Origin of the sequence: Azonexus hydrophilus (assembly GCF_001956855.1) — a bacterium.
In the GTDB taxonomy this organism is placed as follows: Bacteria; Pseudomonadota; Gammaproteobacteria; order Burkholderiales; family Rhodocyclaceae; genus Azonexus; species Azonexus hydrophilus_A.
The window spans coordinates 169,338-282,957 of record NZ_MTHD01000004.1; the positions used below are offsets into that span (position 1 = coordinate 169,338).

Below are 113,620 nucleotides of genomic sequence, written 5' to 3' on the forward strand. Positions count from 1 at the left end.
CCGATCTGGTCGCGGACCGGGAAACCATCTGGAGTAGCACCATGCAATTTGAACTTATCGCCAATGTGCGCAATCTGCAGGGATCGAGTGCGAGCCGCCGCCTGCGTCGCGCCGGCACGGTACCGGGTATCGTCTACGGTGGCGATGCCGCCCCGACGGTCATCGAAACCAACCACAACGACCTGCTGCTGAAGCTGAAGAAGGAAGCCTTCCATTCTTCGATCATCACGCTGAACATCGACGGCAAGAAGGAATCCGTGCTGCTGCGCGATTACCAGATGCACGCCTACAAGCCGCTGGTCCTGCACATCGACTTCCAGCGCGTCGACGCAACCCACGAACTGCACGTCAAGGTGCCGCTCCACTTCACCAACGAAGAAGTCGCCCCAGGCATCAAGCTGGGTGGCGGCCTGGTCAACCACGTCATGACCGAAGTCGACATCCATTGCCTGGCTGCCGACCTGCCGGAATTCATCGAAGTCGACCTGAGCGCGCTGAAGGTTGGCGACAGCATTCACCTGTCCCAGCTCAAGCTGCCGAAGGGTGTCCAGCTGGTCGCCCACGGCGCTGACGATGTCGTCGTTGGCGTTGTCGGCAAGGGCGGTTCCGCCGCTGAAGGCGAAGCTGCCGCCGAGTAATTCCAGGCACGCCGCCGTACTGGCCGCCGCTGGCATTTTGCCGCCGGCGGCCTTTTCGCACTTATCGCCATGAACCCACCCCACCTCATCGTCGGCCTCGGCAACCCCGGCCCGGAATACGAAAATACCCGGCACAACGCCGGTTTCTGGTTCGTTGACCGGCTCGCTGACGAGCTCCGGATCGCGCTCGCCCCGCAGGCCAAATTTTTTGGCAAGGCCGGACGCGCCGGCGAGTTGTGGCTGCTGCAACCCGGCACCTTCATGAACCGGTCCGGCCAGGCAGTGGCTGCGCTGGCCAATTTCTACAAGATTTCCCCGGCCGAAATTCTCGTCATCCATGACGAACTCGACCTGCCACCCGGCGGCATCCGCCTCAAGCAGGGCGGCGGTAACGGCGGGCACAATGGATTGAAAGATATCCAGGCCAAACTCGGGACGCCGGACTTCTGGCGCCTGCGCCTGGGCATCGGCCATCCGCGCACGCTGAACCTGGCCCAGCAGGTCGTCGATTTCGTGCTGCACCCGCCGCGCAAGGAAGAATTGCCGGACATCGAACACGCCATCGCCCGCTGCCTGCTGGCCTGGCCCCGCATTGCCGCTGGCGATTTTGCCGGCGCCCAGCAACAATTGCACGGCAAAGCCGTCTGACCCGAAACCCAAGGAAAAAACCATGTCTCTCAAATGCGGTATCGTCGGCCTGCCCAATGTCGGCAAATCCACCCTCTTCAATGCCCTGACCAAGTCGGGCATCGCGGCGGAAAACTACCCGTTCTGCACCATCGAGCCGAATGTCGGCATCGTCGAAGTGCCGGACAAGCGGATGGCCCAGCTGGCTGAAATCGTCAAGCCGCAGCGCATGCAGCCGGCCATCGTTGAATTCGTCGACATCGCTGGTCTGGTTGCCGGCGCCTCCAAGGGCGAAGGCCTGGGCAACCAGTTCCTCGCCAACATCCGTGAAACCGACGCCATCGTCCATGTCGTGCGCTGCTTCGCCGACGACAACGTGATCCACGTTTCCGGCGGCGTCGATCCGCTGCGCGATATCGAAGTCATCGATACCGAACTGGCGCTGGCCGACATGGCCTCGGTGGAAAAAGCGCTCAACCGCTACCGTCGCCCGGCCAGCTCCGGCGACAAGGAAGCGAAGATCCTGGTCGCCGTGCTGGAAAAGTGCTTTGCCCAGCTTGATCAGGCCAAGGCCATCCGCGCCCTCGATTTCTCCAAGGAAGAACTGGTGTTGCTCAAGCCGTTCTGCCTGATCACCGCCAAGCCGGTGCTCTACGTCGCCAACGTGGCCGAAAACGGTTTCGAGAACAACCCTTACCTTGACGCCGTGCGCGCCCACGCCGCGACCGAAAAGGCCGAGGTCGTCTCGGTCTGTGCCGCCATCGAAGCCGAGATCGCCGATCTCGACGACGAGGAAAAGCAGATGTTCCTGGCCGACCTCGGCCTCGAGGAACCAGGCCTCGACCGCCTGATCCACGCCGGCTACAAGCTGCTTGGCCTGGCCACCTACTTCACTGCCGGCGTCAAGGAAGTTCGTGCGTGGACCATCCATCAGGGCGACACCGCACCGCAGGCAGCCGGCGTCATCCACACCGACTTCGAGCGCGGTTTCATCCGCGCCCAGACCATCGCTTTCGACGATTACATCACCTACAAGGGTGAAGCCGGTGCCAAGGAAGCCGGCAAGATGCGCGCCGAAGGCAAGGAATACGTGGTCAAGGATGGTGACGTGCTCAATTTCCTGTTCAACGTCTGACGCCCCCTGCGATGCCGGACACTACTGCCACCCCGTCGCCGATCGGCAATCTGGGCGGCGCCGTTCTGCATCGCATCTTCCTGCAATGCAGCGAAGCGATCCTGGTCACCGACCGGGACAACTGCATTATTGCGGTCAACGCGGCTTTTTCCGCACTTTCCGGCTATACCGCCGATGAAGTTGTCGGCCGCAACCCGCGGATGTTCGCCTCCGGCCGCAACGAGCCGGATTTTTACGCGACGATGTGGCGGGCGATCAACAACGAAGGCGTATGGTCTGGAGAAATCTGGGACCGCCGCAAGGACGGCAACCTCTACCCGATCTGGCTGACGGTCTCGGCAGTACACGACGACACAGGTGAAGTCAGCAATTACGTGGCCACTTTCACCGACATCGGAGAACGGATCGAAGCCACGCAGAAACTGCTGCACCTGGCGTACCACGACCCGCTGACACTGCTGCCCAACCGCCTGGCTTTCGAATCGCAACTTGAGCTGGCAATCCGCAGTTGCGAACGCGACCAGAAACAGGTGGCCCTGATGCTGATCGACCTCGATCACTTCAAATCGGTCAACGACACGCTGGGACATCACGTGGGCGACGAATTGCTGCAGAGCGTGGCCAGGCGTCTGCAGGAATGCGTTCGCGCCAGCGATATCGTCGCCCGCATCGGTGGCGACGAGTTCGTCGTAGTGCTGCCCGACATCGACAGCGCGATGACCGTCGCGACGCTGGCCGGCAAGGTTCAACGCAGCCTGGCCGAGCAAAGCCATTCGATCGGCCCGCACAGCCTGTACGCCACGCCGAGCATCGGCATCAGCATCTATCCGGGCGACGGGCGCGACCGGGAGACCCTGCTGCGCAACGCCGATGTGGCGATGTACCACGCCAAGGATGCCGGCCGGAACAACTACCAGTTCTACGCCAGCCGGATGAACGAAGCTGCCGGCGAACGCCTGCAGATGGAAAACGCACTGCGTCAGGCACTGGCCTCGATCACGCCCGGGCATTCGCCGTTTTCGCTGCATTTCCAGCCGCAGATCAGCGTCGCCACAGGTGCCATCGTCGGCCTGGAGGCACTGGCCCGCTGGTCCGATCCGGTTCTCGGCGACATCCCGCCAACACGCTTCATCCAGATCGCCGAGGAAAGCGGGCTGATCCAGCCGCTGGGCGACTGGATCTTCTGGGAAACCTGCCGCAACATCCGCCGTTTCCGCGATGCCGGCATCGCCGGCCTGCGCGTCGCCGTCAACATCTCGGCCCAGCAGTTGCGCCACGAGAACCTGCCGCAACTCGTGCGCGGCGTCCTCGACTGCTACGACCTGACGCCGCAGGATCTCGAACTGGAAATCACCGAAAGTACGGCGATGCAGAATCCCGATCTGACGCTGTCCATCCTCAACCAGTTTTCCGACATGGGCATCGTGCTGGCCATCGACGATTTCGGTACCGGCTATTCGTCGCTGGCCTATCTGAAGCACCTGCCGATTCATCGCCTGAAACTCGACCGCTCCTTCGTCAAGGACATCGAGACCGACCCCAACGACGCCGCCATCTGTTCGGCCACCGTCGCCCTCGGCCACAATCTCGGCCTGGAACTGGTCGCTGAAGGCGTGGAAACCGGGGCCCAGCGCGATTTCCTGTCCCGCCTCGGCTGCGACGTGCTGCAGGGTTTCCTGTACAGTCGGCCATTACCGGCAGAGCGCATCATCGAATTCATCGCCGACCATCAAGCGGCCGGGAATCGCTGAAGACCGCGCAAGTCCCTGCCGCGATTAGCAAAATCTCCCTGCCGGCCCGCGTTTCTGCGAAAATAGCAGCCCTTTTTCGTCACCCCGGAATCCCATGCCCCCGCATCCCGCCATTGCCTCCACCGAAGAAATCGTCGCCGAACTCAAGGCCGGCCGCATGGTCGTGCTGGTCGACGAGGAAGACCGCGAGAACGAAGGCGATCTCGTCATGGCTGCCGAACACGTCACGCCGGAAGCGATCAATTTCATGGCCAGGTATGGCCGCGGCCTGATCTGCCTGACGCTGACCGATGCCCGCTGCAAGAAGCTCGGCCTGAGCCAGATGGCCCGCAGCAACGGCACCCAGTTCGGCACCGCATTCACGGTCTCGATCGAAGCCGCCGAAGGGGTGACTACCGGCATATCCGCCGCTGACCGCGCCCACACCATCCGCACTGCGGTGGCCCGCAATGCGCTCGCCGACGACATCGTGCAACCCGGCCACGTCTTCCCAATCACCGCCCGCGAAGGCGGCGTGCTGGTCCGTGCCGGCCATACCGAAGCCGGCTGCGACCTCGCCGGCATGGCTGGTCTGGAACCGGCGTCGGTGATCTGCGAGATCATGAACGACGACGGCACGATGGCGCGCCTGCCGGAACTGATCGAATTCTCCAAACAGCACGGCCTGAAGATCGGCACCATCGCCGACCTGATCCATTTCCGCGCGGCCTCGGAAAAGCTGGTCGAGCGCGTCACCAGCAAGACCATCGCCACCGCTCACGGCGATTTCTGCCTGCACGCCTATGTCGACCGCGCCAGCGGTGCGACCCATCTGGCGCTGGTCAAGGGCGAGATCCCGGCCGGCGAAGAAACGCTGGTGCGGGTGCATGAACCCTTGTCGGTGCTCGACTTCCTCGACCCCGGCAGCAAGCAGCAATCCTTCTCCATCGACCAGGCGCAGGCGGCGCTGGCGGCAAATGGTCACGGGGTCATCGTGCTGATGCACCGCCCGGAAGACGGTGCCGCCCTGCTCGGCCGACTGACCGGCCAGAGCGATGCACCGCGTGTCCAGCAGAAATGGGACCCGCGCACCTACGGCATCGGCGCGCAGATCCTGCGCGACGTCGGCGTTTCGCGCATGCGCCTGCTCTCCAGCCCGCGCAAGATGCCCTCCATGACCGGCTTCGGCCTTGAAGTCACCGGTTTCGTCACTTCTCCCGCGGAGCTTTGATTCATGTCCCGTTTTGACAACGTTTACGAATTCGACAACAACCTCGACGGCAACGGCCTCGCCATCGGCGTCGTCATGAGCCGCTTCAACCTGCCGGTGTGCGAAGGCCTGCTTTCGTCCTGCATCGCAGAACTGAAGCGCCTTGGCGTGGCCGACGAGGACATGGCCATCGCCACCTGCCCCGGCGCACTGGAGATCCCGCTGATCCTGCAGAGCATGGCCCAGAGCGGCCGCTTTGACGCACTGGTAGCACTGGGCGCCGTCATTCGCGGCGATACCTACCACTTCGAGGTCGTCTCCAACGATGCCTGCCGTGCCATCATGGAACTGCAACTGCATACCGGCGTTCCCATCGCCAACGGCATCCTGACCTGCGATACCGACGAACAAGCCGAAGTCCGCATGCAGCCGAAGGGCGCCGACTGCGCTCAGGCCGCTGTCGAAATGGCCAACCTCCAGAAAGCACTCGCCCAATGAGCGATCAAGAACAAACCCCGAAGGCCCCGCCCAAGTCGGCGCGTCGCCGTGCCCGCGAATTCGTCGTCCAGGGCCTGTACCAGTGGCGTGTCGGCGGTGCCGATGAAGCGTCGATCGAAGCCTATGCACCGGAAATGGAAGGCTTCGCCAAGGCCGACCGCGAATTCTTCGTCGGCACGCTGCGCGGCGTCATCGGCCAGCAGGCCAGCCTGATCGAGCAGATCGGCACGCACATCGACCGCCCCTTCGGCGAACTGTCGCCGGTCGAGGCCAGCGTGCTGATGATGGGCACCTTCGAGATGGTCAACCATCCGGAAACCCCGTACCGCGTGATCATCAACGAAGCCATCGAGCTGACCAAGGCCTTCGGCGGCACCGACGGCCACAAGTACGTCAACGGCGTGCTCGACAAGATCGCCGCCGTTGTCCGTGCGCCCGAAGTCGCCGCCCGGCGCAAGGGACGCTGAGCGCATGCCCGGCGAGTTCGGCCTGATCGCGAAGTATTTCGCCCGGCCGACACCATCCGCCGTGCTCGGTCCCGGCGACGATTGCGCGCTGATCCAGCCAGCGCCGGGCAAGCAACTGGCGGTGACCACCGACATGCTGGTCGCCGGCGTGCACTTCCTGCCCGACACCGACCCCGGACGCCTGGGCTGGAAGGCACTGGCGGTCAATCTCTCCGATCTCGCGGCAATGGGCGCCAGCCCGCGCTGGGTGACGCTGGCCGGGGCGCTGCCTGCGGTCGACGAAGCCTGGATCGCAAAATTCGCCGACGGCTTCTTCGCCTGTGCCGCCGAGTTCGGTGTTGACGTCATCGGCGGCGACACCACGCGCGGTCCGCTGAACGTCTGCATCACCGCCATCGGCGAAGTCGAACCCGGGCAGGCCTTGCGCCGCGACGGCGCCCGGCCGGGCGATGAAATCTGGGTGTCCGGCCGCCCCGGGCTGGCTGCCCTCGGGCTGGCCCATCTGCAAGGCCAGGTCAAGCTGCCCGAACCCTGGCCGCGACTGTGCGTCGGCGCGCTGGAAAAACCACGCCCGCGCGTCGCTCTTGGCCAGGCACTGATCGGCATCGCCAGCGCCGCCATCGATGTTTCCGACGGCCTGCTCGCCGACCTCGGACACATCTGCGAACGCTCCGGCTGCAGCGCAGCGCTGCGCCTGGTGCAGTTGCCGCAACTGCGCGACCTGACCGGCAGCGGCGACCAGCACGATGGCGCACTCCGGCGCATCGCGCTCGAATGCCAGCTGGCCGGCGGCGACGACTACGAACTGGTGTTCACCGCCTCGGCGGCACAACACACGCAACTCGGCCGGATCGCTGCCCTGCTCGAACTGCCGCTGTGGTGCATCGGCGAGATGCGCGAGAACGACGGCAGCAAGGTCACGGTATTCGACCCCGACGACCAACCCGTCAGCTTCGACCGGCAAGGATACGATCACTTTGGCCAGCAAACCGCCTAGCCTGCGCTTCCTCCTCGCCCACCCGGCGCACTTCTTCGCCTGCGGGTGCGGCAGCGGTCTGGCGCCTTTCGCCCCCGGCACCTTCGGCACGCTGTTCGCCTGGCTCAGCTTCGTGCTGTTCCGCCCGTATTTCAACGACGGTCAGTTATTGTTCCTGTTCGCTGCTGCCTATCTCGCCGGCATCTGGTTCATCGACATCACCGGCCGGGCCATCGGCGACCCCGACCACGGCAGCATCGTCTGGGACGAGATCGTCCCCTTCTGGCTGGTACTGCTGCTGACGCCGGCCGGCTGGCTGTGGCAATTGACCGCCTTCGTGCTGTTCCGCTTCTTCGACATCACCAAACCGCAACCGGCGCGTTATTTCGACGAACACGTCAAGAACGGCTTCGGCGTCATGGCCGACGACCTGATCGCCGCCGGCTACACGCTGCTGCTGCTGGCCCTGCTGAAAATCATCGTTTCCTGACCGTCGACCGCAAAAGGCATAGAATGGCTGCATCCTGACCGCAGGAGAAAGCCATGAGCCACAAGCATGCCCACCTGATGCGCAGCATCTTCCAGGACCCGGCGCCGGCCAACATTCACTGGCGCGAAGTCGAATCCCTGCTCAACCACCTCGGTGCCGACGTCCAGCCGGCCCACGGCGCCCGCTTCAAGGTCATCCTCAACGGCATCGAGACCGTCCTGCATCACCCGCACAACAGCAGCACCTGTGGCCGACAGGAGATCAAGGCGGTGCGCGACTTCCTGGCGCATGCCGGGGTGACGCTGTCGGCCTACGAGAGCTAAGCGCTACAGCGCCGAGCGCGTGTAGGACATCATTGCTTCGGGAATCTTGTCCAGCGGCATGACCTGATCGGCAGCGCCGAGCTTGATGGCTTCCTTGGGCATGCCGAAAACGACGCAACTGGCTTCGTCCTGGGCCACCGTCCGGGCGCCGGCATCGTGCATTTCTTTCAAGCCGCGCGCACCGTCGTCACCCATGCCGGTCATGATGATGCCGAGCGCGTTGCTGCCGGCAAACTTGGCAACAGAACGGAACAGCACATCGACCGAGGGCTTGTGCCGGTTGACCAGCGGACCATCCACCACCTCGACCTGATATTGCGCGCCGCTGCGCTTGAGCATCATGTGCCGCCCGCCGGGTGCGATCAGCGCCCGGCCCGGCATCACCCGGTCGCCGTTGCGGGCTTCGCGGACCTCGATGTCGCACAGGCCGTTCAGGCGCTCGGCAAACATCGCCGTGAACTTCTCCGGCATGTGCTGGACGATGACGATGCCCAGGCAGGTCGCCGGCAGGCGCGTCAGCACGGCTTCCAGCGCCTGCGTGCCGCCGGTCGAGGTGCCGATGGCGATCAGTTGTTCAGTGGTCCTGGCCATGGCGGTCGGCATGCCGGGGGCAATGACCGCATCGGCGGTCAATTTTGGCCGGTTCAGGGCGTTGACCGCAGCATTCGAACCGGGACGCGGCAGGGCGCGCAGATTGGCCCGCGCCGCCGCACGCACGGCCTGGACGATGTCGTTGGAAGCATCTTCGAGGAAGGACTTCAGGCCGGCCTTGGGTTTGGTGATGATCGTCACCGCACCCGCCGCCATCGCGTCGAAAGTCGCCTGCGCGCCGCTTTCGGCCAGCGACGAGCAGATGATCACCGGTGTCGGCCGCTCGGTCATGATCTTGCGCAGGAAGGAGATGCCATCCATCCGCGGCATTTCGATATCGACGATGAGCACGTCCGGCCAGCAGGCCCGCAACTTGTCGACGGCAAAGACCGGGTCCGATGCCGTGGCAATGACCTCGATCCCCGGTTCCTTCGCGAGAACCTGCGAAACGACCTGGCGCACCAGCGCCGAGTCATCGACAATCATCACCTTGATTTTGTCTGCCATCGTGCTCAGTCTTTTTGGTAAATGGTCGGGCGGATCTGGCGCAAGCCGGCCGAGATGCCGTTCAGGGTTTCCGAGTGGCCGATGATGAAATGGCCGCCCGGGTGCAATCGTGGCAGCAGATGCTCGACGACCTTGCGCTTGGTGTCGATGTCGAAATAGATCATGACATTGCGCAGGAAGATGACGTCGAATTTACCGATATCGGCCTCGATCGGCAAGGTCAGGTTGATGTGATGAAAACTGACGCGCTCCCGCAGTTCGCTGTTGATCAGGAAGGTTCCGGCCTGGCTGCGGACGCCCTTGCGGCAATACTTGACCAGCAGTTTCTGGGGAATCCCTTCGTTGCGCTCGATCGGATAGTGGCCGCGCCGGGCTTTCTCCAGCACCTGGGTACTGATGTCGGACCCGACGATTTCCCACGGTGAACCGGGCAGGCACTCGGACAGCAGCATGGCCAGCGTGTAGGCCTCCTCGCCGGTCGAACTGGCGGCACTCCAGACCCGGAAGGGCGCGCCGCCCCGACGTGCCGGCAGGACTTCATCGCGCAGGAACTCAAAGTGCTTCGGCTCGCGGAAGAAATAGGTTTCGTTGGTGGTCAGCAGGTCGACCATGATCTGCAGTTCTTCCGGGTGCTCGCCACTGGCCAGCAGGCGGTAGTAGCGGGCGTAGCTGTCGAGTCCGTGGAAGCGCAGACGCTTCTGCAGACGGCCGACCAGCAGCACCTTCTTGGCATCGGAAAGGTTGATCCCGGCGATCTTGTAGATCAGCCGCTGGAACAGCGCAAATTCCTGGTCGCTAATCGCGGATTCGCTCATCAGAACAGTTCGATCTTCTTGTTGGCCACCGTGGCCGGTTTGTTGAGCAGCGATTCGGCATAAGCCAGTTCCTCGCGGCGCAGCGACTCCTGACTGATCAGCCCGGAAGTGACCCGCTTGCAATACGCGTCGCCGGTTGCCGGGACCAGCAGTATCTTGCGTGACCACGGCCCGAGAAAATCCGACGCAACGATGGGGATGCCTTCGCGCTCCAGCCACTCGTGGGCAAAATCGGCATTGCGCTTGCCGACGGCCAGCATGCCCGGCGCCGTCGCGTCGATGACGGCGCCACCGCCAAAAGCCTTGGCCCGCATCCGGTGCTTTGCCGCCCCGCGCTGCAACATCGCGTTGAGCAAGGCCTCCATGCAGGCATCGCCGGCCAGCAGCACGTCTTCGTCGGCGTGGGTGCCCTTCTTCATCTGCGGCAGCATGAAGTGATTCATGCCGGCCAGACGCAGGGCGGCATCGTACAGGCAGACGGCGACGCAGGAACCGAGCAGCGTCGAGATCGGCCGCTCGCCCTCGACGGCCCATTCGCCGGGCTTGATGTTGCGCGACAGGCGTTCGATATCGCGCGTCGACAGGGTTGCGTAATCGGTCATCGAATCCGCACCGGAAGTACCGGCCCCCTCGTCACGCTCGCGATGACATCAGGCGGCTTCCACGTTGGCGCTGTCGGATGCCTGGGTCAGCATTGCGATCTCCTCGACCGAAAGCACGCGGGCGACATCGAGGATGATCACGAATTTGCCATTGACCTTGCCCATGCCGGAAATGAAATCCGTCCGGATCTTGGCCCCGAAGGAGGGCGGCGGCTCGATCTCGCTGCGGGCGATTTCCAGCACTTCCGAAACCGCATCGACCATGACACCGATGTCGTGTTTCTGGTCGCCCTGCTCAAGCTCGACGATGACGATGCAGGTCCGCCGCGCCACCTCGGTCGACTTGCCGCCGAAGCGGCACGAGAGATCGATGACCGGCACCACTGCACCGCGCAGGTTGATGACGCCGCGAATGAAGCCCGGCATCATCGGAATCTCGGTCACCGTGCCGAACTCGATGATTTCCTTGACGTTGAGAATGGCGACGGCAAACATCTCGCCGCCCAGCGTGAAGGTCAAATACTGCTGTGGCGTGCTGTCGACCGCAGCAACCGTCGCCGGCGCCCGGGACCCGCCCGGGCTCTGGACAATCTGTCCCATGCTTGTCGCCTCCGCGCTCAGAATTTCTCGAAATCCGACTCGTCGATCAGCGCCGTGGCGGAGCGCCCGCTCACTGGACGCGCAGCGCGTGGAGCGCTGCGGGCGACCGGTGCCGGCTGGCTGAAACTGCGACCATGGCTGCCAACTGACTGCTCGACCGAGAAGAATTCCATCAATTGCTGCAATTGTCCCGCCTGACCACCGAGTTCTTCGGCCGTCGCTGCCAGTTCCTCAGACGCCGAGGCATTCTGTTGCGTGGCCTTGTTCAGTTGCCCCATCGCGTTGTTGATCTGGGCAACACCGGTCGATTGTTCCTGGCTGGCTGAAGCAATTTCCTGGACCAGATCGGAGGTTTTCTGGATGCTCGGCACCATTTCGTCGAGCAGGTGACCGGCACGCTCGGCCATCTTGACGCTGGAGCCGGCCAGTTCGCCGATTTCCTGCGCGGCAACCTGCGAACGTTCAGCCAGCTTGCGCACTTCGGCGGCCACCACGGCAAAGCCCTTGCCGTGCTCGCCCGCCCGTGCTGCTTCGATGGCTGCGTTGAGCGCCAGCAGGTTGGTCTGGTAAGCGATATCGTCGATGATGCCGATCTTGTCGGCGATCGACTTCATCGCCTCGACCGTCTTGCCGACCGCCTCGCCGCCCTCGCCGGCTTCCTTGGCCGACTTGGTCGCCATGTTGTCGGTGACCTTGGCATTTTCGGTGTTCTGCGTCACGGAAGCCGTCATCTGCTCCAGGCTGGCCGTCGTTTCCTCGACACTTGCTGCCTGCTCGGACGACGCCTGGCTCAGCGACTGGGCCGTTGCCGAAACCTGGCCGGAAGCATTGGACAACGCATCGGCGGCGGTGATGATCTGGGCAATCGTCTCCGACAGCTTGGCGATGGTGTTGTTGATCGCATCCTTGAGTATCGCGAAATCGCCCTGATAGGCCTTGGTGATGGTCTGCGTCATGTCGCCCTGTTCCATCGCCCCCATTACGCGCTGAACATCCTGGATCGGCGAAACCACCGCATCCAGCGTGTCATTGACGCCTTCCACGATCTTGCGGAAATCACCCTGATGCTGGGCGGCATCGGCCCGCGTTTCGAGCTTGCCGGCGACTGCCGCAGCGCTCAGCAGGTTGGCATCGGCCACCAGGGCATTGACCGCTTCGATACAGGTGTTCAGGTTGTTCTTGATGGCATTGAAATCACCGTTATAGGAATCGGTGATCTTCGTCGGGATGTCGCCCTTCGAAATCCGGTCAACATAGCTCGCGGCAACATTCAAGGGACCGATCACCGCATCCAGAGTGTTATTGACACCGTCTACAACCCGCCGGAAATCGCCTTGGTGCTGCGTTGCATCAGCACGCGTGGACAAGCGCCCCTCGACTGCCGCGACCGACAGCATGCTGGCATCGGCTACCAGTTTGTTAACCGCTTCGACGCAGGTGTTGAGGTTGTTCTTGATGGTATTGAAATCGCCGTTGTAGGAATCGGTGATCTTCGCCGGGATATCGCCCTTCGAGATCCGGTCGACATAGCTAGCAGCCACGTTCAGGGGACCAATCACTGCATCCAGCGTGCCATTCACACCTTCGACGATCTTCCGGTAATCGCCCTGATGCTGTCCGGCATCCGCGCGCGTGGCCAGTTGCCCGGCCACGGCAGCTGCACTCAGCTTGTTCGCGTCGGTGATCAGCGCAACGATGGAGGACTGGACCCCCGCCACAGAACGGACCACTTCGCCGACTTCATCCTTGGCATCGCTGGTCAGTGTGAAATTCATGTCGCCAGCGGCCATCTTGCGCGCGGCATCGACCACCTGGTTGACCGGACGGGTGATGCTGCGGGTGATGACAAAAGCAAAAACAATGGTCAGCAGGGCTGCCAGGACGGCCAGACTCACCATCAGGGTACGCGCTGCACTGGCGGCCTCGACGGCTGCCTTGCCTTCGGCTGCGGTCAGATCATTGAGGAAGACGATCAGGTGATGCACGGCGTCGAAATAGCTGTTCTGCTGTTTGCGGATATCCCCCATCATGTATTCGATGGCTTGGTCGCGTTGACCGGCCTTGACCATCTCGATGAAACGTTCCTGCATCGGCACGTAGGCAGCACGGGAATCAAGAATGCCCTTCAGTGCCGCCTTGCCCTTCTCGGTATTGAAAGTCGCCTCCATCCGCTCGATACGCTCGCCAATAATCTTGCGCTGCTCGACGATGCGCTCGACTTCGCGATTCACTTCTTCCGGCGTCTTGACCAGCAAGGTGTTGCGCATCGCCCGGGCGATCGTGTTCAGGGCATCGATGACATCGTTCGCCCACACCGTTTTCGGATTGCGGTCATTGACGATCAATTCGAGATCGTTGCTCAGCGACTGCAGACGCAGCGTGCCGACTGTCGCAATCGCGATGAGAAGAATCAAGGTAATCGCAAATCCGACACCCAGTTTTGTTCCGATTTTCAAGTTATTCAACACAGGAGGCTCCTCTTCATTTCACTGGGAAAACAATCAATTCTGGGTCGTCGACCGCGCGACGGCGTTGTTCGCTGCCATATCACGTTCTTCCTTGCGCACATTGCGCTGGACCAGGGTCTGCACATCGAGGATCAGGGCGACTTCGCCCGTCCCCAGGATGGTCGACCCCCCGATCCCGCGCAGGTGGCGGAAAATGCTCGACAGCGGCTTGATCACCGTCTGGAATTCGCCGAGCAACTGATCGACGACGATACCGGCCTTCTGGCCGGCGTACTGGACAACAACAATATTCTCCCGGGCCGGATGCTCGCCTTCGACCTCGAACATCTCGCGCAACCGGACAAAGGGCAGGACCTCGCCGCGCAGGTTGAGGAAATCGCGGTCGGCCGAGTTTTCCTTGAGCTCGATGCATTCGATGACCATATCCAGCGGAATGACATAGGACGAGCGCCCGACGCCGACGAGAAAGCCGTCGATGATGGCCAGCGTCAGCGGCAGACGGATCGTGAATGTGCTGCCGGCACCTTCAACCGAAGCAACCTCGCAACTTCCCCGCAGCCCCTGGATGTTGCGGCGGACGACGTCCATGCCGACACCACGGCCGGAGAGATTGGTCACCTGCTCGGCAGTGGAGAAACCGGGCTCCCAGATCAGGTTGATGATTTCCTGGTCGCTCAGCACCTGGGTCGGCTGCACCAGTCCCTTGTCGATGGCTTTCTGCAGGATCTTGTCCCGCGGCAGGCCGCCGCCGTCATCAACGACTTCGATGACGATGCTGCCGGAGTCGTGATAGGCATTCAACTCGACCGTGCCGCGCCGGGGCTTGCCGCGGGACTCGCGCACATCGGCCGGCTCGATGCCGTGATCCATGCTGTTGCGTACCAGATGCATCAGCGGGTCGCCGATCTTCTCGACCACCGACTTGTCGAGCTCGGTTTCCGCACCGGTGATCACCAGGTCGATTTCCTTGCCCAGTTCCTTGGCAACATCCCGTACCACGCGATTGAAGCGGGTGAAGGTTTCGCCGATCTGAACCATGCGCAGTTGCAAAGCCGAATCGCGGATGTTCTCGACCAGACGCGACAGGATCGACGTCGACTCGACCAGTTCGCTCTGCTTGCTGCGTTGCGCCAGCAGGTTGGCCGATGCACCGGCAATCACCAGTTCGCCAACCAGATCGATCAACTGGTCAAGCTTGTCAGCCTGAACACGGATGAGCCGTGCCTCGACGGCCTTCTTCTCGTTGACCTGGGCCTGCTTGCTGACGGCCGCCTCGACCACTTCCTTGTGCACCACCTTGTGGTCGACAAGAATCTCGCCGAGTTGCGGGGCAAGTGGATCGCCGTCGCCGGGCAACTTGCCCTGCTGCTGCGAAAACAGGCCTTCTTCCAGTTCACTCTGGGTCAGCGCGCCGCAGCGCACCAGCATCTCGCCGAGACGCATGTCATCCTCGGGCAATTCGCGGATCAGCTTGACGTATTCGGCAAGCTTGCTGTTCGGCGCCAGGATGCGCAGTTCGCAATCATCGCGGCAGAAATCGAAGACGCGCTCGATATCGGCCTTGGACGATCGGGTCTGCAGGCGTATCTCGAAACCAAGATAGCAGGACTCCGGGTCCATCTCGGCCGCCCCGGGCATGGCATCGGGAATGGTTTCCAGTGCCAGGATTTCGCCCAGCGAAGCAAGGTAGCGAAGAAAGGACAACGGGTCCATGCCACCACGCAGCATGTGCGGACCAAAACGGACCGAAATGTGCCAGCTGTCGGTATTGACGACACCGCCGCCGGATGCCTCGACATCGGCTTCCGCCTCGATCATGCTGCCTGCCGACGCCCCTGCGGCCTCGGCGGTATAAGCAGCGAGCTCCAGCTGCAATGCATCGCCGGCATGACGCACATCTTCGGGGGGTTCGGCGGCAGCGGCTTCCAGCACATCCATCAGATGGCTGAGATGATCGCAACTGCGCAACAACAACCCGGTCAGATCGCCGGTGACGTGAATCTCGCCATTGCGCAGGCGATCGAGCACATTTTCCACCTTGTGCATGAATGCTTCGATGAAGTGGCACTCGATGACACCGGATGCACCCTTGATGGTGTGCGCGGCACGGAATATCCCGTTGATGTTGTCGTGATTGTCCGGCTGCTGCTCGAGTTCGAGCAAACCGCTTTCCATCGCCTGCAGTTGCTCGCGGCCTTCCTGTATGAATACGCTGGTCAGTTCATCCATTTCCCGATTCCTCACCGCTGCTCATGGGCCGTAATCACCACCGGGTCGCCGAAGAATGCGGCGAGATTGCAGAAGTCCAGCGTCTGCCGCACGGCCGGGCTATGTGCAACGATGGACAATGCCTTGTCGCGCCGCGCCGCCTCGCGTTTGACGAGGATCAGCAACTGCAAGCCTGCAGTATCGATTTCCCCGACCTGCGACAGGTCGAGTTCAAGGCCATCCGCCATCTCAAGCGCGGCAACCAGGCGTTCCTTCTGTTCCATCGCATGGTAGATCGTAAGATCTTCGGTGATGGCGAGGCGGTTTTGGGTTCCCATACCGGCTTCCTTCAGAACAGTTCAATCTTGGGTCCGGCGCTTGCCGCGCCACCGCCACTGCCGTCCGCCTTGTGCAAGGCCTCCTGGTGGCTGATGCGCTGCGTGTCCATGACATATTTTCCGTACAGCTCGTCCAGATGCTCCGAAAGCGGGGCGTACTGAAAATTGTCGTCTTCGGTCGCCTTGATGCGCTGCGCCAGATTGTCCGCATGCTCGTCGAGTTTGTGCAGCGCATTGGCAACAATCTCGATCTGCTGGCGGGTGATGTCCTGGAACTGGACGGTTGCCAGTACGTCCATGAACATCTTTGCCAGATCTGAACTGGCCTCGCGTACAGTATTCAGGACGTTCAAGTCGTGATCGAGCAATTGCTGATAGCCCTCGCCCAGACTGCCCAGCTGCGTGGAAAACTCGGTCAGCGCCGAGCGCTCCGCTTCGACGTTGCTGGTTTTCAGCTTGTCTTCGAACTGCTGGCGGATCGAGGCCGCGACGTTGTTGATGCCGGCGTTGATCTTGCTGACGGCCGTATCGGTCTCCGTCGACAGCTTGCGTACCTCGTCGGCAACGACGGCAAAGCCGCGACCGGCCTCGCCGGCACGGGCCGCTTCGATGGCCGCATTCAGCGCCAGCAGATTCGTCTGCCCGGAGATGTCCTTGACCAGCTTGACCAGCGTACCCAAGCCCTGGGCCTCCTGCACGATCTGTTCGATGCGCAGCTGATCCCGGGTCGCTTCGTCAATACGATTGCGGATATACGACTCCATGCGTGATATCAGCGCATGGTTATCCTGAATATCGGTTTCCGAACTGGCAGCGAGCTCGCTGGATGCCTGCGTGGTTTCCGCAACAAAGTTGTCGAGGCGTGACACCACGACATCGATCGACTGCAAACGCTCGGCAATATCGTAAGCCGCCCTCTCGGTCGCCTGGACGATTCCGTCCAGTTGCTTGCGCAGCACGTCGTTGTAGTTGCGGACATTCATCAGCTCGCGAGCCACTTCCTCACTGACCGATTCGACATCGTTGAACTTGCTGGCCACCTGCTCCTGCTCGCTCGACAAGCCGAACATCACATCGCGGTAAAAAGCCAGCGAGACCATGCGCTGAGCAAAGTAGGCCACCATGACGATCAGCACGGAGCCAACCGCGTCGCCCATCGGCGATGGCAGCCCCAGCGAAGGCAGGAAGTCCTGGTGGAACCACCCGTTCAGGCCGTAGACGATGGCGAAGGTCGCGATGGCCACAACCATCGCCACGAGGAGGCCACGTCGATGCAGGCTGTTTATCGGCATTGTCTGCTCCTCAGCGCAGAACCAGCTTGATCGTGTTCAACAGTTCATCCGCGGTAGCAGGCTTGACGATCCAGCCGGACGCACCAGCTGCCTTTGCTTCCAGTTTGCGCGACTGCTGCGACTCGGTCGTCAGGAACAGGATCGGCATGAATTTGTACGCCGGCAATTTGCGCACCTGCTTGATCAGTTCAATGCCGTTGATACCGGGCATGTTGAGATCGGTAATCAGCAGATCCACCTTCACGCCGGCCTGAAACTTCTTCATCGCTTCTTCGCCGCTCGCCGCCTTTTCGGTTGCGTAGCCGGCTTTCGCAAGAATGTTGGATATGCTGAGCAGAATGGTCGCTGAATCATCCACAAGAAATATTGTTTTCATTTTCGACTCGGTTATATCAGTAACGACAGCAGCCTCAGGATGCCATGGCAGGCACGGAAACTGCAGAGACAGGCATCAATCATACCCATAAATGAGTAGCGACAATGTTAACTGTTTTACCTCGGCCAAGCGCTAGAAGCACAGGGCGGCATAAAGCGAGGCAACCTCACCCTGTGACTCGGCGAGAATTTCCGTAAGCAGCGCTTCGCCAACCAGCACCTCGATTTCCGCATCGATGCCGGGAAACTTGTTGCCCGACCCGATCCGGTGCAGCGGCGACGACACAGGCGACAACTGCTCTGCCAGCAGCAGGGTATCGCCCAGCCCCGCCGGCGGCATGCCGAGGTAGCCATCCCAGTAGACCTCGATGGCCGCCAGGACGTTCTCGGGAATTGCCAACGCCTGCAACAAAGGTTCACCAACCTGGCGCTCGCCCACTTCTATCCACTCGGCAAAGTCGCCATCAAGCAACCCGGGGTAAGCAGGGCTTTTTGCCAGCAGGTAGAACCCGGCCACCTCGTGCATCAGGCCGGCAAACAGCGCGGCTTCGGGATCAACACCGGTCACCCGGCGGGCAATGACACGGGAAAGTGCAGCAACATGGGCCGTATGCTGCCAGAGTTGATCGGCAATCGCCTGGCAGGCGACCGGCAGCGCGCCACCGGCCATCTGACGGGCAACCAGCGCCATGCTCAGGCTGCGCAGCGCGGCAAAACCCAGCCGGGAAATCGCCGAACGCAGATCACTGATTTCCCTTGCATAAGGATTGTAGGCCACCGAATTGGCCAGAGCGACGATCCGCGCAGCCAGCAAGGGTTCGGCCTCAACCAGACGGGCTGCCTTGTCCACGTGACAATCCGGATCGGAAAGGGCATCCCTCAGACGGAGCGAGACCTGAACGTTGGTCGGGAAATCGATATGCCCCTCGACCACATCCCGGGCTATCAGCTGGAAGGCTTGAGTCTTGTCCATGTCATCGCTTCCCAAGGCTTGAGAAATCCGGAACTGAAAACGGAAACGGGCCGGAAGCGACACGCTTCCGGCCCGTTGAATATGCATGGCCCGCCCGGCGCGATTCGAACGCACGACCCCTGCCTTCGGAGGGCAGTACTCTATCCAGCTGAGCTACGGGCGGAAAGGAGCGAATTCTACTCCCATGAGGTGGCTTGCGTCCATGGTGAGCGCTCATGTTGGCGATACTCAATCGAGCAGCGTACGCGCCGCTTCGTAGCGCTGGGCGAAGTAGCGGCTGCCCATCTGTTCGATGCGCACCCGGCCGTTGGTCGATGGCGCGTGGACGAAGCGGTCGTTGCCGATGTAGATGCCGACATGCGAGAACGGCCGGTTCATCGTGTTGAAAAAGACCAGATCGCCCGGACGCAATTCGTGCCGGCCGATCGGCCGGCCGCGACGGGCGATCTCGGCGGCGCTGCCCTGAACCTTCAAACCGGCGGCCTGGTCGAAGATGTAGCTGACCATGCCGCTGCAGTCCAGACCGGCCTCCGGGTTCTTGCCGCCGAAGCGGTAGCCGGTATCGATCAGCGACATCGCATACATGACGACCTCCGTCGCGTGCCCGCTGACCGCTCGCGGCGCCTGGGTTATAGTTCCCCGCTCCGCAGTACCGCGCGGCAGCGGACTGCCGCAACCGGCAAGCAGCACCGAGAACAGGAAAACGCAGGACAAGGAAAAGCGCATCGGTTAAGGCCATTTCTTGAAATTACTTATAACTTAACGTTTTTACAGGATTTTTCAAGCTCATGAACTTGCAAAACAGTGAACTTCTGCGGTCGACCAACCTGATTGACGGAAAATGGGTCGCTGCCGACAGCGGCCAGACACTGACCGTGGTGGACCCGGCCAATGGCCAGCGCATCGCCGAGGTTCCCCGTTGTGGCGCGGCCGAGACGCAACGCGCGATCGCCGCCGCCAATGCCGCCTTGCCGGCGTGGCGAGCACTGACGGCGAGGCGCCGCGCCCAGTTGCTGCAAAACTGGAACCAGTTGATTCTCGACAACGCCGACGATCTGGCGCAGTTGATCACCGCCGAGGGTGGCAAGCCGCTGGCCGAAGCCAAAGGCGAGGCGATCTACGGCGCTTCCTTCGTCGAGTGGTTCGCCGAGGAAGCCAAGCGCACCTATGGTGAAAGCATCCCCAGCCCGGCATCAAACACCCGCCTGCTGGTGGTCAAGCAGCCGATCGGTGTCTGTGCGGCGATCACACCGTGGAACTTCCCGCTGGCGATGATCACGCGCAAGGTCGCTCCGGCGCTTGCTGCCGGCTGCACGGTCGTCGTCAAGCCGGCCGAGTCGACACCGCTGACCGCGCTGGCGCTGGCCGTATTGGCGGAAAAGGCCGGTTTTCCGGCCGGCGTGTTCAACGTCGTCACCGGCAATCCGGCGGAAATCGGCGGCGAGCTGTGCGCCAGCCCGATCGTCAGAAAGCTGTCGTTTACCGGGTCGACCGCAGTCGGCCGCCTGCTGATGGCGCAATGCGCGCCGACGATCAAGAAGCTGTCGCTGGAACTGGGCGGCAACGCGCCGTTCATCGTTTTCGACGACGCCGACATCGATGCTGCGGTCGACGGCGCAATCGCGGCAAAATACCGCAACACCGGCCAGACCTGTGTCTGCGCCAACCGCTTCCTGGTGCAATCCGGGATCTACGAGGAATTCGCTGCCCGGCTGGCCGCCCGCAGCGCCGAACTGAAAGTCGGCCCCGGCAGCGAAGCCGGCGTCGCCCAGGGACCGCTGATCAACGCCGCCGGCCTGGCCAAGGTCGAAGCCCATGTCGCCGACGCGCTGGCCAAGGGCGCCCGCGTGCTTTGCGGCGGCGCCCGCCACGCGCGCGGCGGCAACTTCTTCCAGCCGACGGTGCTGGCCGATGTAACGACCGACATGCAGGTCGCCCGCGAGGAAACCTTCGGCCCGCTGGCGCCTCTGTTCCGCTTCGAAACCGAGGCGCAAGCCGTGGCGATGGCCAACGATACCGAGTTCGGTCTGGCCGCCTATTTCTTCACGCGCGACATCGGCCGCAGCTGGCGGGTCGGCGAAGCGCTGGAATACGGCATGGTCGGCGTCAATACCGGGATGATCTCGAACGAAGTCGCGCCTTTCGGCGGCATCAAGCAATCCGGCATTGGTCGCGAAGGCTCGAAATACGGCATCGAGGAATACCTCGAAGTGAAGTATCTCTGCTTCGACGTGCGCTGATGAAGTTCGTCCTGCTTGCTGTCCTGCTGTTCGGGCTTTGGCTTGCCTGGCGCAAATGGCGGCAGGCCGGGCGCGCCCGCTTCATCGAGGATTTCCCGCTGCAGGAACGGCTTGACCGGCGGCTGGCGTCACGTCGACCCGAACTGGATGAGCGGCAACGTCGCGAGGTATTCGAAGGCCTGCGCGACTATTTCCTGATCTGCAACAGCGCCGGCCGGAAGATGGTTGCCATGCCTTCGCAGGCGGTCGACGATGCCTGGCACGAGTTCATCCTGTTCACCCGCAATTACCAGGCCTTCTGCCAGCGCGCCTTCGGTCGTTTCCTGCACCATACGCCGGCCGAGGCGATGTCTTCACCGCGGGTCGCCAGCGACGGCATCAAGCGCAGCTGGCGGCTGGCCTGCGCCCACGAAGGGATCGACCCGAAACAGCCGGCGCGCCTGCCGCGCCTGTTCGCGCTGGACGCCGCGCTGGGCATTGCCGGTGGCTTCGTGTACCAGCTGGACTGTCTGGCTGGCCGCGCTGACGGGGCGACGACCAGCGGTTTCTGTGCCAGCCACATCGGTTGCAGCAGCGGCTGCGCCGGCGATTCCGGCAGCGACGGTGGCGGTGATGGCGGAGGTTGCGGCGGCGACTGAGCGCGGACGCAATAATCCTGCGGTCAACCGGGTTTAAACGAGCTTTTTCAGCAATTCCGCTTTCTTGGCGTCGAACTCGGCCTGGGAAAGAATGCCCTTGCCGACCAGCGCGTGCAGTTTTTCCAGCGTCGCGACAACATCGTCAGCCCCCACGGTGGCAGCCGGTGCCAGCGCCGTCGCCATCGACTGACCGAGCACCTGCCCCAGGCCGACGCCAGCACCCATCGCTGCCAGCCCGCCTTCGTTGCGCGCCGCATCCGGAATGCTGCTGGCCGCCTGGAACTGCGTGTAGCGCTGCAGGTCGCCGACCATGTTCATGCCGATCTTCTGGTCCAGCACTTTCTGCAATTCGTCGGGCAGCGAGAAGTTCTGCACGATGACCGAGTCCAGGTGCAGCCCCAGCTCGGCGAACATCGGCGCCGCCCGGTCGCGCATGGCAAGGCCCAGCTGGTCCTGATTCGCCGCCAGGTCGATGAAGGGAATGCCGGATTCGGCAAAGAGATTGCCCAGGCCGGCGATCAGGCTGTTGCGCAACTGCCCTTCGAGCTCTTCGCCGGCATAACTGTCGCGGCTGCCGGAAATCCGCCGATAGAAAATCGCCGGATCGACCAGGTGATAGCCGTAAATGCCGTAGGCGCGCAGACGCACTGCGCCGAATTCCTTGTCACGAATGACGACCGGGGTCGACGTTCCCCATTTCCGATCGAGCTGCAAACGCGTCGAGAAGAAATGGACATCGCTCTTGAAGGGCGAGGCAAAGAGCTTGTCCCAGTGCTTCAGATTGGTCAGCAGCGGCAACGTCGCGGTCGTCAGGCGATAACGCCCCGGGCCGAAGACATCGGCAATGACACCTTCGTTCACGAAGACGGCCATTTGCGACTCGCGCACCGTCAGACTGGCACCGTTCTGTATCTCGTTATCGAGCATGGGATAGCGCCAGGCCAGCAGGCTGTCGTCGGCTTCCGTCCATTCCAGGACATCGATGAACTGCTTCTTGATGAAACTCGTCAGGGACATCTGTTTCTCCGGACAACGGGTTACTTGGCTGCGGCGGCTGCCACCCGGGCTTCCTGCGCCCGGTACCAGGCGATGAATTCATCGACCGGCATCGGCATGGCGTAAAGATAACCCTGCCCCGCTGCGCAGCCAAGCGTCAGCAACTGGCTGCGCTGCATTTCGGTCTCGACGCCCTCGGCCAAAGGCTGCATCCCCAGATCACGGGCCAGATCAACGATGGTGCTGACCACGCGCAAACTGTCGGCGGAATCGAACATGGCCATGACAAACGAGCGGTCGATCTTGATTTCATTGATCGGCAGGCTGACCAGATAGCTGAGCGAGGAATAGCCGGTGCCGAAATCGTCCAGCGCCAGGCGGCAACCCAACTGGCGCAGACGGCTCATGATCGCGAGACCTTTTTCGCGATCGACCATCAGCGCCGACTCGGTCAGTTCGAGCGTGAAGCGCTGACCGGGAATCTGCCAGGTGGCCAGTCGCTGCGCCAACAACTCGGGCAGGTCCTCGTCGACCATGTCGGCGACCGTCAGGTTGAATGACAGGCCGATCCCGATGCCGACAGCGTCGAGTTCGCTGGCCGTGCGCATCGCGGCACGCATAAGCCAGTCGGTGTAAATCGTTCGCCAGCCGTTCTCCTCGATCATGTCGATGACCGTCTGCGGCGCCAGCCATGCACCGTCGGTTCCACGCCAGCGCAACAACAGTTCGGCCCCGGTGCAACGCCCGCTGTCCAGTTCGACCTGCGGCTGCACATGCAACTCCAGCGTCTCCTGCTGCAAGGCCTGGTGCAAGGCTTCGACCTGATGGTAACGCTGCTGCCAGTCAGCACTCAGGCTGCTGTCGAACCAGGCGAACGACTGGCGCTTGCTGCCTGCCTCCCAACGCGCCAGACGAGCGCTGTGCAGGGCGTTTTCGGCATCGAGCGCATGCTCGGGAAGCATCGCGGCGCCGATGGTGGCGTGCACCATGATGCTGCGTCCGCTGAACAGGCTCACCGGCTCACCGAACATCTGCGCGACATGGGCAGCCGCCAGCGTCGGTTGGGCCATCGCATGCACATCAGGCAGGATGACCAGCCACTCGCCCTCACGCCCGGCAAAAACCTTGTCTACCGGCCGCAAGCGATCAGCAATACGAGCCGCCAGCATGGACGGCAGGCGTTGCAGATCACTCGCGGCGAGATAGGCGAAGGAATCACGATTGACCACCGAAATCGACAGCACGCCGACCTGTCGGTTAGCCTGCAGCATGTCGCGCAGACAACGCAGGGCAGCGAGTTCTCCCGGCATTCCGGCAGCATCGATATGCGCCTCTTCGCCCAGTTCGATGGCGCAGCTGACCGCCGCCAGGACACCACGACGCAAACTGGAGAACAGCTTCAGGACGACGCGACCGACCGTTTCCCGATCACCGGTCAGTTCCTGTTCGCAGCGAGCGACAAAGGTGAAGAAAAGACGCAGTATTTCGACCAATGCATAGCCGCGCCCGAGCAGGTCGTGCCAGCTGCGCACCCAGCGCTGCTGCCAGTCCGGGTCGGCCAGGGAGACTGGCAGCGCCTCGGACAGCTCGAGAAAATCCAGCAATACCGGATCGTTGGCGACCAGCGGACGCGTTTCCCGCAGCGCCATTCCCCATATTCCGTCGAGACTGCGCAATGAGGCGAGATCGTCGGGCTCCAGCCCGAAAGCCGCAAAATCGACGTAGCTCTGCGAGTTATCCGAGATAGTAGTCATTGGCCGACAACCCATAAGCATCATTCGGCAGGGCACGAATGATGCGAACTGCATCGAACTCCGGCTTGCGCAGGTCAATCACCCGATAGCTCCGGACCGGCTCCTTCCCCGTATCCAGCATCAACAGCACGCGCGGACGCGATCGCTGGACACGGTTTTGCTGAATCACCACACCGACTTCACCACTGCTGAACTCGACCAGCGTGCCGATCGGATACAGCCCGACGCACTGCACGAACTGCTCCATCAGGACCGGATTGAACTGTTTGTCCCGCAGCTTGAACAGCTCCTCCAGCGCCTGCTGGTGGCCGATGGCCGTCCGGTAGGGCTTGTTGCGCAGCATTGCACAAAATGAATCGACCAGCCCGGCAATCTCCGCCGCCAGGCCGATCTGTTCGAAACGCAAGCGCTGCGGGTAACCACTGCCGTCCCAGCGTTCGTGGTGGCGGGAAACGATCTGCAGGACGTCGGAGGGCAGATTCGACTGGCGCATGAGAATCTCCAGCGAGCTTGCGACATGCGAGCGCACGAGGTATTGCTCTTCGCCTGTCAGCGGATCTGTCTTGGACAGCAATTCAGGCGGTACCTGAGTCTTGCCGATATCCTGCAGCAAACCGGCAACGCCGAGTTCGAGCAATCGTTGCCCACGCCAGCCGACATGACCGCCGAGCAACAGCGCGTGAATCGAAACATCCATGGCGTGGTCGAAGCTGTACTGATCCACGCTTTTCAGACGCAGCAGCCACATCACGGCATCGGGATTGCGCTGCAGACTGCCGGCAACATCGCGAACGCCTTCCCGCACATTGCCGAAATCGAAATGCAGTTCGGCGGTAACCTGCTGGAAAGTCTGCTGCAGCGCCTTCAACAGGGAGTCATAGCGCGGTTCGATATAGCTCAGTTCGCGACCAAGCGCCTGGACGTGGGCATCCCCTTCCTGTCCATGCAGAAATTCGAGAAAGTTGCGACGCCGCCGCTGACGTTCGACCTGCTCTGCCGAAAAGATCGGCGGCCGACGCACAATCGTACTGTCGTCATCCGCCGGCTGAGCAACGGGTAAGGGTGAGGAGCGCAAGGGACGGTCAATTCTCGCCTTGGGTTCTGCGTAATGTTCGTTGAGCGAGCGCGAGCGGTCGATCTGCACAAAACGGCACTTGCGCTGAAAGATATCAACCTGCTCCGGCGTGGAAATGACAAAGCCCTGCAAGGCAAAGGAAAACTCCGTCCACGGACAGTCCGGCTCGACAACGAACATGCCGATCTTCAACTCGGCTACCGGAAGAATTTCCATGGTGGGTCAGGTTTCTCTGCGGGTTTCCCGGGCCATTTCCTTCAGCCCGAGCAGAGGTAGATTGTCCGCCTGCGAGGCGGGTATGACAAGATGCTGGGCGAGCAGTGCGGCGTTGCCCCCGGATAGCAGGCAATGACGCTTGCCGTCAGGCAGACGGGCCCAGGCCCGTTCGATCGCCCCGACCTGCGCCTCGATAGCGCCACTGACGATGGCATCTTCGGTCGCTTGCGGCCAGATGGCGTGATGGCCGTCGGCAAAAGGCAGGCCGGCGGTGTCGCGGGCCAGCGCCGAGAGCATCAGATGCTGGCCCGGCAGGATGAAGCCACCGAGAAAATTACCGGCGGCATCCAGTGTATCGATGGTCGTCGCAGTCCCCGCCATGACCACCAGCAAGGCACCGGGGACAAGACTGCGTGCGCCGATCAGGGCACACCAGCGATCGACCCCGAGGCGACCGGGATTACGGTAATGATTGACGACGCCACAGGCCGCGACCGAACTGTGCACGACCTCGAGACGTGCTGACCAGTCCGCCAGTCCCTGGCGAATCCGCGCTTCCGCCTGCGGGCCGGCGACGTTGGCCAGCATGATGCGCTCCGGCAGCGGCCAGGATTCCGCCAGCCGTCCCAGTTCGGCACTTTCGGCGTGGGCGAAGGCCCCGCTCGCCAGCCAGCCGTCATCCTTCCACAAACCGTATTTGATGCGGCTGTTGCCGCTGTCGATGCACAGAATCATGCGGCACGCAGGCTGAGATCACCGGCCAGAACGCGCTCGATGCCGGTGGCGGTTTCCAGCAGCAGGGCACCGTCGCCATCGACGCCGCGACAGATGCCGTAACGCGTCGGCTCGCCGTCGGCAAGCAGGCACACCTGGCGGTCCTGCCAGGCGTTCCGCGCTTCCCATTCGCTTTTCAGGCCGGCGAAGCCGTCGACCGCAAAACGGTCGAGCACGCGGATCAGCGCCACCAGCATCGCCGCCAGTACCGCATGGCGCTCGACCGGGGCCGGCATTGCCTGCGCCAGCCCGGCCACCGGCTGGGGAAATTCACCAACAGGTTGCTGCAGGTTGAGGCCGATGCCGATGCACACCTGAGTACTGCGCCGGTCGCCGGCCAGTTCGATCAGGATGCCGGCCAGCTTGGCAAACTCGCCGCCGGATTCGAGCAACACATCATTCGGCCATTTCAGCCGGACGCCTTCGGCACCGAGGGACTCCAGCGCTTGCGCAACGGCGGTACCGACGGCCAGCGACAGACCGCCCAGCGCCGCCGCGCTGCCAGCGCTCCGCCACAGCAGGGAAAAGGTCAGGCTGGCACCGGCCGACGACGACCATTGCCGACCGCGGCGACCCCGTCCGGCATGCTGGCTGTCGGCAACCACCACGGTCCCGGCAGGCGCGCCAAGATCCGCCCGGCGCAGCAACTCACTGCTGGTCGAGTCACAAGCCTCGAGGGCATCCACATCGAAACGCCCGGCCAGGGTTCCCAGCCGGGTCTTGAGCAAGACAGGGTCTATCAGGGGCATGGAGAGATTCTACTCTCCCGCCGCCTCCTTGCCGCCGTCGATCCCGAGATCAGCGATTTTCCGCGTGATGGTGTTGCGGCCGATACCCAGCGCCTGAGCGGCTTCGATGCGCCGACCGCCGGTATGCGCCAGCGCACGCGAAATCAGGATGCGCTCGAAGCCCTGCGACAGCAATCCATGCACATCGGGTACGCCGCGTGCCAGCAGGCGATCCACTTCCCCCTCCAGCGCCTTTTCCCAGTCGCCCGCCAGCAACTGCGGCGGTGCTTCGCGAAGCTCGCTCGGCAGGTCGCCAATCTCGACCTGCTGACCGGGCGCCATCACCGTCAGCCAGTGGCAGAGATTCTCCAGTTGCCGGACGTTGCCCTGAAAATCCAGCCCGCACAGATACTTGAGCGCTGCTTCCGACAGGCGCTTGGGTTCGACACCCAGTTCGCGCGCACTTTTCTGCAGGAAATGACGGGTCAGCAGCGGCACATCCTCGCGCCGCTCGCGCAGCGACGGCAGGCGGATGCGGATGACGTTGAGGCGATGAAAGAGATCCTCGCGGAACAGGCCGTCCTTGACCCGGCTTTCCAGGTTCTGGTGCGTCGCCGCAATGACGCGGACGTTGGCCTTGATCGGCGAATGCCCGCCGACCCGGTAGAAGTGACCGTCGGACAGCACGCGCAGCAAGCGGGTCTGCAGTTCCGACGGCATGTCGCCGATTTCGTCGAGGAACAGCGTGCCGCCCTCGGCCTGCTCGAAACGCCCGCGCCGCTGCGCCTGGGCACCGGTGAAGGCACCGCGCTCGTGGCCGAAGAGTTCGGATTCAAGCAGGTCCTTCGGAATCGCCGCGGTGTTGATGGCGACGAAGGGCCGCTCCGAGCGCGGGCTGTGCCGGTGCAGGGCGCGCGCCACCAGCTCCTTGCCGGAACCGGATTCGCCGGTGATCAGCACCGTCGCGTGCGACAGCGCCAGACGGCCAATGGCACGAAACACTTCCTGCATCGCCGGCGCCTGACCAAGAATCTCCGGCACCAGCCCCTCTTCCTCCGCCGCACCACTCTGGTGCATCGACTCGTCAATAGCGCGACGAATCAACTCCAGCGCCTGATCGACGTCGAACGGCTTCGGCAGGTACTCGAATGCCCCACCCTGAAAGGCGGCAACGGCACTCTCCAGATCGGAGTAAGCGGTCATGATGATCACCGGCACCGTCGGGTGGCGGGTCTTCACTTCCTGCAGCAGTTCGAGACCGGACTGGCCGGGCATGCGGATGTCCGACAGCAGAACCTGCGGCGGCTCGCAGCCACCTTCCAGGCTGCTGATCGCTTCGCTCGCCGAAGCGAAACTCTCGAACGGGATACCCTCGCGTGACAAGGTCTTTTCCAGCACCCAGCGTATCGAACGATCGTCGTCAACAATCCATACCGGTTTCATATTTTCCTGCCTCTATCTATCTGCATGTCCCGATCCGTCAAGCAAGACTCAGGCCGGCTCAACAGGCAGACGCAGCGTAAACACCGTCTGTCCGGGGCGGCTGTGGCAGTCGATGCTGCCCTGATGATGCTGGATGAAGTTCTGGGCAATGGTCAGCCCCAGCCCGTTCCCACCCTCGCGGCCGGACACCAGCGGATAGAACATGCGCTCGCGGATGTCCTCGGGGATGCCAGGGCCGTTGTCGATGACCTTGATCTCCATCGCCAAGCGATAGCGCTTCTTGGCCAGCGTCACCTGGCGCAGGGCCCGCGTGCGCAGGACGATCTCGCCCTGCCCGGCCATGGCCTGGGCCGCATTGCGGGCAATGTTCAGCACCGCCTGGATCAGTTGTTCGCGGTCGCCGACCAGTTCCGGCAGGCTGGTATCGTAATCGCGGCGCACCCGCAGGCCCTCGGAGAACTCTGCCGTCAGCAGGCTGCGTACCCGTTCGAGAATCTCGTGGATATTCACCGTCGCCGGCAGCATCGCACGGTGCGGCGTCAGCAATCGCTGCATCAGGTCCTGCAGGCGGTCGGCCTCCTTGATGATGACCTGGGTATATTCTTTCAGTGAAGGATTGCCCAGTTCGTGCTCGAGCAATTGCGCAGCGCCGCGGATGCCGCCGAGCGGATTCTTGATTTCGTGGGCGAGGTTGCGGATCAGTTCGCGATTGGCTTGCTGCTGTTCCAGCAGGCGCTCTTCGCGCGTCGCCGCCAGGTGGTGATCGATCGGCTGCAGTTCGAGCAGCAGGCGCATGCCGGCAGCGATTTCCGGGCGCAACGGTGTCACCGTGCAGTTCAGGTGCAGGGTCTCACCGTCGGCACGGCCAAGCGAAATGTTCTGCCCGGTATAGCCCCAGTTGTTGTGCAGGCCGTTGTCGATGGCCGACTGCAGCGTCGACGAACATTTGCAGACATCGCCGAGCCGCCGACCGATCACGCTGCGACTGCTCACCGCCAGCAAATTCTCGCCGGCCGGATTGAGATAGCGGATGCATTGACCGTCATCAATGAGCAATACAGCGGAGGCCAGCAGGTCCAGGCCGGCAAAGTTGGCGTGGGTTACATTCATTGCGCGCGACCGGGCATTTGCAACGCCGCTTGCGTTAATGACCGACTGTTCATTATCATCCAGACACTCCTTTTGCCGTCATCCCATGTCCTCTGCCCATCGCGTACTGCCGACGCTGTTGATCGCCACCCTGCCCTGGCTGGCCGCGTGCAATCCACCGCCGCCGGCAGAGGAATTATCACGCACAGTTCTGGTGCATATTGCCACACCCGCACCGTCAGCGGGCACGCTGTTCACCGGCGAGGTGCGCGCCAGACACGAAGTGGAGCTTGCTTTCCGCGTCGGCGGGAAAATTGCGGCGCGCCTGGCGGATACCGGTAGCGAAATCCGTGCCGGCCAACCCCTGGCCCGGCTCGACCCGAACGACCTCCAGCTGGCCTCCGGTGCCGCCGCCGCCCAACTGGCAGCAGCCGAAAGCGAAGTGGCGACGAGCCGTGCCGAGCTGGAGCGCTACACCGGCCTGCTGGCAAAGAAATTCGTCAGCCAGGCCGCTTTCGACAGCCGCCAGCACGCACTGAATGCAGCACTGGCAAGACACGAGCAGGCGCGAGCGCAAAGCCGGATCAGCGGCAACCAGGTCGCCTACGGCACGCTGAGCGCCGAATATCCGGCCGTCGTCAGCGCCGTGCTGGCCGATGCCGGCCAGGTGGTGGCAGCGGGACAACCGGTATTCCGGATCGCCCGGCCGGAAGAAAAGGAAGTCCTGATTGCCGTTCCGGAAAGCCGGGTCGAAGAAATCAGGAAAGCGAAGAATTTTGCGGTCAACCTGTGGGCCGACCCGAAAACCGTCGTTGCCGGTGAATTGCGCGAACTGGGCGCGGTTGCCGATAGCCAGACCCGCACCTACCCGGCACGCATCCGCCTGATCGATCCGCCCCCTCAGGTCCGGCTCGGCATGACGGCCCGCGTCATCCTCGACCAACCTGCCAGCCCGTCCATGCTGGTACCGCTGTCAGCCGTCGGCGACCAGGGTAACGGACCTTTTGTCTGGGTTGTCCGCGACGGCAAACTGGAACAGCGGCGCGTGCGCGTCGAGGCCTTTCGTGAAGACGGCGCAACCATCAGCGAAGGCCTGCAAGCCGGCGAGTCCGTCGTTGTTGCCGGCATTTCGCGCCTGAGCGCAGGCCAGTCAGTGATCGCCAGGGCCGCCCCAGCCCCGGCCAGCCAGCACTGACATGAGCCAGCGCTTCAACCTGTCGGACTGGACGCTGCATCACCGCACGCTGGTCGGCTACTTCATGTTCGCCATCGCCCTGATGGGTATCATTGCCTACGGTCGACTCGGCCAGGCCGAAGACCCGCCATTCACCTTCAAGGTCATGGTCATCCGCACGCTGTGGCCGGGCGCCACGGCGCAGCAGGTCGAGCAGCAACTGACCGACCGCATCGAGAAAAAACTGCAGGAATTACCTTATCTCGACCGCATCAGCAGCTATTCGCGTGCCGGCGAATCGACGGTGATGTTCTTTACCCGGGAAACCGTCCGCTCGAAGCAGATGCCCGAGGTTTTCTACCAGGTGCGCAAGAAGATCGGCGACATCCGCCACACCTTGCCCGGCGGCATCCAGGGGCCGTTTTTCAACGACGAATTCGGCGACGTTTTCGGCAATATCTTCGCGTTGACCGGAGAAGGCCTCAGCGATCCACTGCTCAAGGACCAGGCCGAGCGTATCCGCGACGAACTGCTGCATGTGCGCGATGTCGGCAAGGTGGAGATATTCGGCATCCAGGACGAAAAGATTTTCGTCGAACTGGCCAACGCCAAGCTGGCCACGCTGGGCATCGACATCAACACGATCACCCAGGCACTGGCGCAGCAGAACGCCGTTGCCGGCGCCGGTTTTTTCGAAATGCACGACGAACGCATCCAGATCCGTCCAGGCGGTGCATTCAACGGCGAGCAGGCGGTGGCGGACACCCTGATTCGCGCCAACGGCCGCAGCTTCCGGCTCGGCGACATCGCCACCGTGCGCCGCGGCATCAGCGATCCGCCGGGCACCCGCGTACGCTTCGGCGGCCAGCCCGGCCTGGCCATCGGCGTTGCCATGGCCCCGGGGGGCGACGTCATCGCGCTCGGCAAAGCCCTCGAAAAACGCCTGGGAGAAATCCGCAAGAACCTGCCGGTCGGTGTCGAAATTCAGGAAGCCGTCAGCCAGCCAGCCGCCGTGACGCGATCGATCGATGCTTTCGTCAAGGCCCTGGCCGAAGCCGTCATCGTCGTCCTGGCCGTCACCTTCATCAGCCTCGGCCTGCGTACCGGCCTGGTCGTCGCAATTTCGATCCCGCTGGTGCTGGCGGCCACCTTCCTGGCCATGGACGCTCTCGACGTCGGCCTGCACAAGGTCTCGCTTGGCGCACTGGTACTGGCACTCGGCCTACTGGTCGACGACGCGATCATTGCCGTCGAGATGATGTGGGTGAAGATGGAACAGGGCTGGGAACGCACCCGCGCCGCCTCATTCGCCTTCACCAGCACCGCCGGCCCGATGTTATCCGGTACGCTGGTGACCGTCGCCGGCTTCATCCCGATCGCACTGGCCAAGTCGTCCACCGGTGAATACGCCTTCGCCTTCTTCCAGATCAACGCCATCGCGCTGATCATCTCCTGGCTGGCCGCCGTCATTGCCATTCCGTGGCTCGGCTACAAATTGCTGCCGGACCCACGGGCAACGCACAACCCGGGAAAACTGGCCCGCCGCTGGCCGCGCCTCGACCGGCTGGCGCTGCGTCTCGGCGCCTACGGCCCGACCCAGGCGGAAGATCACGATGTTTACGGCACGCCGTTCTACCAGCGCTTCCGGCGCATGGTCGGCTTCTGCGTGACCCATCGCTGGCTGGCCATCGGCTGCACGCTGGCCTTGTTCGCGCTTTCCATCGTCGGCATGAGCAAGGTGCAGAAACAGTTCTTCCCGAATTCAACCCGGCTCGAACTCAACGTCGAACTGCGCCTGCAGGAAGGCGCCTCGCTGCCGGCCACCGAGCGCGCTGTCAGGACACTTGAGCGCTGGCTGGAAGCCGACCGTGCCGGGCACGACGATTTCACGCACTACATCACCTGGATCGGCAGCGGCGCGCCGCGCTACTTCCTCAGCCTGGATCAGCAATTGCCTTCAACCAATGTCGGCCAGTTCATCATCGAAACCAGAAATATCGAAGCCCGCGAAGCATTGCGCGGTCGACTGATCGAATATTACAAAAATGCCCCGGACGGGGTACGCGCCCACGTTGCCCGTATCGAAAGCGGGCCACCGGTTGGCTACCCGGTCCAGTACCGGGTCTCGGGCGAAGACGTCAACGCCTTGCGACGGACTGCCGACGCAGTGGCGGCGCTAATGCGCAGCGACAGCCGCTTGTCCAACGTCAATTTCGACTGGCACGAACTGTCGAAGTCCGTCGCCATCGAAATCGACCAAGACAAGGCCCGACTGCTCGGCATCTCCAGCCAGGACATCGCCACCCTGCTGGGCATGTCGCTGCAGGGCCATACCGTCAGCAACCTGCGCGAAGGCAGCAAGAGCATCGATATCGTGCTGCGCGGCAGTGGCGATGAACGCGCCCGCCTGTCCGCCCTCGCCGACCTGATGCTGCCGACGAAAAGCGGCAAAAGCGTCCCGCTCAGCCAGGTCGCCCGCCTTGAACCCGTCTTCGAGCCCGGCCTGATCTGGCGCCGCGACCGCGTACCGACAATCACCGTGCGCGCCAACCTGTACGGAGAAACCCAGCCGGCAACCGTCACCGACGCACTGAAACCCGGCATCGAAGCCTTGCAGGCCGGACTGCCAACAGGCTATCGCATCGCCGTCGGCGGTTCGGTCGAGGAATCCGGCAAGGGTGCCGGCTCGGTGATGGCTGGCATTCCACTGTTCCTGCTGGCCGTCGTCACCATCCTGATGATCCAGCTGCAAAGCGTCTCGCGGGTGGTCATGGTGCTGCTGACGGCGCCGCTCGGCATCATCGGCATCGTGCTGTTCCTGCTGCTGTTCAACAAGCCCTTCGGCTTCATGGCCCTGCTCGGAACCATTGCACTGTTCGGCATGATCATGCGCAACGCCGTCATCCTGGTCGATCAGATCGAGCAGGATCTGGCTGCCGGCAAAGCACGTGTCGAAGCCATTGTCGAATCGACGGTACGCCGCCTGCGGCCGATCGTCCTGACCGCCGCCGCAGCCGTTCTGGCGATGATCCCGCTGTCGCGTAACGACTTCTTCGGACCGATGGCCATCGCCATCATGGGCGGGCTCATCGTCGCCACCGCCCTGACCCTGTTCTTCCTGCCGGCGCTGTACGCCGCCTGGTACAAGGTCGGCAAACCCGCCGCCTAGCGCAGGTTGCTCAGTTCCTTCTGAATCGCCTGCAGGTTGCGCTCGTGCTGGGCAACCCGGTCGCGATAGGGTGCCGTGCGCTCGGCACCGCCGATGGTGCCGCGCACCGCTTCCTGATCGCTCAACTCCTTGCGTGCCTGATCAAGCTTGCGCTGTTCACCAGCCAGTTCCTGCTCAAGGATGTGGCGGCGATCGGAATCCCGCGCCTTCTGCGTATCTTCCTGCACACGCGGGAAGCCGGCCGGCGTCGGATTGGCCGAAGCCCTGGCTGCCGGGGCTCGCGGTGCCGGCACCGAGTTCTGTTCTTCGCTGACAATCGCCTGGCAGTTCTTGTTCAGGCGACTGTTCGAAATCAGTACGCCACCACCGGCATCGGTACATTTGTAGATGGTCTGGGCAGCAAGCGTCAGCGGAGCAAGTGCGCAGAGCAGGGCAAGCAGGCTACGTGTCATTGTCATGGTTCCTCGTCAGCGTTTCAGTTTACCGGAGTAAACGCTGCACTCGCCAGAAAGTGCACAAAAAAAGGGCGGGGAAAACCCCGCCCTTTTTCACTGGCCGCAAGGCTTAGCAGCTGTAGTACAGATCGAATTCCACCGGGTGGGTGGTCATGCGGATCTTGTTCACTTCGTCCATCTTCAGAGCGATGAAGGCATCGATCCAGTCGTTGGAGAAGACGCCACCACGGGTCAGGAACTCGCGATCCTTGTCCAGGTTTTCCAGGGCTTCCTCGAGCGACGCGCAGACGGTCGGGATCTTTGCATCCTCTTCCGGCGGCAGGTCGTACAGGTTCTTGTCAGCCGGATCGCCCGGGTGGATCTTGTTCTGGATACCGTCCAGACCAGCCATCAGCAGCGCGGCGAAGCACAGGTACGGATTGGCGATCGGATCCGGGAAGCGGGTTTCGATACGACGGGCCTTGGTCGAGGCAACGAACGGGATACGGATCGAAGCCGAACGGTTCTTGGCCGAGTAAGCCAGCTTGACCGGCGCTTCGTAGTGCGGGACCAGACGCTTGTACGAGTTGGTACCCGGATTGGTGATCGCGTTCAGGGCCTTGGCGTGCTTGATGATGCCGCCGATGTAGAACAGGGCGGTTTCCGACAGGCCAGCGTACTGGTCACCGGCGAACAGGTTCTTGCCGTCCTTCCAGATCGACTGGTGCACGTGCATGCCCGAACCGTTGTCGCCAACGATCGGCTTCGGCATGAAGGTGGCGGTCTTGCCGTACTGGTGGGCAACGTTGTGCACCACGTACTTCAGGATCTGGGTCCAGTCGGCGCGCTTGACCAGGGTCGAGAACACGGTACCGATTTCGCACTGGCCGGCATTGGCCACTTCGTGGTGATGCACTTCGACCGGCACGCCCAGGGATTCCAGGGTCAGGACCATGGCCGAACGGATGTCGTGCAGGCTGTCGACCGGCGGAACCGGGAAGTAGCCGCCCTTGACGCCCGGACGATGGCCGCTGGCGCCGTTGCCTTCATTCTTCTCACCGGAGGTCCAGGCCGCTTCTGCGGAATGGATCTTCAGGGAGCAGCCGGACATGTCGACATTCCACTCGACGCCGTCGAAGATGAAGAATTCGGGTTCCGGACCGAAGTAGGCGGTGTCGCCGATACCGGATGCCTTCAGATAGGCTTCGGCACGCTTGGCGATCGAGCGCGGGTCGCGGTCGTAGCCACGGCCGTCGGCCGGATCAACGACGTCACAGGTCAGGACGACGGTGGTTTCGTCGAAGAACGGATCGATGTAGGCGGTCGCCGGATCCGGATTCAGTTGCATGTCGGAAGCCTGGATACCCTTCCAGCCAGCAATCGAGGAACCGTCAAAGGCGTGACCGTTTTCGAACTTGTCTTCATCGAAGGCGGAAACCGGCACGGTCACGTGCTGTTCCTTGCCACGGGTATCGGTAAAACGGAAATCGACGAACTTGGCGTCGTTTTCCTTGATCATGTTGATCACGTCTTGCGGGGTTGCCATACGCGTTAGTCTCCTAAGAAAACAGCCTGCCGGTGAAGCCGGCGACATTCAAAAAATCTCAGCGAACCAAATTTAGCAGAAAGCATGCCAAGGCTCGTTCAAGCAGATTTACATTGTGCCACAAGGGCCTGCCGGCGCACGCAAGAAAACATTTGCACCACGACAGTGCGCAGAATAAACGATGGCACCATTATGGTGCCGATGTGCAATTGAGGCGCAGCACACGCACCATCGGCACAGCCTGCAGACGCGATGCCAGGCGCTCCTCCACCGCATGCAGCGAGTCGGTGCCGGCAAAACAGGACTGCGCAAAATAAAGGTCGATTTCGACCTGCCCAGCCAGGTAGTGCAGGACAACCTTCTCCGGCGCAGGCAGATCGGCGATCAGCGGCTCGATCAAGGGCATCAGCGTCTCACGTCCGGGCAATTTCATCGCCGCCAGATCCGGCTCGAGGTCGTCTTCCGGATCGACATGGACGAGCACATCAAGCACCTCCGGATGCTCGCGCAGGACGCGGGCCCGCGCCGACTCGGCAATCCGGTGTCCTTCGGAGACGCTGATCCGCGGATTGACCTGGACATGCGCATCGGCCAGCACCTGATGCGCCATGCGCCGGGTACGCAGTTCGTGCAAACCGAGCACGCCGGGCGTGGACCGCAGCGTGGCACGGATGGCCTCAACCTGGGTTTCATCCAGCCCGGTATCGACCAGTTCCTTGATCGCATCCCAGGCCAGCCCGGCGCCCATGCGCAGAATCATGAAACCCATCAGCGCCGCTGCCAGCAGATCGAGAACGCCCCAGCCGAGCAGCGCGCCGCCGATGCCGACCACGACGACCAGCGCCGACGCGGCATCGGCCCGGGTATGCAGCGCATTTGCGGTCAACAGCTGGGAACGCAGTTTTTTCGCAACGTGGATCAGGTAACGGTACAAGCCTTCCTTGGCAACCACCGTCAGCACGGCGATCCAGAAGGCGCTCATCTCGACCCCAGGCAGGACTGCCTGTGCCTGCAGGCGCATGCCGGAATCCCAGAGAATGCCGGCGCCGATCAACAACAACGAAACACCCAGCACCAGCGTCGCCGCCGTTTCGACCCGGGCATGGCCGTAGGGGTGTGCCCGGTCCGCCGGCACCGAGCTCTGCCGGGTCGCCCAGATGACGAGGAAGTCTGACAGCAGGTCGGAGAACGAGTGCAGGCCATGGGCGATCAGCGACTGCGAGTGCGCCAGCCAGCCGACGATCAGCTGCGCGAGCGTCAGCACAAGATTGACGGCAACGCTGACCCAGGTCGCCTTCTGTGCCTCACCGGCACGGTCTGCGACGGCAGCCGGCGGCGTTGAATGACCGTCTCTCATGTACTCTGTCCTATACTGTAGCCCTCGATTTTAGCAGCGAACCATCATGGGAAAACTCAGAGAAATACTCGACATTGCCAAGGTCCGCGCCGAGGGACTGGAACGCGCCTATCAGGGCGAACTGACCCCGCGCGAAGCCTTCGAGCTGCTGCAGGCAGCGCCCGGCGCAAAACTGGTCGACGTCCGCACGCGTGCGGAATGGGATTGGGTCGGCCGCATCCCCGGCGCCGTCGAAATCGAATGGAACCAGTACCCGGGCGGCGTGCGCAACCCGAACTTCCTCGCCGAACTGAAGCGCCAGGTCGACCCCGAGTCGCTGGTGATGTTCGTCTGCCGCAGCGGCGTCCGCTCGATCGGCGCGGCGACAGTGGCCAGCGAAAACGGCTACAACAACTGCTACAACATCCTTGAAGGTTTCGAGGGCGACAAGGACGCCAGCGGCCACCGCAACACTGTCGGTGGCTGGCGACGTGCCGGATTGCCCTGGCATCAGGGATAATTCGCCCGCCCTTTTTTTGCCTCTTTGGCGCGTCGACCGCGCGATTCACCGGAAACAGCATGCAAACCGCGACCATCTCCTTCGATCCGTTCAACAAACTTTCCGACGACGCCTGTCAGGAGCGTATCCGCGCCGCCCGTGCCAAGCTCGGCAAGCGCGCCGTGATCCTCGGTCACCACTACCAGCGCGCCGACGTCTACCAGCACGCCGACCTGACCGGCGATTCGCTGAAACTGTCCAAGCTCGCCGCGCAGACCGATTCCGAATACGTCATCTTCTGCGGTGTGCATTTCATGGCCGAAGTCGCCGACATCATGACCGCGCCGAACCAGATCGCCATCCTGCCCGACCTCGCCGCCGGCTGTTCGATGGCCGACATGGCCAATCTGGCCAAGGTCGAGCGCTGCTGGCGCGAGCTGGGCAGCGTGCTCGATGTCGAGAGTGAAGTCACGCCGGTCACCTACATCAATTCGGCGGCCGACCTGAAGGCCTTCTGCGGTGAACACGGCGGCATCGTGTGCACGTCGTCGAACGCCGGCACCATCGCCAAGTGGGCATTCGACCAGCGACCCAAGGTGCTGTTCTTCCCCGACCAGCACCTCGGCCGGTGGACCGGCCACCAGATGGGTTTCCCGATGGACGAAATGGTCGTCTGGGACCCGGACCTCGAAATGGGCGGTCTTACGGTCGACCAGATCAAAAAGGCAAAAATCCTGCTGTGGAAGGGCCACTGCTCGGTGCACCAGATGTTCCAGAAGTCGCACATCGACGCTTTCCGCGCCAAGTACCCAGAAGGCAAAGTGATCGCTCACCCCGAGTGCAATTTCGAGGTCTGCGCCGCGTCCGATTACGTCGGCTCGACCGAGCACATCGTCAAGACGATCAAGGAAGCGCCGGCCGGTACGCGCTGGCTGGTCGGCACCGAACTGAACCTGGTCGACCGTCTGGCCAAGGAAGTGCTGCCACAGGACAAGATCGTCCAGTTCATGGCGACCACCATCTGCATGTGCTCGACGATGCAGCGCATCGATCCTCAACACCTCGCCTGGACACTGGAAAACCTGGTCGACGGCAAGGTCGTCAACCAGATCAAGGTGCCCGAACACGAAGTCAAATTTGCCCGCCTGGCGCTCGACCGCATGCTGGCAATCTCCTGAACGCCGCGCCATGAGCCAGCCCGAGCTGCACATCGCCACCTACAACATCCACAAGGGCTTCTCGCAGTTCAACCGGCGGATGATGGTGCATGAGCTGCGCGAGCGGCTGCGCAGCCTCAACCCTGACATCGTCTTCCTGCAGGAGGTGCAGGGCCTGCACCTCGGCCATGCTGAAAAACACTGCAACTGGCCGGCCAGCGCCCAGCACGAATTCCTCGCCGAGGACATCTGGCAGTCGGCCTACGGTCGCAACATGATCTACGACCACGGCCACCACGGTAACGCGATCCTGTCGCGCTTTCCGATCCTGCACACGCACAACCAGGATGTCACCCACCTGCAGTTCGAGAAGCGCGGCATGCTGCACTGCCGGATCGAACTGCCGCATGGGCCGCCGGCGCACTGCGTGTGCGTGCACCTGTCGCTGTTCGGCCATTCGCGCCGGCGCCAGGTGGACGCGCTGGCCGACTACCTCGACGGGCTGGACGATCCGACCGCACCGCTGATCGTCGCCGGCGACTTCAACGACTGGCGCAGCCATGCCTGCGCCCATCTGGCCCGTCGCCTGCACCTGCAGGAAGTCTTTTCCCAGGCGGTCGGCGGCCGCCCGGTGCGCAGCTTTCCGGCGGCGATGCCGATGTTTCGGCTCGACCGCATCTACGTGCGCGGCTTCACCGTGCGCAATACGGCAGTGCATCACGGCCCGCCGTGGTCGGCCATTTCCGATCACGCGGCACTTTCAGCCTACCTGACGAGGCATGAGCGCTGAGTTTCTCCCCGGCAACCGGCTGACGCTGCTCAACTCCGGGCGCGAATATTTTCCTGCGCTGCTCGCCGCGCTGGCCGAAGCGCGCGAGGAAATCTACCTGGAAAGCTACATCTTCGCCGACGACCCCGTGGGCCACGAAGTCGCCTCGGCGCTATGCGCGGCGGCGCGACGCGGGGTCACGGTGAATGTTACGGTCGACGGTTTTGGCGCCCGCAATTTCGCCGAAGACTTTCGCCCCCGCCTGGCCGAGGCCGGCGTGCGCTCGCTGTTCTACCGCCCGGAAATCAGCCGCTTTCACTTTCAGCGCCACCGCCTGCGGCGCCTGCATCGCAAGCTTGTCGTCATCGACGGGCGCATCGCTTTCGTCGGCGGCATCAATATCGTCGACGACAACAATGCGCCGGCCGACATGTGTCCGCGCTACGACTACGCCGTGCGCGTCGAGGGCCCGGTGCTCAGCCAGATCCACCATGCTGCGCGGCGCATGTGGGAAATCGTCACCTGGGTCAACTTCAAACGCCGCTTCCGCCTGACACCGATCGTCCACCCCTGTTGCGAGCCGGCGGGTGAGCAGCAGGCCGCTTTCCTGATCCGCGACAACATCCGCCACCGCAACGACATCCTGCACGCCTACCTGAGCGCAATCGGCAGTGCCCGCGAAGAAATCCTCATCGCCAACGCCTACTTCCTCCCCGGCATCCGCTTCGCCCGGGCGCTCTATGCGGCAGCCCGGCGCGGCGTCCGCATCACCATCCTGCTGCAGGGAAAAACCGACCATCCGCTGATGCGCTACGCCGCCCAGACACTGTACGCAGCCGGGCTGAAGGCCGGCATGCGCATCTTCGAATACGAAACCAGCTTCCTGCACGCCAAGGTTGCCGTCATCGACAGCGAATGGGCGACTGTCGGTTCGTCCAACATCGATCCGTTCAGCCTGCTGCTGGCCAAGGAGGCCAACCTGATCGTCCGCGACACGGTTTTTGCCGGCGAACTGCGCGCCAGCCTGCACGATGCCATGCGTGCCGACAGCCGCGAGATGCTGCCCGAAGACATAGCCCGACTCCCCTGGCATTCGCGCTTCCTGCGCTGGTTGAGTTATGGCCTCGTCCGCCTTCTCGTCGGCCTCGCCGGCTACGGCGACCGGCACTGGCGCAACAAGGAAGGCGTCAGCCCGGAACCGCCGGAGCGCTGAGCGCAGGACAACGGGGAATGGCGGCAAACGACCAGTTCGCCAGCGCCCATGCCCACACCTCGCGCACGCTCGCGCCCGCCAGTTCCGGCGTCACCGGCTGCCCCAGGAAAGCCAGCGCCCGGACGATTTCACTGGCCGCCTGAGCAGCCGGCAATGCCGGCGCCAGGGTCTGCTTCGACCATTTTTCGCCAGCAGGATTGGTCGCCACCGGCAGGTGCGCATAGCGCGGCGTGGCATAGCCGAGGCAGCGCTGCAGCCAGATCTGGCGCGGCGTCGAGGCGAGCAGGTCGGCGCCGCGGACAACGTCGGTGATTTCCTGGAAATGATCGTCGACGATAACCGCCAGCTGATAGGCAAACAGGCCATCGGCCCGGCGCAGCACGAAGTCACCGACATCATCCGCCAGATGCTGAACCTGACGGCCCTGCAAGCGGTCGTCAAAAGCGATTTCGCGATCATCGACCCGCAGGCGCCAGGCCCGTGCCGTTTCTCCCAGCAACAACCCGCTGCGGCAACGCCCGGGATAAACCAGGCCACCATCGACCGCCTGGCGCGTCGTCAAGGCGGCGATGTCCTTGCGCGAACAGGCACAGGGATAAACCAGGCCGACCGATTTCAGGCCTTCCAGCACTTCTTCATAGGCGCCCAGACGCTGACTCTGATGGACGACCATGCCATCCCATTCAAAGCCAAACGCCTCCAGCGTGCGCAGGATGTCGTCGGCTGCCCCGGGAACGTTGCGCGGCGTATCCACATCCTCCATGCGTACCAGCCATTCGCCGCCGTGTACCCGGGCGTCAAGGAAACTCGCGACCGCCGCGATCAGCGAACCGAAGTGCAGCGGTCCAGTCGGCGACGGGGCAAAACGGCCACGATAACCGCGCCCTGGCAGCAGGGTTTCGCTCATGCGCAATCGATCGGTTGAAATTTGTTACACACCGTCGGGAAACTCGCTTGCATACTTAGCACTCTCATGCAACGAGTGCTAAAATAGATTCATCAGATGAAGGAGGATTTTACGCTATGACCCATGCCCTGGCGCTTCCCGTACCCTCTGCAATCGGCAACATCGACGCCTACATCCAGGTGGCGAACCGTTATCCGATGCTGTCCGAGGCGGAGGAAATCCGGCTGGCCGAGCGTTTCCACAATGACGGCGATGTGGACGCGGCGCGCGAGCTCGTGCTCTCGCATCTGCGACTCGTCATCTCCATCGCCCGTGGCTACCTCGGCTACGGACTGCCACACGCCGACCTGATCCAGGAAGGCAACATCGGCCTGATGAAAGCCGTCAAGCGCTTCGATCCAACGCGCGGCGTGCGTCTGGTGTCGTTCGCGATGCACTGGATCAAGGCCGAGATTCACGAGTACATCCTGAAGAACTGGCGCCTGGTCAAAGTCGCGACGACCAAGGCCCAGCGCAAGCTGTTCTTCAACCTGCGCGGCCAGAAGGCCACGTACGAAGGCATCGACACGCTGAGCGGCACGCAGGCCGGCGAAGTTGCTGCCCGCCTGGGCGTCAAGCGGGAAGAAGTCATCGAGATGGAAACCCGCCTGTCCGGGCGCGACCTCGCGCTTGAAGGCAGCCCCGACGATGGCGACGAGGCCTTTGCCCCGATCGACTACCTGGCCGATTCGCGTTACGAACCGACCCGCGTGCTGGAAGACAAGGCGCAAGCCCGCCTGCACGATGAAGGCCTGCACGAAGCCCTGGGCGCGCTCGATCCGCGCAGCCGGCGCATCGTCGAAGCCCGCTGGCTGGCCGATGGCGATGCATCGACGCTGCACGAACTGGCGGCCGAATTCGACGTCTCGGCAGAACGCATCCGCCAGATCGAAGTCAAGGCGCTGCAGAAGATGCGCGGATTGCTGACAGCTGCCTGAACGGACAAAGGGGGCTCACTGCCCCCTTTTGTTGAAAACCCTGCGGTCGACCGCAAAAAAACTCAAAAAACCCCGAAGACCACCTGCGCGTTGGCATCTGCCTGGGTCATCAGGACCGCCGGCGGAATCCCGCGCAAGCCGGCGATTTCAGTGGCAATGCGCGGCAACTCGGCCGGCGTGTTGCGGCCGCGGTTCAACCAGGCCGGCGGGATATCCGGTGCGTCGGTTTCCAGCACGATGGACTCCAGCGGCAAGGTAGCCGCCAGCTCACGAATACGCCTTGAGCCGCTGTAGGTGGCGGCGCCGCCAAAACCCAGTTTGAAGCCAAGGTCGATCAATGCGTCGGCCTGCTGCCGGCTGCCGTTGAACGCATGCGCGATGCCACCGCAGACGCGCGTGCGGCGTAGTTCACGCAGCACGGCGTCAACCGAACGGCGCACATGCAGGATCACCGGCAGATCGAAGGCTTTCGCCAGTTTCAGCTGGGCGACGAAAATGGCGGTCTGGCGAGCAACATCAAGCCCCTCGACGTAGAAATCCAGGCCGATTTCACCGACCGCCAGCGGCCGTTCGCGGCGCAGCCAGTCCTGCAGACGGTCAACATCCTCGCTGCCGGCGTCCATCACGTACAGGGGGTGAATGCCGTAGGCCGCGACACAGCCGGCGTAAGCGTCAACGGTGCTTTTCTGCCGGGCAAAGTGGTCGACCGCAACACCGGGAACAATGATCTGCCGGACACCGGCGGCAAGCGCCGCGGCGTGCACCGCCGCCCGATCGGCGTCGAACTCGGCCGCATCGAGGTGGCAGTGGGTGTCGATCATCCGCGCAGGAAGGGAAATTCGGGCGCCGGCCGCCGGCCATCGACCAGATCGGCCAGCGCCGCACCGGAACCGCAGGCCATCGTCCAGCCCAGCGTGCCGTGGCCGGTATTCAGCCAGAGATTGGGCAGGCGCGAGCGACCGATAACCGGCACATTCGATGGCGTCGCCGGGCGCAGTCCACACCAGAATTCCGGCTCGCCAACGATCTGCAGGTCGGGAAAGAGTTGCTGCGTACGATCGATCAGGGCCTGGCAACGCACCGGATCGAGCGTCAGGTCGTAGCCGTTGAACTCCGCCGTCCCGGCCACGCGCAGGCGATTACCGAGACGCGAAAAAACCAGCTTGCGCTCGTCGTCGGTGATGCTGACGCTGGGCGCCGAAGCTTCGTTGGCCAGCGTCAGCGTCGCCGAGTAACCCTTGGCCGGACAGATCGGCAACGACAGCCCGAGCGGCCGCAGCAACAATGGCGAGTAGCTGCCCAACGCCACCACGTAGGCATCCGCCGTTTCCAGCGAGGCACCATCCGCATCATGGACGAGCACGCCGGCAACCCGCCCGCCGCCGGTGGCAATGCGGTCGACATGTACGCCATGACGAAAAACAACGCCCGCCGCCGCCGCCCGTTCGGCCAGCGCCTGGGTGAAGCGGCAGGCATCGCCGGACTCGTCGGACGCCGTGTAGTCGCCGCCGACCAGCAGCGAACCGGCACCAGCCAGCGCCGGCTCGATGACCAGGCAGGCCTGGGCATCGAGCATTTCCCGGTCCAGCCCGTGCCGGGCCATCAGGTGCGCCGCCTTCATCGCTGCGGCCAGTTCGTCATGATCGGTATAGATATGCAGGATGCCGCGCTGCAACTGGTCGTATTCGAGCCCCAGCTCGGCGCGCAACACCTGCAAGCGCTCCCGGCTGTAGAGCGCCAGCCCGAGAATGGCGGCAATGTTGGCCTGCGTCCGTCCGGGCAGGCATTCGCGCAGGAAGCGCAGGCCCCAGGCCCACTGCGCCGGATCGGCGCGCCAATGCCAGAGCAGCGGCGCATCGCGGCGCCCCAGCCATTTCAGCAGACGCGGCAGGACGTGTGGATTGGCCCAGGGTTCGGCATGCGACACCGAAATCTGGCCGCCATTGGCAAAGCTGGTTTCCAGCGCCGCCGCCGGCTGGCGGTCGATGACCGTCACGTCGTGGCCGGCCGCCCGCAGATACCAGGCGCTGCTGGTGCCCAGAAGACCCGCACCGAGCACGAGGATTTTCAAGCCTCGCCTCCCCTTTCACGGGAAATGCGGCTGACTTCCGGCAAATGCCGGATACCGCGCATTACCGCGGCCAGATGATTGCGGTTGGCGACCTGGATGGAGAAATGCAGCATCGTGAACAAGCGCTCCGGATCGGCTTCCATCGACACATGTTCGATATTCGAACCAGCGTCGGAGATGGCCGCGGCAACCTGCGCCAGCACGCCCCGCTTGTTCTTCACTTCGACGCAGATGCGCAGTTCGAACAGCTTGCCGACTTCCGGCTCCCATTCGACGTCGATCCACTTCTGCGGCTCGGTCGACCGCGATTTCCTGATGGCCAGGCAATCGTGGGTATGAATGATCATGCCGCTGCCCTTGCGGATCGAGCCGATGATCGGATCACCCGGAATCGGCTGGCAACAGGGCGCCAGCTGGATAGCCATGCCCTCGTTGCCGTGAATGGCCAGCGTCAGGCCGCCCGGCACTGCCGCCGACATGTCCTCACGCGCCAGCAGGCGGCGGGCAACGACTGAAGGCAGGCGCTTGCCCAAGCCAATGTCGGCATACACCTCATCAAGGGAGTGCTGGCCGCTGGCCTTGACCAGCGAATCCCAGGCCGAGGCCGGAATCGAGATCGGGACGACGCCGAGCGACAGCAGTTCCTGACGCAGCAGGCGCTCGCCCAGACGTGCCGATTCCTCGTTCTGCGTCGTGCGCAGGAAATGCCGGATCTTGCTGCGCGCCCGACCGGTCTTGACATAGGACAGCCACACCGGATTCGGCGTGGCATCGGGTGAGGTCACGACCTCGACCAGGTCGCCATTCTTCAGTTCGGTCCGCAGCGGTGCCAGTTCGTGATTGATCCGCGCCGACGAGCAGTGATTGCCGACATCGGTATGTACCGCGTAGGCGAAGTCGACCGCGGTCGCGCCCTGCGGCAGCGCCATGATCTTGCCCTTGGGCGTGAACACGTACACCTCGTCCGGGAAGAGGTCGATCTTGACGTCTTCGAAGAACTCCGCGGAATCGCTGGACTGCGATTCGATCAGTGACTGCAGCCATTTGTGCGTCTTGATCTGCAACTCGGCACCACTCTCGCTGCCATCCTTGTACAACCAGTGCGAAGCGACACCGTCCTGGGCGACGTTATGCATGTCGCGCGTCCGGATCTGCACCTCGACCGGCGTCCCATACGGACCGATCAGCGTGGTGTGCAGCGACTGATAGCCGTTGGCCTTGGGAATCGCCACGTAATCCTTGAACTTGCCGGGCACCGGCTTGTACAGGCTGTGCAATGCGCCGAGCGCCAGATAGCAACTGGGCACGTTATCGACAACGACACGAAAACCGTAGATATCAAGCACTTGCGAGAAGGAAAGTTGCTTGTCCTTCATCTTGCGGAAAATCGAGTACAGACTCTTTTCCCGGCCGAAAACCTCGGCCGTCAGGCCGGCGTGTGCAAGCTTGTCGCAGATGCCTTCCTGGATGTGCGTGAGCAGCTCCTTGCGGTTGCCGGTCGCCATGCGCAAGGCCTTGGCCAGTACCTCGGCCCGATGCGGATGGATCAAGCGGAAGGACGTATCCTGGAGTTCGCGATAAAGCTTGTTCAGACCCAGGCGTAAGGCAATCGGCGCATAGATCTCAAGGGTTTCGCGGGCAATGCGGGTGCGCTTGTCGGCGCGCATCGCCGACATCGTCTGGATGTTGTGGTGGCGATCAGCCAGCTTGATCAGCACGACGCGCAGGTCGCGCGCCATGGCCATCAGCATCTTGCGGAAATTTTCCGCCTGCGCTTCCTGGTAGGAAGCGAATTCCATCTTGTCGAGCTTGGACAGTCCGTCGACCAGTTCGGCGACTTCCTTGCCGAATTTTTCGGCGAGTTCCTGCTTGGTCGCCCCGGTATCCTCCATCGTGTCATGCAACAAGGCCGCACAGACGGCATCGGCATCCATGCACCATTCGACGACGGCGCCGGCAACAGCGAGGGGATGTGTGATGTAGGGCTCGCCCGACATGCGCTTCTGGTGCGCATGGGCTTTTTCGGCAAAGGCGTAGGCCGCCTTGATGCGCTCTACGTCAGCGGGAGCGAGATAATCGAGACTGTCGAGGAAGACGCGATAAGCGGCTTCCTCGTAGGCGGGCGGCAGTGACGGCGCAGGCTCCATCAGGCTTCACCGCCCCGTACAATCAGGCCTGGCCGCGGTTGAGGACTTCCACGCCGATCTTGCCGAGCGCCATTTCACGCAGGGCGATGACGGTCGGCTTGTCCTTGTCGACCTCGACCAGCGGCGTCGCGCCATTGGCGATCTGGCGGGCGCGATGGGCGGCAGCCAGGGTCATCTGGAAACGGTTCGGAATTCTCTTCAGGCAATCATCGACGGTAACGCGAGCCATTTTCTAACCTCTTCAAATCTTCAAAGCAGCTTGGCAAACAATGCGGGGTGTTGCCCGCGCTGCTTGCCGAAATTCAGGCGGGAACAACGCACGATTGCACGCAAGTCATCCAGAGCCTGGTCCAGTTGGTCGTTAATAATAACATAGTCAAATTCGCCGACATGGCGCATTTCCGCCTCAGCTGCGGCAAGGCGGCGCTCGATGACGTCCGGTGCATCGGTGCCGCGACCGGTCAGACGGCGCGTCAGTTCATCCATCGATGGCGGCAGGATGAAGACCCCGATCGCTTCGGGAAAAAGCTTCCTCACCTGCTGCGCACCCTGCCAGTCGATTTCAAGCAGAACATCGTGACCTTCCGCCAACTGGTCGCTGATCCATTTTTTCGAAGTTCCGTAGAAGTTGCCATGCACCTCGGCCCACTCCAGGAACTCGTCACGGGAAATCATCCCCCGGAAGGCGTCGACCGCAACAAAGTGATATTCGCGACCGTTCTGTTCGCCAGGGCGTGGCGCCCGCGTGGTGAACGAAATGGACAGATGCACCGCCGGCTCACGCTCCAGCAGCATGCGCACCAGCGTCGTTTTGCCGGCACCGGAAGGCGCGGCGACAACATACAGGTTTCCCGACATCTTCAGTTTCCCGCTCCGCTCATTCCAGGTTCTGGATCTGCTCGCGCATCTGCTCGATCATCAGCTTCAGTTCCATCGCCGCCTGTGACACTTCGGTCACTGCCGATTTCGAAGCCAGCGTATTGGCCTCGCGATTGAGTTCCTGCATCAGGAAATCGAGGCGTTTGCCGCAGGCGCCGCCGGCCTTGAGAATGCGCTCGACTTCATCGAGATGCGTGTTCAGCCGGGTCAGCTCTTCGGCCACGTCGATGCGCGTGGCGAACACCGCCACTTCCTGCAGTACGCGGTCGTCGCTGGCATTGCCCAAGGCATCGAGCAGGCGCTGGCGCAGTTTTTCCATGAACGCCGCCTGCACTTCCGGAATGCGCGGCGCGACATCGCGCACGATGCCACGCATGGCATTGACGCGATCAGTAATCATCGCCGACAGTTTTGCGCCTTCGCGAGCCCGCGTCGCCGTGAAGTCTTCGAGCGCCTCACGGGCCAGCGCCAGAACTTCCGGTCCGAGCGCTGCGAAATCCATGCCCTGTTCGCCGAACATGCCGGGCCAGCGCAGGACTTCGTTCACCGACAGCGGCGCGGCATCCGGCAGCGTTTCGCTGACCTTCGTCCCGAGTTCACGCAAGGTATTGAGCAAATCGCCATTTATCTTCAGTTGCTCGCCGCGGGCCGCCGCGGCATTGAACGACAGCCGGCACTCGATCTTGCCGCGGGACAAGCGGGCTGCCAGCAGTTCGCGGACAGGAATTTCCATGGCGCGCAGATCCTCTGCAACGCGAAAATGAAAATCCAGATAGCGGGAATTGACGCTTTTTAGTTCCAATTGCAGCGTTCCGCGCTCAAGATCGCGGGTTTTCACTGCATATCCGGTCATGCTGCAAATCATCGGGGCCTAGTCTCCAGCTTTACAGGTCGGACAACACGCCCGACAATGCCTGCGACTGCATCATAACCGCGAGATCGATGGCGCAACAAGCCAACCACCCGCTGCCTGGCGGACACCAGCTAGAGGAATACACAATAGACCGCCAGCTCTCGCTCGGCGGCTTTTCCATCGTCTATCTGGCCCGGGATCCCGACGGCACGGAAGTCGCGATCAAGGAATACCTGCCGAACAGCCTGGCGCTGCGCGCCAAGGGCGACATCAAGCCGATCATCACCGAAGACCACCTCGGCGCCTTCCGTTACGGGATGAAGTGTTTCTTCGAAGAAGGCCGCGCCCTGGCCCGACTGTCGCATCCGAACGTGATTCGCGTGCTCAATTTCTTCCGCGCCAACGAAACCGTCTACATGGTCATGGAATACGAGCACGGCAGGACCCTGCAGGAGTTCATCTACAAGCACCAGGGCCATGTCTCGGAGCGCTTCATCCGCGGCGTCTTCACGCGCATGCTCAACGGTCTGCGCGAAGTGCACTCGCACAAGCTGCTGCACCTCGACCTGAAGCCGTCGAACATCTACCTGCGCGGTGACAATTCGCCAGTGCTGATCGATTTCGGCGCCGCCCGGCAAACCCTGGCCAGCGACCAGCCGGTACTCAAACCAATGTACACACCGGGCTTCGCCTCGCCGGAACACTACGGCAACCGCAAGGATCTCGGACCGTGGAGCGACATCTACAGCGTCGGTGCATCGATGTATGCCTGCCTTGCCGGCTCGGCACCGCAAGCAGCCGACGAACGCATGAAGAAGGACACCCTGACGCCGGCCATGGTGCGTTGGGAAGGACAATTCTCCGACCGCCTGCTGGAGATCATCGACTGGTGCCTGAATCTCAATCACCTGTACCGGCCACAAAGCGTCTTCGCGCTGCAGAAAGCCCTGGTTGCCGACATCCATCCGCCCACATCGAGGATACAGAGCGGCTGGATCGGACGTTTCGTGGATAAATTCAGGAGTTCGCCGCGATGAGATTCACCATCTATCAGGACAGCCGCCAGGGTGGCCGCGACAACAACGAAGACCGGACCACCTACTGCTACTCGCGTGACGCACTGCTGATGGTCATTGCCGACGGCATGGGTGGCCACCACCATGGCGAGATCGCCGCCCAGATCGCCGTGCAAAGTCTGGCCAACGCCTTCCAGAACGAAGCCAAGCCGCTGCTCGACGATCCCTTCCGCTTTCTGCAGAAGGGAATGACCAACGCCCACCACGCCATTCTCGACTACGCGGCCCGCCATCGCCTGCCGGACTCGCCACGCACCACCTGCGTCGCCTGCGTGATCCAGGACAATGTTGCCTACTGGGCACATGCCGGCGATTCGCGCCTGTTCCTGATGCGCAACGGCCGGGTCATCGCCCAGACCAAAGATCATTCGCGTATCCGCCTGCTGCTCGAGGAAGGCCTGATCACCGAAGCCCAGGCGGCACATCACCCTGACCGCAACAAGATCTACAGTTGCCTGGGCAGTCCGTCTTCACCGGAAATCGATTTTTCCCGCAAGACCCCGCTCGAACACGGCGACATCCTGCTGTTGTGCACCGACGGACTGTGGGGTGTTACCTCCGGTGATTTGATGGCCGTTGCGCTGAAAGGCGCCAACCTGCTCCAGGCAGTTCCGATGCTGCTGGCACAGGCCGAGGTCAAGGGCGGTGCGCATGGCGACAACCTGTCGGTGGTCGCCGTGCGTTGGGAAGACAATTACATCGAGGCCGCCAGCAGCGCCATCTCGACGCAAACCATGCCGGCCGACGAAGTCACCACCAAGCTCGACGAATTCGGCCGCAACCCGAGCTACAAGAGCGACCTCTCCGACGACGAGATCGAGGCCGCGATCGAAGAAATCCGATCCGCGATCGACAAGTACAACCCGAAGAAATAAGGAAAACCCCATGCGTCCCAGCCAGCGTCAGCCGGATCAACTCCGTGCCGTGAAGATCACCCGCAATTTCACCCGCCACGCCGAAGGTTCGGTATTGATCGAAATGGGCGACACGCGCGTGCTGTGCACCGCCTCGGTCGAAGAAAGCCTGCCGCCCTTCCTGCGCGGCAAGGGCCAGGGCTGGGTCACCGCCGAATACGGCATGCTGCCGCGCGCCACGCACACCCGCAGCGCCCGCGAAGCGGCCAAGGGCAAGCAGACCGGCCGCACCCAGGAAATCCAGCGCCTGATCGGCCGCAGCCTGCGCGCCGTCACCGACCTCAAGGCCCTCGGCGAACGCCAGATCACCCTCGACTGCGACGTCCTGCAAGCCGACGGCGGCACCCGCTGCGCCTCGATCACCGGCGCCTGGATCGCCCTCTACGAAGCCTGCGACAAGCTGGTGCAGGCCGGCAAGCTGCCGGCCAACCCGGTCCGCGACCACGTCGCTGCCATCTCTGTCGGCATCTATCAGGGCAGCCCGGTACTCGACCTCGACTACCCGGAAGACTCCAACTGCGACACCGACATGAACGTCATCATGACCGGCAAGGGCGGCATCGTCGAAGTCCAGGGCACGGCCGAAGGCGAACCGTTCACCCGCGAACAGATGAACATGCTGATGGACCTCGCCCAGATGGGCATCGGCCGTCTGGTCGCCGCCCAGGAAAGCGCACTCGCCGCATGAAAAAGCTCGTCCTCGCGTCGAACAACGCCAAGAAGATGAAGGAGCTGAACGCGCTGCTGGCGCCGCTCGGCTTCGAAGTCATCCCGCAAGGCCAGTTGGGCATCCCCGAAGCCGAAGAACCACACTGCACCTTCGTCGAAAACGCACTGGCCAAAGCCCGCCACGCCGCCCAGCACAGCGGCCTGCCGGCGCTCGCCGACGATTCCGGCCTGTGCGTCAAGGCGCTCGGCGGCGCCCCCGGCGTGATCTCCGCCCGCTATGCCGGCGAACCGAAATCCGACGCCCGCAACAACGAAAAACTGCTCGCCGACCTCGCCGGCAAAACTGACCGCCGCGCCCACTTCGTCAGCTGTCTGGTCCTCTGCCGCAGCGCCGACGACCCGCAGCCGATCATCGCCGAAGGCGAATGGCACGGTGAAATCGTCGACCAATACCGCGGCGACGGCGGCTTCGGCTACGACCCGCTGTTCTTCGTCCCGGAGTTCGGCCAGACCGCCGCCGAACTCGACGCCGAAACCAAGAACCGCATCTCGCACCGCGGTCGGGCGATGCAGAAGCTGATCGAGCGCTTGCCCGAACTCTGACCGTGGCGAAAACCATCCCCATTTTTCCCGAAATTCCACGGTCGACCGCAAAAAACAGCGAAAAACCGCTCGAATTCCGCAAATCGCCAGTCCTCTCACTCTACGTCCACATCCCCTGGTGCGTGCGCAAGTGCCCGTACTGCGACTTCAATTCGCACGAAGCCGGCGCGACGATCAACGAGCGCGAGTACGTCGATGCGCTGATCGCCGACCTGCAATCGGCGTTGCCGCTGATCTGGGGCCGGCCGGTGCAGACGGTGTTCTTTGGCGGCGGCACGCCCAGCCTGCTGTCGGCGGGCGCCATCGACGAGCTGATCGGCGCCTTCCGGGCGCTGGCGATGCTGTCGCCGGAGGCCGAGATCACGCTCGAAGCCAATCCCGGCACGGTCGAGGCCGGCAAGTTCGCCGGCTTTCGCGCCGCCGGGGTCAATCGGCTGTCGCTCGGCATCCAGAGCTTCAACGACGAACACCTCAAGGCGCTCGGCCGCATCCACGGCAGCGCCGAAGCCAGGCGCGCGGCGCAACTGGCCGGCGAGCACTTCGAGCGCTTCAACCTCGACCTGATGTACGGCCTGCCCTACCAGACGCAGGAGCAAGCGCTCACCGACACCGAGACCGCGCTGTCCTTCGCGCCGCCGCACCTCTCCTGCTACCAGCTGACGCTGGAGCCAAACACGCATTTCGCCGCCTTCCCGCCCGACCTGCCCGAAGGCGACCTGTGCGCCGACATGCAGGAAGCCATCGAAGCCCGGCTGGCCGCCGCCGGCTACGCCAACTACGAAACCTCGGCCTTCGCCCAGCCCGGCCGGCAGTGCCTGCACAACCTCAACTACTGGCATTTCGGCGACTACCTCGGCATCGGCGCCGGCGCCCATTCCAAGCTGACGCTGCACGACCGCGTGCTGCGCCAGATGCGCCACAAGCACCCCAAGGCCTACCTGGAAAACATCCGCGCCGGGCGGCCGATCCAGGAAGAACACAACGTTGCCGCCGCCGAACTGCCGTTCGAATTCATGATGAACGCGCTGCGCCTGGCCGACGGCTTCGCCCCCAGCCTGTTCGAATTGCGCACTTCACGACCGTTAACCGCAATATTGCCGCAGTTGAAGGCAGCCCAGGCCGACGGACTGCTCGACATCGGCCCTGAAAAGATCGCGCCGACCATGAAGGGCCGGCGCTTCCTCAACGTACTGCTGGAACGCTTCCTCGACGATGGCCAATGAACCGGCCGGCCGCCTGCCCGACACCGTCCTCGCCGCCTGGCAGCACGAAGTCGCGGCAGCGGAACTGTCGCCGGTGCTGCCCGACGGCTGCCAGGACCTGATCTGCCGGATCGACGCCAGCGAGCAGCCGCACTGGTTCGTCAGCCCATTGGCCACCGGCACCGACCACGTCGCCTGCCCACCCGGCAGCCGTTACCTGGGCTTTCGCCTGCACCCCGGCACGCGCATCGACGCGACCGGCCTGCTCGCAGCGGTCACCACCCGGGCGCCCGACGCATGCAACGAAATCGGCAATCTGCTCGCCGACTTCACCCGACGCGACCCGGCAACGCAGGAAATCCTCGCCACCCTGGCCGAAGTCGCCACGCCGGCCGCCGCGCGGCAACGCCTGGGCATCCGCGAACGCACGCTGGAAAGACTGTGCCGGCGCGACACCGGGCAAACCGCCGGCTTCTGGATTGCGCTGGCACGCGTCCGCCGCGCCGCCGTCGCCATCGACAGCGAACTGCCGCTAACCGACATCGCCGGCCTCTGCGGCTACGCCGACCAGGCCCACCTGAACCGCGCCTTCCGCCGCTGGTTCGCCGCCTCGCCGGCACAATTCCGCCGCTCGCCGCAACTACTGTCGCTGGCCCGCGCCAGCGGCTTCGCCACCGACCCGATCTAGCCGCCGACCGGCGTACACAGTTCGACCAGGAAGCCCTCCAGATCGGCCACGTAAGCCACCGTCTGCCCCCAGGGCATTGCCTCCGGCGCCTGCACCAGGCGCGCACCGGCCGCCACCGCGCGGTCGACCGCCAGCGCGACATCGTCGCAAACGAAAGCAATCTCGAAACAGGGCGCGCCGCTATCGGGCGCCGACGGCTGCTTGCCCAGCTGACGCATCAACGCCCGCGAGGAAAAGGCGAGCGCCGTGCCGCCAGTCTCCAGCTCGCCGAAATCGCCGCTCTCATGCAGAAAACGCACGCTCAGCCCGAAGGCGGCAACGTAGAAGTCGAGCGTCCGGCGGACGTCGTCGACGTAAAGGATGGTGTAGCCGAATTTCATCTTGCCGTACTCCGCAAAAGGATGGAAACGGCATTGTCGCAGCGCCCGCCGCCCGCGTCTTGAACGAAACCGACAGGCGCCGCGAAGCGTTCAGCCGAACAGCCCGCCCTTCTTCAGCATGCCCAGCCCCTGCGCCAGCAGATCGCCACCTTCCGGCAGCTTGCCGCCCGGCGTCAGTTGATCGACCAGCCCGGGCAGAAAATCGGCCAGCCCGTTCGACACCTCCTGCGGCGCCACCCCGGCCTGCCCGGCCAGCTTGCCGATGAAGTCGCTGCCGAGCACCGAACTCAACTGATCGCCCGACACCGGCAAGTTTTTTCCGGTCGACACCCAGGAATTGACGATTTCGCCCAGCCCGCCCTGCTGGAAAGCCTGAACCAGCCCACCGAGGCCGCCCGGATACTGATTGACCAACTGCATGGCCATGTCGGCCAGCCCGTTACCCTTGCCACCGAGGGCATTGGCGGCCAGCCCGCCGACTACCTGATCGAGAAGACCCATGTTTCGCTCCTGAGGAAAAAAGTCCATCGTACCGGGGCTTGATCGGGCGGCGGGTTAAGAATTGTGATGGCGAGGGATGGAGGCTCTCGGAAGTAACCAAGTTCAATATTTCAAGGTCTGCTCGTCGGCCTTTACGATCGTTGGTTTCCCGACTAGGCGTTGCCCCTGTTTTCGCAGGCATGCGGCATGATTTCGGCCTAAGCACTAAGCAGAGAGGTGCCTCCCGGAATCATTCCATCAATGAACTTTTCATGGACAAACTCAGCAACAGTCAATGTGATAGCCCGTTGTCATTTTGCGGTGCAATCTGGCGACCATCACTACTTAGATAAGTAAGAAGTAGTCATAGATGGATGCAAGCAAGACGGGGAGGGAGACGGCCCGCTCCTACCGTCTGATTCTCCCCCCCCAATTGATATAGGGGAAGAGAGGGCGCTTGTGTGTGGGCTGCCAACAGCCATTAAGGGTAAAGCGGAGCGCCGCCTTTAATATACCTCGCGGCTGCGCTTCGCGTCCAGTTCTCTCCCGAGGTCAAATTTATCGCCCCAAGCAGTAAACCAGTAATCGTTGGATGACTGAACAGATGAGAGGCCTGCCGCATCCAAGCCAAAAATTTGTCCAATGGCGCTCTTTGTTGCGGTACTGATGTAAGGGCAGAGCACGAGATCGAGAAGCATAATCAGGGACTCGGTATCACCTGAACAATAAGCTTTTTTATATTCGAGTTTGGCGATGATGTGAGCCTCCACGAAGGCCTTCAACTTCGCATAACGAATCTTGTCTTTTATATAGGATAGAAGGATCGTAATCGAAAAGTGGCTCATGAAGCCTGCTGCAGCGCGAACGTAATCCCCTGTGTCCTTTTCCTCCTTGATCAAAAAATGCCGGAGAAGGACGGAAAGCGGTAGCCAATATTCCCGGCCGATCTGCGATAGGGAAATTAGCAGATAGAGGCTTTCGACCTCACGATGAACGCCCATCGTGTTCTTTTCGATCTGCTGCAGCACGTTGTCGTGGATGTACTTAAACAGCAGGTGTTTCAGTTCATATGGCAAGCGCTGTGCATGCAGGAAGTCCACGGAGGTCGCAATCATCCGGCAGAGGCGGATAGTGTGATTGACCTTCGGGCTCGCCGAGTACGCGAAAAAAGCAAACTCCATAATTGCAAGCAGGGCATTTGATAGGCGCTTCTGATCGCCATCTGAGTTGTCGCTCGCGACATAGGCGCTGAAGAGCTTCTCGATCTTATTTTCCGCAATGGCGAAGGTGTAATTCAGTAGATCACCATAGGTGACACCTGCCTCCTTGATGGCGGATTTGTAGCGGATAATCAGACGATTTGCGTTAATGGCACAGACCAAGTTCTGCTTGGGCGGCATGGAGGGATCGGCCTGCAATATCTCCTCCCGAACTGGATCAACCTCCTCATTCAGAATGGTTGAAATACGCTCTTTGGCAATCGTAATTTCGGTGATAATCGGTTTTTGATAGTGCTTTATCTTCGCGGTATTAATGCTCAGTTTTTTTGACTTGAGAACCTCCTGAAGCGTATCGAATATCTTTAACTGCGTGGACTCATCGTTGTAAAAAATGAAGAAATCATCCACGTAGCGAAAAATTTCATAATCAACTTTGTGGGTCAGATTTTCTCTCTCCGCCAATTTTGTGAGCAGTTCGACATCGACTGACTGCAAAATAATCTCGGCAAAAACTCGAGAAAACTCCGGGCCAATGACGATGCCGTTGGTCTCTTTATGATTCAGGTTTTGCATGAGGGCATCAAATTTACCCCCGAAAGTAGACTTCGATTTATCTAGACTGAATTTTGTCTGGTCCTTGCCCAGAACAGCCCAGGGCAACGAGTGAGTGTAGATACTATCGAAGCACTTGCTCACATCGAGCTGCACCATTGCATCGTATTTCTTCTCGCTGCGGTGGTATTTGTACGATTCAAAAAAGCGATGGATATTCCGGTATTTCCGGTAGACAAAATAGGAGCCAAGCTGCTCGTACTCCCGCCCCTCCTCTTCCACACCTGCAACGGTGTCCTTACGCTCTTCATGGAGTTTGTCCTTGAAGTAAACGTAACGGGACACCGACACCGGACGGCGTATCGAAAACTCACTGACAGACGTGTGGTTTAAGATCAACGCGCTGTGCGTTGCGTAGAAGCTCGCTACGTCAACCTGATTGCGTGGGTGAACGACGCTCAGCGTACGTCCATCAAGATTATGAGCGACACGAAAATTGTAAGGAACGGTGTCCATTTGGCATTTTTTTAAGGGCACGGAGCGGCGCGTTTTCTGTTTGCCCCATTCAGTAACAATTTTGGTCGCAACTACAGTTTTTGGATCCGGATCAATGCCGAACAGTACGCGCATAGTCTGATCGAGATCGTCTGTGTCGCAAATCCAGCACAACTGGCCATTTTCGATCTCAATGCAGTTGTTTCTCAAAAAGCGATAAAAGCCCCTGTTAGAGAATGTTGGAGGCACCTCGAACGGCAGCATGTCCGTTAGTACAGACCTTTGCTTCCTGTGAGTGAGCGAGATGCGACGCTTAGCCATGTTTCCAGAGCCTCACGATCATTTGCAACTCTCTCGCACTGAAATTATGGAAGCGGCGTTGTTCGAAACCAGTGGTGAATTTGAGCTTTTTCAACTGCTTTTGCAGACTGGTCCGCTTGAGGTTTGCAATGTGAGTCTTGAGTTGACTATCAAGCTGCTCGAAGCTCGACAAGTCGGTTGCGAGCGAATTGTTGAAGTATATGCCCGTGACCGCACATGATTTGCTGTTGGAAAGGCGAGTGTTGCCCGTCAGAAATTTTACGCGTCCGACCAGTTTCCTAAACGCGCCCTTCGGGTTTACTGGCTTCTCCCGCCAATAGTCCGCAAAAGAGAAATCCATCCTGGCACGATACTTCTCCACCTTAGTTGCACTCGGGCAGATTTCCAACTTCCCTTCATTGAGGAGAAAGCGATACCCCAAATACTCGAACTCCTTAAGACCGGGGTCGGCCAGCTTGAATTCTGAGGTTTTTATTGGGTTATGCGAAAGCTCGTGTTTACCGAAGATTGCGATAATCCGGTCTTTGAACGAACCAAGGTCGTTACCTGTTGGTGGTCGTGCAAACATGGCCACGATATCATCGACAAAACGGCAATATAGGACCAAGCCTGGGATATCCCTCCTGATAGCCTTGTCCACCGGTCTCAAATATAGCTCGGCCAGATATGCGCTGATGCCAACCCCCCTAGGAATGCCGATAGGGGTGCCAGAGATCTTGCCGTATGATTCCAGCACCTGCTTGATGTATTTCTTTGACGCGGGGCTTAATAACTGGTCGCGATCCAGCTTTTCGACTAAGCGCTTGCGATTGATGCTCTCATAAAATGACGAGATGTCGGTGCGGACCAACTCGAAAGGAAATTCGCTGCTGAGCATGTCGCGGAGCTGGCAGACCAAGTCATGACGGTTCGCCTGTTTCACACTGTAGATACGATGAATGTTACGTTGGAGCTGCTTGATGACAAAAAAGGTCTCAGGCTCCCCATCAATGCAGAAAACTGGCTTTCCTTTCGGCCCGGCCTTTTGGGAGAGCTTGATCTCGAAGTTCGACTTGAGGACCTTCTGGCTGATGCCGTCCATCAAGGCATCGATGGCGGATGACTTAGCTGACTTCAAGGCAACTAGTTCAGACTTCAACTCAAGCAACTGCGCCTCAAAATCGTCAACTGACAGTGTAGTTTTGATTTTCCGTAGATCACGAATGTCCTGCACCTTGTCACGTACAGCGAACGTGAACGATTCGAGCGCAGGAAAAAACCGAGTTGCCAAGTCGACACCCTTACGGTTCTCAGTATCATAGATGCGACGGAAATTCTCTGCGGTGAACATCTGGTCAAGCATCATTTGCGATTCATTCCATTTGATTCAGTTTGCTGCCAATGTCCAATTTCTACCGAGAAAAACTCACGTAAGAAATTGCCTACATCAAGGGCACTGCACTTGCAGACCTGCTGCTCGTTTTATTGTCTAGCCTGAATTTCTGGGCGGTTTTGCTTTTGGAATATTAACCTGTTTGGCATTCGTGATGCCAGTTTGAGAAGGTCCACTAAAGATTCGACTGGCCCCAAAATCCGCTCTCGAATCGGTAATTGCAGAACATTTCCGGTTGAACGGCAGGTAACAAGTACATTGCTGCCCAATTTGAGTCAGAGACCCAAGGTTAGCCTCGACCGAATTGCATCCACTTCAAAAATCACTAGACGACCGGTCTAATCAGGCGCATCATTGCCCCCCATGAAAACCCGTCACGACAACACCCGTCAGCACATCCTCGAAACCGGCCAGCGCATCATTGCTGGCAAGGGCTTTGCCAGCGTTGGGCTGACCGAGATCCTGAGTTCTGCCGGCGTGCCCAAGGGGTCGTTCTACCATTACTTCGAGTCGAAAGAGCAGTACGGGCAGGCGCTGCTGGAGGATTACTTCGCGCGCTACCTGGCCGATCTCGATGCGCTGTTCGCCGCCGAGGCGCTGAGTGCGCAGGAGCGGCTGGCGTGCTACTGGCAGCGCTGGCTAGACAAGCAGGCGGCGTGCGCCGAGCAGCAGTGCCTGGTGGTCAAGCTCGGGGCCGAGGTTGCCGACTTGTCGGATGCGATGCGCGAAACGCTGCGCGAGGGCACCAGCCAGATTGTCGACCGCCTTGCCCGACTGATCGCGGCCGGCATCGCCGATGGCTCGATCCCGCCGCTGGCGGCACGCGACACGGCGCAGACGCTGTACCAGTTGTGGCTGGGCGCCAGCCTGCTGGGCAAGTTGAACCGCAATGCCGAAGCCCTGGAGAACGCCATGCAATTCACCCGCCAGTTACTCAGTCGCTGATTTCCCAGGGTCGTCTGCGGACGGCCATTTTTTGCCGCACAACATTAGACGACCGGTCTAATCAATTCCAAGGAGTTCCTGCATGACCACCCTGTTCGATCCGATCCAGATTGGCGACATCGCCCTGTCCAACCGCATCGTGATGGCGCCGCTGACGCGCAATCGCGCCATCGCGGGCAACCTTCCCGGCCCGCTGACCGTCGAGTACTACCGCCAGCGCGCGACGGCCGGCCTGATCATCGCCGAGGCCAGCCCGATTTCGCCGATGGCGCAGGGCTACCTCGACACCCCTGGCATCTGGTCGGCCGAGCAGGTCGCTGCCTGGCGCCTGGTCACCGATGCCGTGCATGCGGCGGGCGGCAAGATCGTGCTGCAACTGTGGCACGTCGGCCGTATTTCGCACGCCTCGCTGCTGCCGGATGGTGCTGCGCCGGTGTCGTCCACCGACCGCGTTGCCGAAGCCAGCACCTTTACCCGCGAAGGTTTCGTCCCAGTTTCGACGCCGCGGGCGCTGCGTGACGACGAGCTGCCGGGCCTGGTCGAGGATTACCGACTGGCCGCGCGCAACGCCATCGCCGCCGGTTTCGACGGCATCGAGATCCACGCCGCCAACACCTATCTGCTTGAGCAGTTCCTGCGCGACAGCATCAACGACCGCAGCGGCCCGTACGGCGGCAGCATCGAGAACCGCGCCCGCCTGTTGTTCGAAGTGGTCGACGCCATCGTTGGCGAGATCGGCGCCGGTCGCACCGGCATCCGCCTGAGCCCGCAGACCACCTTCACCGCGCCGCTCGACAGCAACCCGCAGGCGCTGTACGGCTATGTGGTCGACAAGCTGGCGCCTTACGGTCTGGCCTACCTGCACATCATCGAGGGCGAGACCGGCGGCACGCGTACGCCGGACGGCGCCGCTTTCGACTACGCCGCCGCCCGCCGCGCCTACAAGGGCGCATGGATGGTCAACAACGGCTATACCGGGGAACTGGCCAGCAAGGTCGTTGCCGATGGCGCGGCCGATCTGATCGCCTTCGGTCGCGGTTTCATCGCCAATCCGGACTTCGTCCGCCGGCTGCGTGACGGTTCGCCAATGAACGAGCTGCGCGCCGACAAGCTGTACGGTGGCGGCGCCGAGGGTTACACCGACTACCCGGCGCTGGCGTAAGCAACAACCCCGGGCGCGACGGTTTCCGCCGTCGCGCCAGACAGAGAACACCATGACTTCCTCCGACCGCTGGCGCCCGATCCTGGCGCTGATCGTCCTTTCCTCGATCTGGGGCTACACCTGGGTCCTGGCCAAGCACGGCCTCGAATACTCGCCACCCTTCGCCTTTGCCGCCGAGCGCTGCATCGGCAGCGCCGTGGCGCTGTTCATCGCGCTGCGCCTGACCGGCCGCCGCTTCACGCTGGTCGCCCCCGGCCCGACGCTGGGCATCGCGCTGACCCAGGTTGCCGGTTTCATGATCTTCCAGACCTGGGCGCTGGTCGAAGGCGGCCCGGGCAAGACGGCGGTGCTGATCTTCACCATGCCGATCTGGACGCTGCTGCTGGCCTGGCCGATCCTGGGCGAACGCATCCGTGGCACGCAGTGGATCGCCGCCGCGTGTACGCTGATCGGCCTGCTGCTGATCATCGAACCGTGGGAAATGCACGGCAGCCTGCTCAGCCCGGCGCTCGGCATCTGCGCCGCGATCTGCTGGGCGATCGGGACGATCCTGGTCAAACGCCTGCGCGGCCAGACGCCGGTCGATCTGCTGACGCTGACCGCGTGGCAGATGGCGCTCGGTTCGATCCCGCTGCTCGTGCTGGCGCTGGTCATTCCCGAGCGGCCGACCGACTGGACCTGGAGCTACGCCGGCATCCTCGGCTTCATGTCGATATTCAGCACGGCGCTGTGCTGGTGGCTGTGGATCTACATCCTCGACCGCGTACCGGCCTGGGAAGCCAGCCTGTCGGTGCTGGGTACGCCGGTGGTCGCCATCCTGTCGTCGCGGCTGACTTTCGGCGAAGCCTTCAAAGGCATCGAAGTCGCCGGCATCCTGCTGATCGGCGGCGGCCTGGCGCTGCTCTCGCTGCTCGGCTGGATCGCCAGCCGACGGCCGGCAGTCGCCGCCATCAACCAACGCCTGCATGAGGAAAAAGCATGAACCCGCTCGCCGATCTGAAACTGTCGCTGCTTGACCTGGTCGCTGTCCGCGAAGGCGGCAGCGTTGGCGAGGCGCTGAAGATTGCGGTCGACGCCGCCCGCCACGTCGAAACGCTCGGCTTCGTCCGCTACTGGCTGGCCGAGCACCACAACATGCCGGGCATCGCCAGTTCGGCGACGGCCGTGCTGGTCGGCCACATTGCCGGCGCCACCGAACGCATCCGCGTCGGTTCCGGCGGCATCATGCTGCCCAACCACGCGCCGCTGGTCGTCGCCGAGGCCTTCGGCACGCTCGCCGAACTGTACCCGGGGCGCATCGATCTCGGCCTCGGCCGCGCTCCCGGCACCGACCGGATGACGATGCAGGCGCTGCGCCGTGACCGGATCGAACGCGAGGACGACTTCCCGCGCGATGTTGCCGAACTGCAGCGCCTGCTCGCCCCGGCGCAACCGAACCAGGCGCTGGTCGCCGTGCCCGGTGCCGGCACCGAAGTACCGATCTGGCTGCTCGGCTCCAGCCTGTTCTCGGCCCGCCTGGCCGCCGAACGCGGCCTGCCCTACGCCTTCGCCTCACACTTCGCGCCGGCGCAGTTGCACCATGCGCTCGCCGTCTATCGCGGCAACTTCCGGCCGTCGGCGACGCTGGCCAAACCTTACGTCATCGTCGGCGTGCCGCTGGTTGCGGCGGCCACCGACGACGAAGCCGACTTCCTCGCCACCAGCATCTTCCAGCGCGCGCTCGGCATCCTGCGCGGCGATCGCCGGCCGCTGCCGCCGCCCCGGGAGGGTTTCCTGGCCAGCCTGTCGCCGCAGGAGAAAGCCGGCATCGCCGATTTCCTCGGTGCCGCGGTGATCGGCGGCCCGCAGCGCGTACGTGCCGACCTGACGGCGCTGCGCGCGGCAACGCAGGCCGACGAGATGATGCTGGTCTGCGACATCTTCGACCCGGCGCTGCGCCTGCGCGCGCTCGACATCGCCACAGCGGCCTGCCGCGACGACTGAGATTTTTCCGCCCACCTGGAGACAAAAATGAGCCACCTGTTCGCATTCGATTACCACAACCCGACGCGCATCGTTTTCGGCCCCGACAGCTTTGCCCAGTTACCGGCGCTGGTGCCGGCCGATGCGCGCATCCTGCTTCTTTACGGCGGCGGTTCGATCAAGAAGAACGGCGTCTATGACGGCATCCGCGCGGCGCTGGCCGGGCGCGACATCGTCGACTTCGGCGGCGTTGAAGCGAACCCGACGCTGGCGACGCTGAATCTTGCGGTCGACCTGGTCAAAAGGGAAAAAATCGGCTTCGTGCTCGGCGTTGGCGGCGGCTCGGTCTCGGATGGCGCCAAATACGTGGCCTCGGCGGCGCTGTACGACGGCGACGGCTGGGACATCGTCATCGGCAAGTACGCGCCGAAAGCGGCATTGCCGGTCGGCATCGTGCTGACGCTGGCGGCGACCGGCTCGGAATCGAACGCTGCGGCCGTCGTCACCAACACGGCGACGCTGGACAAGCGGGCTTTCTACGTGCCGCCGGCGCGGCCGCAGTTTGCCGTGCTCAACCCGACGGTGATGGCCAGCCTGCCGGTACGGCAACTGGAAAACGGCATCGTCGATGCCTTCGTGCATGTCTGCGAGCAGTACCTGACCTACCCGGTCGGCGCGCTGGTCCAGGATGGCTACGCCGAGGCGGTGATGAAAGCGCTGGTCCGCCTCGCCGACACCTTCGCCGAGCACAACGAAACGGTCTGGCAGCAGAATCTGATGTGGGCGGCAAACCAGGCGCTATGCGGGATCATCGGCGTCGGCGTGCCGCAGGACTGGGCAACGCACCGCATCGCCGTCGAACTGACTGCATTGTGGGGCATCGATCACGGGCGCACGCTGAGCATCATCCAGCCGGCGCTGCTGCGTGATCTGATCGAATACAAGCGGGAAAAACTCGAACAGCTCGGTCGCGAAGTTTTCGGCCTGACCGCGCCGAGCGCCGAGGACGCCATCGCCGCGCTGGAAGCCTTCTACCGCAGCGTCAACATGCCGCTGCACCTGCGCGACGCCGGCATTACTGAGCCCGATGCCGCCGACCGGGTGCTCGCCGGCCTGCGCGCGCACGGCAAGATGGCGCTGGGCGGGCATGCGGCAATCGACGAAGCGAAGACGGAAAGAATCGTCCGCGCCGCCTGTCGCTGATCTTCGGGGAATATTGCGGTCGACCGGGCTTTTTTGCCAAAAAGCAGCGTCGACCGCAGCAGGCTCAGGCCAGGAATTCGCCGGCGACGTAGAACCAGCGCCCATCCTCGCGGACGAAACGGCTCAGTTCGTGCAGCCGGTGACCGCGCCCGGCGACCCGGTAACGGGCGACGAACTCGACCGTCGCGTGCGTTTCATCCGGCTGGACGTGAGCACGCACTTCCAGCCCCAGCCATTTGCTGTCGTCAGCAGCCAGATCGAGTTCGCTCGGCCGCGTCGACGCATGCCAGGTCGCCCGCAGGTAATCCTCAAGCTTGAGCACGTAGGCGGCGTAGCGCGAGCGCATCAAGGCTTCTGCGGTCGACGCGGTTTTTTCGCCGGAATGCAGTGGACCGCAGCAGACGGCATAAGGCTTGCCGCTGCCGCAGGAACAAAGCTCGCCGGGCTTCAGGCTTCCCACGGCGGCGTGCCGGCGGCGGCCGGCGCGGACGACATTTCGGCCTCGACCTTCTCACCGCCGAGCGCTGCGATCAGTTGCGGCAGGAAGCGGGTCAGCTCGCCAGTCATCAGCGCGAAATCGGCGTCGAACTGCTCGTCGGCACGTTCGGCGGTTTTTTCGGCGGCTTCCTTGAGGATGTCGAGGAAGGCCAGACGCTTGATTTCCAGCTTTTCGGTGAGGACGAAGGAAATCCGCTCGTCCCAGGTCAGCGCCAGGCGCGTCGGCAGCTTGCCGGCGGCGAGGTGGGCCTTGATCTCGGCGCCGACTTCATCGCCCAGCGGATGACGCACGTAGCGCACCGCGGCCTTTTCCTCGGCGACCGATTTCAGCTCGCAATCGCGGTCGACCGTAAAACCGGCCGGCGCGTCGCCACCGGCCAGCCAGTCGGCCATCGCCGATTGCGGCGACAGCTCCGTGTGCAGCGGCTTGAGCGGGAATTCGTCGAGGCAGTGACGCAGATGCTCGATGACTTCCTCGGCCTTGGCCGGGCTACCGGCGTCGACAATGAACCAGCCGTTCTGCGGGTCGATCCAGACGAAGCTGCTGCGCTTCTTGGTGAACGCGCGCGGCATCAGTTCCTCGACCACACGCTCCTTGATTTCCTTCATCTGCTTGCGCCCGGGCGCGTAGCCTTGCTGGTCGGTGATCTGCTCGGCACGTTCCTGTGCCGTCTCGTTGATCACCGACGACGGCAGCAGCCGCTGCTCGACGGCCAGCGCCAGCAGCCATTGACGATTGTTGGCGTAAATCAGCGCGCCGTCCTTGCGCGGGGAAACCCAGCCACGGCTCATCGGCTGGTTGGACGGGCAGCGGGTGAATTCACCGCGGGCGAGTTGCTCGTCGAGCTTGGCCAGGTCGATCGCCCACGGCGTCGGCAGGCGATAGATCTGCAGGTTCTTGAACCACATGATGTCAATGATGTCCGGTAAAACGTCTAGTGTACCAGCCGTCCCGGTCACTGCCCACGCACTTTGGCCAAACCGGGATCAACGGCCGCCCGGCTAGCGAGCGCTCACACTGGCGGCCGACCAGACACTGTCCGCTCTGCCCTGCTCGACTCTTCGCGATGTCGCCCGGGCCATCGCTGCCAACGCCAGGGCACCGAGCAAGGCGGTCAAATCCACGCCCAGGCTGGCAACCGAGGTGTTTGCCCAGAGGCCGAGCCCAGGCAGCAGTACGCCGACAAGCGAGGTCAGGGGAATGGCCAGCGTCAGCGCGCAGGCCAGCCAGAGCAGATGAACACCGGCCCGCGCCGCGCCGGCCATGAACGCCCAGGCGATGCAGGCAAAGAAGCTGCTGTAGTACAGCAGCCGCGTCCCGTCCAGGCCATCGCCGAACAGCACATGCAGCCACTTGCTCCCGGCGATGGCCAGCGAGATGCCACAGACGCAGCCCAGGCAAACGCCAATCGTCGCCGATGCCATCAGGCGCGTATCCAGACGCTGAACCGGTGGCTGAACATCATCTTTGGCCTGTTTGCGGCGGCGGGTTTCCACCCACAACAGGTTGCCGCTGTAAAAAAGCCACGCCCCGGCAATGCCGAGCATGAAATACATCCATTGCACCGGCGTGCCGCCGAAGGCCGCCATGTGCAGTGCAAAAAAGCTGCTGATGAAAAGGTTCGGCGCATCCTGACGCCCGGGCAGGAAGTCGCTGTTGATCACCTTGCCGCTGTATGGATCGAGCGCCAGGAAGCCACCGCGCGCCCGCGGCGAAACCGCTGCTTCGTCCTTGCCCCAGACCCGGACGACGGGACGCGCCCCCGTCACCTGCTGGTATTGCAGCATGGCCGGAGCAAAGCCGGGGGCGAAAGCCTGGGCGCTGGCAACCAGTTGCGCCGGCGCCAGCATCGTCGCCGGGTCGCGCTCCGGCATGGCGCCGGCCGCCGGACGCTGCCGCTGGAAGGCGCCTGCCCATTTGCCGTCGTGGATGAACTGGTCCTGCAGGTAATAGATGCCGTCATGGTAGGCGAACACCACCGAGGTCAAGGCCATGACGATGTGAAAGGGCAGGCTGACGATGCCAACGACGTTGTGGGCATCCAGCCACATGCGCTTCAGGTTCTTGCCGACGCGCAGGGCGAAGAAATCCTTGACCAGCGACGGCACCAGCACAACGACGCCGGAAATCAGCGCCAGCGTATAGAGCGCCGCCACGACCCCCATCACCCAGCGATTGGGATCGCTGTCCACCGGCAGGCCGACGACACGGTGCAACACGTCGATGAAGGACGACAACTCCGACGGCTGGTGTTCGCGCATCTGCGAAGCGCCGCTGTCGTCGAGCGTCGCCAGGTAATGGCGGACCGCCGATTCATCGTGGTCATCGCCATCGGCATCCCTGATCTGCCACGACATCCGGGCTGGCAGATGCTCAGCCTCACGCAGATGGATGGTGAAGTCTGCTGCGCTCGCCGGGTGTTCGGCCAGCGTGCGGACAATCAGTTGCTGCGCCTCGTCCAGCGAAACCTGATGCAACTCGCTCGGCGGCGAAACCCAGCGTGCCAGCGGTTCCTTGAAGACAGTCAGCGCGCCGGCGTAGAAAGCGATGAACAAAGCCATCCCGGTAATGATGCCGGTCCAGGTATGGATCGATTTGTAGATGCGGACGAAGTCGGTTCTCATGATTTCCCGTCGGATTCAGGCTAATCGCAATGCGAACAGCAGGCCAAGAACGATGGCGCTGGCAGTCCCCAGCCACATCCAGGCGCGGGTGCCGCTGGCAAAGAAATAGACGCCACCGAGCACACCCAGCCAGACCGGCGGCACGATCCACATCGCCAGTTGCCCGCGCACGGACAGCGGCATGCCCGCATTCAGCGCATTGAACAGGCCACTGGCGCCAAACGCCAGGACAGCACCAAGCAGGAAACCGGCTAGGCTTTTCGACACCCAGTCGCGCCGGATCGGCGGCAGCTTGTCGGCCATGTCAGCGCCCCCCTTCCGGCCGCCGCCAGGCAGCGACATACGGCAGGAGCGAGAACAGCAGCATCAGCCAGGTCAGGAAAACGAACGCTGCGGTAAGCGCCTGCATGGCCTGCCACAGCGCAAGCCAGCCCAGAACCAGCAGCACGCTGCCGGCGAGACGCCCCGATCCGGCGGGCAGGGGCCGAAGCAGCCAGCGCTGGTTGGGCGAGGCCAGGTAGATCGCGCTGCACCCGAGAAAGCTCAGCAGCAGGCCGGTCGAAGTGAATACGTTCATCGGGACAAGCTCAAGGTTGTTCGAGGAAAAACTGCATGCCGCGGCTCAGTGCCGGCAACCAGGCCGGGCCGTGATCCTCGCCGGCCAGTTCGTGATAGACCACCTTCCCCGCCCAGCCGGACTCGCCGTCAAGTTGCGCCACCAGTTCACGGGCCGGCGGAATCATCAGGCGGCTGGCGATCATCGCCCGCATCTCGGGCGGATAATTGCCCTTGGGTGGATCGTCTTCCAGCGCGCCGACGCTGATCTGCAACCGCGGCCGGACTCCGCCCTGCTGCAGGGCCGGCAGATCATTGAGCAGCACCTTGTCCTGCCACCAAATCGACGGGCTGGATGCAATGAAGGTCGAAAAACTGCCTGGCCGCTTGAACAGGGCATGCAGGACGAAAAGCCCACCGAAGGAATGACCGAAAATTGCCTGCCGGCTGCGGTCGACCGGATGATTTGCCGCAATCAGCGGTTTCACCTCGTGTTCGATGAAATCGAGAAAAAGCTGGGCACCGCCCGGCGTGTAGTCGCGGCGGCGGGAAGGCACGTCGAAGTCGCTATCTCCCGGGTAACCGATACCGACCACGATCGGCGGCACGTGGCCGGTCACCTCGCTGCGCCCTGCCGCGCCACGCGCCAGGAAAGCGGCCACGGGAAAGGCAGCGTTGCCGTCGAGCACGTAGAGCACCGGAAAACCATTCGCCGGTACCGGAAAATCCGGCACCGAGACGAACAGGCGATAAGCATGACCGCCAACCGACGAACGCACGTCAAGCTGACGTGCCGCCGGCACGATCACCGGCGCCCAGGAGTCCGGCTGTGAGGCGGCATGGGCTGGCAGCGCGAACGCTTCCAGCACCAGGCCAATCAACAGCAACAGTCTGGCAAAACGCGACACGGGATCAGAAATCCACAGTCACGGAAGCCTGCACGGTGCGCCCCTCCGCAAGGGTGGCGCGCGGTTCGGCAAAACTGCCGGAATAGTAGTGACGGTCGAACAGGTTCCTGATGTTCAGGCGCAGCGTCGTCTTGTGCGCCGCCACGACGGTTTCGTACCTGGCACCCACGTTCACCTGGCTCCATCCCGGAATCCGGTAGGTGTTGGCGTTATTCAGATATTGAGCGGAAGTGGCGATCAAGTGAGCGTTCAGGCTCAGGCCACCGAGCGGCGTATCCCATTCGGTACCGAGATTGCCCTGCCAGCGCGGTACGCCAAAAAGCTCGTTGCCTTCGTTCACACCGCCTGCTGTCTTGGTCAGTTCGCTCTTGGTATAGGAAATCCCGCCCAGCACACGGACAGTGGATGTAATTTGACCGAAGGTATTCCATTCCAGACCACGAACCCGCGATTCACCGCCATCCGAGGCGACCAGGTTGGGCGCGGTTCCGGTCGTGATCAATTCCGGCTTGGCGATCTCGAACAGGCTGACGGTATTGGTGAAGGTACCGGCATTCCATTTGACCCCCACCTCCTTCTGTTCAGTCTTGTACGGCTTGAAAATCTGGTCCTGGGCATAGCCGTTGGCTACCTTCACGCTAGCACCCTGGCTCAGGCCCTCAACGTAGCTGGCATACAGGGAAATCCCCTCGCCCCAGGGTTTGACCACCAGGCCCACCGCCGGCGTCAATGCCTTCTCGTCGTAATCACTGGTCTCCACGCCAGCCACGTTGTAGCTGGTCTGTTCGACTTGCTGCTGGCGCAGGCCAAGCGTCAGGCGCACGGCATCCTGCATGAAGGACAGGGTATCCACCAGGGCCAGGCTGGACAGCGTCGTGTCGCTGAGTTTTGGTACGGAGCCGACTGGCATTGCCGGCAACGGCGGTGTTATCGGATTGCTGATATTGCTCGCCAGCATCCCCGTTGTATTGGAGAGATAGCCGGACTCCAGCACCGTACGTGACGCCTGCAGCACCAGTTCGTGCCGGACGGCGCCGGTGTTGAAGCCAAAGCGCCCACCAGCCTCGGCAGCCACGCCTTCATCGTAGCCGCGCTGGGCGACACCGCGCACCTGCGCGCTGCCATTGGGTTGAACGTTATGCACGTGGGTACCATTCACCCAGCCGGAATAATCATGCTTTCTCGTACCAATGCTGGCAAAGGCGGAAAAATTCTTGTTGAACGCATATTCGGCACGGGCAATCACGGCCTTGCTCTCAAGCTCGCCAGCAGCCGAACGCAGCATGTTCACGCTCGGATCCGGTGCTGCAGGAATATCCGGGTTGGCAAAGCCGAACATCGCCGGCGAACCGCCCGAGAAAGACAGCTTGCTGTCGTACACATCCAGGGAAGCCGTCAGGGACTCGCCACGATAATCCAGCGCCGCCGAGAGGAACTTGCGCGTCTTGTCCTGCCCATTCAAGGCCGTCTCGCCATCGCCATACGAAGCATTGACGCGCAGCCCTACCGCCTTGTCGGCGCCGAAACGACGCCCGACATCAACGCTGGTACCGAACTGGCTCTGCGTTTGGTAATCCAGCGTCACCCGGGTGAGCGGATCATTGGCAGCGCGCTTGGGCACCAGGTTGATGGTGCCGCCGATACCGCCGCTGGGCGCCATGCCGGTGAACATCGCGCTCGGCCCCTTGAGCACTTCGACCCGCTCAACGAACTCCAGCGTGGAATTGCCCAACGGGGCCAGACCGTACATGCCGTTGATCGCCAGATCGGAGCCGTGAACATCAAAGCCGCGCAGACGGAAATTCTCGAAAGCATGCGAGCCCGAGGTGGTGAAACGGACCGAAGGATCGTTATCAAGCACATCGGCCACCGTCTTTGCGCCCTGATCCTCGATCAGTTTGGCGGTGTAACTGGTGACACTGAAAGGCGTGTCCATGACATCCTGATTGCCCAACAGACCGAGGCGCGCCCCCTTGGCGACCTGGCCACCCGCGTACACTCCGGGCAGATCCGACGCGGTTTCGGCATTTGCGGAAACCTGAACGGTGGATAGCGTGACTTCGCCCCCCGCTTCCGTCGTTGCAACAGATTGAGCCAATGCCCATTGAGGCAAGGCAAGCAGACTGATTGCCAGCGCAACCGGCGTCATTCGCAGCACCATGTTTTCTCCCTTGAGAATGAGGACACACTGGCTGGCGACGGCGGCTTGCTTGCGTGAAGAATTTCAACGCAACGATTCTAATTGATATTAATTCCTATTACAATCCGTAACAGACTGCAGCTTCTTCTTTTTCAGGATAGGGCGGGCAGGCCACGACGCGAGTCGCGGCCGCCGACGTCATTACCAGCGCCCCGGCAAATAACCGGGAGTCAGCGTTTCCTGAAGACAAGGTCCCAGACACCGTGGCCCAGACGCAGGCCGCGGTTCTCGAACTTGGTCAGCGGCCGGTAATCCGGGCGCGGGGCGAAGCCGGCGAGGCCGGCGGCGGAATCGGCGTCGAGCGCCGCAGTGAGTGCTGCGGTCGACGGGTTGGCGACACTGTTTTCCAGACTGGCTTCAGCGCCGAGGACTTCAAGCATCTGCAGCGCGTAGTTTTCCCAGTCGGTGGCGCAGTGGATGTAGCCGCCCGGTTTCAGGCGCGTCGCCAGCAGCGCGACGAAGGGCGGCTGGATCAGCCGGCGCTTCTTGTGCCGCGACTTGTGCCAGGGATCGGGGAAGAAGATGTGGATGCCGTCGAGCGAGGCTTCCGGCAGCATGTCGCGCACCACTTCCACGGCGTCGTGGTTGCCGATGCGCAGGTTGCTCAGGTTCTTCTCGGCGATCAGCTTGCACAATGCGCCGACACCGGGGACATGGACTTCCAGCCCGAAATAGTCGTTTTCCGGGTGCGCCTCGGCGATCCGTGCCGTGGTTTCGCCCATGCCGCAGCCGATTTCGAGGATTTTCGGTGCCTGGCGGCCGAACACCGCCGTCAGGTCGATGTTTTCCGGCTGGTAGGGAATGCCGATCTTGGGCAGCATCGTCTCGTAGTAGCGCTGCTGCGCTTCCGACATGCGGCCGGCGCGGCGGACGAAGCTCTTGATGTGGCCATGCCCGGTACGGCCGGCGGTGTATTCGCCTTCGTCGCCTTCGGCGGCGGGGTGGATCAGCAGCTCGTCGTTCATGAGCCGATCAGTCCGGAAGTCGGCGACGACGGGTCGGCCGAGTAGTATTTGCGGGCCATGCGGCCAGCCAGGAAAGCCTCGCGGCCGGCTTCGATGCCCTTCTTCATGGCGCTGGCCATCAGCACGGGATCTTTGGCGTGGGCGATGGCGGTGTTCATCAGCACGCCGTCGCAGCCGAGTTCCATGGCGATGGTCGCGTCCGAGGCGGTGCCGACGCCGGCATCGACGATGATCGGCACCTTGGCGTTGTCGATGATCAGGCGCAGGTTCCACGGATTGACGATGCCCATGCCAGAGCCGATCAGCGAGGCCAGCGGCATCACCGCGACGCAGCCGATTTCCTCGAGCATCTTGCACTGGATCGGATCGTCGGCGCAGTAGACCATCACCTCGAAACCCTCCTTGACCAGGGTTTCGGCGGCCTTCAGCGTTTCCGGCATGTTCGGGAAGAGGTTGGTCGGGTCGCCGAGGACTTCGAGCTTGCACAGCGGATGCCCGTCGAGCAGTTCACGCGCCAGGCGCAGCGTGCGCACCGCGTCGTCGGCGGTGTAGCAGCCGGCGGTATTGGGCAGGATGGTGAATTGCGACGGCGGGACGGCGTCGAGCAGGCTGGGCTGACTGGCGTCCTGGCCGATGTTCACGCGGCGCACGGCGACGGTGACGATCTCGGCGCCGGAGGCGTCGATGGCCGCGCGCGTCTCGGTGAAGTCCTTGTACTTGCCGGTGCCGACCAGCAAACGCGAACGGTACGCCTTGCCGGCGATGGTCAGTTGATGCATGGAATTCTCCCTTTCAGCCGCCGCCGACGGCGACGACGATTTCGAGTTGATCGCCCGAAACCAGCGGCGTTGCCGCATGCTGGCTCTTCGGAACGATTTCGCCGTTTCTCTCGACGGCGATGCGCTTGCCCGCGTAGCCCAGTTGCTCGATCAGGCCGGCAACGGTCAGCGGGTCGGGAAATTGGCGGCTTTCGCCATTGATCTTGAGTTCGGGCATCGCGCTATTTTAGCAAGCCGGGCCGGCAGATACCCATGAAGTAACGGAATTCCCGGTGATTCTCCCGATAGCTTCTATAGTGAAAGAGAAGCCAACAACAATGAGGAGACTGCCATGTCCATCTTTGACGCCCCGATCGCCCGTTGCGAAGCCGTGCACGAAATGGTGCTGACCGACGAAACCCAGTGCGAATGCGCGCATGAACACGACTGCCCGCCCGGTCGCGAGTGTCCGCTACACGGCTACTTTGCCGAGCAAAGCGGCATCAGCGAGAATGACCCGGGCATCCTGCTGCACTCGACGCAGCATTGAAATTCAGTCGCGCAACAGCCCTCGCGGCTTGCGCGGCGCGCCGGTAAACAGGCGGTCGTACAGCCAGTTGGGCAAGAGACGCAGCAGTTTGGCGACAAGGCCCATCTGCCAGGGGATCACCGTGTACGAAACACCGCGCGCTATGGCTGCGGCAAAGCGCTCGGCCGCCTGCGGTGCCGGCAGCAAAAACGGCATTTTGTAGGGGTTGACCGCAGTCATCGGCGTCTCGATGTAGCCGGGCGCAATCGTCACCACCTTGATGCCCTGCGGGCGCATCTCCAGCCGCAGACTCTCCAGGTAGGCGATCGCCGCCGCCTTCGACGCCGAATAGGCCTCCGCCCCCGGCAGGCCGCGAATGCCGGCGACCGAGGCAATGCCGCACAGGCGCCGTTCACCGCCTGCCGCCTTCATCGCCGGAATGAACGGCGCAAAGGTCGCCGCCATGCCGAAAACGTTGATGTCCATGACCCGGCGAAAGACCGCCAAGTCTTCCTCGCATTCGGTCAGCGTACCGGCCGAAACGCCGGCATTGGCGATGACGATGTCCGGCGCACCGAAACGGGCAATGAAATCCATCGCTGCGTCATGCAGCGCCGGCGCATCGGTTACATCCAGCGGATAACAGGCATGCCCCCCGCCAAGACGCTGGTTCAAGCCGTCGAGAAAATCGCGGCGCCGTGCCGCCAGGCCCAGCGTCGCGCCTTTTCCGGCGTAGTAAACGGCAAGCGCCTCGCCGATACCCGACGAGGCGCCTGTAATGAAGACCTTCAGCGTCAATTACTTCTTGCCGGACTTTTCGCTGCGCACCCGGGCAATCAGCTTGTCCGCCACGGCCAGTTGCTGGTCGAAACCGAGCGTGGCGATCAGGAACTTGCCATCGACAGCCAGCGCCGGCACACCTTCGATCTTGAACGCATGCGCCATCTGGTCACCGCGCCGCAACTTGCTCTGCACGCCGAACGAACCGAAGGCATCGGTGAACTTCTTGCTATCCACACCACGCGCTGACACCCAACCCACGATGGTCTTCTCGTCAAACAGGTTGGTACGGTCCTGGTGGATCGCCTTGAAGACATCAGCCTCCAGACGCTTCAGGTCACCGGTGACCTCGAGCGCATAGAAAAGCTTGGCGGCATTGCCCCAGGCAGCGCGACCGAAACTGACCGGCACCTTCCTGAGCACGACATCGGCCGGCAATTTGGCCGCCCACAGCGTCAGCAGCGGATTGAAATCGGCGCAATGCGGGCAGCCGTAGCTGAAGAATTCGACGACCTCGATCTTCGCGGCATCGTCGGTCGGCTGAGCCGGGTTGAGCACCGTGAAATCGCGACCGGCAGTTTGTGCGGCAAGCGGACCGGCAACGGTCATCGTGGCACCGAGCGCGAGCGCGGCAGAGACGAAACGGCGACGTGCAAATTCCATGCGTGACTCCTTTTTACTTGGACAACTGGGCTTCAATGCCTGATTTGGCAAGTTCGGACCGGACTTTGTTCAATTCTTCGAGCTTGAAATACGGCCCGATGCGGACCCGGTACAGGGTCCGGTCCTCGATCATCACCTGCTGCACCGAGGACTCGATCCCCATGAAAGCCAGCTTGGCCTTCTGGTTGTCGGCATCCTGGGCGGTGCTGAACGAGCCAGCCTGGAGGAAAAGCGGCGCCTTGCTTTCCTTGCCTGCTTCCTTCGGTGCTTCGGCCTTGACGGCCTCGGTGGGCGTTGGCGCAGCACCGGCCTTGTCCGGCACGGCATCCGCCTTGCCCGGCAGGATGTCGTAGAACTGGAAACGCTTTTCCGGGACCGGATCACCGGGCTTGCCGGGCAGCGCCATCGGCTGGCCCGGCTGAGCCAGCGGTGGCCTGGGCTCGCCGCTCTGGGCCGCGTTGTTGTTGAACGGCAAGGGCGCCTTGTTGATGTACCAGACAACGCCCGCAGCCAGACAGACACCGAGGACGAGCCCGATGAACATGCCGATCAGCGTACCGCCGCCGGATTTGCTCCGGGCCGGCTGGCGTTTTGAGGATTTCATGTCGCGAGTCATGCTTTTCCTTACATGGATTCCGGACAGCCGACACCAAGGATGGCCAGGCCGTTGCGGATCGTCTGGCGTACCGCCGCCGCCAGGGCGACGCGGGCATCGCGCAGCGCAGCATCGTCGACCAGCATGCGCTCGGCGTTGTACCAGCCGTGGAACTCACCGGCCAGATCCTTCAGGTAGAAGGCAATCATGTGCGGTGCCAAATCCCGGGCGGCGCTTTCGATCACTTCCCGGAACTGGGCCAGTTGGTTGGCAATCGCCAGCTCACGTGGATTGGCAAGCAGCGACAGGTCGGCATCGGCCAGCGACGCGATGTCGCCGCCCCACTGGTTGACCACGGAACAGATGCGGGCATGCGCGTACTGGATGTAGTACACCGGGTTCTCGTTGGTCTGGCTCTTCGCCAGATCGAGGTCGAAGTCGAGGTGCTGGTCGGACTTGCGCAGCGCGTAGAAGAAGCGGCAGGCGTCGTTGCCGACCTCGCCGCGCAACTCGCGCAGCGTGACGAACTCGCCCGAGCGCGTCGACATCGAGGCCTTCTGGCCGTTGCGGTAGAGCACGGCGAACTGGACGAGGGCGACCTGCAGCTTGTCCGAATCGAGCTCCAGCGCCTTGATCGCGCCGGTGACGCGCGGGATGTAGCCGTGGTGATCGGCGCCCCAGATGTTGATGACCTTGTCGAAACCACGCTCGAACTTGTTCAGGTGGTAGGCGATGTCGGAAGCAAAATAGGTGTACAACCCGTTTTCGCGCTGGACGACGCGATCCTTCTCGTCGCCGAAGGCGGTGGACTTGAACCAGCGGGCGCCGTTCTGCACGTACAGCTGGCCCTTCTTTTCCAGCAGATCGACGCAGCGGGCAACCAGACCGGTGTCGTAAAGTGCCTTCTCGGAGAACCAGACGTCGAAATGCACGCCAAACTGTTCGAGGTCGTCGCGGCAGTCGGCCAGCTGTTCGTTGAGCGCGTGCTGGTGCACGTATTCCCAGTCGGCGCCGAGCAGTTCCTTGGCTTTCGCGATCAGCGCGTCAAGATGCAGTTCGCGCTGCTGCTTGGCTTCGTCATCGGCCCGACCGGCATCCGGCAGGCCCGGCGTGCCGGCTTGCACCGCGTCGGCGGTACGAACGTACTTGTCGCCATGGGCATTCTTCAGTTGCGCCGCCATGTCGCGCACGTAGCCGCCCTGGTAGGCGTTCGGCGGGAAAGGCACGACAACGTCGTGCTGCTCCAGGTAACGCAGCCAGGTCGACAGGCCGAGGATGTCCATCTGCCGGCCGGCGTCATTGACGTAGTACTCGCGGGTGACATCCCAACCGGCGAAGGTCAGCAGGCTGGATAACGAAGCGCCGTATGCGGCGCCGCGACCATGACCGACGTGCAGCGGACCGGTCGGGTTGGCCGAAACGAATTCGACCTGAACCTTCTGCCAGCCGCCTGCGGTCGACCGGCCGAAATTTTCTTTTTCCGCCAGCACGGCCTTGACGATGTCGGTCTTGGTACCGGCATCCAGCGTGAAATTGATGAAACCCGCACCGGCCACTTCGGCCTTGATGACCAATTTGGACGGTGGCAATTCAGCCAGCAACTGGTTGGCAATCTCGCGCGGATTCTTCTTCAGCGCCTTGGCCAGCTGCATCGCCAGATTGGTCGCGAAGTCGCCATGCGTCGGATCACGCGGGCGTTCCAGATGGATCGGGGTATCGGTTGCCGTGGGGGCAACGCTGGCCAGCGCCTGTTGCAACAGGGCGGTCAGTTGGTTCTTGACGTCTTGGGCCATTGAGATCGGCTGAAAATAGCAAAAGCGCGATTATACGCTGTCGCTGCCCTTCGGCAGCCCGGGGATTACCGACCAGGCCGCCAGCTTCTGCGCAAAGCCCTGTGCGGCATGCGCCGGGCTGGTCGATGGCAGACGCCGGAAACTCAGCCCGGCAAGCGACAGCCGGGGCGCGACATGGCGACGGAAAGCCTGCTCGGCCGCAGCGCCATTGAAGAAAACATCTCGGATTTCACGGTGGACCGCAAAAAAAGCAGCAAAATCATTGGCCCGAATGCTGTCCGGCACGATAGCCGCATCCAGACTGCCCGACCGTTCACAGGCGGCGATCACGTCCCACAAGGCAATGCCCGCAGCCTGCAGCAATTGCAGACGCTGCGGATAGGGCAAATCGGGAGAGAATCCGAGCAGTTCGCCGACGATCGGCCAGAAGGCGTTGCGCGGATGTGCATAGTATTGCCCCGCGTTCAGTGAAGCCTGGCCGGGCATGCTGCCGAGGATGAGGATGCGCGCATCAGGCGTGGCAACCGGCGGGAAACAGGCCAGATCCGACACCGGACGAAACCTCAGGCGCCGAAAACGCGATTCTTGCCGGCCCGCTTGGCCAGGTACATGGCCTGATCGGCGCGGCGGATCGCATCGCTGCCACGCTCTTCGTTGACCAACTGCGCCACCCCGGCGCTGAAGGTGATCAACACCTTGTCCCTGCCCGAGAGGAAAAAAGCCTTCGTCAGCTCGCGCTGGAGCCGGACCATCGCCTCGACACCCTGCTCCAGTGTGGTATCCGGCATCAGGATGATGAATTCCTCTCCGCCATAACGGGCCAGCGTATCGGTCGGGCGCATGCAGGCCCGGGCGACATTGGCCAGATGGATCAGCGCATTGTCCCCCGCCTCGTGCCCCAGGCGGTCGTTGAGCCGCTTGAAGTTGTCGATGTCGAGCAGACACAGCGAAAGCGGCGTGTTGCGCCGGCGTACCGCGGAAATCTCTCGCTCCAGCGCCTCATCCAGCCCTTTGCGGTTCAAGGTATCGGTCAGCGGGTCGTGGCGCGCCAGGGAGCTGGCACTGTCAAGTTCGCGATGCAACTGGACCAGCTCGGCCTCGGTCGCCAGCACCCGATCCTGCAGGGCCCGCAGCTGCTCGCGCGAACTGGCGGTTTCCTCGGCCATGGTCTGCGTTGCCGAAACCACGTCCTTGAGTAGCGGCGCCAGATCCTCCAGACGTGAAACCATCTCGATCTGCCTGGCGCTGGCTTCGATCTTTCCCTGAAAGGCCGAGCTGCTTTCGTTCATGGTAGACAGGCGCTCGATGAACGCGGAAAGCATCTTGCGCATTTCCTCCTGCGCTTCCACCGACCGCGCCCGAGCCCGGCTCTGCTTGTCCATCACGTCGCGCAGGCGACGCTCCATCTCGTCAAGGTGACGCAAGGTCAGCGGCGGCTCGACGGCAGCCAGCAAGCCATCGATCTGCCCCTTGAACCAGGCGTCGTCCAGGCTCAACTCGCCGATATTCTCGATGATCAGGTGCAACAGCTTGAGCAGCGCTTCGCGAATTTCGGCCTGCTCGGCAACTGCGTACGGCGCAAGACCCGCCAGATTCCGGAGCACGACTTCAAGACGGGAAAATTCGCAAGGCGTGACGCGTAACGCAGCAAGCAACTCATCCACGGCGGCGCAAAAATGCAGATCATCCCGACCGAATGCAGGAAAGACCGCTTCGAACAATTGCAGCAACGCAGTGCTGACCTCGTGCGGCAACTGTGTCGCCCCCTGCGACGGGGCCGCAGCGGCGATGTAAGCCTGCAGGGCATCCTGCACCCCCTGCCAGCTACGCCCGGAAATTGCCGCATCGAGACGTGACAACTGGGCGATCTGAACCTCACCACGCGGACACAGGCCCGCCGCCAGTTGGCGTAACGGAGGCTCGGGGAAAGGCATCACGTTCGGCAGATTGGCAATTTCGTTGTAGCACGCCTGATAGTTGGCCGGCGTCGGCGCCAGATGGCGCTCGGCCAGACGCTTCAGGGCCTCGCGGGCTATTTCGGAAGGATTGCGTTGTTCAGGCATCTCTGCACAAAAAGGATTGGGGCAACGGGGCAGCCATGCGGCACCCGCACCGATGAGGAAAGTTTATCTGAAGAGACGACAAAGCCGTGAAGTAATTGCCATACTGTGTCGCCACGGGAAGCGCAATACCTGCGAGCGTGTTAACATGCTCGTTTGACCGAATTCCGGCCCGGACCCCATCAATGCGCCTTTTCCGCCTGCTCAAGATCGCCACCGTTGCCAGCCGTTTCGGGCTGGACGAGATGGTGTTCGAACACGAGCCGTCCGGTCGCCTGGCACGCCTGGCCAACGCCCTGCAATTCTGGCGCAACCTGTCGGCACCACGTGCCGAACGTCTGCGCCTGGCCCTGGAAGCCCTTGGCCCGATCTTCGTCAAGTTCGGCCAGGTACTGTCCACCCGGCGCGACCTGATGCCGACCGACATCGCCGACGAGCTGGCAAAACTGCAGGATCGCGTACCGCCCTTCGATTCCGCACTCGCCCTGCAGGAGATCGAAAAGGCCTACGGCCGACCAGCGAGCGAGGTTTTTGCCGAATTCAACCCGGTGCCGGTCGCCTCGGCCTCAATCGCCCAGGTGCACTTTGCCCGGCTGCACGAACGGGACGGCGGCCATGAGGTCGCCGTGAAGATACTGCGCCCGAACATGCTGTCGGTCATTGAGCACGATCTGGCCCTGATGGACAGCGGCGCCATGCTGCTGGAAAAGCTGTGGTCCGACGGCAAGCGCCTGAAGCCGCGGGAAGTGGTAGCCGAATTCGGCAAATACCTGCGCGACGAACTCGACCTGATGCGCGAAGCCGCCAATGCATCGCAACTGCGCCGCAATTTCACCGACTCGAAGCTGCTGATCGTGCCGGAAATCCACTGGGATTTCTGCACTTCAACGGTGATGGTCATGGAACGCATGCATGGCACGCCCATTTCACAGACGGACAAGCTGCGAGCCGATGGCATCGACCTGTCGAAACTGTCCGAGGCCGGTGTCGAGATTTTCTTCACCCAGGTATTCCGTGATGGTTTCTTCCATGCCGACATGCACCCCGGCAACATCTTCGTGCATGCCGACGGGCGCTACATCGCACTGGATTTCGGCATCGTCGGCACGTTGACCGATAGCGACAAGAATTACCTGGCGCAGAATTTCCTCGCCTTCTTCCGCCGCGACTACAAGCGCGTCGCCGAAGCGCACATCGAATCGGGCTGGGCCCCCAAGGAAACCCGTGTCGACGAATTCGAGGCTGCCATCCGCGCCGTCTGCGAACCGATCTTCGACCGCCCGCTGAAAGATATTTCCTTCGGCAAGATCCTGCTGCGCCTGTTCCAGACCTCGCGCCGTTTCAATGTCGAGATCCAGCCGCAACTGGTGATGCTGCAGAAAACCCTGCTCAACATCGAAGGCCTAGGCCGCCAGCTCGACCCCGAACTCGACCTGTGGAAAACCGCCAAGCCCTTCCTCGAACGCTGGATGAGCGAACAGGTCGGCTGGCGCGGCCTGGTCCGCACCTTCAAGCAGGAGGCGCCGTATCTGGCGCGCAGCATTCCGCAGTTGCCGCGTCTCGTGCACCAGGTCCTGGCCAGCCCGCCCAAGGCTGATCTGCAACCGCAGCTTGAACAACTGATTGCCACGCAGCGGCGGCAGAATCTGTGGCTTGCCGTGATCGCCATCCTGCTTGCCATCCTGTTCGCCCGCCCGTACTTCTGATGCAGACACCCGCCGAGCTGGCTTACAGCTATACCGAGGACGACATCGCCGACTGGCTGGGTGAGGCCGAAATCGGCAAGGGACGCCCCTATGTCGATCTGGTTCGCGATTTCACCGTCGAAGACGGCGAAATGCGCGCCGTCGTGCCCGGTTCGGCCCGCCAGCCCTATCGCGTCGAAGCCCTGATTGCCCCGACAGACAAGGGCAGCAAGCTGATCGCCCGGTGCACCTGCCCGGTCGGCAAGCATTGCAAGCATATCGCTGCCGTCCTGCTGAAGGCCCTTGAGGAACGCAACCCCAAGGAGCGGGTCAGCACCAGCGTCATGTCCTGGGTCGAAGACCTGCGCCGGGCGTCGATCGCCGTCGCCAAGAAAAAGGCCAGACCGGCCAGCGCACGCCAGCAGCTCTACTACATCCTGAAATGGACCGCCGACCGGCGCCGTTTCGGCATCGAACTGCGCAAGGGCAAATACCCGGAAAACGCCGAAGAATGGTGGAAGGTCGACCGCGCCTTGGTGACGCCGCCACAGTTCGTCACCGAGGAAGACCTCGGCATCCTGCGTCTGATCTGGGCCGAGCGCGGCCACGACAGCGGCCTGCGTGCCTACGGACTGGGCCCGAAGCACGGTGCGGAAATTCTTGAACGGATGGCAGCGACGCACCGCCTGTATCCGGAAGCCGATCTTGCGCTGCCCCTGCATACCGGCGACGCCCGCCCGGCCAGCGTCGGCTGGCAGATCGACAGCCAGGGCTTCCAGCGCCCCTACCTGAAACCGGAGCCGGCAACCGAACTGATCATTGCGGTCAACCCGCCCTGGTATGTCGATTTGACTGAAGGCGAGACCGGGCCGTTGACGGTGACCGGCAACCCTACCGTGGTCAACCGCCTGTTTTCGCTTCCCCCACTGTCGGCAAAAGAAGCCGGCCTGGTCGCCGATGCCCTGTCCGAACTGGCCCCCGACCTGCCGTTGCCGGCAGAAGACGCCGGCGCCCGACTGCGGCTGATCGAAACGCCGCTGCAGCCGGTGCTGCAACTCGACACGCTGAACACGCACGGCCAACGCCCCTGGCGGGGCTATCCCTTCAGTTTCGGCGGCGGCCTGTTCGATGTTGCCCACGTCATTTTCCGCTACGGCGACGCCGATCTGCGCCCGGACGAAGAGAGTGAGTTCGTCACGCTGCCGGAAGGAGAAACGGTACGCATCAAGCGCCGCCACGACGACGAAGCGCAGGCGCTGGCAAGTCTTGCTGCCAGCGGCTTGCAGAAGATTCCGGCAAACACGCTCAACACCTTCGGCAGCCCGCCGGAAGGCATTCACGGCCTGGCCAGTGAAAGCGCGTGGTCGGGCTTCATGCAGGAACAACTGCCGCGGCTGAAACTGGCTGGCTGGCAGATCGAGTTCCCGGAGGATTTCCGTCACCACGTCGTCGAAGTCGACGCCTGGGATGCCGAGCTGGTCGAAGCCGACGACGGCTGGTTCAATCTCGACATGGGCATTCTCGTCGAAGGCCAGCGCCTGCCACTGGCACCATTGTTGTCCACGCTGTTCCGCCGCGACCCGCGCTGGCTGGAAGGGATCGAACTGGCACGTATCGCCGACGACGAAAGCATCGAATTGCTGACGCCGGCCGGCAAACGACTGCGCGTACCGGCCGGCCGCATCAAACCGCTGGCCGCCACGCTGATCGACCTGTTCGATGGCTTTAGCGGCGGACCGACGTTGCGCCTGTCGCGCTTCGACGCGCCCCGTCTGGCCGAACTGACCGATACCAGCCGCTGGGAGTTTCGCGGTCAGAATGACGTGCTGGCGATGGCCGAGCGGCTGCAGGCCGCCCAGGGCATCGTCGACATCGAGCCACCGAAGGGCCTGCGCCTTGACCTGCGCCCCTACCAGAAAGAAGGCCTGGCCTGGCTGCAGTTCCTGCGCGAGCAGAAATTGTGCGGCATCCTGGCCGACGACATGGGCCTGGGCAAGACCGCCCAGACGCTTGCCCACCTGCTGCTGGAGAAGGAAGCCGGACGTCTCGACAAGCCGGCCCTAGTCATCCTGCCGACCTCGCTGATCTTCAACTGGAAGAGCGAGGCCGCACGTTTTGCCCCCGACCTGCGCGTACTCTCGCTGCACGGACCGGAACGCAAGAGCCGCTTTGCCGAAATCGTCACCCACGACGTCGTCCTGACCACCTACCCGCTACTCTGGCGCGATGCCGACGAACTGATGCAGCACAGCTATCACCTGCTCATCCTCGACGAAGCGCAAACCGTGAAGAACGCCCAGAGCCGCAGCGCCGAAGCCGTGCGCAAGATCGACACGCGGCACCGGCTGTGCCTCACCGGTACGCCGCTGGAAAATCACCTCGGCGAGTTGTGGAGCCAGTTCGACTTCCTGCTGCCCGGCTTCCTCGGCAGCAGCAAGCAGTTCACCCGGCACTGGCGCACGCCGATCGAGAAAGCCGGCGATTTCGACCGCCGCGACCTGCTCGCCCGGCGCATCCGCCCGTTCATCCTGCGCCGCAAGAAGGAAGACGTTGCCCAGGAACTGCCGCCGAAGACGATCATCGTGCGCAGCGTCGAACTCGAAGGCGCCCAGCGCGACCTCTATGAAACGGTGCGCGCCGCGATGGATGCCAAGGTGCGCGACGAAATCGCCCAGCGCGGCTTCGCCCGCAGCCAGATCGTCATTCTCGACGCACTGCTCAAGCTGCGCCAGGTCTGCTGCGACCCGCGCCTGGTCAAAGCCATGTCGGCGCGCAAGGTGAGCGAGCGCGCGAAACTTGACCTGCTGATGGCGATGCTGCCTGAACTGGTCGACGAAGGCCGCCGGATCCTGCTGTTTTCCCAGTTCACCAGCATGCTGGCGCTGATCGAACAGGAACTGGAAAGCATCGGTTTGCCTTATGCAAAACTCACCGGCGACACCATCGACCGCGAAACGCCGATCCGTCGCTTCCAGGACGGCGAAGTGCCGATCTTCCTGATCAGCCTGAAAGCCGGCGGCGTCGGTCTCAACCTGACCGCCGCCGATACCGTCATCCACTACGATCCGTGGTGGAATCCGGCGGTGGAAAACCAGGCCACCGACCGCGCCCACCGCTTGGGCCAGGACAAGCCGGTTTTCGTGTACAAACTGATCGTCAGCGGCAGCATTGAAGAAAAGATCCTTGCCCTGCAGGAACGCAAGGCGGAACTCGCCGCCGGCATTCTTTCGGAGGATCATGAGGTCGATGTGAAATTCGGCGACGACGATCTGGCCGCACTGTTTGAACCACTGCCCGGCTGAGCCCGTTTTCCGGTTTTCACCCGGGTCGACCGCAACATTTGCAATGCAGCATTCAATTCACCGGAAAGAACCCCATGCGCCGCATTTCTCTGTTCTTCTTCCTGCTCGCCACACTGGGTAGCGCGATCGCCGATGACTGGCGCGTCCGCCAGGCCTCGCCGGACAATTTCGCCGACACCCGCGACGCCGTCGTCATGGCCATCGAAAACAAGGGGCTGGTCATCAACTACACCGGCCGCATCGGCGAGATGCTCGACCGCACCGCCGCCGACCTCGGTGCCGCCCGACGCCTCTACGAAAACGCCGAAGTGATTGAATTCTGCTCAGCCAGCCTGTCACGGCAGATGATGGAAACCGACCCCCACGACATCGTGAATTGCCCCTTCACCATCGCGGTATACACCCTGGCGGAAACCGGCAAGACCTGGGTTGCCTACCGGAAGCCGCCGGGCAAAAGCGGTCTCGCGCTGGAAAAACTGCTGCGGGACATTGTCACGGAAGCAATCCGCTAGTTCACGCCAGCAAGGGCTGATTTTCCAGTCGTTCGAGCAAGCCCCGCAGCACATGGCGTACCGATTGCTCGCGCACAGATGCACGATCGCCATCAAAACGACAGGTTTGCGCCTCGCAACCTGCATCGCGGCCCGCCCAGGCGAAACACACGGTGCCCACCGGTTTTTCAATGGAACCACCCGATGGACCAGCGATGCCGGTAACCGCCAGCGCCCAGTCACCCCGTCCATGGGCGAGCGCCCCCTGGGCCATCGCCCGGGCAACTGCCTCCGAAACCGCTCCATGGCGGTCGATGGTGGTTTGTGGCACTCCCAGCATATCCACCTTGGCGGCGTTCGAGTAGGTCACGAAGCCACGGTCGAACCAGGCTGAGCTTCCGGCAACGGCAGTCACTGATTGCGCCACCCAGCCCCCGGTGCAGGATTCTGCGGCCACCAGCCATTCGCCGCGGGCCAGAAGCCGTTCCCCGATGCGGGCGGCAAGCTGTTCAAGATCGTTCATGGCATCCATCTTAGCAGGGCTTTTGCGCAGCGGACTGCGGTGAGGCCACTACATTTGGTTACAGAACGGGCACGAAAGAGCGACAGACCAAAAGCATCCCCCGGCATACACTGCAATGGCATTGAACCCCTCCTCTCGAATTCCCCCATTCGAGAATTTTCCCCCCCGCCGCTGGCGGGGTTTTTTTTGCGCGAAATCATGAGCTAACCGCTATAATTAGGGACTTTGTCCACTTCGCACATGGGGTCTTCAGCATGGCCGAGCAACACTCCTCCAAAAGCATCATGTGGGCGACGATCATCGTCGCCATCGTCCTGATTGCCATCATTTTCCCGCTGACCAACAAGTCGTTCGACTCCGCCGCAAACAGCGGTGCCGGCGCTGACGAAGCAGAACTGCGCATCCAGCCGGTTGCCCGCTTCGCACTGGCCAAGGCAGAAGCCCCGGCCGAAGGTGGCGCTCCGAAAGACGGTCCGACGGTCTACAACAGCGTTTGCGGCGCCTGCCACAACACTGGCGCAGCCGGCGCCCCGAAGCTTGATGACAAGGCCGCCTGGACACCGCGTGTTGCCACCGGCACTGCCGCACTCTACACCTCGGTGCTCAATGGCAAGGGTGCCATGCCGCCGAAGGGCGGCGCTGCAGCCCTGTCGGATGACGAGATCAAGGGCGCAGTTGACTACATCCTGGGCAAGGTCAAGTAAGCCCGAGGACAGTTTCGAAAAAGGAGGCCGCGGCCTCCTTTTTTCATGCCTGCCTGCTGCCAGCCCCGCTCTGTCTCTATTCATCCGTAATAGGTAGATTCCCCCCTGGCATGTCTTCTTGTGGTTAAATCAAGGCACATGGCAGCTCTTGACCCCCTGAAAATACGACCGGACCCCAGCTTTCCGGTCTAGCAGAGCTTTCGGACAACTGCTGCCGCCAGCCACTCCGGAGCAGCGCATGACTATCGCCTCGACAAGCAAACTGGCCGCTCTCCGGATCGCGACGATCTACGCGCTGCTTGCCGGTAGCTGGATACTGTTCTCCGACAGCCTCATCGAAGCCCTGTTCACCGAACCTGCGCAACTGGTTCGGGCGAGCATCATCAAGGGCTGGCTGTTTGTCGCAGTCACCTCGGCGCTCGTCTTCGTACTGGTCCATCGCCTTGGGCAGCAATTACTGACAGGGCAAAGGAAACAGGGGGAACTGCGCTCGGAACGACGGCGTGCGACACAATTGCTGGAGAGCATCGCCGACAGTTCGGAAGACGCCATCTTCGCCAAGGATCTGGCAGGGCGCTACATCCTCTTCAATCGTGCGGCCGGTGCCTTTGTCGGCAAGCAGCCCGATGACGTCCTGGGCAAGACCGATGCGGCCATCTTCCCGCCTGAACAAGCGGCCATGCTGGCGAAGATCGGCGAAGAAATCGTCCGCGACGGACAAGCAACGACGCATGAAGAACGGCTCGCCACGGCGCAGGGCGAACGAGTATTCCTGGCCACCAAAGCGCCCCTGCGCGATGCTTCAGGCGCCATCATCGGTCATTTCGGGATCGCCAGGGATGTCACCGAATACAACCGTGCGCTGGCCGATGTCCGGCAATTGACCGACGACCTGCACGCAACGCTCCATGCCATACCCGACCTGCTGTTCGAACTTGACGCCAATGGCCGCTACATCAAGCTAGAAGCAACCGCCGAGCAATTGCTGGCAGCGCCGGTCAAGGAAATGCTCGGGCATACCGTTTCCGAGGTTCTGCCGGCCGAGGCAGCGACAACGGTGATGGCCGCCATTGCCAGCGCCCGGACGCATGGCAGCGACTACGGCCGCACCATCAGCCTGCCGTTGCCAGGTGGCCTTCATCACTTCGAACTCTCCGTGGCCTGCAAGCAGAAGGCTAGCGACGGTACCGGACACTTCATCGTTCTGTCACGCGACATCACCGCCAGACGCGAGGCTGAACTCGAACTGCGACGGAATATCGATGAGCTCGAGCGTTTCAACAGCGCCGCTGTCGGCCGGGAGTTGCAGATGATCGACTTGAAGAAACAGATCAACGAACTGCACCGGGAGACCGGCCGCCCGCCAGCCTTTGACCTTGGATTCACCGAGGTCAGCAGCCACGAACGGCACGCCGGATGAAGCCATATCGCAACCCGGCCAGCCTGGGCATTCTCATCCTGATCGTGGCAGCGCTTGTCTGGCTCTACAGCGGCACCGACAACTCGTTGCAGCGGCTGCAAGCCGGCGCTCCCCTGCGGATCGGCTATGCCGTTGAACCACCGTACGCCGTCATCGAGGCCGACGGCAGACTGACGGGGGAAGCACCGGAAATTGCCCGGCGTATTGCCGCCGCTCTTGGCATCAAACAGCTGGAATGGCGACAACTGGAATTCGGCGAGCTGATTCCTGAGCTGGAAAATGGCAGCATTGACGTCATCGCCGCCGGCATGTTCATCACCCCTAATCGCGCCAAACGGGTCGCCTTCTCCGATCCGACATGGCATGTGCGTCCCGGACTGCTGGTCAGCCGGGACAATCCCAAGGGGATCCTCTCCTATCGCCAGGCATCGTCCCGGCCCGAATTGCGTATCGCGGTACTGGCCGGCTCGATTGAGGAACAGTTGATACAGGAATTCAGCAGCGGCAAATCGCAGCCTTTGCGCGTTCCGGATGCACTGACCGGGCGGGTCGCGGTTGAAGCCGGGCTGGCCGATGCGTTGATGTTGTCCGAACCGTCGGTACGCTGGCTTTCCCGGCAAAACCAGCTGGGCAGTACCGACGCGGTATTTCCGGAAAGCACGCCGGGTGACGACATGACTTACGGCCGCACGGCGTTTGCCTTCCGCCTGAGCGAGCGGGCCTTGCGCCAGGGATGGAACAAGGCCCTGCATGCCTACCTGGGCAGCAAGGACCATCGCGAACTGCTGGTACGACTTGGGCTGAGCAGCGAGGTCAAGCCGTGAACACTACCGTACATCCTGCTCCCGACGCACCGAAGCACGGTTTCCGGCGCTGGTTTGCCTTGTCGGTGATTCTCGGCCTCAGTGTCATCGCCCTCCTGAGCTGGCTGCACTTTGAACAGCGCCGCTCGCTGCAGCAGGCATCCCGCCAGCTTGGCGAGTTACGCCAGGCCCAGGTTCACCTGGCAAAAGGTTTCCTGCAGTTCAGTCTGGGCGGTGATCCGCAGACCCCCTTCAACCGGGCCGAGGGCATTGTCCTGCTCCGGCAGTCTGTGCTTTCCTTCGAACGCTCGCTGTCCAGACTCGAATCCCTGAGCGCGGAAGAAACCGAAACATTCCGCCAGACGGCTGAATCCTTCCTGAAACAGCTCGAAAACTGGCGAAACGCACCAGCGGGGGACTTGGCAACGCCCGTCCGCTTGCGCATCGCGTTCAGTGCGCTCGAGCGCAAGGCCGGAAAACTGGATGCCCTGGCCCAGGCGGAAATCAACAAGCTGCGCGCCGATAACGACCGGCACTATTTGCTCAGCCTTGCCGGATCATTGCTGGCCTTGAGCCTGATCACCGGCATCGTCCTCAACGCGGTCCGCAAGGAACGGCTGGCAAGCAGGCAGGGCGCCACTTTCAGGGAAGCTCACCGCAGCAGCGAAACCCGTTTCCGGCGACTGTTTGACGACACCCCGGTAGCCATGGTCCTGACTGACCAGAACGGCCGACTCATCGCCCAGAACAAGTGCCACGAACGACTGTTCGGCTTTACCCTGAACGACACGCCCAGCCTTGATGACTGGTGGCTTCAGGCTTATCCCGATCCGGCATACCACACCGCAGTGACAGCACGCTGGCAGGCTGCCGTCGACCTGGCCCGGCAGCGCAATGGCGACATCGAGGCCGGCGAGTACCGCGTCACCTGCAAGGATGGTAGCGAGCGAATGGTCCAGATATTCGGCATCCTGCTGGCCGACGGCATGCTCTCCACCTTCCTTGACGTCACCGACAACCGCCTGGCGGAAAACCGTCTGCGCCTGTGGGCCGAGGCTTTCGAGCAGGCCCAGTTGGGACTGGCCATCTCGGATGCCAGGAGCAACGCCTTTATTGCGGTCAACCCGGCTTTTGCCCGGGAAAGGGGCTATACCCCCGAAGAACTGACTGGCAAACCGATTGGCACTGTTTTCCCCGAAGACCGCCAGCCGGAGATCCGTCAATACCTGGCATCCATCGACCACAGCACCCATGGCGTTCTGGAAACCGAACACCGCCGCCGGGATGGCAGCCGCTTCCCGGTGTTGCTCGACATCACCGTGCTCAAGGATGCTGACGGGCAGGCGATCAACCGGGTCGCCTACGCCCTTGACATCACCGAGCGCAAACGCGCCGAACAGGCGCTGGCAGCAGCGCAGAGCGCCGCGCTGACGCAGCAGAAGCAGGCGCGCATTGCGACCCTGAATCAGATGCAGGACGCCAATGCTGCCCGGGAGCGTGCCGAAAAAGCCCTCGCCGCACTCCACGAGAGCCGCGAGCGGCTGGCGCTGTTCATCGAACACGCACCGGCAGCGCTGGCAATGTTCGACCGGGAAATGCGCTACATCGCGGTCAGCCGGCGCTGGCTGGCCGATTATGCCCTGACCGGACACGACATCATCGGCGAAAGCCATTACGCCATCCTGCCCGAGATCACGGAAGAGTGGAAAGCGGTTCACCGCCGCGGCCTCGCCGGCAAAGTCGTGCGCGCCGATGCCGAGCGCTTCCGGCGGGCCGACGGCAGCGTCCAGTGGATACGCTGGGAAGTTCATCCGTGGCACGAGGCCGATGGCCCGGTCGGCGGCATCGTCATATTTTCCGAAGACATCAGCCGGCAGAAACAGGCCGAGGAGGATATCCGCCAACTCAACGCCGATCTTGAGCGCCGGGTACTCGAACGGACCTCGGAGCTGAGCGCCGCCAACGCCGAGCTGGAAAGTTTCGCCTACGCCGTGTCCCACGACCTGCGCGCGCCCTTGCGTGCCATGAGCGGTTTCTCGCAAGCCATGGTCGAGGACTACGGCAATGAACTGAGCGACGAAGCGCGCGGCTATCTGGATCAGATCGTCATCGCCAGCCGGCGGATGGGCGACCTGATCGACGGCATCCTGACCCTGTCGCGCAGCACCCGCGGCGAATTGCTGCGCAATCCGGTGGACATCTCCAGCATGGCGACGCGCAAGCTGCAAACGCTGGCTGGCGAAACACCGGAACGCCAGGGGCAATGGCAGGTCGAACCTGGACTGGATGTGGCCGGGGATGAGCGAATGATCGAGGTGGTCATCGACAATTTGCTCGACAATGCCTGGAAATACAGCAGCCGGGTCGCCTCGCCAGTCATCCGGGTCTATTCGGAAACCAGGGAAGGAAAGCGCTGGATATGCGTTTCCGACAACGGTGCCGGATTCGACATGGCCCATGCCGAACGTCTGTTCAAACCCTTCCAGCGCCTGCACCGGCAGGACGAATTCCCCGGCATAGGCATTGGCCTGGCCACCGTACAACGCATCATCCATCGCCACGGCGGTGACATCGAATCCCGCGGTCAACCTGGCCAGGGAGCCACTTTCCGTTTCACGCTGCCGGCAAGCCTCCAGAACACAGGAAACTGACATGCACACCAAAAGCATACTTCTCGTCGAAGACAACCCGCAGGACGAAATGCTGACCCTGCGGGCACTGCGGCGTGCCAACGTGGCCAACCGCATCGACGTCGCCCGCGACGGACAACAGGCGCTCGATTATCTGTTTCGTGAAGGCGAATACGCCGATCGCGAAGGTCCCGACTTACCCACCGTAGTCGTCCTCGACATCGGCCTGCCCCGGCTGTCCGGTCTGGAAGTGCTGGAACGCCTGCGTAACGATGAAAGAACGACCTTGCTGCCGGTTGTCATCCTGACCTCCTCCGACGAAGAACAGGACCGTCTCAGGAGCTACGCCTTCCGCTGCAACAGTTTCGTGCGCAAGCCCGTGGACTTTGCCGAATTCGCCGAAACTGTAGCCCGCCTGGGTGTCTACTGGCTGGCGACCAACGAAACGCCATCGGCAAAGTGATGTACAGATGAATCGTCCGTTGAACATTCTGGTCATCGAGGATGACGAAGCTGACTTCCTGTTGCTCGCCCGCTTCCTGCGCCAGCAAGACATGCCGGTGGCGTCGATGCATCGGATCGACAGCGATGCCGGGCTCGCCAAAGCCCTAGACAGCAACTGGGATCTCGTTCTCTCCGATTACAACGTCCCGGGCATGGCCTTCCATCTTTCCTTGCAATACGTTCAATCGCGCTGTCCTGACCTGCCTGTCATCCTGGTTTCCGGCAGCATCGGCGAGGAAGCCGCCATCGAACTCCTGCGCCTCGGCCTCTCCGATTTCCTGCTGAAAGATCACCTGGCCCGCCTGCCCACCGCCATCCGGCGCGCGGTCGACGAAGCTGCCGAACGGGCCGCCCGTCGCGCTGCAGAACAAAAACTCAGGGAGCGCGAGGCCAGCTATCGCGACATGTTCGCCGCCAATCCGCATCCGATGTGGGTCGCTGATCTCGAAACGCAGCGATTCCTCAACGTCAATGATGCTGCACTGAAGCGCTACGGCTACTCCCGCGACGAATTCATGGCCCTGACGATCCGCGACATCCAGCCGCCGGAAGCCCCCGCCCGGCACGAGGGCGTGCCTGCGCATCCACGCCTGCAACGCCACCGCTGCCGTGACGGCAGTGAACTGCTGGTGGAAACCATCGCCCACGAGATCGACTTTGACGGGCGACGGGCTCGCGTCGTTCTGGCCAATGATGTCACCGCCCGCATTGCCGCCGAGGAGCAGTTGTACAAGCTGTCGCTGGTGGTCGAACAAAGTCCGGAAAGCATCGTCATCACCGATACCGACGGTCTCATCCAGTATGTCAACGAGGCTTTCTGCCGGGTCAGCGGATACAACGCCAGCGAGCTTCTGGGGCAGAGCACGAAACTGCTGCAATCGGGCAATACCCCGGAGGAAACCTACACCGAATTATGGGCGACGCTGGGCGAGCATCGCAGCTGGAAAGGTGAATTCCTGAACCGCCGGAAGAACGGCGAGGAATACGTCGAATTCGCCATCATCACCCCGATCCGCAGGCCGGACGGCACAACCACCCATTATGTCGCGATCAAGGAGGACATCAGCGAGAAGAAGCGAATTGCCCAGGAACTGGACGCCCATCGCTTCCGCCTCCAGGAACTCGTCGTGCAGCGCACCGCTGAACTGGAAGAAGCCCGGCGGCAGGCAGAGGCAGCCAACCAGGCCAAGACCTCCTTCCTGGCCAACATGAGCCACGAGATTCGCACACCGATGAATGCGATCCGCGGCCTGACCCACCTGCTCGGACGGTCTACACTGGACGACACCCAACGCGAGCGCCTGCAGAAAATCGATGCCTCGGCGCTGCATCTGCTGTCGATCATCAACGACATCCTCGACCTGTCGAAAATCGAGGCCGGACGCATGGAACTGGAAGAAACGGATTTCGCACTGGACGACATTCTCGACAATGTCCGGATGATGATTGCCGAAGAGGCCACCCGCAAGGGAATTGCGCTGCACCTCGAGTCGACCGCAACACCGTGCTTCCTGCGCGGCGACCCGACGCGGCTGCGCCAGGGCTTGCTGAACTTCGCCGGCAATGCGGTCAAATTCACCGAGCAGGGAAAAATCACCCTGCGCGCCCGCCTCCTTGATCAGGAGGACGACAAGCTGTTGCTGCGCTTTGAAGTCGAGGACACCGGGATAGGCATCCCGCAGGAACAACTGGACAAACTCTTCCAGCCCTTCGCCCAGGTGGATGCGTCAACCACGCGCAAGTACGGTGGCAGTGGCCTTGGCCTGGCCATCACCCGGCATCTGGCCAGCCTGATGCAGGGTGATGCAGGCGCCCACAGCCACCCAGGCCAGGGAAGCACATTCTGGTTTTCGGCCATCCTCCGGCAGGGGGTCGAAACAGGCCGCGCCCCCGGCAGCCATCGCCCGGCCGGCGCCATTGCCCGACTCACGAGGGATTGCCGGGGTGCCAGCATCCTGCTCGCGGAAGACAACGAGATCAATCGCGAAGTCGCCATCGAGTTGTTACGCGAGGCCGGTCTCGCCGTCGATATTGCGGTCGACGGTGAAGAAGCGGTAAAAATGGCCGGCGAAAACAGCTATGAACTCATCCTGATGGACATGCAGATGCCGAAACTCGACGGCATCGACGCCACCCGCGCCATTCGCAACCTGCCCGGCTACGGCGAAACGCCCATACTGGCGATGACTGCCAATGCCTTCGAAGAGGACAGGCAGCGCTGCCTGCAAGCCGGCATGAATGACTTCCTCGCCAAACCGGTCGATCCGGAAAACCTGTACGCGCATCTGCTGCAATGGCTGCCACGCCGCCCGACGGCAATCCTGCACGCCAGTCCGGCAACGGCGGACACTGCAATTGACGATCCGGCGCACGATCTGACAGAAATCGACGGCCTCGACGTCAGCAGCGGCATGAAGGTGGCGTGCGGACGCCCGGGATTTTACCGACGGCTGTTGCGACTCTTCCTCGCCCGCCACAATCAGGACGTGCAGAGCCTGCTTGAACAGGCTGCCAATCCCGACCCTGCCGCAATCGAACTGCTGGCCCATACGCTGAAAGGGGCGGCAGGCAATATCGGCGCAAAGGAAGTCAGTCAGCTCGCCGCATCGCTCTTCCAGGATTGCCGGACCGGCAACAACGATCTGGGCGCAGCCTCCCGCCTCCTCGCCAACACCCTAGCGAAACTGCTCGCGACACTGCAGGCCGTACTGGGTGACGCCGCCGACGAAACAGAGAACTGAGACCGATCAGCGCTTCTGCGCCAGCATCGCCTTCATGGCGTCGAGCCTGGCGCTGCCGGTCGCCTTGTCGGGCGGAGCATCCTGCTTGCCGCCGGTGAAGCGGACGTCTTCCCTGCCCATTTCGTCGATGAAACGCGATGGCTCGCAGGGCACGAATTCGCGGGCCTGCTTGCGCCGTTCGCAATAGGAAATATTCAAGGTGTGCTGGGCCCGGGTGATGCCGACGTACATCAGGCGGCGCTCTTCCTCGATCTTGGCCGGATCGACGGATTCCCGGTGCGGCAGGATGCCTTCCTCGACGCCGACCAGGAAGACATGCCGGTACTCCAGCCCCTTGGCCGCGTGCAGGGTCGACAGTTGCACGGCGTCGTATTCGTCGTCGTTCTGCTTGTCGAGCATGTTGATCAGGGCGATGCTCTGGGTCAGGTCAACCAGCGTTTTACCATCCAGCTCGCCCTTCTTGTTGAGCCAGTTGGCGAATTCGCAGACATTGGTCCAGCGCGTCTGCGCCGTGCGTTCCTCTTCGTGGTCGTAGAGGAAGGTTTCGTAATCGATCGCCTTGAGCAGATCGGGCAGGACCTGGTGCGCCGGTTCCCTGCTGGCCCGCGACTGGATGCGGTTGATGAAATTGCAGAACTCGAGCAGGGGTTCAAGTTGACGGGGCTGGATGCGCTGTGCGAAGCCCTCTTCGAATGCTGCCTGAAACAGCGAGATGTGGCGCTCGCCGGCGTAGATGCCGAGCACCTGCAGCGTCGCCGCACCGATGCCGCGCTTGGGCGTGGTGGCAGCGCGGATGAAGGCCGGATCGTCGTCTTCGTTGGCGAGCAGGCGCAGGTAGGCGGTGATGTCCTTGATCTCGGCCTTGTCGAAGAAGGATTTGCCACCTGAGAGCAGGTAGGGAATGCGATGGTCGCGCAGGTATTCCTCGAAAATCCGCGCCTGGTGGTTGGAGCGGTAGAGGATGGCGTAATCCTTGAACTTGGCGCGATGCTCGAACTTGTGCGCCTGCAGTTTCATGACCACGCCTTCGGCCTCGGCATCGTTGTCACGGCAGGCATTGACGGAAATCTGCTCGCCGTGGCCGAGATCGGACCACAGCTTCTTGTCGAACAGCTTTTCGTTGTGCGAGATGACGTTGTTGGCGGCCTTGAGGATTCTTACGGTCGACCGGTAATTCTGCTCAAGTTTGATGACCTTGAGAGCGGGAAACTCGGTCGGCAGTTTCTTCAGATTCTCGATGTCGGCGCCACGCCAGCCATAGATCGCCTGATCATCGTCACCCACCGCCGTAAACTGGGCGCGGACGCCGGTCAGCAGCTTGAGCAACTGGTACTGGCAAGCGTTGGTGTCCTGGTATTCGTCGACCAGCAGGTAACGCAGACGGTTTTGCCACTTGTCGGCGATTTCCGGATGCTCGGTGAACAGTTTCACCGGCAGGCCGATCAGGTCGTCGAAATCGACCGCCTGATAGGCCTTGAGTGTCGCTTCGTAGGACAGGTAGGCGTGGGCGGCGAGCTTTTGGTGCTCATCGAACGCCAGATGCCGGGCTGCTTCTGGCGTGATCAGCCCGTTCTTCCAGTTGGAAATGGTGGACTGGACGATGCGCAGCGTCGCCTTGTCGACGGTACCGGCCGTTTCGCTGATGATGCCGGCGCAATCGGCCGAATCGAAAATCGAGAAGCGCGGCTTGTAACCGAGCGCCTTGGCTTCTTCACGCAGGATGCGCACGCCGAGCGAGTGAAAAGTCGAAATCTGCAAGTCGTCGGCTTGCGGCTTCGACAGCAGCTTGCCGATACGCTCCTGCATTTCCTTCGCCGCCTTGTTGGTGAAGGTGATGGCGGCGATATTGCGCGGCTGGAAGCCACAGTCCTGAACCAGATAGGCGATCTTCTGCGTGATCACCCGTGTCTTGCCCGAGCCGGCGCCGGCCAGGACGAGCAGGGGACCGTCGAGATAATGGATCGCTTCGCGCTGCTGGGGATTGAGACCGGACATGTATCCAGGGTTTTTCGGGAGGATGATTCGGGACAGGCGCGCATTCTAACGCATGCGCAAGATGTGCCCCGGAACCCGGCGGCTTTGGCCGGCGTCAGGCGAGTTCGTCGATTTTCCCCGGGCGCTTTGCCCGGGTATTGAAGCTGAACAGGCGCAAAGCCTGGGGCCCGACCATTCCGGACAGTGTTGCCGCCAGCCGCTGCGCATCCTGGCGCCGCCTTTCGACCCCCTGATAGGGGCCGACAGCACGTGGATCGACCTCGAACATTTCCTGCTGCAGTGAGCGTTCACGATCATTGTTGGCGCCTTCCATCGGCTCCACCCGGCGCACCGCCTGCGACTGGGCCAGCAGCGCCCGTTCCGCCGCTTCGGGCGAATGGTGCTGCGTGGTCGAAATCAGGCGGGACATTTTCATGATCAGGCTCCTGACCTGATCAACGGCATCCCTTCATGAAACTTGAATACTAATTTGCAATCACAGCGCGCCGAATATCTTTTTCAGCAAGGCGCTGCCGGCAGCCACCGGATTGCTGCGCAGCCGCTTTTCCTCTTCCGCAATCATCAGGAACAGCCCGTCCATCGCCTTTTGCGTGACATAGCTGTCGATGTCGGCATCCTTCTTGTCAATCAAGCCAACACTGGCCGCCTTGCCGGCAAACTTGTTGTACTGCTCGGCCAGTTGCAGCTTGCTGGTGGCTGTCTTGACGATGGGCAGGAATTTCGCCGTCAGCTTTTCAGTCGATGACTGCTGGAAATATTGCGTGACACTGTCGTCACCACCAGTCAGGATGGCTTTCGCATCCTGCAACGTCATTCGGCGAATGGCATCGGAAAGGATGGGCATGGCTTCGGCAACGGCGTTTTCCGCAGCGTGATTCATGGTTTCCACCAGTTGATCGGCCTGTTTGCCCATACCGAACATGCGCAATCCGGATTCAGCCTTCTGCAGGTAACCGGGCAGCGGAATCTTCACCTTGCTGTTGCCCAGGAAGCCGTTGCTCTGGCCCAGCGAGGACACCGCAAATTCAGCCCCCTTGGCCAGCGCCTCGCGCACCCCGGCACCGGCATCGGCGTTGGAAATGCCGTCGAGCGGCGCCGCCTGCGCGGTTATTGCGGTCAACCCGATGAAAAGGGCAAAAACCGGGGAGAAACAACGGGCAAGGAACGAGTTCATGGCAGACTCCAGTATGTGTTCAGACGATGTCGAGGTGGCCGATACCCGAGGTCAGGTCGCGGTCCCGCGATTCCTTGCCGTGCAGCTTGATCTGCAGACGCAGATCATTGAGCGAGTCGGCATTGCGCAACGCATCCTCGTAGCTGATCTTGCCGGCATCGTAGAGATCGAACAGTGCCTGATCGAAAGTCTGCATGCCGAGTTCACGCGACTTCTTCATGACTTCCTTGATCTCATGAACTTCTCCACGGAACACCAGATCGGAAATCAGCGGCGAGTTGAGCATCACTTCGACGGCGGCGACCCGGCCCTTGCCATCACGCTTCGGCAACAGGCGTTGCGACACCATTGCCCGCAGGTTCAGCGACAGGTCCATCAGCAATTGCTGGCGGCGCTCTTCCGGGAAAAAGTTGATGATCCGGTCGATCGCCTGGTTGGTACTGTTGGCATGCAGCGTTGCCAGCGCCAGATGGCCGGTTTCGGCAAAGGCGATGGCGTAATCCATGGTATTCCGGTCGCGGATTTCGCCCATCAGGATGACATCCGGCGCCTGGCGCAGGGTGTTCTTCAGCGCCGGGCCCCAGTCGTCCGTATCGACACCGATCTCGCGCTGCGTGATGATGCAGTTCTTGTGTTCGTGCACATATTCGATCGGGTCCTCGACGGTGATGATGTGACCGTAGGAATTCTCGTTGCGGTAATCAACCAGCGCCGCCAGCGAGGTCGTCTTGCCGGTACCGGTGCCGCCGACAAAAATGATCAGGCCGCGTTTGGTCATCGCCAGATCCTTGACCACCGCCGGCAGACCAAGATCATCGAGCGTCGGAATGGTCATGTTGATGGTCCGGCAGACCACGGCGACCCGCCCCTGCTGGACCAGCGCATTGACCCGGAAACGGCCGATACCGGTCGGCGAGATGGCGAAGTTGCATTCACGCGTCGATTCGAATTCCGCCGCCTGACGGTCGTTCATGATCGAGCGGGCCAGCTCTGCCGTGTGCTGCGAGGTCAGGACCTGGTTGGACACCGGGGTGATCTTGCCGTCTATCTTGATCGCCGGCGGAAAGCCGGAAGTGATGAACAAGTCCGAACCACGCTTCTGCGACATCAGGCGCAAAAGATCGTGCATGAATTTCATCGCCTGATCGCGTTCCATTTTTCCCCCTGCTCCGTTTTACCCCCGGCCTCAGGCCGGGAATGCATCCTTGTTGGCGGCGCGCATGCGCGCCTCGCTGCTCGAGACGATATTGCGCCGGACCAGGTCGATCAGACACTGATCGAGCGTCTGCATGCCCATCGCCTGACCGGTCTGGATCGCCGAGTACATCTGCGCCACCTTGTTTTCGCGGATCAGGTTGCGGATCGCCGGCGTGCCGATCATGATTTCGTGGGCAGCAATCCGGCCATTGCCGTCCTTGGTCTTCAGCAGCGTCTGCGAGATGACCGCGCGCAACGATTCGGACAGCATCGAACGAACCATTTCCTTTTCCTCGGCCGGGAAGACGTCGACGATACGGTCGATTGTCTTCGCCGCCGACGAGGTGTGCAGCGTACCGAACACCAGGTGGCCGGTCTCGGCCGCGGTCAGCGCCAGACGGATGGTTTCCAGGTCGCGCAATTCGCCGACCAGAATGACGTCCGGGTCCTCACGCAGCGCCGAGCGCAGCGCGTTGGAAAAGGACAGCGTCTGCGGGCCGACTTCGCGCTGGTTGATCAGGCACTTCTTCGATTCGTGCACGAATTCGATCGGGTCCTCGATCGTCAGGATGTGCGCGTAGTCGTTTTCATTGACGTGGTTGACCATCGCCGCCAGCGTCGTCGACTTGCCCGAGCCGGTAGGACCGGTAACCAGCACGATGCCACGCGGATATTCCGAGATGTCCTTGAAAATCTTCGGGCAGTTCAGTTCCTCCAGCGTCAGCACCTTGGTCGGAATGGTCCGGAAGACCGCCGCTGCGCCACGTTGCTGGTTGAAGGCATTGACCCGGAAACGGGCCAGATTGGGGATCTCGAAGGAAAAGTCGCACTCCAGCGTCTCTTCGAACACCTTGCGCTGGCCGTCGTTCATGATGTCGTACACCATGCCATGCACGTCCTTGTGCTCCATCGGCGGCAGGTTGATGCGGCGTACATCGCCATGGACGCGGATCATCGGCGGCAGGCCAGCGGAAAGATGCAGATCGGAAGCCTTGTTCTTGACGCTGAAGGCCAGCAGTTCGGTGATGTCCATGCGATTGGTCCTTGATGCCCGTGTATACTTGAACGATAGGAAATTCCCAATGGATTATGAGCGCAATCGCCGACAACCTGCAAGCCATCCGCAGCCGCATCGCGCAAGCCGCGCGGCTTGCCGGACGTTCGCCTGACAGTGTTGCACTGCTTGCCGTCAGCAAGACCAAACCGCTGGCCGACATCGTTGCGGCAGCCGCCGCCGGGCAGACAGCCTTTGGTGAAAACTACGTACAGGAAGGCGTCGAAAAAGTGCTGGCGACGGCGGTCGACCGCAAACTCGAATGGCATTTCATCGGCCCCCTGCAGAGCAACAAATCGCGTCTGGTTGCCGAACACTTCGACTGGGTGCACACCATCGACCGGCTGAAGATCGCTGAACGCCTGTCGGCGCAACGCCCGGCAAATCTGCCGCCGCTCAATGTCTGCGTCCAGGTCAACGTTTCCGGCGAAGCCAGCAAGAGCGGTTGCCGTCCGGACGAGACTGCGGCACTCTGCCGGGCAGTCGCCACCTTGCCCGGTCTGCGCCTGCGCGGCCTGATGACGATTCCCGAACCGACTGACGACCCACAGGCGCAGCGTCTGCCTTTCCGGCAATTGCGCGACCTCCACGAACAACTGCGTGCCGACGGACTGCCGCTCGACACGCTGTCCATGGGCATGTCCCACGATCTCGAAGCAGCCATTGCCGAGGGCGCCACACTGGTGCGCATCGGCACGGCAATTTTTGGCGAAAGAAACTACGCATGAAGATTCTCTTTCTCGGCGGCGGCAACATGGCCAACGCCCTGATCGGTGGCATGGTGAAGCAGGGCTTCACCGCCGCCGACATCCACGTCATCGACCCCGGCAGCGAAGCCCGCGAACGGCTGAGCGCCAGTTATGCGGTCAACTGCCACGCCGACGCAAAAACCGCGCCGAGCGCACCCGACATTCTCGTCCTCGCGGTCAAGCCGCAACAGATGCAGGAAGCCGTCGCACCGCTCGCCGGCAAACTCGGCGACGCGCTGGTCGTCAGCATTGCCGCTGGCCTCGGCATGGCCGCGCTGTCGCGCTGGCTCGGCGGTCACCGGCGCATCGTCCGTTGCATGCCGAACACGCCGGCCCTGATCGGCGCCGGCATCACCGGCCTGTGCGCACTGCCCGAAGTGGACGCCGCCGGCAAGGCGGCGGCCGACCGCGTGCTGCGGGCCGTCGGCAACACCGTGTGGATCGCCGACGAAGCGCAGATGGATGGCGTCACCGCCATTTCCGGCAGCGGCCCGGCCTACGTCTTCCTGTTCATCGAAGCGCTGCAGCAGGCGGCCGCCGAACTTGGCTTCACGCCGGAACAGGGACGCCAGCTGGCGATCGAAACGGTACAGGGCGCCGCCGCGCTGGCCGCCGCCTCCGACGAACCGGCTTCGCTGCTGCGTGAGCGCGTCACGTCGAAGGGCGGCACCACCGCCGCAGCGCTGGATGCGATGGCCGCCCACGGCGTCAAGGATGGCATCGTTGCCGGCTGCCTGGCGGCCGAGGCGCGCGGGCGCGAGTTGGGCAAACTGCTGGGAGGTGAGTGATGCAAGCCGTTTTCTTCCTGATCAATGCAGTCGTCAGTTTCTTTTGCACGCTGCTGTTGCTGCGCTTCATGATGCAGATGGCGCGGGTGTCGTTTGCCGGCCAGCTCGGTGATTTTGTCGTCAAGCTGACGAACTGGGCGGTCAAGCCGCTGCGGCGCATCGTTCCGGGTGTCGCCGGGGTGGACTGGGCCAGCCTGGTCGCCGCGCTGTGGCTGCAACTGATGCTCGCCGGCCTGATCATTTCGCTGTCCAGTGTCGAACTCGGCGCCGATGCCCTCGGCACCATCCTGATGATCCTGATGCTGGCGATCCGCGGCCTGATCCGTCTCGCCGTCTACATCATGATCGGCGCCATCATCCTGCAGGCGGTGCTGTCCTGGGTGAATCCGTATTCGCCGGTGGCACCGACCGTCAACCAGCTGGTTCGTCCGATCCTCGACCCGATCCGCCGCTTCATGCCGTTGATTGCCGGCATCGATCTGTCGCCGCTGGTCGCCATCCTGCTGCTGCAGGTCGTGCTGATGTTCGTCTGAGGCCGGCTTGAGCCTCTGGTACCGCATGGGCGCGGACGGCTGCGTCACGCTCACCCTGCACATCCAGCCCGGGGCCAGGAAAACGGAACTGGCCGGGCTGCATGGCGATGCCCTGAAAATCCGCCTAGCCGCGCCGCCCGTCGACGGCAAGGCCAACGCAGCATTGATCGACTTCATTGCCGACCGGCTGGAAATTGCCAGATCGGCGGTTCGCCTGAAAAGCGGACAGAGCTCGCGACGCAAGGTACTGGAAGTCAGCGGCGTCGCCGAAACCCGTATCGCCGGCCTGGCCGCCTGAACCAGGACGGCGGGCCGGGCCCGCCGTCGCTCCTGCGGCTACGGCTTCTTCGCCGGCGCAGCGGCGCCGACACTCAGTTCGGGGCGCAGTTTGTCGATGCTCTTCTTGCCGAAGCCCTTGACGTTGCCCAGATCGTCGACCGTCTTGAACGGACCGTTCTTGTCGCGGTACTCGACAATGGCCTTGGCCTTGCCCGGGCCGATCCCCTTGATTGCATCGAGTTCCGCCTCGCTGGCGGTGTTCAGGTTGACGGCGCCGAGCGCCACGCCGATTCCGGCCAGCATGCCGAACAAGAGGGTTGTGACACGTTTCATGTGATGTTTCCTCCAGATTTGCGATGTATTTGAACAGGCACACCGGCCCATCCGATGCGCGAAAATATTCTATCGGAATATGACAATGTCGTCGTCTACAAAAATGCGGCCGCCCGGGCCGCATTTCGCAGAGATCAGCGATCAGTAGACGACGCGTCCGTCGACCAATGTGTGGCGCACCTTGCCGCTCATCGGGTAGCCGAGCCAGGGCGAATTCTTGCCGCGGCTCTTCAGCGCTTCCGGCGTCAGTTGCCAGATTGCCTGCGGATCGAAGATGCAGACGTCGGCCGGCGCACCGACCGCCAGCGTGCCGCCTTCCAGCCCGAGAATATCCGCCGGCGCGCAGGTGATCCGGGCCAGCGCCGCGCTCAACGAGACGCCTTCCTGCTCGGCCCATTTCAGCGTCAGAGGCAACAGCACTTCGAGCCCGGTGGCGCCGGGTTTGGCTTCACCGAAAGGCACCAGCTTGTCGTCGGCGCCGACCGGCGTGTGATCGGAACAGATCGCGGCCAGGCCAGCGGCCGCCGCGGCCGACAAGGCCGCACGGTCATCCTGGGTGCGCAGCGGCGGCATGAAGCGGGCGTGCGGATTGAAGAAGCCGATGTCGTTCTCGGTCAGCAGCAGGTGATGCACGCCGATGTCGAAAGTCACCGGCAGGCCTTCGTCCATGGCCGACTTGGCCAGCGCAACGCCGGCCGCCGACGACAGCCGGGTCAGGTGAACACGGCAGCCGGTATCGCGGACCAACTGCACGATGGTGGCGATGGCGATGGTTTCGGCGGCGACCGGTATGCCGGCCAGGCCGAGACGGCTGGCGACTTCGCCTTCGTGCGCGATGCCGTTGCGCGACAGCCAGTAGTCCTGCGGATGCAGGAAGACCTGGAAGTCGAAGGTCGCCGCGTATTCGAGTGCGCGCAGCAAGGCTTCGGTATCGACAACCGGCACCTTGGCTTGCGAGAAGGCAACGCAGCCGGCTTTCTTCAGGCCGGCCAGTTCGGACAGGCGTTCGCCCTTCAGGCCGAGGGTCAGGGCGCCGAGCGGCAGCACGCGCGCCTTGCCGATTTCCTCACCGCGATGCACCAGGCGATCGGCCAGTTCCGGCTCATCGAGCGGCGGATCAGCGTCGGGCGGGACGACGACGCTGGTCACGCCCCCGGCCACCGCGGCGGCCAGTTCGGCCTCGATCGAGTTCAGGCGGGCGCCGAGGTCGATCAGGCCCGGGCAGACGATGCAGCCGGCGGCATCGATGACCTGGTCGGCGACAAAAGCGGCCGGTGCTTCGCCGATGGCGGCAATCTTGCGGTCGACGATGAAAATCGACGTTTTTTCGCGGTCGACCGCAAACTTCGGATCAATCAGGCGGCCATTTTCAATCAGGATGTTCATGTCAATTCCCCGCAACAATGCTCATGACGGCCATCCGGACCGCGATACCGAAGGTGACCTGCGGCAGGATCACGGCCTGCGCACCGTCGGCCACTGCCGAATGGATTTCGACGCCCCGGTTCATCGGCCCCGGGTGCATGACGATCGCGTCCGGCCTGGCCAGCGCCAGTTTCTGCGGCGTCAGGCCGTAGTGGCGGAAATACTCGCCGGCCGACGGCAGCAAGGCGCCGGTCATGCGCTCGTTCTGCAGGCGCAGCATGATCACCACATCGACATCCTTCAAGCCGGCTTCCATGTCGTGGTAGACATGCACGCCGAGCTTGTCGAGATGCTTGGGCAGCAAGGTTTCCGGGCCGATGGCGCGGACTTCCGGGACGCCCAGCGTGGTCAGCGCATGGATGTCCGAGCGGGCCACGCGCGAATGCAGGATGTCGCCGACGATGGCCACGCGCAACTGCGTGAAATCCTTCTTGTAGTGACGGATCGTGTACATGTCGAGCAGGCCCTGCGTCGGATGCGCATGGCGGCCGTCGCCGGCATTGACCACATGCACATCGTCGCGACCGATGCGCTGGAGATGCTCGGCGATCAGGTAAGGGGCGCCGGACGAGGCATGACGGACGACGAACAGGTTGGCATGCATCGCGCACAGGTTGTCGATGGTATCGAGCAGCGTCTCGCCCTTGGCTGTCGACGAACGGCCGATGTCGAGGTTGATGACGTCGGCGGAGAGCCGCTTGGCGGCAATCTCGAAAGTCGTGCGCGTGCGCGTCGAATTCTCGAAGAACAGGTTGAAAACGCTCTTGCCGCGCAGCAGCGGCACTTTCTTGACTTCGCGCGCCGAGACTTCCATGAACGATTCGGCGGTATCGAGAATCTGGTCGAGGATGCGCTTGGGCAGATTCTCGATCGACAGCAGGTGGGTCAGCTCGCCATCCTTGTTCAACTGCGGGTTATGCATTTTCCAGCCTCCAGGCAAGTTGACCGCAATCATCCTTCTCCAGCACCAGGCTCTGGCCGGCCGCCAGCGTCACGTCCCAGACGCCCCAGGTGGCCGCCACCGGCAATTCGCGTCCGCCGCGATCGGCGAGCACCGCCAGGTCGACCGCCGCCGGCCGGCCGTAGTCGAACAGTTCGTTGATCGCCGCCCGCGTCGTCCGGCCGGTGTACAACACGTCGTCGACCAGGATGATGTGCCGGCCTTCGACGTCGAAGGGAATCAGCGTCGGCTTGACCTGCGGATGCAGGCCCTTCTCGGCGAAATCGTCGCGGTAGAAGGAAACGTCGATCAGGCCGATCTCATCGGCCAGACCGAGCAATTCCTTCAGGCGCTCGGCGATCCACGCGCCGCCGCTGTAGATGCCGACCAGCACGGGGTTTTTCGGCAGCAGGGGACGGATCAGCTCGGCCAGTTGCCGGCACTGGGCTTCGGCGTCGGGCAGGGGTTCATTGGGGTGCATGCGGCGAACTTTCGAACCAGGTTTGAAGAATGAGTTGGGCGGCCACCGCATCGAGCAGCGGCTTGGCCGCCCGGGCATTGCGGCCGGTTTCGCGCAGACGCGACTCGGCATCGAGCGAAGTCAGGCGCTCATCGGCGAACGAAACGGGAAGATTGAATCGTTTTTTCAGACGTTCGGCGAACTTGGTCGCCAGACGGGTCATTTCATGCGGTGTGCCATCGGCGTGCGTCGGCAGGCCGACGACCAGTTGTTCCGGCTGCCACTCGGCAATCAGCTTGCCGATCGCGGCGAAGCGGTCGTCGTTCGATTCAGCGTGGATCACCGTCAGCGGATGGGCGCTGGCGAGCAAGGTCTCGCCGGTGGCGACGCCGATACGCTTCTCGCCGAAATCGAAAGCCAGCACGGTACCCACTAGGCGTGCCCGGCGACGTCGGAAAGCTGGGAAAAGCTGATGCCCAGCTTCTGCATTGCCGCCGGCAGGCGTTCCTCGGGCGGCAGGTCGAACAGGATCGTCGATTTCGCCGGCACGGTCAGCCAGGAGTTCTGCGCCAGCTCGTCCTCAAGTTGCCCGGCATCCCAGCCGGAATAACCCAGCGAGACGATGATTTCGGTCGGCAGGCCATCCTTGGCCACCGAGGCCAGCACGTCACGCGAACTGGTCAGGCCGATTTCCGCGTTGACCGCCAGCGTCGACTGCCAGTGCCCGATCGGGCGATGCAGCACGAAACCGCGGTCGAGTTGCACCGGCCCGCCGAAGTAAACCGGCAGCTTGGCCAGCGCTTCATTTTCGAGCTTGATGTCGATTTTCTCGAAAAGCCCGGCCAGATCCATGTCGATCGGCCGGTTGACGATAATGCCGAGGGCACCGTTCTCGTTGTGCTCGCAAATGTAGACGAGCGCATGGGAAAAGTAGGGGTCTTCCAGCGCCGGCATGGCGATCAGGAAGTTGTCGGTCAGGTTGACGTTGTCCATGGGTGGAATTTTAATCGCCGCCGGGGTACAAACCAAACATGAAACACGAAAAAGCTCTCGTCTGGTTCCGTCGCGACCTTCGCGACCACGATCACGCGGCCCTTGCCGCTGCCCTCGCCAATGCAGAATCCGTCCATTGCGCGTTCATTTTCGACACCGACATACTGGCAGCCCTGCCCGACAAGCGGGACCGACGCGTCCATTTCATCCGCGAATCGCTGGTTGAACTCGACTGCGCATTGCGGGCCCGCGGCGGCGGCCTGATCGTTCGCCACGGCCTGCCCGCCGAGCTCATTCCCGCGCTGGCTCAGGAACTCGGCGCCAATGCCGTATACGCCAACCGCGACTACGAACCGGCAGCGAAGCAGCGCGACGCTGCAATTACCGACAGCCTGGCGGCACAGGGAAGGGAACTCATCCTGCTCAAGGATCAGGCGATCTTCGAGCGCGACGAGTTGCTCACCCAGGCCGGCCGGCCTTACACGGTATTCACGCCGTACCGGAACGCCTGGCTGAAGCGACTGACCCCGGCCGACCACGCCGAATTCCGGTGCACCAATCATTTCGCCCCCGCCCACGACAACCCGGTTCCGACGCTGCCCGATCTCGGCTTCGCCAGTACCGACCTGGACGAACTCGGCATCGTCCCCGGCATGAGTGGCGCCCGCGGCTTGTGGGACGATTTCCGTGCCGGCCGGATCAAACGCTATGGCGCGCTGCGCGACTTCCCGGCGGTGAAAGGGGTCAGCTATCTGTCGGTGCACCTGCGTTTCGGCACCATCTCGATCCGCGAACTGGTCACTGCCGCGCTCGCCGCAGAAGCCGACACCTGGCTCAACGAGCTGATCTGGCGCGATTTCTATTTCATGATCCTCGACCGCTTCCCGCACGCCGCCGGGCGCGCCTTCAAACCGGAATACGACGCCATCCGCTGGGACGACTGGCCGGCAGGGCTGGCCGCCTGGCAACAGGGACGTACCGGCTACCCGCTGGTCGATGCGGCGATGCGTCAGCTGAACCACAGCGGCTGGATGCACAACCGCCTGCGCATGGTCGTCGCCTCGTTCCTGACCAAGGACCTTGGCATCGACTGGCGGCAGGGCGAAAAATACTTCGCCGACCAGTTGAACGACTTCGACCTGTCGGCCAACAACGGCGGCTGGCAGTGGGCGGCATCGAGCGGCTGCGACGCGCAGCCCTACTTCCGCATCTTCAACCCGGTCAGCCAGTCGGAAAAATTCGATCCCGAGGGCAAGTTCATCCGCCGCTACGTGCCCGAACTGAGCAAGGTGCCGGATAAATACATCCACGCCCCGTGGACGATGGGCCGACTCGAACAGGAAGCATTAGGTGTCGTCATCGGCCGCGACTACCCGGGACCGATTGTCGATCACGCGGCCGCCCGCGCGAAAACGCTGGCACGTTATGCGGTGGTGAAAAAGGGCAGTTGAAGACGGTTGACCGCAATATTGCGGTCAACCGTCGTTTTACGCGGTTTTTCCGCAGTAGCCGGCAAGCAGGCCGAGCAGTTCCTCTTCGTCGTACGGTTTGCCGAGGTAGTGGTTGGCACCGATTTCCAGCGCGTAGTTGCGGTGCTTGTCCGCCGTCCGCGACGTGATCATGACCACCGGGATCGTCCGCAGGCGTTCGTCGGCACGCAGGTTGCGGACGAAGTCGAAGCCGTCCATGCGCGGCATCTCGATGTCCGACAGGATGACATCGGGCAAGGTATCGATCAGGTGTTCCAGCGCATCGACGCCGTCCTTGGCCAGGATCACCTGATAGCCTTCGCGCAACAGCAGGCGGCTGGTGATCTTGCGCACCGTCAGCGAATCATCGACCACCATCACTGTCGGCAGATGCTGCACGACCTGCGCCACCGGCGCGGACGAACGGGCGGCCTGGTTTTCCGCCAGATTTTCCAGCAGCCCGCGACTGGCCAGCGCCACCGGGTTGAGGATCAGCACCACCTGACCGTCGCCGAGCACCGTCGCCCCGGAGATACCGACAACGCGGGCAAGCTGCGCGCCGATGTTCTTGACGACGACTTCCTGATTGCCGCGCAACTCGTCCACCAGCACCGCCACCCGCTGCGAACCCGAGCGCAACAGCAGCACCCAGTACTGCCGATGCGCCTCGGGCAATGCCCCGGCATCGCCGAGCAGGTGCGGCAGGAAATGGAACGGATAGCGATTCCCCTGCCATTCGGCCTCGCCGGCCTCGCGGATCGCCGCCAGCCCCTTTTCCTTGAGTTCCTGCACCTGCTCGATCATCGTCGATGGCACCGCGTACAACTGGCTGCCGGCGCGCACCAGCAAGGTCTGGGTCACCGCCAGCGTCAGCGGCAGGTAGAGGCGGAAGGTCGTTCCCTGGCCGGCCTCGGTGACAATTTCAATGCGCCCGCCAAGGGCGCTGACGGCGGTCTTGACGACGTCCATGCCGACCCCGCGGCCGGCCACCTGACTCAGTTCTTCGGCGGTCGAGAAACCCGACTGGAAGATGAAATCGAGCAGCGCTGCGTCGCTGATTTCCTGTCCCGGCTGCACCAGGCCCATGGCCTCGGCGCGCGCCCGGATGCGCTGACGGTCCAGACCCTTGCCGTCATCGGCCAGGCTGAGGATGATTTCGTTGGCTTCCTGCGACAGCTTGAGGACGATTTCACCGGTTTCCGGTTTGTCGACCGCAAGCCGCTGCTCGCGCGTTTCGATGCCGTGGGTGACGGCGTTGCGCAGCATGTGCTCGATCGGCGCCATGATCTTTTCCAGCACCGAGCGGTCGATTTCGACCTGACCGCCGACGATGTCGAAGTTGGCACGCTTGCCGACTTCCTTGGCGGTCTGCCGGATGATCCGGTACAGACGCTCGGCCTGGCTGGCGAACGGCAACATGCGCACGCCCATCAGCTCCTGCTGCAGGCCGCGATTCAGCCGCGCCTGGGCAAGGATCGCCGCGTTGGCGTCGTCGAGGTTCTTGAGCAGGTTCTGCTGCACCGTCGCCACGTCGTTGACCGACTCGGCCATGAAGCGCGTCAGTTCCTGGAAGCGGGTGAAGCGGTCGAGTTCGAGCGGATCGAACTCGGCCTGACCGTCGTGCGACTGGGCGACGCGGGCCTGGATCTGCGTTTCCGCCTGGATTTCGATTTCGCGCAACTGCCGGCGCAGGCGGATGACGTTTTCCGTCAGGTCGAGCAGCGAGCCCTTCAGGCTGCGCATTTCGCCCTCGATCCGGGCGCGGGCGATCGACAGCTCGCCGGCCTCGTTGACCAGGCGATCGACCAGGTCGGCCCGAACGCGCAGCATGGCGCGCTGGCCACTGCCTTCACCGTCGCCGTCGAGTTCGCTGATGGCTGGCTGAACGGGCTTGGCCACAGCCGCCTCGACCGTTGCCCCGACCGTTGCCTCGGCTTCGGCAGCAGGCGCTTCCGGCGGCCCGCTGCGCAAGTGTTCGGTTGCCGTTGCCAGGGCATCGCAGCCGGCCTCGATCTCATCGATCAGCGCCGAACTGGCGCTACCGGCCTTGATCGCTTCCTGAACGCGGGTTTCCAGCAGATGGGTCGCTTCGCCCAGGTTCATCGCCCCGGCCATCCGCGCATTGCCCTTGAAGGTATGCAGCAGGCGGGCTATGGCCCGTGGCGGAGCGTCTTCGCCCGGCCCGATGCGCCAGGCGCGCAGTTGTTCGGTCAGTTCGCGCACCTGCTCGGCGGCTTCTTCGAGGAAGATCGGCAGCAGTTGTTCGTCAAGCTCGTCGGTCAGTTGGCGGACCGGTTCAGCCGGGGCCTGCGTTTCCTCAACGACCGGCTCGCCGGCTTCCTGCGCCAGCGTCCGGACGCCGGGCAACTGGATGATCTGCGCCCCTGCTGGCATCTCGACGGCAGCCTCGGCCTCGGCAACCGGCGCCGGATGGTAGACATCGTCCAGCGCAGCAATCAGTTGCGGCTGCTCTTCCGGCGCCAGCTGTGCCGCCAGTCCGGCGAACATTTCTTCCAGCGTCAGGATCGCCTGACGGACGGTTTCCAGCCCCTCGACGCTGTCCGGCTGGGCCGAACCGTCGCGGCGCAGCAAGGCGTGCTCGAGCGCAATCGCCAGATGATTCAGCGGCATCAGGCCAACCGTGGCGGCGATGCCGCCGAGCGTATGGGCCGCCCGCGTCATTTCGAACGTCGTCGCCGCCGCCGGCTGCGCATCGAGTTCGGCAAAGCTGTCGAGCAGCGTCTGCAAATGGCCGCGCGCTTCCTCGCGGAATATTTCATAGAGCGTCTGCGAACTGCCATTGGCCGCCGGCACTTCCACCGGTATTTCCTCAAGCGCTGGCGGCAGCGCTTCAGCGAGCGCATCCGCCATCGGCAAATCGTCGAAGGCTTCGGTGGCAGCCTGCAGATCGAAATCGAATCCGCCAGCGTCTTCTGACTGCACCTCAAGCTCGGCCTCTGCGGCAGGCGCAGATTCGGGCTCAGCTTCGATATCCAGCTCAAACGAGACCAGCTCTGGCTCGACATCCGTTGCCGGCGCTGCCGGTTCGCTGGCGGCAACCGGGACAACAGGCTCTGCCAGCGGCTGCTCGACCCCGCGCAAACTGCCGGCGAGCGCGATCAATGCCCGCGCATCCGGCGCCGGTGCCACACCACTTTCCAGATGCGCCACCCATTCGGCAAACAACGCATGTGCAGCATCGATCATGGCCAGCAGTTCGGGCGTTATCGCCATGTCCTGACGCAGCCAGAGATTCAGCGTCTGCTCGACCGCCCAGGCCGTCTCGCCGAGGTCGGTGAGACCAACCATGCGCCCGGAACCCTTCAGTGTGTGCGTAGACCGGCGAATCGTCGTCAGTGCTTCCCGATCATGCGGGTTGGCAGCCAACAGGGCCTTCTGTTCCGCCATCGAGGCCAGCACTTCATGGCCTTCCTCGATGAAGATGTCGAGCAGCTCGGCGTCGATTTCCTCGTGGCTGGAACCGGCCAGCTGCAGCGTTTCCGCTGACGGCTGCGGCGCTTCGACCTGCGGCGTACGCAGGCCGGACAAGGCAACATCGACCTGCTCACCGGATTCCAGCGCGGCCAGCGCCGCTTTCGCCGACTCACCCAGCTCGCGGTCGGCAACGAGGTCAGCATCCTTCTGGATGGATGCCAGGTTCAGCTTCAGCTCATCCTGCAAACGGGTATCGTCAGGCGCTTCGCGCAGGGCGTCGGCCAGCGCCCGCGTCTCGCGTGCCTGCTGGGCCAGTTCCGCCTCGACGGTGACGACCGCCGGATCGCTGTCCGGCAATGCGTCTGCATTCTCGTCACCGTGCAGACGACGGACAAAGGCGTCATAGCTGGTTTCGCCGTGCTGCAGCGAATCGACGAAGAAACCGAGCAGCGACAACTCGTCGGCCACCCGCTGGAAGTCTCCGTCCACCGGCTGGTAGTCCGGCTCGGCAAAAGCTTCGATGTGGGAAATCGTGCTTTTAAGGGTGTTGACCGCAGAAAAATGCCCGAGCATCGCCAGCGCACCGCTGATCTGCTTGAGTGGCGCTTCCAGCTGGCCCATCTCGAAACCCTTGGCCGGGGTCCGGAAAAACGCATCCAGCGTCTGCTCGATCTGGGCCAGATTGTTCTGGATTTCGCGCCCGACCTGGGCGATCAGCAGCTTTTCCTGCGCCCGGCGCGTCATTTCGTCGAGCAGCGGCACCTCGCCGCCGGCCGCCGGACGACCGGCGATGCAGGCGTGGATGCGATCGACCATCAGGTCCACCTGCTGGGCAAAATCCCCTCCCAGACGACGGAAGTTCTCGTGCGCACTCTGCAGCAGCAGGATGGCGGTCGCCACCTCCATCGCTACACCATCGTTGAACCGTGCGGCATCTTCCTGCAACCAGCCGGCAATGGCAGCCAGCGCCTGACCGAGACGCTTCAGGTCGGTATGGCCGATCTCCCCGGTGATCTGGGCGCAGGCCCGCGCCTGGTCGGCGAAGGCGGCCAGACTGGCCGGACTGCCGGCGCAGTACTTGTTCCACACTTCCTCGATGCTGACGAGCAATTCGCGCAGCCGGCGCAATGCCTGTTCCTGTACCTTGGGCAGCGTCTGCACCACGGCCACGGTCGGCAACTGGGCCGGCAGGTCGAAAATCTGCTGCGCCTGGGCCACCAGCGAATCCGGCTCGGCCGGTGTCCGGGCAACGTAATACAGGGCTTCGCGCATGACCCGCTCGGCCAGGTTGCCCGAGCCCTCGAGCAGGCGCCGGATCTGCAGGTCGATCCGGGCGCACAACTGGCGCGCCAGCGGCTCGATGGCGACATCGGGCTCGTCCAGCGCCTCAAGGAAGGCCTGCGACACCCACCAGAAGGAGCGGGCACCGGGCGTCGGCTGCATGGCTTCGATGGCAGCCAGTGCCTCGCCCATCGCCTGCCGTCCATCAGCCTTCTGTTCCGGCTCGGTCAGCCACTTCAGCAAGCCCTTCTGGAAACGCGTGCGCTGCTTGCGCAGCAGCCGCTTCATTTCATCCGGCGCCAGCGTCGGCGGTACCACGGTCGAGCGCGGCGGGCGCTGGCTCAGGTCGGGATAGAACAGATCCCCCGGATGCACCGGCGGCAAACCCCGGATCTCCGCCAGACTGGCACACACCGGCAACATCCGCAGCGGCTGGTGCGGCTCGCCGGCCATCAGATCGTCGAGGTACTGGCGCAACGCCGCCAGCGACTCGCGGACCACCGTCAGCGCCGCTTCGTCACGCGCCAGGCTTTCTTCCTCGAGGGCCAGCAACAAGGCTTCGAGCGACTCGGTCATCTCGGTGATGCCGTTCAACCCGACAATGTCGAGCGCTCCGTGCACCTGGTGAACATGGGTCCGGCAGAACTTCAGCTGCGTTGCATCGGCGTTCGCCACGAACAGGCCCAGCGCTTCCTCGGCGCGCAACAGCGCCTGGTCGATCTCGCCCTTGACCCACGTCAGCGGGCCCAAATCGAATTCAGTTGCCGCGTTCATGCTCTCTCGCGTCTATGGGTCAGTCGACCTTGAAACCGGCAACCGAACCCTTCAGTTCGGAAGCCAGGGCAGAAAGTTCATCAACCGCCTCGGCAGTACGCTGCGTACCGGCCGTGGTCTGCTCGGTGACACGCAGGATGTCCTGCATCAACCGGGCAACGTTGGTGGCGGAATTGGCCTGACTCTGCGTCGAGCTGGAAATGCTCTGGATCAGGTCGGCCAGATTGCGCGACACCTGACCAATCTCGGACAGCGCCTGACCGGCAGCATCGGACAGTTTCGCCCCCTCGACCACGCCCTGCGTCGATTGCTCCATGGCGGACACGGCATCCTGCGTATCGGTCTGAATGGTCTTGACGATCGCCGCGATCTGCTTGGTTGCTTCGCCGGAGCGCTCGGCCAGTCGTTGCACTTCTTCCGCAACGACGGTGAAGCCGCGTCCGGCATCACCGGCGGAGGCTGCCTGAATGGCTGCGTTCAAGGCCAGCACGTTGGTCTGTTCGGTAATGTCGGAAATCAGTTCGACGATTTCACCGATTTCCTGCGAGCTTTCGCCAAGGCGCTTGATCCGCTTCGAGGTCTCCTGAATCTGGTTGCGGATTTCGTTCATGCCCTTGATCGAGTCCTGCACGGCCAGCGTTCCCTTCTCGGCGGCCATCAGCGACTGGTTCGCCACCTGGGCGGACTGTGTCGCGTTACCCGAAACCTCGTTCATCGACCGCGCCATGGCCAGCGCCGACTGGCCGGCTTCCTGAATTTCGCTGGACTGACGTTCGGCAGCCGCAAGCAGTTCGGCCGAAGTCTGGCGGGCAATTTCC

The 113,620-nt window shown here is 62.7% G+C and carries 107 protein-coding genes and 1 tRNA gene (1 of these 108 running past the window's edge); 45 read left to right on the forward strand and 63 right to left on the reverse strand.

Features of this window, described 5'->3' with window-relative positions; translation table 11 throughout:
• Positions 1 to 41 precede the first annotated feature (41 nt).
• The 10 genes from BJN45_RS12090 (at position 42) to BJN45_RS12135 (ending at position 8,094) form a co-directional block, all read left to right on the forward strand.
• Entirely contained in the window at positions 42 to 638 is a 597-nt protein-coding gene (locus tag BJN45_RS12090; RefSeq protein ID WP_076095566.1) for a 50S ribosomal protein L25/general stress protein Ctc, read from the forward strand.
• 69 nt (positions 639 to 707) lie between these two features.
• On the forward strand, positions 708 to 1,286 hold the full coding sequence (gene pth, locus BJN45_RS12095; protein ID WP_076095568.1) for an aminoacyl-tRNA hydrolase: 579 nt from the start codon (positions 708 to 710) through the stop codon (positions 1,284 to 1,286).
• Between the two features lie 22 nt (positions 1,287 to 1,308).
• Entirely contained in the window at positions 1,309 to 2,400 is a 1,092-nt protein-coding gene (gene ychF, locus BJN45_RS12100; protein ID WP_076095570.1) for a redox-regulated ATPase YchF, read from the forward strand.
• An 11-nt stretch (positions 2,401 to 2,411) separates the two neighbouring features.
• Positions 2,412 to 4,151 (forward strand): putative bifunctional diguanylate cyclase/phosphodiesterase, encoded by a 1,740-nt coding sequence (locus tag BJN45_RS12105; RefSeq protein ID WP_076095571.1) that lies wholly within the window; start codon positions 2,412 to 2,414, stop codon positions 4,149 to 4,151.
• Between the two features lie 94 nt (positions 4,152 to 4,245).
• Positions 4,246 to 5,361, forward strand: coding sequence for a bifunctional 3,4-dihydroxy-2-butanone-4-phosphate synthase/GTP cyclohydrolase II (gene ribBA, locus BJN45_RS12110; RefSeq protein WP_076095573.1), 1,116 nt, complete (start codon positions 4,246 to 4,248; stop codon positions 5,359 to 5,361).
• A 3-nt stretch (positions 5,362 to 5,364) separates the two neighbouring features.
• A complete protein-coding gene (ribH, locus tag BJN45_RS12115) occupies positions 5,365 to 5,838 on the forward strand; it encodes a 6,7-dimethyl-8-ribityllumazine synthase (RefSeq protein WP_076095574.1) in 474 nt (157 codons plus the stop codon).
• Complete coding sequence (nusB, locus tag BJN45_RS12120) at positions 5,835 to 6,305, forward strand: transcription antitermination factor NusB (protein ID WP_076095576.1); 471 nt, start codon at positions 5,835 to 5,837, stop codon at positions 6,303 to 6,305. The genes ribH and nusB overlap by 4 nt, the downstream gene beginning before the upstream one ends.
• Positions 6,306 to 6,309: 4 nt before the next feature.
• A complete protein-coding gene (gene thiL / locus BJN45_RS12125; RefSeq protein WP_076095578.1) occupies positions 6,310 to 7,302 on the forward strand; it encodes a thiamine-phosphate kinase in 993 nt (330 codons plus the stop codon).
• On the forward strand, positions 7,283 to 7,771 hold the full coding sequence (locus BJN45_RS12130) for a phosphatidylglycerophosphatase A family protein (protein WP_076095580.1): 489 nt from the start codon (positions 7,283 to 7,285) through the stop codon (positions 7,769 to 7,771). The genes thiL and BJN45_RS12130 overlap by 20 nt, the downstream gene beginning before the upstream one ends.
• A gap of 53 nt (positions 7,772 to 7,824) precedes the next feature.
• On the forward strand, positions 7,825 to 8,094 hold the full coding sequence (locus BJN45_RS12135; protein WP_076095583.1) for a type II toxin-antitoxin system HicA family toxin: 270 nt from the start codon (positions 7,825 to 7,827) through the stop codon (positions 8,092 to 8,094).
• A 3-nt stretch (positions 8,095 to 8,097) separates the two neighbouring features.
• On the opposite strand, the gene BJN45_RS12140 is transcribed toward BJN45_RS12135, so the two are convergent.
• The 12 genes from BJN45_RS12140 to BJN45_RS12200 form a co-directional block, all read right to left on the reverse strand.
• Complete coding sequence (locus BJN45_RS12140; protein ID WP_076095584.1) at positions 8,098 to 9,192, reverse strand: protein-glutamate methylesterase/protein-glutamine glutaminase; 1,095 nt, start codon at positions 9,190 to 9,192, stop codon at positions 8,098 to 8,100.
• A gap of 5 nt (positions 9,193 to 9,197) precedes the next feature.
• Positions 9,198 to 10,007, reverse strand: a complete 810-nt coding sequence (locus BJN45_RS12145) for a CheR family methyltransferase (RefSeq protein WP_076095586.1) — start codon at positions 10,005 to 10,007, stop codon at positions 9,198 to 9,200.
• A complete protein-coding gene (locus BJN45_RS12150) occupies positions 10,007 to 10,609 on the reverse strand; it encodes a chemotaxis protein CheD (protein WP_076095588.1) in 603 nt (200 codons plus the stop codon). The genes BJN45_RS12145 and BJN45_RS12150 overlap by 1 nt, the downstream gene beginning before the upstream one ends.
• A gap of 48 nt (positions 10,610 to 10,657) precedes the next feature.
• Positions 10,658 to 11,209 carry a chemotaxis protein CheW gene (locus tag BJN45_RS12155; protein WP_076095589.1) on the reverse strand — a complete coding sequence of 184 codons (552 nt, stop codon included), beginning with the start codon at positions 11,207 to 11,209 and terminating at the stop codon, positions 10,658 to 10,660.
• A gap of 17 nt (positions 11,210 to 11,226) precedes the next feature.
• Positions 11,227 to 13,623, reverse strand: coding sequence for a methyl-accepting chemotaxis protein (locus tag BJN45_RS12160; RefSeq protein ID WP_240494566.1), 2,397 nt, complete (start codon positions 13,621 to 13,623; stop codon positions 11,227 to 11,229).
• 87 nt (positions 13,624 to 13,710) lie between these two features.
• The gene (locus BJN45_RS12170) at positions 13,711 to 15,906 is read right to left on the reverse strand and encodes a chemotaxis protein CheA (protein WP_076095591.1); all 2,196 of its coding nucleotides are present in this window, start codon (positions 15,904 to 15,906) and stop codon (positions 13,711 to 13,713) included.
• Positions 15,907 to 15,917: 11 nt separating this feature from the next.
• On the reverse strand, positions 15,918 to 16,223 hold the full coding sequence (locus BJN45_RS12175; RefSeq protein WP_076095593.1) for an STAS domain-containing protein: 306 nt from the start codon (positions 16,221 to 16,223) through the stop codon (positions 15,918 to 15,920).
• A gap of 11 nt (positions 16,224 to 16,234) precedes the next feature.
• The gene (locus BJN45_RS12180; protein WP_076095595.1) at positions 16,235 to 17,515 is read right to left on the reverse strand and encodes a methyl-accepting chemotaxis protein; all 1,281 of its coding nucleotides are present in this window, start codon (positions 17,513 to 17,515) and stop codon (positions 16,235 to 16,237) included.
• Between the two features lie 10 nt (positions 17,516 to 17,525).
• Positions 17,526 to 17,891: a response regulator gene (locus BJN45_RS12185; RefSeq protein ID WP_076095597.1), complete on the reverse strand. Its 366-nt coding sequence runs from the start codon at positions 17,889 to 17,891 to the stop codon at positions 17,526 to 17,528.
• Positions 17,892 to 18,023: 132 nt separating this feature from the next.
• Positions 18,024 to 18,863, reverse strand: a complete 840-nt coding sequence (locus BJN45_RS12190) for an HDOD domain-containing protein (RefSeq protein WP_076095599.1) — start codon at positions 18,861 to 18,863, stop codon at positions 18,024 to 18,026.
• Positions 18,864 to 18,949: 86 nt separating this feature from the next.
• Positions 18,950 to 19,026, reverse strand: a tRNA-Arg gene (locus BJN45_RS12195).
• A 65-nt stretch (positions 19,027 to 19,091) separates the two neighbouring features.
• Positions 19,092 to 19,589 carry a C40 family peptidase gene (locus tag BJN45_RS12200; protein WP_076095601.1) on the reverse strand — a complete coding sequence of 166 codons (498 nt, stop codon included), beginning with the start codon at positions 19,587 to 19,589 and terminating at the stop codon, positions 19,092 to 19,094.
• A 62-nt stretch (positions 19,590 to 19,651) separates the two neighbouring features.
• Between BJN45_RS12200 and BJN45_RS12205 the strand changes: the two genes are divergently transcribed.
• On the forward strand, positions 19,652 to 21,103 hold the full coding sequence (locus BJN45_RS12205; protein ID WP_076095603.1) for an NAD-dependent succinate-semialdehyde dehydrogenase: 1,452 nt from the start codon (positions 19,652 to 19,654) through the stop codon (positions 21,101 to 21,103).
• A complete protein-coding gene (locus BJN45_RS12210) occupies positions 21,103 to 21,741 on the forward strand; it encodes a glycine-rich domain-containing protein (protein ID WP_076095605.1) in 639 nt (212 codons plus the stop codon). Before BJN45_RS12205 ends, BJN45_RS12210 begins: the two co-directional genes overlap by 1 nt.
• A 33-nt stretch (positions 21,742 to 21,774) precedes the next feature.
• On the opposite strand, the gene BJN45_RS12215 is transcribed toward BJN45_RS12210, so the two are convergent.
• From BJN45_RS12215 to glnL, 7 genes are read right to left on the reverse strand one after another with little or no spacing between them, the layout of a single operon-like run.
• The gene (locus BJN45_RS12215) at positions 21,775 to 22,758 is read right to left on the reverse strand and encodes an SPFH domain-containing protein (RefSeq protein ID WP_076095607.1); all 984 of its coding nucleotides are present in this window, start codon (positions 22,756 to 22,758) and stop codon (positions 21,775 to 21,777) included.
• A 20-nt stretch (positions 22,759 to 22,778) separates the two neighbouring features.
• Positions 22,779 to 24,491: a putative bifunctional diguanylate cyclase/phosphodiesterase gene (locus BJN45_RS12220; RefSeq protein ID WP_170873086.1), complete on the reverse strand. Its 1,713-nt coding sequence runs from the start codon at positions 24,489 to 24,491 to the stop codon at positions 22,779 to 22,781.
• Positions 24,472 to 25,782, reverse strand: coding sequence for an HD-GYP domain-containing protein (locus BJN45_RS12225; protein WP_076095611.1), 1,311 nt, complete (start codon positions 25,780 to 25,782; stop codon positions 24,472 to 24,474). The genes BJN45_RS12220 and BJN45_RS12225 overlap by 20 nt, the downstream gene beginning before the upstream one ends.
• A gap of 6 nt (positions 25,783 to 25,788) precedes the next feature.
• Positions 25,789 to 26,517, reverse strand: a complete 729-nt coding sequence (locus BJN45_RS12230; protein WP_076095613.1) for a type III pantothenate kinase — start codon at positions 26,515 to 26,517, stop codon at positions 25,789 to 25,791.
• Positions 26,514 to 27,305: a biotin--[acetyl-CoA-carboxylase] ligase gene (locus BJN45_RS12235; protein WP_076095614.1), complete on the reverse strand. Its 792-nt coding sequence runs from the start codon at positions 27,303 to 27,305 to the stop codon at positions 26,514 to 26,516. The genes BJN45_RS12230 and BJN45_RS12235 overlap by 4 nt, the downstream gene beginning before the upstream one ends.
• 9 nt (positions 27,306 to 27,314) lie before the next feature.
• Positions 27,315 to 28,727, reverse strand: a complete 1,413-nt coding sequence (ntrC, locus tag BJN45_RS12240) for a nitrogen regulation protein NR(I) (protein ID WP_076095616.1) — start codon at positions 28,725 to 28,727, stop codon at positions 27,315 to 27,317.
• A gap of 48 nt (positions 28,728 to 28,775) precedes the next feature.
• Complete coding sequence (glnL, locus tag BJN45_RS12245) at positions 28,776 to 29,837, reverse strand: nitrogen regulation protein NR(II) (protein ID WP_076095618.1); 1,062 nt, start codon at positions 29,835 to 29,837, stop codon at positions 28,776 to 28,778.
• 85 nt (positions 29,838 to 29,922) lie between these two features.
• Between glnL and BJN45_RS12250 the strand changes: the two genes are divergently transcribed.
• Positions 29,923 to 31,011, forward strand: coding sequence for an efflux RND transporter periplasmic adaptor subunit (locus BJN45_RS12250; RefSeq protein WP_076095620.1), 1,089 nt, complete (start codon positions 29,923 to 29,925; stop codon positions 31,009 to 31,011).
• Position 31,012: 1 nt separating this feature from the next.
• On the forward strand, positions 31,013 to 34,159 hold the full coding sequence (locus BJN45_RS12255; RefSeq protein ID WP_076095622.1) for an efflux RND transporter permease subunit: 3,147 nt from the start codon (positions 31,013 to 31,015) through the stop codon (positions 34,157 to 34,159).
• Here BJN45_RS12255 and BJN45_RS12260 read toward each other — a convergent pair.
• The 3 genes from BJN45_RS12260 to BJN45_RS12270 all read right to left on the reverse strand — a co-directional run bounded on the left by BJN45_RS12260 (position 34,156) and on the right by BJN45_RS12270 (position 37,496).
• Complete coding sequence (locus BJN45_RS12260; protein WP_076095624.1) at positions 34,156 to 34,617, reverse strand: DUF4124 domain-containing protein; 462 nt, start codon at positions 34,615 to 34,617, stop codon at positions 34,156 to 34,158. The two genes, BJN45_RS12255 and BJN45_RS12260, sit on opposite strands and share 4 nt — an antisense overlap.
• 106 nt (positions 34,618 to 34,723) lie before the next feature.
• Complete coding sequence (gene glnA, locus BJN45_RS12265; protein ID WP_076095626.1) at positions 34,724 to 36,139, reverse strand: type I glutamate--ammonia ligase; 1,416 nt, start codon at positions 36,137 to 36,139, stop codon at positions 34,724 to 34,726.
• Positions 36,140 to 36,329: 190 nt separating this feature from the next.
• Complete coding sequence (locus BJN45_RS12270; protein ID WP_076095628.1) at positions 36,330 to 37,496, reverse strand: cation diffusion facilitator family transporter; 1,167 nt, start codon at positions 37,494 to 37,496, stop codon at positions 36,330 to 36,332.
• Between the two features lie 46 nt (positions 37,497 to 37,542).
• Here BJN45_RS12270 and BJN45_RS12275 point away from each other — a divergent pair, with 46 nt between their 5' ends.
• The 4 genes from BJN45_RS12275 to clsB are packed head-to-tail and all read left to right on the forward strand — an operon-like array spanning position 37,543 to position 41,113.
• Positions 37,543 to 37,995 (forward strand): rhodanese-like domain-containing protein, encoded by a 453-nt coding sequence (locus BJN45_RS12275; RefSeq protein ID WP_076095630.1) that lies wholly within the window; start codon positions 37,543 to 37,545, stop codon positions 37,993 to 37,995.
• A gap of 59 nt (positions 37,996 to 38,054) precedes the next feature.
• Entirely contained in the window at positions 38,055 to 39,152 is a 1,098-nt protein-coding gene (nadA, locus tag BJN45_RS12280; protein WP_076095631.1) for a quinolinate synthase NadA, read from the forward strand.
• Positions 39,153 to 39,162: 10 nt separating this feature from the next.
• Positions 39,163 to 39,921 (forward strand): endonuclease/exonuclease/phosphatase family protein, encoded by a 759-nt coding sequence (locus BJN45_RS12285; protein WP_076095633.1) that lies wholly within the window; start codon positions 39,163 to 39,165, stop codon positions 39,919 to 39,921.
• Positions 39,911 to 41,113 carry a cardiolipin synthase ClsB gene (gene clsB, locus BJN45_RS12290; protein ID WP_076095635.1) on the forward strand — a complete coding sequence of 401 codons (1,203 nt, stop codon included), beginning with the start codon at positions 39,911 to 39,913 and terminating at the stop codon, positions 41,111 to 41,113. Before BJN45_RS12285 ends, clsB begins: the two co-directional genes overlap by 11 nt.
• Here the strand turns inward: clsB and gluQRS are convergent.
• Positions 41,088 to 42,020: a tRNA glutamyl-Q(34) synthetase GluQRS gene (gene gluQRS, locus BJN45_RS12295; RefSeq protein WP_076095637.1), complete on the reverse strand. Its 933-nt coding sequence runs from the start codon at positions 42,018 to 42,020 to the stop codon at positions 41,088 to 41,090. The genes clsB and gluQRS overlap by 26 nt on opposite strands.
• 116 nt (positions 42,021 to 42,136) lie before the next feature.
• On the opposite strand from gluQRS, the gene rpoH reads away from it, so the two are divergent.
• Positions 42,137 to 42,997 carry an RNA polymerase sigma factor RpoH gene (gene rpoH / locus BJN45_RS12300; RefSeq protein ID WP_076095640.1) on the forward strand — a complete coding sequence of 287 codons (861 nt, stop codon included), beginning with the start codon at positions 42,137 to 42,139 and terminating at the stop codon, positions 42,995 to 42,997.
• Between the two features lie 62 nt (positions 42,998 to 43,059).
• Here the strand turns inward: rpoH and BJN45_RS12305 are convergent, their stop codons facing one another.
• Genes BJN45_RS12305 through BJN45_RS12330 form a run of 6 tightly spaced genes read right to left on the reverse strand, consistent with a single transcriptional unit; the run spans position 43,060 to position 48,959 of the window.
• Positions 43,060 to 43,818: a TatD family hydrolase gene (locus BJN45_RS12305; RefSeq protein WP_076095642.1), complete on the reverse strand. Its 759-nt coding sequence runs from the start codon at positions 43,816 to 43,818 to the stop codon at positions 43,060 to 43,062.
• On the reverse strand, positions 43,815 to 45,068 hold the full coding sequence (locus BJN45_RS12310) for a D-amino acid dehydrogenase (RefSeq protein ID WP_076095644.1): 1,254 nt from the start codon (positions 45,066 to 45,068) through the stop codon (positions 43,815 to 43,817). Before BJN45_RS12310 ends, BJN45_RS12305 begins: the two co-directional genes overlap by 4 nt.
• Complete coding sequence (locus BJN45_RS12315) at positions 45,065 to 47,215, reverse strand: RelA/SpoT family protein (protein WP_076095646.1); 2,151 nt, start codon at positions 47,213 to 47,215, stop codon at positions 45,065 to 45,067. Before BJN45_RS12315 ends, BJN45_RS12310 begins: the two co-directional genes overlap by 4 nt.
• Before the next feature lie 22 nt (positions 47,216 to 47,237).
• Positions 47,238 to 47,444: a DNA-directed RNA polymerase subunit omega gene (rpoZ, locus tag BJN45_RS12320; RefSeq protein WP_076095648.1), complete on the reverse strand. Its 207-nt coding sequence runs from the start codon at positions 47,442 to 47,444 to the stop codon at positions 47,238 to 47,240.
• A 20-nt stretch (positions 47,445 to 47,464) separates the two neighbouring features.
• Positions 47,465 to 48,073 carry a guanylate kinase gene (gene gmk / locus BJN45_RS12325; protein ID WP_076095650.1) on the reverse strand — a complete coding sequence of 203 codons (609 nt, stop codon included), beginning with the start codon at positions 48,071 to 48,073 and terminating at the stop codon, positions 47,465 to 47,467.
• Between the two features lie 19 nt (positions 48,074 to 48,092).
• Positions 48,093 to 48,959 (reverse strand): YicC/YloC family endoribonuclease, encoded by an 867-nt coding sequence (locus BJN45_RS12330; protein ID WP_076095652.1) that lies wholly within the window; start codon positions 48,957 to 48,959, stop codon positions 48,093 to 48,095.
• A 77-nt stretch (positions 48,960 to 49,036) separates the two neighbouring features.
• Between BJN45_RS12330 and BJN45_RS12335 the strand changes: the two genes are divergently transcribed.
• The 6 genes from BJN45_RS12335 to BJN45_RS12360 are packed head-to-tail and all read left to right on the forward strand — an operon-like array spanning position 49,037 to position 54,099.
• A complete protein-coding gene (locus BJN45_RS12335) occupies positions 49,037 to 49,984 on the forward strand; it encodes a serine/threonine protein kinase (protein WP_076095654.1) in 948 nt (315 codons plus the stop codon).
• Entirely contained in the window at positions 49,981 to 50,898 is a 918-nt protein-coding gene (locus tag BJN45_RS12340; RefSeq protein WP_076095656.1) for a PP2C family protein-serine/threonine phosphatase, read from the forward strand. The genes BJN45_RS12335 and BJN45_RS12340 overlap by 4 nt, the downstream gene beginning before the upstream one ends.
• A gap of 10 nt (positions 50,899 to 50,908) precedes the next feature.
• Positions 50,909 to 51,625, forward strand: coding sequence for a ribonuclease PH (gene rph, locus BJN45_RS12345; protein ID WP_076095658.1), 717 nt, complete (start codon positions 50,909 to 50,911; stop codon positions 51,623 to 51,625).
• Complete coding sequence (rdgB, locus tag BJN45_RS12350) at positions 51,622 to 52,209, forward strand: RdgB/HAM1 family non-canonical purine NTP pyrophosphatase (protein ID WP_076095661.1); 588 nt, start codon at positions 51,622 to 51,624, stop codon at positions 52,207 to 52,209. Before rph ends, rdgB begins: the two co-directional genes overlap by 4 nt.
• The gene (gene hemW / locus BJN45_RS12355) at positions 52,206 to 53,432 is read left to right on the forward strand and encodes a radical SAM family heme chaperone HemW (protein WP_430793436.1); all 1,227 of its coding nucleotides are present in this window, start codon (positions 52,206 to 52,208) and stop codon (positions 53,430 to 53,432) included. Before rdgB ends, hemW begins: the two co-directional genes overlap by 4 nt.
• Complete coding sequence (locus BJN45_RS12360) at positions 53,422 to 54,099, forward strand: helix-turn-helix domain-containing protein (protein WP_076095664.1); 678 nt, start codon at positions 53,422 to 53,424, stop codon at positions 54,097 to 54,099. Before hemW ends, BJN45_RS12360 begins: the two co-directional genes overlap by 11 nt.
• Here the strand turns inward: BJN45_RS12360 and BJN45_RS12365 are convergent.
• The 4 genes from BJN45_RS12365 to drt3a all read right to left on the reverse strand — a co-directional run bounded on the left by BJN45_RS12365 (position 54,096) and on the right by drt3a (position 58,892).
• Positions 54,096 to 54,479, reverse strand: a complete 384-nt coding sequence (locus BJN45_RS12365) for a VOC family protein (RefSeq protein ID WP_076095665.1) — start codon at positions 54,477 to 54,479, stop codon at positions 54,096 to 54,098. The two genes, BJN45_RS12360 and BJN45_RS12365, sit on opposite strands and share 4 nt — an antisense overlap.
• Positions 54,480 to 54,569: 90 nt before the next feature.
• Positions 54,570 to 54,980, reverse strand: coding sequence for a YidB family protein (locus BJN45_RS12370; protein WP_076095667.1), 411 nt, complete (start codon positions 54,978 to 54,980; stop codon positions 54,570 to 54,572).
• A gap of 485 nt (positions 54,981 to 55,465) precedes the next feature.
• A complete protein-coding gene (gene drt3b, locus BJN45_RS12375; protein WP_076095669.1) occupies positions 55,466 to 57,547 on the reverse strand; it encodes an antiviral reverse transcriptase Drt3b in 2,082 nt (693 codons plus the stop codon).
• Positions 57,540 to 58,892: an antiviral reverse transcriptase Drt3a gene (gene drt3a, locus BJN45_RS12380; RefSeq protein ID WP_205750584.1), complete on the reverse strand. Its 1,353-nt coding sequence runs from the start codon at positions 58,890 to 58,892 to the stop codon at positions 57,540 to 57,542. Before drt3a ends, drt3b begins: the two co-directional genes overlap by 8 nt.
• A 390-nt stretch (positions 58,893 to 59,282) precedes the next feature.
• On the opposite strand from drt3a, the gene BJN45_RS12385 reads away from it, so the two are divergent.
• The 5 genes from BJN45_RS12385 to BJN45_RS12405 all read left to right on the forward strand — a co-directional run bounded on the left by BJN45_RS12385 (position 59,283) and on the right by BJN45_RS12405 (position 64,191).
• Positions 59,283 to 59,864: a TetR/AcrR family transcriptional regulator gene (locus BJN45_RS12385; RefSeq protein WP_076095671.1), complete on the forward strand. Its 582-nt coding sequence runs from the start codon at positions 59,283 to 59,285 to the stop codon at positions 59,862 to 59,864.
• An 82-nt stretch (positions 59,865 to 59,946) separates the two neighbouring features.
• The gene (locus BJN45_RS12390; protein ID WP_076095673.1) at positions 59,947 to 61,026 is read left to right on the forward strand and encodes an alkene reductase; all 1,080 of its coding nucleotides are present in this window, start codon (positions 59,947 to 59,949) and stop codon (positions 61,024 to 61,026) included.
• A gap of 52 nt (positions 61,027 to 61,078) precedes the next feature.
• A complete protein-coding gene (locus BJN45_RS12395) occupies positions 61,079 to 62,008 on the forward strand; it encodes a DMT family transporter (protein ID WP_076095675.1) in 930 nt (309 codons plus the stop codon).
• Complete coding sequence (locus BJN45_RS12400; protein ID WP_076095677.1) at positions 62,005 to 63,009, forward strand: LLM class flavin-dependent oxidoreductase; 1,005 nt, start codon at positions 62,005 to 62,007, stop codon at positions 63,007 to 63,009. The genes BJN45_RS12395 and BJN45_RS12400 overlap by 4 nt, the downstream gene beginning before the upstream one ends.
• Positions 63,010 to 63,036: 27 nt before the next feature.
• Entirely contained in the window at positions 63,037 to 64,191 is a 1,155-nt protein-coding gene (locus tag BJN45_RS12405; protein WP_076095680.1) for an iron-containing alcohol dehydrogenase, read from the forward strand.
• Between the two features lie 64 nt (positions 64,192 to 64,255).
• Here the strand turns inward: BJN45_RS12405 and BJN45_RS12410 are convergent, their stop codons facing one another.
• From BJN45_RS12410 to thiS, 10 genes are all read right to left on the reverse strand, one after another.
• Positions 64,256 to 64,651, reverse strand: coding sequence for a YchJ family protein (locus tag BJN45_RS12410; protein ID WP_430793425.1), 396 nt, complete (start codon positions 64,649 to 64,651; stop codon positions 64,256 to 64,258).
• Complete coding sequence (locus tag BJN45_RS12415; RefSeq protein WP_076095682.1) at positions 64,639 to 65,598, reverse strand: recombination-associated protein RdgC; 960 nt, start codon at positions 65,596 to 65,598, stop codon at positions 64,639 to 64,641. Before BJN45_RS12415 ends, BJN45_RS12410 begins: the two co-directional genes overlap by 13 nt.
• A 93-nt stretch (positions 65,599 to 65,691) precedes the next feature.
• Positions 65,692 to 67,314, reverse strand: a complete 1,623-nt coding sequence (locus BJN45_RS12420) for a PepSY-associated TM helix domain-containing protein (protein WP_076095685.1) — start codon at positions 67,312 to 67,314, stop codon at positions 65,692 to 65,694.
• Positions 67,315 to 67,329: 15 nt separating this feature from the next.
• Entirely contained in the window at positions 67,330 to 67,617 is a 288-nt protein-coding gene (locus BJN45_RS12425; RefSeq protein WP_076095687.1) for a hypothetical protein, read from the reverse strand.
• 1 nt (position 67,618) lies between these two features.
• Positions 67,619 to 67,891, reverse strand: coding sequence for a hypothetical protein (locus BJN45_RS12430; protein WP_076095689.1), 273 nt, complete (start codon positions 67,889 to 67,891; stop codon positions 67,619 to 67,621).
• Between the two features lie 10 nt (positions 67,892 to 67,901).
• Positions 67,902 to 68,777 carry an alpha/beta hydrolase gene (locus tag BJN45_RS12435; RefSeq protein ID WP_083651269.1) on the reverse strand — a complete coding sequence of 292 codons (876 nt, stop codon included), beginning with the start codon at positions 68,775 to 68,777 and terminating at the stop codon, positions 67,902 to 67,904.
• 4 nt (positions 68,778 to 68,781) lie between these two features.
• The gene (locus BJN45_RS12440; protein ID WP_083651271.1) at positions 68,782 to 70,938 is read right to left on the reverse strand and encodes a TonB-dependent receptor; all 2,157 of its coding nucleotides are present in this window, start codon (positions 70,936 to 70,938) and stop codon (positions 68,782 to 68,784) included.
• Positions 70,939 to 71,147: 209 nt separating this feature from the next.
• Entirely contained in the window at positions 71,148 to 71,942 is a 795-nt protein-coding gene (trmB, locus tag BJN45_RS12445; RefSeq protein WP_076095690.1) for a tRNA (guanosine(46)-N7)-methyltransferase TrmB, read from the reverse strand.
• Complete coding sequence (locus BJN45_RS12450; RefSeq protein WP_076095692.1) at positions 71,939 to 72,721, reverse strand: thiazole synthase; 783 nt, start codon at positions 72,719 to 72,721, stop codon at positions 71,939 to 71,941. Before BJN45_RS12450 ends, trmB begins: the two co-directional genes overlap by 4 nt.
• A gap of 13 nt (positions 72,722 to 72,734) precedes the next feature.
• On the reverse strand, positions 72,735 to 72,938 hold the full coding sequence (gene thiS / locus BJN45_RS12455) for a sulfur carrier protein ThiS (RefSeq protein ID WP_076095695.1): 204 nt from the start codon (positions 72,936 to 72,938) through the stop codon (positions 72,735 to 72,737).
• A gap of 114 nt (positions 72,939 to 73,052) precedes the next feature.
• Between thiS and BJN45_RS12460 the strand changes: the two genes are divergently transcribed.
• A complete protein-coding gene (locus BJN45_RS12460) occupies positions 73,053 to 73,250 on the forward strand; it encodes a hypothetical protein (RefSeq protein ID WP_076095697.1) in 198 nt (65 codons plus the stop codon).
• 3 nt (positions 73,251 to 73,253) lie between these two features.
• On the opposite strand, the gene BJN45_RS12465 is transcribed toward BJN45_RS12460, so the two are convergent.
• Genes BJN45_RS12465 through BJN45_RS12490 form a run of 6 tightly spaced genes read right to left on the reverse strand, consistent with a single transcriptional unit; the run spans position 73,254 to position 79,123 of the window.
• Positions 73,254 to 74,027 (reverse strand): SDR family oxidoreductase, encoded by a 774-nt coding sequence (locus BJN45_RS12465; protein ID WP_076095699.1) that lies wholly within the window; start codon positions 74,025 to 74,027, stop codon positions 73,254 to 73,256.
• Entirely contained in the window at positions 74,028 to 74,672 is a 645-nt protein-coding gene (locus BJN45_RS12470) for a thiol:disulfide interchange protein DsbA/DsbL (protein WP_076095701.1), read from the reverse strand.
• A 13-nt stretch (positions 74,673 to 74,685) separates the two neighbouring features.
• Positions 74,686 to 75,276, reverse strand: coding sequence for an SPOR domain-containing protein (locus tag BJN45_RS12475; protein ID WP_240494567.1), 591 nt, complete (start codon positions 75,274 to 75,276; stop codon positions 74,686 to 74,688).
• 20 nt (positions 75,277 to 75,296) lie between these two features.
• Complete coding sequence (gene argS / locus BJN45_RS12480) at positions 75,297 to 77,060, reverse strand: arginine--tRNA ligase (protein ID WP_076095705.1); 1,764 nt, start codon at positions 77,058 to 77,060, stop codon at positions 75,297 to 75,299.
• A 30-nt stretch (positions 77,061 to 77,090) separates the two neighbouring features.
• On the reverse strand, positions 77,091 to 77,612 hold the full coding sequence (locus tag BJN45_RS12485; RefSeq protein ID WP_076095707.1) for a DNA-deoxyinosine glycosylase: 522 nt from the start codon (positions 77,610 to 77,612) through the stop codon (positions 77,091 to 77,093).
• 11 nt (positions 77,613 to 77,623) lie between these two features.
• Positions 77,624 to 79,123: a GGDEF domain-containing protein gene (locus tag BJN45_RS12490; RefSeq protein WP_076095709.1), complete on the reverse strand. Its 1,500-nt coding sequence runs from the start codon at positions 79,121 to 79,123 to the stop codon at positions 77,624 to 77,626.
• 182 nt (positions 79,124 to 79,305) lie between these two features.
• Here BJN45_RS12490 and ubiB point away from each other — a divergent pair, with 182 nt between their 5' ends.
• From ubiB to BJN45_RS12505, 3 genes are all read left to right on the forward strand, one after another.
• Positions 79,306 to 80,826, forward strand: coding sequence for a ubiquinone biosynthesis regulatory protein kinase UbiB (ubiB, locus tag BJN45_RS12495; protein ID WP_076095711.1), 1,521 nt, complete (start codon positions 79,306 to 79,308; stop codon positions 80,824 to 80,826).
• Positions 80,826 to 84,107 carry a DEAD/DEAH box helicase gene (locus BJN45_RS12500; RefSeq protein ID WP_076095712.1) on the forward strand — a complete coding sequence of 1,094 codons (3,282 nt, stop codon included), beginning with the start codon at positions 80,826 to 80,828 and terminating at the stop codon, positions 84,105 to 84,107. Before ubiB ends, BJN45_RS12500 begins: the two co-directional genes overlap by 1 nt.
• Positions 84,108 to 84,181: 74 nt before the next feature.
• Positions 84,182 to 84,619 (forward strand): DUF302 domain-containing protein, encoded by a 438-nt coding sequence (locus BJN45_RS12505; protein ID WP_076095714.1) that lies wholly within the window; start codon positions 84,182 to 84,184, stop codon positions 84,617 to 84,619.
• A 1-nt stretch (position 84,620) separates the two neighbouring features.
• Here BJN45_RS12505 and pncC read toward each other — a convergent pair whose 3' ends face one another.
• Positions 84,621 to 85,121, reverse strand: a complete 501-nt coding sequence (pncC, locus tag BJN45_RS12510) for a nicotinamide-nucleotide amidase (protein ID WP_205750585.1) — start codon at positions 85,119 to 85,121, stop codon at positions 84,621 to 84,623.
• 254 nt (positions 85,122 to 85,375) lie between these two features.
• Between pncC and BJN45_RS12515 the strand changes: the two genes are divergently transcribed.
• The 6 genes from BJN45_RS12515 to BJN45_RS12540 all read left to right on the forward strand — a co-directional run bounded on the left by BJN45_RS12515 (position 85,376) and on the right by BJN45_RS12540 (position 93,923).
• Positions 85,376 to 85,825 carry a c-type cytochrome gene (locus BJN45_RS12515; RefSeq protein ID WP_076095717.1) on the forward strand — a complete coding sequence of 150 codons (450 nt, stop codon included), beginning with the start codon at positions 85,376 to 85,378 and terminating at the stop codon, positions 85,823 to 85,825.
• Positions 85,826 to 86,063: 238 nt separating this feature from the next.
• The gene (locus BJN45_RS12520; RefSeq protein ID WP_076095719.1) at positions 86,064 to 87,245 is read left to right on the forward strand and encodes a PAS domain-containing protein; all 1,182 of its coding nucleotides are present in this window, start codon (positions 86,064 to 86,066) and stop codon (positions 87,243 to 87,245) included.
• Positions 87,242 to 88,069 carry a transporter substrate-binding domain-containing protein gene (locus BJN45_RS12525; protein WP_076095721.1) on the forward strand — a complete coding sequence of 276 codons (828 nt, stop codon included), beginning with the start codon at positions 87,242 to 87,244 and terminating at the stop codon, positions 88,067 to 88,069. Before BJN45_RS12520 ends, BJN45_RS12525 begins: the two co-directional genes overlap by 4 nt.
• Entirely contained in the window at positions 88,066 to 90,699 is a 2,634-nt protein-coding gene (locus tag BJN45_RS12530) for a PAS domain-containing sensor histidine kinase (RefSeq protein ID WP_170873087.1), read from the forward strand. Before BJN45_RS12525 ends, BJN45_RS12530 begins: the two co-directional genes overlap by 4 nt.
• 1 nt (position 90,700) lies before the next feature.
• Positions 90,701 to 91,141, forward strand: coding sequence for a response regulator (locus tag BJN45_RS12535; protein WP_076095726.1), 441 nt, complete (start codon positions 90,701 to 90,703; stop codon positions 91,139 to 91,141).
• A 7-nt stretch (positions 91,142 to 91,148) separates the two neighbouring features.
• On the forward strand, positions 91,149 to 93,923 hold the full coding sequence (locus tag BJN45_RS12540) for a response regulator (protein ID WP_076095728.1): 2,775 nt from the start codon (positions 91,149 to 91,151) through the stop codon (positions 93,921 to 93,923).
• 6 nt (positions 93,924 to 93,929) lie between these two features.
• On the opposite strand, the gene BJN45_RS12545 is transcribed toward BJN45_RS12540, so the two are convergent.
• From BJN45_RS12545 to BJN45_RS12565, 5 genes are all read right to left on the reverse strand, one after another.
• Complete coding sequence (locus BJN45_RS12545) at positions 93,930 to 95,918, reverse strand: UvrD-helicase domain-containing protein (protein ID WP_076095731.1); 1,989 nt, start codon at positions 95,916 to 95,918, stop codon at positions 93,930 to 93,932.
• 94 nt (positions 95,919 to 96,012) lie between these two features.
• A complete protein-coding gene (locus tag BJN45_RS12550) occupies positions 96,013 to 96,333 on the reverse strand; it encodes a hypothetical protein (RefSeq protein WP_076095733.1) in 321 nt (106 codons plus the stop codon).
• Between the two features lie 60 nt (positions 96,334 to 96,393).
• A complete protein-coding gene (locus BJN45_RS12555) occupies positions 96,394 to 97,092 on the reverse strand; it encodes a DUF4197 domain-containing protein (protein WP_076095735.1) in 699 nt (232 codons plus the stop codon).
• Positions 97,093 to 97,111: 19 nt separating this feature from the next.
• Positions 97,112 to 98,248, reverse strand: a complete 1,137-nt coding sequence (locus BJN45_RS12560; protein ID WP_076095737.1) for a PilT/PilU family type 4a pilus ATPase — start codon at positions 98,246 to 98,248, stop codon at positions 97,112 to 97,114.
• 30 nt (positions 98,249 to 98,278) lie between these two features.
• Entirely contained in the window at positions 98,279 to 99,322 is a 1,044-nt protein-coding gene (locus BJN45_RS12565; RefSeq protein WP_076095739.1) for a type IV pilus twitching motility protein PilT, read from the reverse strand.
• A gap of 56 nt (positions 99,323 to 99,378) precedes the next feature.
• On the opposite strand from BJN45_RS12565, the gene BJN45_RS12570 reads away from it, so the two are divergent.
• Genes BJN45_RS12570 through BJN45_RS12585 form a run of 4 tightly spaced genes read left to right on the forward strand, consistent with a single transcriptional unit; the run spans position 99,379 to position 101,711 of the window.
• Positions 99,379 to 100,071: a YggS family pyridoxal phosphate-dependent enzyme gene (locus BJN45_RS12570; protein WP_076095742.1), complete on the forward strand. Its 693-nt coding sequence runs from the start codon at positions 99,379 to 99,381 to the stop codon at positions 100,069 to 100,071.
• Entirely contained in the window at positions 100,068 to 100,880 is an 813-nt protein-coding gene (proC, locus tag BJN45_RS12575; RefSeq protein ID WP_076095744.1) for a pyrroline-5-carboxylate reductase, read from the forward strand. The genes BJN45_RS12570 and proC overlap by 4 nt, the downstream gene beginning before the upstream one ends.
• Positions 100,880 to 101,413 (forward strand): YggT family protein, encoded by a 534-nt coding sequence (locus BJN45_RS12580; protein ID WP_076095746.1) that lies wholly within the window; start codon positions 100,880 to 100,882, stop codon positions 101,411 to 101,413. Before proC ends, BJN45_RS12580 begins: the two co-directional genes overlap by 1 nt.
• Before the next feature lie 25 nt (positions 101,414 to 101,438).
• The gene (locus BJN45_RS12585; RefSeq protein WP_170873095.1) at positions 101,439 to 101,711 is read left to right on the forward strand and encodes a DUF167 domain-containing protein; all 273 of its coding nucleotides are present in this window, start codon (positions 101,439 to 101,441) and stop codon (positions 101,709 to 101,711) included.
• A 38-nt stretch (positions 101,712 to 101,749) separates the two neighbouring features.
• On the opposite strand, the gene BJN45_RS12590 is transcribed toward BJN45_RS12585, so the two are convergent.
• From BJN45_RS12590 to BJN45_RS12615, 6 genes are all read right to left on the reverse strand, one after another.
• Positions 101,750 to 102,025 carry a ComEA family DNA-binding protein gene (locus BJN45_RS12590; RefSeq protein ID WP_076095750.1) on the reverse strand — a complete coding sequence of 92 codons (276 nt, stop codon included), beginning with the start codon at positions 102,023 to 102,025 and terminating at the stop codon, positions 101,750 to 101,752.
• Positions 102,026 to 102,166: 141 nt separating this feature from the next.
• On the reverse strand, positions 102,167 to 103,411 hold the full coding sequence (locus BJN45_RS12595; RefSeq protein ID WP_076095752.1) for a dihydroorotase: 1,245 nt from the start codon (positions 103,409 to 103,411) through the stop codon (positions 102,167 to 102,169).
• A gap of 1 nt (position 103,412) precedes the next feature.
• Positions 103,413 to 104,372 (reverse strand): aspartate carbamoyltransferase catalytic subunit, encoded by a 960-nt coding sequence (locus BJN45_RS12600; RefSeq protein WP_076095754.1) that lies wholly within the window; start codon positions 104,370 to 104,372, stop codon positions 103,413 to 103,415.
• The gene (gene pyrR / locus BJN45_RS12605) at positions 104,365 to 104,871 is read right to left on the reverse strand and encodes a bifunctional pyr operon transcriptional regulator/uracil phosphoribosyltransferase PyrR (RefSeq protein ID WP_076095756.1); all 507 of its coding nucleotides are present in this window, start codon (positions 104,869 to 104,871) and stop codon (positions 104,365 to 104,367) included. The genes BJN45_RS12600 and pyrR overlap by 8 nt, the downstream gene beginning before the upstream one ends.
• Complete coding sequence (ruvX, locus tag BJN45_RS12610) at positions 104,858 to 105,283, reverse strand: Holliday junction resolvase RuvX (RefSeq protein WP_076095758.1); 426 nt, start codon at positions 105,281 to 105,283, stop codon at positions 104,858 to 104,860. Before ruvX ends, pyrR begins: the two co-directional genes overlap by 14 nt.
• A complete protein-coding gene (locus BJN45_RS12615; RefSeq protein WP_076095759.1) occupies positions 105,283 to 105,843 on the reverse strand; it encodes a YqgE/AlgH family protein in 561 nt (186 codons plus the stop codon). Before BJN45_RS12615 ends, ruvX begins: the two co-directional genes overlap by 1 nt.
• 38 nt (positions 105,844 to 105,881) lie before the next feature.
• Between BJN45_RS12615 and BJN45_RS12620 the strand changes: the two genes are divergently transcribed.
• On the forward strand, positions 105,882 to 107,294 hold the full coding sequence (locus BJN45_RS12620) for a cryptochrome/photolyase family protein (protein ID WP_076095762.1): 1,413 nt from the start codon (positions 105,882 to 105,884) through the stop codon (positions 107,292 to 107,294).
• 36 nt (positions 107,295 to 107,330) lie between these two features.
• Here BJN45_RS12620 and BJN45_RS12625 read toward each other — a convergent pair whose 3' ends face one another.
• Both BJN45_RS12625 and BJN45_RS12630 read right to left on the reverse strand, forming a co-directional pair.
• Complete coding sequence (locus BJN45_RS12625) at positions 107,331 to 112,802, reverse strand: hybrid sensor histidine kinase/response regulator (RefSeq protein ID WP_076095763.1); 5,472 nt, start codon at positions 112,800 to 112,802, stop codon at positions 107,331 to 107,333.
• Positions 112,803 to 112,821: 19 nt separating this feature from the next.
• Positions 112,822 to 113,620: the 3' end of a methyl-accepting chemotaxis protein gene (locus tag BJN45_RS12630; RefSeq protein ID WP_076095765.1), read on the reverse strand. 1,325 nt of this gene lie beyond the right edge of the window; only the last 799 of its 2,124 coding nucleotides appear in the window; its start codon lies beyond the right edge, outside the window; it ends in the stop codon at positions 112,822 to 112,824.

Excerpts from the sequence above, each read along its gene's own strand:
- BJN45_RS12090 (WP_076095566.1), top strand. The coding sequence starts at position 42 with ATGCAATTTGAACTTATCGCCAATGTGCGCAATCTGCAGGGATCGAGT.
- pth (WP_076095568.1), top strand. The coding sequence starts at position 708 with ATGAACCCACCCCACCTCATCGTCGGCCTCGGCAACCCCGGCCCGGAA.
- ychF (WP_076095570.1), top strand. The coding sequence starts at position 1,309 with ATGTCTCTCAAATGCGGTATCGTCGGCCTGCCCAATGTCGGCAAATCC.
- BJN45_RS12105 (WP_076095571.1), top strand. The coding sequence starts at position 2,412 with ATGCCGGACACTACTGCCACCCCGTCGCCGATCGGCAATCTGGGCGGC.
- ribBA (WP_076095573.1), top strand. The coding sequence starts at position 4,246 with ATGCCCCCGCATCCCGCCATTGCCTCCACCGAAGAAATCGTCGCCGAA.
- ribH (WP_076095574.1), top strand. The coding sequence starts at position 5,365 with ATGTCCCGTTTTGACAACGTTTACGAATTCGACAACAACCTCGACGGC.
- nusB (WP_076095576.1), top strand. The coding sequence starts at position 5,835 with ATGAGCGATCAAGAACAAACCCCGAAGGCCCCGCCCAAGTCGGCGCGT.
- thiL (WP_076095578.1), top strand. The coding sequence starts at position 6,310 with ATGCCCGGCGAGTTCGGCCTGATCGCGAAGTATTTCGCCCGGCCGACA.
- BJN45_RS12135 (WP_076095583.1), top strand. The coding sequence starts at position 7,825 with ATGAGCCACAAGCATGCCCACCTGATGCGCAGCATCTTCCAGGACCCG.
- BJN45_RS12140 (WP_076095584.1), bottom strand. The coding sequence starts at position 9,192 with ATGGCAGACAAAATCAAGGTGATGATTGTCGATGACTCGGCGCTGGTG.
- BJN45_RS12145 (WP_076095586.1), bottom strand. The coding sequence starts at position 10,007 with ATGAGCGAATCCGCGATTAGCGACCAGGAATTTGCGCTGTTCCAGCGG.
- BJN45_RS12150 (WP_076095588.1), bottom strand. The coding sequence starts at position 10,609 with ATGACCGATTACGCAACCCTGTCGACGCGCGATATCGAACGCCTGTCG.
- BJN45_RS12155 (WP_076095589.1), bottom strand. The coding sequence starts at position 11,209 with ATGGGACAGATTGTCCAGAGCCCGGGCGGGTCCCGGGCGCCGGCGACG.
- BJN45_RS12170 (WP_076095591.1), bottom strand. The coding sequence starts at position 15,906 with ATGGATGAACTGACCAGCGTATTCATACAGGAAGGCCGCGAGCAACTG.
- BJN45_RS12175 (WP_076095593.1), bottom strand. The coding sequence starts at position 16,223 with ATGGGAACCCAAAACCGCCTCGCCATCACCGAAGATCTTACGATCTAC.
- BJN45_RS12180 (WP_076095595.1), bottom strand. The coding sequence starts at position 17,515 with ATGCCGATAAACAGCCTGCATCGACGTGGCCTCCTCGTGGCGATGGTT.
- BJN45_RS12185 (WP_076095597.1), bottom strand. The coding sequence starts at position 17,891 with ATGAAAACAATATTTCTTGTGGATGATTCAGCGACCATTCTGCTCAGC.
- BJN45_RS12190 (WP_076095599.1), bottom strand. The coding sequence starts at position 18,863 with ATGGACAAGACTCAAGCCTTCCAGCTGATAGCCCGGGATGTGGTCGAG.
- BJN45_RS12200 (WP_076095601.1), bottom strand. The coding sequence starts at position 19,589 with ATGCGCTTTTCCTTGTCCTGCGTTTTCCTGTTCTCGGTGCTGCTTGCC.
- BJN45_RS12205 (WP_076095603.1), top strand. The coding sequence starts at position 19,652 with ATGAACTTGCAAAACAGTGAACTTCTGCGGTCGACCAACCTGATTGAC.
- BJN45_RS12210 (WP_076095605.1), top strand. The coding sequence starts at position 21,103 with ATGAAGTTCGTCCTGCTTGCTGTCCTGCTGTTCGGGCTTTGGCTTGCC.
- BJN45_RS12215 (WP_076095607.1), bottom strand. The coding sequence starts at position 22,758 with ATGTCCCTGACGAGTTTCATCAAGAAGCAGTTCATCGATGTCCTGGAA.
- BJN45_RS12220 (WP_170873086.1), bottom strand. The coding sequence starts at position 24,491 with ATGACTACTATCTCGGATAACTCGCAGAGCTACGTCGATTTTGCGGCT.
- BJN45_RS12225 (WP_076095611.1), bottom strand. The coding sequence starts at position 25,782 with ATGGAAATTCTTCCGGTAGCCGAGTTGAAGATCGGCATGTTCGTTGTC.
- BJN45_RS12230 (WP_076095613.1), bottom strand. The coding sequence starts at position 26,517 with ATGATTCTGTGCATCGACAGCGGCAACAGCCGCATCAAATACGGTTTG.
- BJN45_RS12235 (WP_076095614.1), bottom strand. The coding sequence starts at position 27,305 with ATGCCCCTGATAGACCCTGTCTTGCTCAAGACCCGGCTGGGAACCCTG.
- ntrC (WP_076095616.1), bottom strand. The coding sequence starts at position 28,727 with ATGAAACCGGTATGGATTGTTGACGACGATCGTTCGATACGCTGGGTG.
- glnL (WP_076095618.1), bottom strand. The coding sequence starts at position 29,837 with ATGAATGTAACCCACGCCAACTTTGCCGGCCTGGACCTGCTGGCCTCC.
- BJN45_RS12250 (WP_076095620.1), top strand. The coding sequence starts at position 29,923 with ATGTCCTCTGCCCATCGCGTACTGCCGACGCTGTTGATCGCCACCCTG.
- BJN45_RS12255 (WP_076095622.1), top strand. The coding sequence starts at position 31,013 with ATGAGCCAGCGCTTCAACCTGTCGGACTGGACGCTGCATCACCGCACG.
- BJN45_RS12260 (WP_076095624.1), bottom strand. The coding sequence starts at position 34,617 with ATGACAATGACACGTAGCCTGCTTGCCCTGCTCTGCGCACTTGCTCCG.
- glnA (WP_076095626.1), bottom strand. The coding sequence starts at position 36,139 with ATGGCAACCCCGCAAGACGTGATCAACATGATCAAGGAAAACGACGCC.
- BJN45_RS12270 (WP_076095628.1), bottom strand. The coding sequence starts at position 37,496 with ATGAGAGACGGTCATTCAACGCCGCCGGCTGCCGTCGCAGACCGTGCC.
- BJN45_RS12275 (WP_076095630.1), top strand. The coding sequence starts at position 37,543 with ATGGGAAAACTCAGAGAAATACTCGACATTGCCAAGGTCCGCGCCGAG.
- nadA (WP_076095631.1), top strand. The coding sequence starts at position 38,055 with ATGCAAACCGCGACCATCTCCTTCGATCCGTTCAACAAACTTTCCGAC.
- BJN45_RS12285 (WP_076095633.1), top strand. The coding sequence starts at position 39,163 with ATGAGCCAGCCCGAGCTGCACATCGCCACCTACAACATCCACAAGGGC.
- clsB (WP_076095635.1), top strand. The coding sequence starts at position 39,911 with ATGAGCGCTGAGTTTCTCCCCGGCAACCGGCTGACGCTGCTCAACTCC.
- gluQRS (WP_076095637.1), bottom strand. The coding sequence starts at position 42,020 with ATGAGCGAAACCCTGCTGCCAGGGCGCGGTTATCGTGGCCGTTTTGCC.
- rpoH (WP_076095640.1), top strand. The coding sequence starts at position 42,137 with ATGACCCATGCCCTGGCGCTTCCCGTACCCTCTGCAATCGGCAACATC.
- BJN45_RS12305 (WP_076095642.1), bottom strand. The coding sequence starts at position 43,818 with ATGATCGACACCCACTGCCACCTCGATGCGGCCGAGTTCGACGCCGAT.
- BJN45_RS12315 (WP_076095646.1), bottom strand. The coding sequence starts at position 47,215 with ATGGAGCCTGCGCCGTCACTGCCGCCCGCCTACGAGGAAGCCGCTTAT.
- rpoZ (WP_076095648.1), bottom strand. The coding sequence starts at position 47,444 with ATGGCTCGCGTTACCGTCGATGATTGCCTGAAGAGAATTCCGAACCGT.
- gmk (WP_076095650.1), bottom strand. The coding sequence starts at position 48,073 with ATGTCGGGAAACCTGTATGTTGTCGCCGCGCCTTCCGGTGCCGGCAAA.
- BJN45_RS12330 (WP_076095652.1), bottom strand. The coding sequence starts at position 48,959 with ATGATTTGCAGCATGACCGGATATGCAGTGAAAACCCGCGATCTTGAG.
- BJN45_RS12335 (WP_076095654.1), top strand. The coding sequence starts at position 49,037 with ATGGCGCAACAAGCCAACCACCCGCTGCCTGGCGGACACCAGCTAGAG.
- BJN45_RS12340 (WP_076095656.1), top strand. The coding sequence starts at position 49,981 with ATGAGATTCACCATCTATCAGGACAGCCGCCAGGGTGGCCGCGACAAC.
- rph (WP_076095658.1), top strand. The coding sequence starts at position 50,909 with ATGCGTCCCAGCCAGCGTCAGCCGGATCAACTCCGTGCCGTGAAGATC.
- rdgB (WP_076095661.1), top strand. The coding sequence starts at position 51,622 with ATGAAAAAGCTCGTCCTCGCGTCGAACAACGCCAAGAAGATGAAGGAG.
- BJN45_RS12360 (WP_076095664.1), top strand. The coding sequence starts at position 53,422 with ATGGCCAATGAACCGGCCGGCCGCCTGCCCGACACCGTCCTCGCCGCC.
- BJN45_RS12365 (WP_076095665.1), bottom strand. The coding sequence starts at position 54,479 with ATGAAATTCGGCTACACCATCCTTTACGTCGACGACGTCCGCCGGACG.
- BJN45_RS12370 (WP_076095667.1), bottom strand. The coding sequence starts at position 54,980 with ATGGGTCTTCTCGATCAGGTAGTCGGCGGGCTGGCCGCCAATGCCCTC.
- drt3b (WP_076095669.1), bottom strand. The coding sequence starts at position 57,547 with ATGGCTAAGCGTCGCATCTCGCTCACTCACAGGAAGCAAAGGTCTGTA.
- drt3a (WP_205750584.1), bottom strand. The coding sequence starts at position 58,892 with ATGATGCTTGACCAGATGTTCACCGCAGAGAATTTCCGTCGCATCTAT.
- BJN45_RS12385 (WP_076095671.1), top strand. The coding sequence starts at position 59,283 with ATGAAAACCCGTCACGACAACACCCGTCAGCACATCCTCGAAACCGGC.
- BJN45_RS12390 (WP_076095673.1), top strand. The coding sequence starts at position 59,947 with ATGACCACCCTGTTCGATCCGATCCAGATTGGCGACATCGCCCTGTCC.
- BJN45_RS12395 (WP_076095675.1), top strand. The coding sequence starts at position 61,079 with ATGACTTCCTCCGACCGCTGGCGCCCGATCCTGGCGCTGATCGTCCTT.
- BJN45_RS12400 (WP_076095677.1), top strand. The coding sequence starts at position 62,005 with ATGAACCCGCTCGCCGATCTGAAACTGTCGCTGCTTGACCTGGTCGCT.
- BJN45_RS12405 (WP_076095680.1), top strand. The coding sequence starts at position 63,037 with ATGAGCCACCTGTTCGCATTCGATTACCACAACCCGACGCGCATCGTT.
- BJN45_RS12415 (WP_076095682.1), bottom strand. The coding sequence starts at position 65,598 with ATGTGGTTCAAGAACCTGCAGATCTATCGCCTGCCGACGCCGTGGGCG.
- BJN45_RS12420 (WP_076095685.1), bottom strand. The coding sequence starts at position 67,314 with ATGAGAACCGACTTCGTCCGCATCTACAAATCGATCCATACCTGGACC.
- BJN45_RS12425 (WP_076095687.1), bottom strand. The coding sequence starts at position 67,617 with ATGGCCGACAAGCTGCCGCCGATCCGGCGCGACTGGGTGTCGAAAAGC.
- BJN45_RS12430 (WP_076095689.1), bottom strand. The coding sequence starts at position 67,891 with ATGAACGTATTCACTTCGACCGGCCTGCTGCTGAGCTTTCTCGGGTGC.
- BJN45_RS12440 (WP_083651271.1), bottom strand. The coding sequence starts at position 70,938 with ATGGTGCTGCGAATGACGCCGGTTGCGCTGGCAATCAGTCTGCTTGCC.
- trmB (WP_076095690.1), bottom strand. The coding sequence starts at position 71,942 with ATGAACGACGAGCTGCTGATCCACCCCGCCGCCGAAGGCGACGAAGGC.
- BJN45_RS12450 (WP_076095692.1), bottom strand. The coding sequence starts at position 72,721 with ATGCATCAACTGACCATCGCCGGCAAGGCGTACCGTTCGCGTTTGCTG.
- thiS (WP_076095695.1), bottom strand. The coding sequence starts at position 72,938 with ATGCCCGAACTCAAGATCAATGGCGAAAGCCGCCAATTTCCCGACCCG.
- BJN45_RS12460 (WP_076095697.1), top strand. The coding sequence starts at position 73,053 with ATGTCCATCTTTGACGCCCCGATCGCCCGTTGCGAAGCCGTGCACGAA.
- BJN45_RS12470 (WP_076095701.1), bottom strand. The coding sequence starts at position 74,672 with ATGGAATTTGCACGTCGCCGTTTCGTCTCTGCCGCGCTCGCGCTCGGT.
- BJN45_RS12475 (WP_240494567.1), bottom strand. The coding sequence starts at position 75,276 with ATGAAATCCTCAAAACGCCAGCCGGCCCGGAGCAAATCCGGCGGCGGT.
- argS (WP_076095705.1), bottom strand. The coding sequence starts at position 77,060 with ATGGCCCAAGACGTCAAGAACCAACTGACCGCCCTGTTGCAACAGGCG.
- BJN45_RS12490 (WP_076095709.1), bottom strand. The coding sequence starts at position 79,123 with ATGCCTGAACAACGCAATCCTTCCGAAATAGCCCGCGAGGCCCTGAAG.
- ubiB (WP_076095711.1), top strand. The coding sequence starts at position 79,306 with ATGCGCCTTTTCCGCCTGCTCAAGATCGCCACCGTTGCCAGCCGTTTC.
- BJN45_RS12500 (WP_076095712.1), top strand. The coding sequence starts at position 80,826 with ATGCAGACACCCGCCGAGCTGGCTTACAGCTATACCGAGGACGACATC.
- BJN45_RS12505 (WP_076095714.1), top strand. The coding sequence starts at position 84,182 with ATGCGCCGCATTTCTCTGTTCTTCTTCCTGCTCGCCACACTGGGTAGC.
- pncC (WP_205750585.1), bottom strand. The coding sequence starts at position 85,121 with ATGAACGATCTTGAACAGCTTGCCGCCCGCATCGGGGAACGGCTTCTG.
- BJN45_RS12515 (WP_076095717.1), top strand. The coding sequence starts at position 85,376 with ATGGCCGAGCAACACTCCTCCAAAAGCATCATGTGGGCGACGATCATC.
- BJN45_RS12520 (WP_076095719.1), top strand. The coding sequence starts at position 86,064 with ATGACTATCGCCTCGACAAGCAAACTGGCCGCTCTCCGGATCGCGACG.
- BJN45_RS12525 (WP_076095721.1), top strand. The coding sequence starts at position 87,242 with ATGAAGCCATATCGCAACCCGGCCAGCCTGGGCATTCTCATCCTGATC.
- BJN45_RS12535 (WP_076095726.1), top strand. The coding sequence starts at position 90,701 with ATGCACACCAAAAGCATACTTCTCGTCGAAGACAACCCGCAGGACGAA.
- BJN45_RS12540 (WP_076095728.1), top strand. The coding sequence starts at position 91,149 with ATGAATCGTCCGTTGAACATTCTGGTCATCGAGGATGACGAAGCTGAC.
- BJN45_RS12545 (WP_076095731.1), bottom strand. The coding sequence starts at position 95,918 with ATGTCCGGTCTCAATCCCCAGCAGCGCGAAGCGATCCATTATCTCGAC.
- BJN45_RS12550 (WP_076095733.1), bottom strand. The coding sequence starts at position 96,333 with ATGAAAATGTCCCGCCTGATTTCGACCACGCAGCACCATTCGCCCGAA.
- BJN45_RS12555 (WP_076095735.1), bottom strand. The coding sequence starts at position 97,092 with ATGAACTCGTTCCTTGCCCGTTGTTTCTCCCCGGTTTTTGCCCTTTTC.
- BJN45_RS12560 (WP_076095737.1), bottom strand. The coding sequence starts at position 98,248 with ATGGAACGCGATCAGGCGATGAAATTCATGCACGATCTTTTGCGCCTG.
- BJN45_RS12565 (WP_076095739.1), bottom strand. The coding sequence starts at position 99,322 with ATGGACATCACCGAACTGCTGGCCTTCAGCGTCAAGAACAAGGCTTCC.
- BJN45_RS12570 (WP_076095742.1), top strand. The coding sequence starts at position 99,379 with ATGAGCGCAATCGCCGACAACCTGCAAGCCATCCGCAGCCGCATCGCG.
- proC (WP_076095744.1), top strand. The coding sequence starts at position 100,068 with ATGAAGATTCTCTTTCTCGGCGGCGGCAACATGGCCAACGCCCTGATC.
- BJN45_RS12580 (WP_076095746.1), top strand. The coding sequence starts at position 100,880 with ATGCAAGCCGTTTTCTTCCTGATCAATGCAGTCGTCAGTTTCTTTTGC.
- BJN45_RS12585 (WP_170873095.1), top strand. The coding sequence starts at position 101,439 with ATGGGCGCGGACGGCTGCGTCACGCTCACCCTGCACATCCAGCCCGGG.
- BJN45_RS12590 (WP_076095750.1), bottom strand. The coding sequence starts at position 102,025 with ATGAAACGTGTCACAACCCTCTTGTTCGGCATGCTGGCCGGAATCGGC.
- BJN45_RS12595 (WP_076095752.1), bottom strand. The coding sequence starts at position 103,411 with ATGAACATCCTGATTGAAAATGGCCGCCTGATTGATCCGAAGTTTGCG.
- BJN45_RS12600 (WP_076095754.1), bottom strand. The coding sequence starts at position 104,372 with ATGCATAACCCGCAGTTGAACAAGGATGGCGAGCTGACCCACCTGCTG.
- pyrR (WP_076095756.1), bottom strand. The coding sequence starts at position 104,871 with ATGCACCCCAATGAACCCCTGCCCGACGCCGAAGCCCAGTGCCGGCAA.
- BJN45_RS12615 (WP_076095759.1), bottom strand. The coding sequence starts at position 105,843 with ATGGACAACGTCAACCTGACCGACAACTTCCTGATCGCCATGCCGGCG.
- BJN45_RS12620 (WP_076095762.1), top strand. The coding sequence starts at position 105,882 with ATGAAACACGAAAAAGCTCTCGTCTGGTTCCGTCGCGACCTTCGCGAC.
- BJN45_RS12625 (WP_076095763.1), bottom strand. The coding sequence starts at position 112,802 with ATGAACGCGGCAACTGAATTCGATTTGGGCCCGCTGACGTGGGTCAAG.